The 114,608-nt window shown below is 73.4% G+C and carries 100 protein-coding genes (2 of these 100 running past the window's edge); 65 read left to right on the top strand and 35 right to left on the bottom strand.

All coding sequences use genetic code 11. The features are described 5' to 3' along the window. From BCL65_RS02410 to BCL65_RS02430, 5 genes are all read left to right on the top strand, one after another. Window positions 1-469, top strand: partial view of a carbohydrate ABC transporter permease gene (locus BCL65_RS02410; protein WP_106264778.1) — the 3' portion only. Its footprint begins 455 nt before the window's first position; only the last 469 of its 924 coding nucleotides appear in the window; the start codon falls outside the window, past its left edge; its stop codon occupies window positions 467-469. 49 nt (window positions 470-518) lie between these two features. Continuing rightward, window positions 519-2,177 (top strand): ABC transporter substrate-binding protein, encoded by a 1,659-nt coding sequence (locus BCL65_RS02415; protein WP_106264780.1) that lies wholly within the window; start codon window positions 519-521, stop codon window positions 2,175-2,177. Between the two features lie 19 nt (window positions 2,178-2,196). Continuing rightward, window positions 2,197-3,759: a GH39 family glycosyl hydrolase gene (locus BCL65_RS02420; protein ID WP_106264782.1), complete on the top strand. Its 1,563-nt coding sequence runs from the start codon at window positions 2,197-2,199 to the stop codon at window positions 3,757-3,759. A gap of 1 nt (window position 3,760) precedes the next feature. Further along, entirely contained in the window at window positions 3,761-4,459 is a 699-nt protein-coding gene (locus BCL65_RS02425) for a glycosyltransferase (RefSeq protein ID WP_181340697.1), read from the top strand. A gap of 75 nt (window positions 4,460-4,534) precedes the next feature. Beyond that, window positions 4,535-5,482 (top strand): arginase family protein, encoded by a 948-nt coding sequence (locus BCL65_RS02430; protein WP_106264784.1) that lies wholly within the window; start codon window positions 4,535-4,537, stop codon window positions 5,480-5,482. Window positions 5,483-5,494: 12 nt separating this feature from the next. Here the strand turns inward: BCL65_RS02430 and hutI are convergent, their stop codons facing one another. From hutI to hutH, 3 genes are read right to left on the bottom strand one after another with little or no spacing between them, the layout of a single operon-like run. Beyond that, the gene (gene hutI, locus BCL65_RS02435) at window positions 5,495-6,757 is read right to left on the bottom strand and encodes an imidazolonepropionase (RefSeq protein ID WP_106264786.1); all 1,263 of its coding nucleotides are present in this window, start codon (window positions 6,755-6,757) and stop codon (window positions 5,495-5,497) included. Next, the gene (gene hutU / locus BCL65_RS02440; RefSeq protein ID WP_106264788.1) at window positions 6,757-8,442 is read right to left on the bottom strand and encodes a urocanate hydratase; all 1,686 of its coding nucleotides are present in this window, start codon (window positions 8,440-8,442) and stop codon (window positions 6,757-6,759) included. The genes hutI and hutU overlap by 1 nt, the downstream gene beginning before the upstream one ends. A 19-nt stretch (window positions 8,443-8,461) precedes the next feature. Continuing rightward, on the bottom strand, window positions 8,462-10,066 hold the full coding sequence (hutH, locus tag BCL65_RS02445; RefSeq protein ID WP_106264790.1) for a histidine ammonia-lyase: 1,605 nt from the start codon (window positions 10,064-10,066) through the stop codon (window positions 8,462-8,464). Window positions 10,067-10,149: 83 nt separating this feature from the next. Here hutH and BCL65_RS02450 point away from each other — a divergent pair, with 83 nt between their 5' ends. After that, entirely contained in the window at window positions 10,150-10,911 is a 762-nt protein-coding gene (locus BCL65_RS02450; RefSeq protein ID WP_106264792.1) for an IclR family transcriptional regulator, read from the top strand. 12 nt (window positions 10,912-10,923) lie between these two features. On the opposite strand, the gene BCL65_RS02455 is transcribed toward BCL65_RS02450, so the two are convergent. Both BCL65_RS02455 and uxaC read right to left on the bottom strand, forming a co-directional pair. Next, window positions 10,924-12,954 (bottom strand): alpha-glucuronidase, encoded by a 2,031-nt coding sequence (locus BCL65_RS02455; RefSeq protein ID WP_106264794.1) that lies wholly within the window; start codon window positions 12,952-12,954, stop codon window positions 10,924-10,926. A 107-nt stretch (window positions 12,955-13,061) separates the two neighbouring features. Beyond that, entirely contained in the window at window positions 13,062-14,483 is a 1,422-nt protein-coding gene (gene uxaC / locus BCL65_RS02460; protein WP_106264796.1) for a glucuronate isomerase, read from the bottom strand. 169 nt (window positions 14,484-14,652) lie between these two features. On the opposite strand from uxaC, the gene BCL65_RS02465 reads away from it, so the two are divergent. From BCL65_RS02465 to BCL65_RS02510, 10 genes are all read left to right on the top strand, one after another. Further along, a complete protein-coding gene (locus tag BCL65_RS02465; protein WP_106264797.1) occupies window positions 14,653-15,672 on the top strand; it encodes a LacI family DNA-binding transcriptional regulator in 1,020 nt (339 codons plus the stop codon). Then, window positions 15,669-17,201 carry a mannitol dehydrogenase family protein gene (locus BCL65_RS02470; RefSeq protein ID WP_106264799.1) on the top strand — a complete coding sequence of 511 codons (1,533 nt, stop codon included), beginning with the start codon at window positions 15,669-15,671 and terminating at the stop codon, window positions 17,199-17,201. The genes BCL65_RS02465 and BCL65_RS02470 overlap by 4 nt, the downstream gene beginning before the upstream one ends. A 669-nt stretch (window positions 17,202-17,870) precedes the next feature. Next, a complete protein-coding gene (locus BCL65_RS02475; RefSeq protein WP_106264801.1) occupies window positions 17,871-19,166 on the top strand; it encodes an ABC transporter substrate-binding protein in 1,296 nt (431 codons plus the stop codon). A gap of 68 nt (window positions 19,167-19,234) precedes the next feature. Next, a complete protein-coding gene (locus tag BCL65_RS02480; RefSeq protein WP_106264803.1) occupies window positions 19,235-20,230 on the top strand; it encodes a carbohydrate ABC transporter permease in 996 nt (331 codons plus the stop codon). Beyond that, window positions 20,227-21,138 carry a carbohydrate ABC transporter permease gene (locus BCL65_RS02485; RefSeq protein WP_106264805.1) on the top strand — a complete coding sequence of 304 codons (912 nt, stop codon included), beginning with the start codon at window positions 20,227-20,229 and terminating at the stop codon, window positions 21,136-21,138. Before BCL65_RS02480 ends, BCL65_RS02485 begins: the two co-directional genes overlap by 4 nt. A gap of 77 nt (window positions 21,139-21,215) precedes the next feature. Next, window positions 21,216-21,806 carry a hypothetical protein gene (locus BCL65_RS02490; protein ID WP_106264807.1) on the top strand — a complete coding sequence of 197 codons (591 nt, stop codon included), beginning with the start codon at window positions 21,216-21,218 and terminating at the stop codon, window positions 21,804-21,806. 94 nt (window positions 21,807-21,900) lie between these two features. Beyond that, complete coding sequence (locus BCL65_RS02495) at window positions 21,901-24,264, top strand: rhamnogalacturonan lyase (RefSeq protein WP_106264809.1); 2,364 nt, start codon at window positions 21,901-21,903, stop codon at window positions 24,262-24,264. Between the two features lie 100 nt (window positions 24,265-24,364). Continuing rightward, on the top strand, window positions 24,365-25,513 hold the full coding sequence (locus BCL65_RS02500) for a Gfo/Idh/MocA family protein (protein WP_106264811.1): 1,149 nt from the start codon (window positions 24,365-24,367) through the stop codon (window positions 25,511-25,513). Next, window positions 25,510-26,556, top strand: a complete 1,047-nt coding sequence (locus tag BCL65_RS02505) for a DUF6807 domain-containing protein (protein ID WP_106264813.1) — start codon at window positions 25,510-25,512, stop codon at window positions 26,554-26,556. Before BCL65_RS02500 ends, BCL65_RS02505 begins: the two co-directional genes overlap by 4 nt. Beyond that, window positions 26,553-27,290 (top strand): cupin domain-containing protein, encoded by a 738-nt coding sequence (locus BCL65_RS02510; RefSeq protein ID WP_308701004.1) that lies wholly within the window; start codon window positions 26,553-26,555, stop codon window positions 27,288-27,290. Before BCL65_RS02505 ends, BCL65_RS02510 begins: the two co-directional genes overlap by 4 nt. Window positions 27,291-27,300: 10 nt before the next feature. On the opposite strand, the gene BCL65_RS02515 is transcribed toward BCL65_RS02510, so the two are convergent. Then, window positions 27,301-29,364, bottom strand: coding sequence for a beta-galactosidase (locus tag BCL65_RS02515; RefSeq protein WP_106264815.1), 2,064 nt, complete (start codon window positions 29,362-29,364; stop codon window positions 27,301-27,303). Window positions 29,365-29,432: 68 nt separating this feature from the next. Continuing rightward, window positions 29,433-30,455 (bottom strand): LacI family DNA-binding transcriptional regulator, encoded by a 1,023-nt coding sequence (locus BCL65_RS02520; RefSeq protein ID WP_106264816.1) that lies wholly within the window; start codon window positions 30,453-30,455, stop codon window positions 29,433-29,435. A 290-nt stretch (window positions 30,456-30,745) separates the two neighbouring features. On the opposite strand from BCL65_RS02520, the gene BCL65_RS02525 reads away from it, so the two are divergent. The 6 genes from BCL65_RS02525 to BCL65_RS02550 all read left to right on the top strand — a co-directional run bounded on the left by BCL65_RS02525 (window position 30,746) and on the right by BCL65_RS02550 (window position 37,506). Then, window positions 30,746-31,078 (top strand): L-rhamnose mutarotase, encoded by a 333-nt coding sequence (locus tag BCL65_RS02525; RefSeq protein ID WP_106265194.1) that lies wholly within the window; start codon window positions 30,746-30,748, stop codon window positions 31,076-31,078. An 11-nt stretch (window positions 31,079-31,089) separates the two neighbouring features. Further along, on the top strand, window positions 31,090-32,256 hold the full coding sequence (rhaI, locus tag BCL65_RS02530) for an L-rhamnose isomerase (protein ID WP_106264818.1): 1,167 nt from the start codon (window positions 31,090-31,092) through the stop codon (window positions 32,254-32,256). After that, window positions 32,253-33,206 (top strand): alpha/beta hydrolase fold domain-containing protein, encoded by a 954-nt coding sequence (locus BCL65_RS02535; RefSeq protein ID WP_243400799.1) that lies wholly within the window; start codon window positions 32,253-32,255, stop codon window positions 33,204-33,206. Before rhaI ends, BCL65_RS02535 begins: the two co-directional genes overlap by 4 nt. 25 nt (window positions 33,207-33,231) lie before the next feature. Then, the gene (locus BCL65_RS02540; RefSeq protein ID WP_165799943.1) at window positions 33,232-35,298 is read left to right on the top strand and encodes a bifunctional aldolase/short-chain dehydrogenase; all 2,067 of its coding nucleotides are present in this window, start codon (window positions 33,232-33,234) and stop codon (window positions 35,296-35,298) included. Between the two features lie 110 nt (window positions 35,299-35,408). Further along, window positions 35,409-36,857 (top strand): rhamnulokinase, encoded by a 1,449-nt coding sequence (locus tag BCL65_RS02545; RefSeq protein ID WP_243400817.1) that lies wholly within the window; start codon window positions 35,409-35,411, stop codon window positions 36,855-36,857. Window positions 36,858-36,924: 67 nt separating this feature from the next. After that, window positions 36,925-37,506: a dihydrofolate reductase family protein gene (locus BCL65_RS02550; protein WP_106264824.1), complete on the top strand. Its 582-nt coding sequence runs from the start codon at window positions 36,925-36,927 to the stop codon at window positions 37,504-37,506. A 92-nt stretch (window positions 37,507-37,598) separates the two neighbouring features. Here BCL65_RS02550 and BCL65_RS02555 read toward each other — a convergent pair whose 3' ends face one another. Then, window positions 37,599-37,997, bottom strand: a complete 399-nt coding sequence (locus tag BCL65_RS02555; protein WP_106264826.1) for a (R)-mandelonitrile lyase — start codon at window positions 37,995-37,997, stop codon at window positions 37,599-37,601. Window positions 37,998-38,115: 118 nt separating this feature from the next. Further along, window positions 38,116-39,138 carry a zinc-dependent alcohol dehydrogenase family protein gene (locus BCL65_RS02560; protein WP_106264828.1) on the bottom strand — a complete coding sequence of 341 codons (1,023 nt, stop codon included), beginning with the start codon at window positions 39,136-39,138 and terminating at the stop codon, window positions 38,116-38,118. A 139-nt stretch (window positions 39,139-39,277) separates the two neighbouring features. On the opposite strand from BCL65_RS02560, the gene BCL65_RS02565 reads away from it, so the two are divergent. Then, the gene (locus BCL65_RS02565) at window positions 39,278-40,195 is read left to right on the top strand and encodes a helix-turn-helix transcriptional regulator (RefSeq protein ID WP_106264830.1); all 918 of its coding nucleotides are present in this window, start codon (window positions 39,278-39,280) and stop codon (window positions 40,193-40,195) included. Further along, window positions 40,195-40,779, top strand: coding sequence for a sugar O-acetyltransferase (locus BCL65_RS02570; protein WP_106264832.1), 585 nt, complete (start codon window positions 40,195-40,197; stop codon window positions 40,777-40,779). The genes BCL65_RS02565 and BCL65_RS02570 overlap by 1 nt, the downstream gene beginning before the upstream one ends. 25 nt (window positions 40,780-40,804) lie before the next feature. On the opposite strand, the gene BCL65_RS02575 is transcribed toward BCL65_RS02570, so the two are convergent. Beyond that, window positions 40,805-41,266: an ATP-binding protein gene (locus tag BCL65_RS02575; protein ID WP_106264834.1), complete on the bottom strand. Its 462-nt coding sequence runs from the start codon at window positions 41,264-41,266 to the stop codon at window positions 40,805-40,807. A 139-nt stretch (window positions 41,267-41,405) separates the two neighbouring features. Next, window positions 41,406-42,191, bottom strand: a complete 786-nt coding sequence (locus BCL65_RS02580; protein WP_106264835.1) for an ABC transporter ATP-binding protein — start codon at window positions 42,189-42,191, stop codon at window positions 41,406-41,408. 200 nt (window positions 42,192-42,391) lie between these two features. On the opposite strand from BCL65_RS02580, the gene BCL65_RS02585 reads away from it, so the two are divergent. Next, on the top strand, window positions 42,392-44,620 hold the full coding sequence (locus tag BCL65_RS02585; protein WP_106264837.1) for a SpoIIE family protein phosphatase: 2,229 nt from the start codon (window positions 42,392-42,394) through the stop codon (window positions 44,618-44,620). A gap of 16 nt (window positions 44,621-44,636) precedes the next feature. On the opposite strand, the gene BCL65_RS02590 is transcribed toward BCL65_RS02585, so the two are convergent. From BCL65_RS02590 to BCL65_RS02610, 5 genes are all read right to left on the bottom strand, one after another. Beyond that, the gene (locus BCL65_RS02590) at window positions 44,637-45,068 is read right to left on the bottom strand and encodes an ATP-binding protein (RefSeq protein ID WP_106264839.1); all 432 of its coding nucleotides are present in this window, start codon (window positions 45,066-45,068) and stop codon (window positions 44,637-44,639) included. Then, window positions 45,065-45,403, bottom strand: a complete 339-nt coding sequence (locus BCL65_RS02595; RefSeq protein WP_106264841.1) for an STAS domain-containing protein — start codon at window positions 45,401-45,403, stop codon at window positions 45,065-45,067. Before BCL65_RS02595 ends, BCL65_RS02590 begins: the two co-directional genes overlap by 4 nt. 118 nt (window positions 45,404-45,521) lie before the next feature. Continuing rightward, entirely contained in the window at window positions 45,522-46,391 is an 870-nt protein-coding gene (locus BCL65_RS02600) for a sugar phosphate isomerase/epimerase family protein (protein ID WP_106264843.1), read from the bottom strand. Further along, window positions 46,388-47,620, bottom strand: a complete 1,233-nt coding sequence (locus tag BCL65_RS02605; RefSeq protein WP_181340706.1) for a dihydrodipicolinate synthase family protein — start codon at window positions 47,618-47,620, stop codon at window positions 46,388-46,390. Before BCL65_RS02605 ends, BCL65_RS02600 begins: the two co-directional genes overlap by 4 nt. A 59-nt stretch (window positions 47,621-47,679) precedes the next feature. Further along, a complete protein-coding gene (locus BCL65_RS02610; protein ID WP_106265198.1) occupies window positions 47,680-48,816 on the bottom strand; it encodes a Gfo/Idh/MocA family protein in 1,137 nt (378 codons plus the stop codon). A 138-nt stretch (window positions 48,817-48,954) separates the two neighbouring features. Between BCL65_RS02610 and BCL65_RS02615 the strand changes: the two genes are divergently transcribed. Beyond that, window positions 48,955-50,049, top strand: a complete 1,095-nt coding sequence (locus tag BCL65_RS02615) for a LacI family DNA-binding transcriptional regulator (protein WP_243400800.1) — start codon at window positions 48,955-48,957, stop codon at window positions 50,047-50,049. Window positions 50,050-50,053: 4 nt separating this feature from the next. Here BCL65_RS02615 and BCL65_RS02620 read toward each other — a convergent pair whose 3' ends face one another. Then, on the bottom strand, window positions 50,054-51,256 hold the full coding sequence (locus BCL65_RS02620; protein ID WP_106265203.1) for a glycosyltransferase: 1,203 nt from the start codon (window positions 51,254-51,256) through the stop codon (window positions 50,054-50,056). 116 nt (window positions 51,257-51,372) lie between these two features. Next, on the bottom strand, window positions 51,373-52,026 hold the full coding sequence (locus BCL65_RS02625) for a uridine kinase family protein (protein WP_106264845.1): 654 nt from the start codon (window positions 52,024-52,026) through the stop codon (window positions 51,373-51,375). A 154-nt stretch (window positions 52,027-52,180) separates the two neighbouring features. Between BCL65_RS02625 and BCL65_RS02630 the strand changes: the two genes are divergently transcribed. Further along, the gene (locus tag BCL65_RS02630) at window positions 52,181-53,338 is read left to right on the top strand and encodes an endo-1,4-beta-xylanase (protein WP_106264846.1); all 1,158 of its coding nucleotides are present in this window, start codon (window positions 52,181-52,183) and stop codon (window positions 53,336-53,338) included. Between the two features lie 93 nt (window positions 53,339-53,431). Here the strand turns inward: BCL65_RS02630 and BCL65_RS02635 are convergent, their stop codons facing one another. From BCL65_RS02635 to BCL65_RS02645, 3 genes are read right to left on the bottom strand one after another with little or no spacing between them, the layout of a single operon-like run. Next, window positions 53,432-54,109, bottom strand: coding sequence for a LutC/YkgG family protein (locus tag BCL65_RS02635; protein ID WP_106264848.1), 678 nt, complete (start codon window positions 54,107-54,109; stop codon window positions 53,432-53,434). Continuing rightward, window positions 54,106-55,665 carry a LutB/LldF family L-lactate oxidation iron-sulfur protein gene (locus tag BCL65_RS02640; RefSeq protein WP_106264849.1) on the bottom strand — a complete coding sequence of 520 codons (1,560 nt, stop codon included), beginning with the start codon at window positions 55,663-55,665 and terminating at the stop codon, window positions 54,106-54,108. The genes BCL65_RS02635 and BCL65_RS02640 overlap by 4 nt, the downstream gene beginning before the upstream one ends. Then, window positions 55,662-56,477 carry a (Fe-S)-binding protein gene (locus tag BCL65_RS02645; protein ID WP_106264851.1) on the bottom strand — a complete coding sequence of 272 codons (816 nt, stop codon included), beginning with the start codon at window positions 56,475-56,477 and terminating at the stop codon, window positions 55,662-55,664. The genes BCL65_RS02640 and BCL65_RS02645 overlap by 4 nt, the downstream gene beginning before the upstream one ends. A gap of 106 nt (window positions 56,478-56,583) precedes the next feature. On the opposite strand from BCL65_RS02645, the gene BCL65_RS02650 reads away from it, so the two are divergent. Continuing rightward, entirely contained in the window at window positions 56,584-57,309 is a 726-nt protein-coding gene (locus tag BCL65_RS02650) for a FadR/GntR family transcriptional regulator (RefSeq protein WP_106264853.1), read from the top strand. Window positions 57,310-57,315: 6 nt separating this feature from the next. Here BCL65_RS02650 and BCL65_RS02655 read toward each other — a convergent pair whose 3' ends face one another. Together BCL65_RS02655 and BCL65_RS02660 are read right to left on the bottom strand one after the other, a co-directional pair. After that, window positions 57,316-58,542 (bottom strand): AGE family epimerase/isomerase, encoded by a 1,227-nt coding sequence (locus BCL65_RS02655; protein ID WP_106264855.1) that lies wholly within the window; start codon window positions 58,540-58,542, stop codon window positions 57,316-57,318. 99 nt (window positions 58,543-58,641) lie between these two features. Then, on the bottom strand, window positions 58,642-59,661 hold the full coding sequence (locus BCL65_RS02660; protein ID WP_106264857.1) for a LacI family DNA-binding transcriptional regulator: 1,020 nt from the start codon (window positions 59,659-59,661) through the stop codon (window positions 58,642-58,644). 306 nt (window positions 59,662-59,967) lie between these two features. Here BCL65_RS02660 and BCL65_RS18425 point away from each other — a divergent pair, with 306 nt between their 5' ends. From BCL65_RS18425 to BCL65_RS02685, 5 genes are all read left to right on the top strand, one after another. Further along, the gene (locus tag BCL65_RS18425) at window positions 59,968-65,166 is read left to right on the top strand and encodes a rhamnogalacturonan lyase family protein (RefSeq protein WP_308701005.1); all 5,199 of its coding nucleotides are present in this window, start codon (window positions 59,968-59,970) and stop codon (window positions 65,164-65,166) included. Continuing rightward, complete coding sequence (locus BCL65_RS02670; protein ID WP_106264859.1) at window positions 65,163-65,381, top strand: hypothetical protein; 219 nt, start codon at window positions 65,163-65,165, stop codon at window positions 65,379-65,381. Before BCL65_RS18425 ends, BCL65_RS02670 begins: the two co-directional genes overlap by 4 nt. A 119-nt stretch (window positions 65,382-65,500) precedes the next feature. Next, window positions 65,501-66,529, top strand: a complete 1,029-nt coding sequence (locus BCL65_RS02675; protein ID WP_106265206.1) for a 3-oxoacyl-[acyl-carrier-protein] synthase III C-terminal domain-containing protein — start codon at window positions 65,501-65,503, stop codon at window positions 66,527-66,529. Between the two features lie 139 nt (window positions 66,530-66,668). Further along, the gene (locus BCL65_RS02680) at window positions 66,669-68,024 is read left to right on the top strand and encodes a Gfo/Idh/MocA family protein (protein WP_106264860.1); all 1,356 of its coding nucleotides are present in this window, start codon (window positions 66,669-66,671) and stop codon (window positions 68,022-68,024) included. 153 nt (window positions 68,025-68,177) lie between these two features. Further along, window positions 68,178-69,554 (top strand): Gfo/Idh/MocA family protein, encoded by a 1,377-nt coding sequence (locus BCL65_RS02685; protein WP_106264862.1) that lies wholly within the window; start codon window positions 68,178-68,180, stop codon window positions 69,552-69,554. Between the two features lie 98 nt (window positions 69,555-69,652). Here the strand turns inward: BCL65_RS02685 and BCL65_RS02690 are convergent, their stop codons facing one another. Both BCL65_RS02690 and BCL65_RS02695 read right to left on the bottom strand, forming a co-directional pair. After that, window positions 69,653-70,798 (bottom strand): Gfo/Idh/MocA family protein, encoded by a 1,146-nt coding sequence (locus tag BCL65_RS02690; RefSeq protein WP_106265207.1) that lies wholly within the window; start codon window positions 70,796-70,798, stop codon window positions 69,653-69,655. Between the two features lie 28 nt (window positions 70,799-70,826). Further along, on the bottom strand, window positions 70,827-72,794 hold the full coding sequence (locus tag BCL65_RS02695) for a DUF6807 family protein (protein ID WP_106264863.1): 1,968 nt from the start codon (window positions 72,792-72,794) through the stop codon (window positions 70,827-70,829). A 250-nt stretch (window positions 72,795-73,044) separates the two neighbouring features. On the opposite strand from BCL65_RS02695, the gene BCL65_RS02700 reads away from it, so the two are divergent. The 4 genes from BCL65_RS02700 to BCL65_RS02715 all read left to right on the top strand — a co-directional run bounded on the left by BCL65_RS02700 (window position 73,045) and on the right by BCL65_RS02715 (window position 78,080). Next, on the top strand, window positions 73,045-73,968 hold the full coding sequence (locus tag BCL65_RS02700; RefSeq protein WP_106264865.1) for a carbohydrate ABC transporter permease: 924 nt from the start codon (window positions 73,045-73,047) through the stop codon (window positions 73,966-73,968). Further along, window positions 73,961-74,914, top strand: coding sequence for a carbohydrate ABC transporter permease (locus BCL65_RS02705; RefSeq protein WP_106264867.1), 954 nt, complete (start codon window positions 73,961-73,963; stop codon window positions 74,912-74,914). Before BCL65_RS02700 ends, BCL65_RS02705 begins: the two co-directional genes overlap by 8 nt. An 81-nt stretch (window positions 74,915-74,995) precedes the next feature. Then, the gene (locus tag BCL65_RS02710) at window positions 74,996-76,336 is read left to right on the top strand and encodes an ABC transporter substrate-binding protein (RefSeq protein ID WP_106264869.1); all 1,341 of its coding nucleotides are present in this window, start codon (window positions 74,996-74,998) and stop codon (window positions 76,334-76,336) included. 145 nt (window positions 76,337-76,481) lie between these two features. Continuing rightward, window positions 76,482-78,080, top strand: coding sequence for a UxaA family hydrolase (locus tag BCL65_RS02715; RefSeq protein ID WP_106264871.1), 1,599 nt, complete (start codon window positions 76,482-76,484; stop codon window positions 78,078-78,080). Window positions 78,081-78,093: 13 nt separating this feature from the next. Here BCL65_RS02715 and BCL65_RS02720 read toward each other — a convergent pair whose 3' ends face one another. Beyond that, window positions 78,094-78,900 (bottom strand): MerR family transcriptional regulator, encoded by an 807-nt coding sequence (locus tag BCL65_RS02720; RefSeq protein WP_106264872.1) that lies wholly within the window; start codon window positions 78,898-78,900, stop codon window positions 78,094-78,096. A gap of 63 nt (window positions 78,901-78,963) precedes the next feature. Continuing rightward, a complete protein-coding gene (locus BCL65_RS02725; RefSeq protein WP_106264874.1) occupies window positions 78,964-79,443 on the bottom strand; it encodes a MarR family winged helix-turn-helix transcriptional regulator in 480 nt (159 codons plus the stop codon). A gap of 95 nt (window positions 79,444-79,538) precedes the next feature. On the opposite strand from BCL65_RS02725, the gene BCL65_RS02730 reads away from it, so the two are divergent. Further along, window positions 79,539-81,803, top strand: coding sequence for an LLM class flavin-dependent oxidoreductase (locus BCL65_RS02730; protein ID WP_106264876.1), 2,265 nt, complete (start codon window positions 79,539-79,541; stop codon window positions 81,801-81,803). A 25-nt stretch (window positions 81,804-81,828) separates the two neighbouring features. On the opposite strand, the gene BCL65_RS02735 is transcribed toward BCL65_RS02730, so the two are convergent. Beyond that, on the bottom strand, window positions 81,829-82,152 hold the full coding sequence (locus BCL65_RS02735; RefSeq protein WP_181340699.1) for a hypothetical protein: 324 nt from the start codon (window positions 82,150-82,152) through the stop codon (window positions 81,829-81,831). A 164-nt stretch (window positions 82,153-82,316) separates the two neighbouring features. On the opposite strand from BCL65_RS02735, the gene BCL65_RS02740 reads away from it, so the two are divergent. The 5 genes from BCL65_RS02740 to BCL65_RS18255 all read left to right on the top strand — a co-directional run bounded on the left by BCL65_RS02740 (window position 82,317) and on the right by BCL65_RS18255 (window position 86,770). Beyond that, window positions 82,317-83,630: a cytochrome P450 gene (locus BCL65_RS02740; RefSeq protein WP_125206481.1), complete on the top strand. Its 1,314-nt coding sequence runs from the start codon at window positions 82,317-82,319 to the stop codon at window positions 83,628-83,630. Further along, window positions 83,627-84,064, top strand: coding sequence for a DUF6098 family protein (locus BCL65_RS02745; protein WP_106264881.1), 438 nt, complete (start codon window positions 83,627-83,629; stop codon window positions 84,062-84,064). The genes BCL65_RS02740 and BCL65_RS02745 overlap by 4 nt, the downstream gene beginning before the upstream one ends. Window positions 84,065-84,106: 42 nt before the next feature. After that, window positions 84,107-85,168, top strand: coding sequence for an L-glyceraldehyde 3-phosphate reductase (gene mgrA, locus BCL65_RS02750; protein ID WP_106264883.1), 1,062 nt, complete (start codon window positions 84,107-84,109; stop codon window positions 85,166-85,168). Window positions 85,169-85,280: 112 nt separating this feature from the next. Further along, entirely contained in the window at window positions 85,281-86,141 is an 861-nt protein-coding gene (locus BCL65_RS18250; protein WP_243400802.1) for a PfkB family carbohydrate kinase, read from the top strand. Further along, window positions 86,138-86,770 carry a nucleoside/nucleotide kinase family protein gene (locus BCL65_RS18255; protein WP_243400803.1) on the top strand — a complete coding sequence of 211 codons (633 nt, stop codon included), beginning with the start codon at window positions 86,138-86,140 and terminating at the stop codon, window positions 86,768-86,770. Before BCL65_RS18250 ends, BCL65_RS18255 begins: the two co-directional genes overlap by 4 nt. Before the next feature lie 40 nt (window positions 86,771-86,810). Here the strand turns inward: BCL65_RS18255 and BCL65_RS17740 are convergent, their stop codons facing one another. Next, entirely contained in the window at window positions 86,811-86,996 is a 186-nt protein-coding gene (locus BCL65_RS17740) for a hypothetical protein (protein ID WP_125206482.1), read from the bottom strand. Between the two features lie 311 nt (window positions 86,997-87,307). Next, a complete protein-coding gene (locus tag BCL65_RS02765; protein ID WP_106264886.1) occupies window positions 87,308-87,781 on the bottom strand; it encodes an Lrp/AsnC family transcriptional regulator in 474 nt (157 codons plus the stop codon). Window positions 87,782-88,055: 274 nt separating this feature from the next. Here BCL65_RS02765 and pdhA point away from each other — a divergent pair, with 274 nt between their 5' ends. From pdhA to BCL65_RS02810, 9 genes are read left to right on the top strand one after another with little or no spacing between them, the layout of a single operon-like run. Then, a complete protein-coding gene (pdhA, locus tag BCL65_RS02770) occupies window positions 88,056-89,336 on the top strand; it encodes a pyruvate dehydrogenase (acetyl-transferring) E1 component subunit alpha (protein WP_106264888.1) in 1,281 nt (426 codons plus the stop codon). Then, window positions 89,333-90,373 carry an alpha-ketoacid dehydrogenase subunit beta gene (locus BCL65_RS02775; RefSeq protein WP_181340700.1) on the top strand — a complete coding sequence of 347 codons (1,041 nt, stop codon included), beginning with the start codon at window positions 89,333-89,335 and terminating at the stop codon, window positions 90,371-90,373. Before pdhA ends, BCL65_RS02775 begins: the two co-directional genes overlap by 4 nt. Next, the gene (locus BCL65_RS02780) at window positions 90,370-91,845 is read left to right on the top strand and encodes a dihydrolipoamide acetyltransferase family protein (RefSeq protein ID WP_106264889.1); all 1,476 of its coding nucleotides are present in this window, start codon (window positions 90,370-90,372) and stop codon (window positions 91,843-91,845) included. The genes BCL65_RS02775 and BCL65_RS02780 overlap by 4 nt, the downstream gene beginning before the upstream one ends. Then, window positions 91,842-93,509 carry a carboxyl transferase domain-containing protein gene (locus tag BCL65_RS02785; protein WP_106264891.1) on the top strand — a complete coding sequence of 556 codons (1,668 nt, stop codon included), beginning with the start codon at window positions 91,842-91,844 and terminating at the stop codon, window positions 93,507-93,509. The genes BCL65_RS02780 and BCL65_RS02785 overlap by 4 nt, the downstream gene beginning before the upstream one ends. 17 nt (window positions 93,510-93,526) lie before the next feature. Further along, window positions 93,527-95,701, top strand: a complete 2,175-nt coding sequence (locus tag BCL65_RS02790) for an ATP-binding protein (protein ID WP_106265212.1) — start codon at window positions 93,527-93,529, stop codon at window positions 95,699-95,701. Continuing rightward, complete coding sequence (locus tag BCL65_RS02795; RefSeq protein ID WP_106264893.1) at window positions 95,698-96,891, top strand: acyl-CoA dehydrogenase family protein; 1,194 nt, start codon at window positions 95,698-95,700, stop codon at window positions 96,889-96,891. Before BCL65_RS02790 ends, BCL65_RS02795 begins: the two co-directional genes overlap by 4 nt. Further along, complete coding sequence (locus tag BCL65_RS02800; RefSeq protein ID WP_106264895.1) at window positions 96,888-97,370, top strand: MaoC family dehydratase; 483 nt, start codon at window positions 96,888-96,890, stop codon at window positions 97,368-97,370. The genes BCL65_RS02795 and BCL65_RS02800 overlap by 4 nt, the downstream gene beginning before the upstream one ends. Then, window positions 97,367-98,242: an HpcH/HpaI aldolase/citrate lyase family protein gene (locus tag BCL65_RS02805; protein ID WP_106264897.1), complete on the top strand. Its 876-nt coding sequence runs from the start codon at window positions 97,367-97,369 to the stop codon at window positions 98,240-98,242. Before BCL65_RS02800 ends, BCL65_RS02805 begins: the two co-directional genes overlap by 4 nt. Window positions 98,243-98,293: 51 nt before the next feature. Then, window positions 98,294-98,899 (top strand): thymidine kinase, encoded by a 606-nt coding sequence (locus BCL65_RS02810; protein WP_106264898.1) that lies wholly within the window; start codon window positions 98,294-98,296, stop codon window positions 98,897-98,899. On the opposite strand, the gene BCL65_RS02815 is transcribed toward BCL65_RS02810, so the two are convergent. Continuing rightward, entirely contained in the window at window positions 98,856-99,407 is a 552-nt protein-coding gene (locus BCL65_RS02815) for a MarR family winged helix-turn-helix transcriptional regulator (protein WP_106264900.1), read from the bottom strand. The two genes, BCL65_RS02810 and BCL65_RS02815, sit on opposite strands and share 44 nt — an antisense overlap. A 116-nt stretch (window positions 99,408-99,523) precedes the next feature. Here BCL65_RS02815 and BCL65_RS02820 point away from each other — a divergent pair, with 116 nt between their 5' ends. The 5 genes from BCL65_RS02820 (at window position 99,524) to BCL65_RS02840 (ending at window position 103,267) form a co-directional block, all read left to right on the top strand. Next, window positions 99,524-100,315, top strand: coding sequence for an SDR family NAD(P)-dependent oxidoreductase (locus tag BCL65_RS02820; RefSeq protein WP_106264902.1), 792 nt, complete (start codon window positions 99,524-99,526; stop codon window positions 100,313-100,315). Window positions 100,316-100,391: 76 nt separating this feature from the next. After that, the gene (locus tag BCL65_RS02825) at window positions 100,392-101,120 is read left to right on the top strand and encodes a ThuA domain-containing protein (RefSeq protein ID WP_106264904.1); all 729 of its coding nucleotides are present in this window, start codon (window positions 100,392-100,394) and stop codon (window positions 101,118-101,120) included. Between the two features lie 31 nt (window positions 101,121-101,151). Next, window positions 101,152-101,841, top strand: coding sequence for a hypothetical protein (locus tag BCL65_RS02830; RefSeq protein WP_106264906.1), 690 nt, complete (start codon window positions 101,152-101,154; stop codon window positions 101,839-101,841). A gap of 65 nt (window positions 101,842-101,906) precedes the next feature. Further along, window positions 101,907-102,641 carry a YcnI family copper-binding membrane protein gene (locus BCL65_RS02835; protein WP_106264908.1) on the top strand — a complete coding sequence of 245 codons (735 nt, stop codon included), beginning with the start codon at window positions 101,907-101,909 and terminating at the stop codon, window positions 102,639-102,641. Then, complete coding sequence (locus tag BCL65_RS02840) at window positions 102,638-103,267, top strand: copper resistance CopC family protein (RefSeq protein WP_106264910.1); 630 nt, start codon at window positions 102,638-102,640, stop codon at window positions 103,265-103,267. The genes BCL65_RS02835 and BCL65_RS02840 overlap by 4 nt, the downstream gene beginning before the upstream one ends. Here the strand turns inward: BCL65_RS02840 and BCL65_RS02845 are convergent. Next, window positions 103,254-103,925, bottom strand: coding sequence for an AIM24 family protein (locus BCL65_RS02845; protein ID WP_106264912.1), 672 nt, complete (start codon window positions 103,923-103,925; stop codon window positions 103,254-103,256). The two genes, BCL65_RS02840 and BCL65_RS02845, sit on opposite strands and share 14 nt — an antisense overlap. A gap of 81 nt (window positions 103,926-104,006) precedes the next feature. Here BCL65_RS02845 and BCL65_RS02850 point away from each other — a divergent pair, with 81 nt between their 5' ends. Then, window positions 104,007-105,191: an MFS transporter gene (locus tag BCL65_RS02850; protein ID WP_243400804.1), complete on the top strand. Its 1,185-nt coding sequence runs from the start codon at window positions 104,007-104,009 to the stop codon at window positions 105,189-105,191. Here BCL65_RS02850 and BCL65_RS02855 read toward each other — a convergent pair. Next, a complete protein-coding gene (locus BCL65_RS02855) occupies window positions 105,078-106,022 on the bottom strand; it encodes a helix-turn-helix transcriptional regulator (RefSeq protein WP_106264914.1) in 945 nt (314 codons plus the stop codon). The genes BCL65_RS02850 and BCL65_RS02855 overlap by 114 nt on opposite strands. A gap of 60 nt (window positions 106,023-106,082) precedes the next feature. Continuing rightward, on the bottom strand, window positions 106,083-106,562 hold the full coding sequence (locus tag BCL65_RS02860; protein WP_165799944.1) for a tRNA (cytidine(34)-2'-O)-methyltransferase: 480 nt from the start codon (window positions 106,560-106,562) through the stop codon (window positions 106,083-106,085). Window positions 106,563-106,637: 75 nt separating this feature from the next. On the opposite strand from BCL65_RS02860, the gene BCL65_RS02865 reads away from it, so the two are divergent. From BCL65_RS02865 to trpS, 5 genes are all read left to right on the top strand, one after another. Further along, the gene (locus BCL65_RS02865) at window positions 106,638-107,750 is read left to right on the top strand and encodes an alcohol dehydrogenase family protein (protein ID WP_243400805.1); all 1,113 of its coding nucleotides are present in this window, start codon (window positions 106,638-106,640) and stop codon (window positions 107,748-107,750) included. Further along, window positions 107,737-108,789 (top strand): proline racemase family protein, encoded by a 1,053-nt coding sequence (locus BCL65_RS02870; RefSeq protein ID WP_106264918.1) that lies wholly within the window; start codon window positions 107,737-107,739, stop codon window positions 108,787-108,789. The genes BCL65_RS02865 and BCL65_RS02870 overlap by 14 nt, the downstream gene beginning before the upstream one ends. Before the next feature lie 40 nt (window positions 108,790-108,829). Continuing rightward, window positions 108,830-109,084: a type II toxin-antitoxin system Phd/YefM family antitoxin gene (locus tag BCL65_RS18260; protein WP_106264920.1), complete on the top strand. Its 255-nt coding sequence runs from the start codon at window positions 108,830-108,832 to the stop codon at window positions 109,082-109,084. After that, a complete protein-coding gene (locus BCL65_RS02880; protein WP_106264922.1) occupies window positions 109,077-109,481 on the top strand; it encodes a type II toxin-antitoxin system VapC family toxin in 405 nt (134 codons plus the stop codon). Before BCL65_RS18260 ends, BCL65_RS02880 begins: the two co-directional genes overlap by 8 nt. 179 nt (window positions 109,482-109,660) lie before the next feature. After that, a complete protein-coding gene (gene trpS, locus BCL65_RS02885) occupies window positions 109,661-110,770 on the top strand; it encodes a tryptophan--tRNA ligase (protein ID WP_106264923.1) in 1,110 nt (369 codons plus the stop codon). Between the two features lie 24 nt (window positions 110,771-110,794). Here the strand turns inward: trpS and BCL65_RS02890 are convergent, their stop codons facing one another. Next, window positions 110,795-112,729: a phosphoenolpyruvate carboxykinase (GTP) gene (locus BCL65_RS02890; protein WP_106264925.1), complete on the bottom strand. Its 1,935-nt coding sequence runs from the start codon at window positions 112,727-112,729 to the stop codon at window positions 110,795-110,797. Window positions 112,730-112,858: 129 nt separating this feature from the next. Here BCL65_RS02890 and BCL65_RS02895 point away from each other — a divergent pair, with 129 nt between their 5' ends. Then, window positions 112,859-114,343: an XRE family transcriptional regulator gene (locus BCL65_RS02895; protein WP_106264927.1), complete on the top strand. Its 1,485-nt coding sequence runs from the start codon at window positions 112,859-112,861 to the stop codon at window positions 114,341-114,343. Between the two features lie 9 nt (window positions 114,344-114,352). Next, window positions 114,353-114,608: the 5' portion of a GntR family transcriptional regulator gene (locus BCL65_RS02900; protein WP_207767674.1), read on the top strand. 473 nt of this gene lie beyond the right edge of the window; 256 of the gene's 729 nt are visible here — the first part of the coding sequence; the start codon lies at window positions 114,353-114,355; its stop codon lies beyond the right edge, outside the window.

Raw genomic sequence — 114,608 nt, forward strand, 5'->3', positions numbered from 1 at the left:
CCTCGGCCTGAAGAACACCATCTGGGCGATCGTGCTGCCCAACGCGATCAGCGCCTTCAACCTGCTGGTCATGAAGTCGTTCTTCGAGAACTTCCCCAGCGACCTGGAGGAGGCGGCGTCGATCGACGGGCTCACCACCTACGGGATCTTCGGGCGCATCGTGCTGCCGCTGTCCAAGGCGGTGGTCGCCACCATGGTCCTGTTCTACGCCGTCTCGTTCTGGAACGCGTGGTTCCCCGCGTTCCTCTACCTGAGCGACCCCGGGCTGCAGCCGGTGACGCTCTACCTGCGCAACCTGCTGGCCGGTGCGACCGGCAGCGGCGTCGAGGCGGGGATGGAGACGGTGCAGATCGGCGCCAACATCCAGGCCGTCGCGATGCTGCTGACGGTGCTGCCGATCATCTGCTTCTACCCGTTCATCCAGAAGTACTTCGTGTCGGGCGTGATGCTCGGCTCGGTCAAGGGCTGAACCCGCCCCCACCGTCGCGAACAACGACGTTCACCACAGGAGGAGAGCAATGAGGATCACTCGGAACACGATCGTCGCGGGAGGCGCCGTCGTCGCGCTGACCGTCACCCTGACAGCGTGCTCGGGCGACGGCGAGAGCCCCGAGGACGGGGCCGAGGCCGGCGCGATCGACATGGCCTCGCAGATCGGCTACATGGAGGACTTCGCGGCGGGGGACACGTTCGTGGCCACGGAGCCGGTCGAGTTCGGCCTGCTCTACCGCGACCACCCGAACTACCCGTTCAAGGAGGACTGGTCGATCGTCCAGCACCTCGAACAGGACAACAACGTCACGTTCGACTACGAGAACGTGCCGCTCGAGGACATGCAGCAGAAGCGCTCGGTGCTCATCGGCTCGGGCGAGGCGCCCGACATCATGCCGGCCACCTACCCGGGCGACGAGGTCCAGTTCATCGGTGGCGGCGCGATCCTGCCGATCTCCGACTACGTGCAGTACATGCCGAACTTCCAGCAGAAGGTCTCCGACTGGGGCCTCACCGAGGAGATCGAGGCGCAGCGCCAGGCAGACGGCAAGTACTACATGATCCCGGGCCTGCACGAGGTCGCCAAGCACCAGTACTCGGTGGCCATCCGGCAGGACCTCTGGGACGCGGCGGGGCTCGAGCACCCGACGACGTGGGACGAGTTCGCCGAGCAGCTCGCCGTCATCGCCGAGGAGAACCCGGACCTCGACCACGCCATGACCGACCGGTGGTCGATCAACGGGCCCATCGAGGCCACGATGATGGCTGCGGCGCCGAACTTCGGCACCAACGCGGGCTGGAACTACGGCCAGGGTCTGCAGTGGGACGCGGACGCCGGTGCGTACGAGTACGCCGGCGCCTCGGACGAGTACCGCTCCCTGGTCCAGTACTTCGCCGACCTCGTCGCCGACGGTCTGCTGGACCCGGAGGCGCTGACCCAGGACGACGACCAGGCGAAGGAGAAGTTCGCCTCCGGCCAGGCCGCCGCCATCGGTTCCAACGACCAGGTGCTGCTGGAGTACCGGGACGCGTTCGCCGAGACCGGTGACAGCGACGCCGAGATCAAGCAGATCGTGGTGCCGGGCGGGCCGGCCGGCGACCTCATCCCCGGTGGCACGCGCCGCGAGTCCGGCCTGATGTTCTCGGCGCAGGCCGCCGAGCAGGACGACTTCCTCGCGATGCTGCAGTTCGTCGACTGGCTCTACTACTCCGACGAGGGCCTCGAGTTCGCCAAGTGGGGCGTCGAGGGCGAGACGTTCGAGCGCCAGGGCGACGAGCGCGTCCTCGTCGACGAGGTCGGCTGGGGCGAGCTCAACCCGGACGCCCCGAAGCTCCTCAACGCCGACTTCGGCTACTACAACGGGGTCTGGTCCATCGCCCACGGTTCCACCGAGGACCTGGACAAGTCGATGATGAGCGACGAGGTCATCGAGTTCATGGACGGGATGAACGCCGTCAAGTCCGAGCTGCCGATCCCGCCGGCCGTGCAGTACGACGAGATGCAGCAGGAGCAGGCGGGCCTGCAGCAGACCACCCTGCAGGACATCGTCATGCAGAACACGGCCCAGTTCATGCTCGGCGACCGGCCGATGTCCGAGTGGGACGCCTACGTCGCCGAGCTCGTGGGCGCCGGCATGACCGACTACGTCGACCGCGCCAACGCCGCCGCCGGCGTCGGCGACTGACCCACCCCGAAGGAGCTCCGTGCCTCGCCTCACCGTCCCCGCCGAACCCGTCGGAGTGCTCAGCGACGCCTGGCGGTCCTGCGTCGGCACGGGCCGTTTCAACCTCGCGCTGCGCCAGGACTACCAGGAGTCCTTGGCCCTGGTGCAGCGCGAGATCGGGTTCCGGTACATCCGCGGCCACGGCCTGCTGTCCGACGACGTCGGCGTGCACCGGCCGTACGAGGAGGCCGGCCGCGCCGCCACGCGCTACGCGTTCACGTACGTCGACCAGGTGGTGGACGCCTATCTCGGGCTGGGCATCAAGCCGTTCCTCGAGCTGGGGTTCATGCCCGCCGCCCTGGCGTCCGGCGAGCAGACGGTGTTCTGGTGGCGGGGCAACGTGACCCCGCCCCGGGACCACCGCGAGTGGGCCGCGCTCGTGCGTGCCGTCGTCGGCCACCTGGTGGACCGGTACGGGCTCGACGAGGTCCGCACCTGGCCGATCGAGGTGTGGAACGAGCCCAACCTGACGCACTTCTGGCAGGGCGCCGACCAGGACGCCTACCTGCGTCTCTACGAGGTCACCGCCCGCGCCGTCAAGGACGTCGACGCCTCCCTCCAGGTGGGTGGACCGGCGCTCTCCCCGGGGGCCGACGACTGGTGGGAGCCGTTCGCCGAGTTCGTCCTCGCCCGCGACGTGCCGTGCGACTTCGTCTCGGTGCACGCCTACAGCTCGGGCCAGGCGCAGCACGTGCCCTTCGGCGTCTACCAGACCGTCCGCGAGCCGCAGCGCCTGCTCGAGCAGTTCGCCCGGCCGAAGGAGATGCTCGCCGGGACACCGCTGGCCGACCTGCCGGTGCACATCACGGAGTTCAACACCTCCTACCGGCCGGACAACCCGGTGCACGACACGGCGTACAACGCCGCCTACCTCGCGCCGGTGCTCGCGGCGGGCGGCGACCTGGTCGACTCGTTCTCGTACTGGACCTTCAGCGACACCTTCGAGGAGGAGGGCGTGCCCTCCACGCTGTTCCACGGCGGGTTCGGCATGGTCACCCACCGGCAGCTCCGCAAGCCGACGTTCCACCTCTACGCGTTCATGGCGCGGATGGGACGCCACGTGCTCGCGCGGGGGCGGGACCATCTCGTCACCCGTGACGACGCCGGGCGCGTCACGGTGCTCGCCTGGCAGCCCGTCGGCGGCACGGACGACCCGGTCGAGCCGGAGCGCCACGAGCTGCGGCTCTCGGTCCCGGTGCTCGGACCTCGCGACGACGACGGCGGCTCCCCGGCGGGCGCGGGCGCCCGGACGGTCTACGCGCACCGGTCGGTGGTGAACGAGTCCGACGGCAACGCCTGGGCGGCCTGGCGGGAGATGGGCCGGCCGGCCTCCCCGCGGAGCCGGCAGCTCGAGGCGCTGTCCGAGGCTGCCGAGCCGGTGCGCAGCCACCGGGCGCTCGCGGTGGAGGAGGGACGGGTCGACCTCGACCTGACCCTGGGCCGCCACGAGGTCACGCTGGTCGAGCTCGACGTCGTCCACGACGAGACCCCGGCGTGGCTCGACGACTCCCGCATCCTGGGGCGCGGCCCGTACGGTGGGTGACGTGACCACCTCCAACGCGCCGGTGCCCGGCGACCACGACCACGGGACCGCCGGGCGGGCGACGTCGACGGTGTACCGGCTGCTGGTGGTCGGCCTCCTGCTGGCCATCAGCGTCTCGCCCACCGTGGTGCTGCTCTTCCTGATCGAGCCCGACCCCTCGAACGTGCCGCTGGCCGTCGCCTCGACCGTGTTCGTCGGACCGGCGCTCTCGGCGTCGCTCTTCGCCCTGGGGGCCAAGGCCCGCGACGACGGCCTGACCCCGGCGCCGGCCTTCGCCAAGGGGTACCGGATGAACCTCGGCGACGTGCTGAAGATCTGGGTGCCCGGCCTCCTGCTGCTCGCCGTGCTGTCCTGGACCACCGTCAACATCGCGGTGGCGGGGGTGCCGGTCTGGTGGGCCGGGATCCTCCTCGGCATCGGTGCGATCGTGCTGCTCTGGATGATCCAGGCCACCGTCATCGCGTCGTTCTTCGCGTTCCGCGGCCGCGACACCGCGCGGCTCGCGCTGTACTTCCTCGGCCGGCTCCCGCGGGTGACGCTGGCCGTGATGTCCGCCGTCGTGCTCGCCGGCGCGATCGTGTTCCTCACCGCGCCGGCGGTGCTCGCGGCGTTCGGCGTGCTCCTCGTGGCGCTGCTGCTGCGCTGGGAGAAGCCGCTGCTGTCCGAGGTGCGCCTGCGGTTCGTCGAGTCCGCCGACTGAGCCGAACACACCGGCTGGAGGCGCGCCGTCAGCCCGGGGCTGCCGTGCCGTCCACGGTTCGGCTACCGTCGCGTCGTGAGCACCCCGCTGTCCCACGACCCGCTCTGGCCGCGCGCCGGCGGCTGGCCCGCGCCCGCGCCGGGTGCGGGCCGCGTCCCGGCCGACGCCGCGTTGCTGGGGATCGGTACCTGGCGCACCTCGCTCTCACCGACCGGGGCGCACGCGACCCCTGCCGCCGTGCGCGCGGCGCTTCGGCGGTACAGCCCGGCACTGACGGGCCGCGGTGCGAGTGCTGCGCCCGACGGCGGCGGCCCGGTCGACCTGGGTGGGCTCGCCGTCGTCGACCACGGCGACGTGGACGAGCCCGACGGTCCGGCGGGGGAGGAACGGGCGCGCGCCGCCGTCGCCGAGGCCGCGGGCGGTGCCCGGCTGCTGGTGGCGCTCGGCGGAGACAACGCGCTGACCGTGCCCGCGGCGCTGGGTGCCTGGGGACCCGAGCTCGGGGCGGCCGGGCTGGTCACGCTGGACGCGCACCACGACCTGCGCGAGGGCGTCTCGAACGGTTCACCCGTGCGGCTGCTGATCGAGGCGGGCCTGGACCCGGCACGGGTCGTGCAGGTGGGGATCGCGGACTTCGCCAACTCGGCCGCGTACACCCGGCGGGCGCACGAGCTGGGGATCCGCGTCGTGACCCTCGACGAGCTGCGGTCCCGAGGCATCCCGGCCGTGGTCGCGGAGGCCCTGGACGTCGCCGGTGCCGCAGCCGGGCCGGTGCACGTCGACGTCGACGTCGACGTCTGCGACCGGGCGGTGGCGCCCGGCTGCCCGGCGAGCGTGCCGGGCGGGCTCGCCGCGCACGAGCTGCGCGCGCTCGTCCGGGGGCTCGCGCGGAGCGAGCGGGTGCGCTCCGTGGACATCGCCGAGGTGGACGCGACGGCGGACGCCCCCGACGGCCGGACGGTGCGGCTCGCCGCGCTGTGCGTGCTGGAGGCGCTCGCAGGACTCGCTCTGCGCACCGGGTAGCACGGTCCGTCCCTACCTCGGCGGGTGGACCTCGCGGCCCTCGCGCCAGACGCCGGACACCAGCGGCACGCCCGGCCGGTAGGCCAGGTACGTGCGCGACGGCGCATCCAGCACCACGAGGTCGGCTCGCGCGCCCGGCTCCAGCCGGCCGACGTCGGACCGCCGCAGCGCCGTCGCCCCGCCCGCCGTCGCGGCCCGGACCGCCTCGGCGACGGTCATCCCCATCTCCCGCACCGCGAGCGCCACCATCAACGGCATCGACGAGGTGTACGACGACCCGGGGTTGCAGTCGCTCGCGAGCGCCACGACGACGCCGGCGTCGAGCAGCCGCCGCGCGTCCGGGTACGGCTGCCGGGTCGAGAACTCGACGCCCGGCAGCAGCGTCGCGACCGTACCCGGCGCGTCGTCGGCCCACGAGCCCGCGAGCGCCGCGACGTCGTCGTCGGACAGGTAGGTGCAGTGGTCCACCGACGCCGCGCCGAGCGACACGGCGACCCGCACGCCCTCGCCCGGGCCGAGCTGGTTGGCGTGCACCCGCACGCCCAGCCCGGCGGCGGCGCCGGCCGAGAGCACGCGCCGGGCCTGCTCCGGGGTGAACGCCCCCGTCTCGCAGAAGACGTCGACCCACCGTGCACCCGGCGCGCACGACCGGAGCATCTCGCCGCACACGAGGTCGACGTACTCGTCGCCCCGCCCCGCGTACTCCGGCGGCACCACGTGCGCCCCGAGGAACGTCACCTCGTCGGTCACCTCCCGCGCGAGCCGCACCGAGCGCGCCTCGTCGGTCACGGTCAGCCCGTACCCGGTCTTGACCTCGAGGGTCGTCGTCCCCTGGGCGGCGGCCTCGGCGACGTGCCGCGCCAGCCCGGCCCGCAGCGCGTCGTCCGACGCCGCACGTGTGGACGCCACGGTGGCCCGGATCCCGCCGGCCGCGTACGGGCGCCCGGCCGCGCGGGCCTCGAACTCGGCCGCCCTGTCCCCGGCGAACACCAGGTGCGTGTGCGAGTCCACGAACCCCGGGATCACGGCCCGGCCGCCGACATCGACGGTCCGGTCCGGCGCCCGGCCGATCGCCTCCTCGACGCCCGCGGCCGCGTCGGCCTCGCGCCCCGCCCAGGCGACGCGTCCGCCGTCCAGCAGGATCGCGGCGTCGCGGACGACGGCGGTGGGGTCGTCCGGGTCGTCGGCCCCGGCCACGCCGGGCACGTTCGTCGTGAGCTCACCGACACCGAACAGCAGCGTCGCGCCGTGCTCGCGGTGCGGGACCTCGTGCATCACGCCTCCCGGCCGGTCGCCGTCTCCCGCACCGGCACGCGCAGACCGCCCCGCTCGGCGGCGTCGACGGCGTCGTCGTACCCCGCGTCCACGTGCCGCAGCACACCGAGGGCCGGGTCGTTGGACAGCACGCGCGCGAGCTTCTGCGCGGCGAGCGGCGTGCCGTCCGCGACGGACACCTGCCCCGCATGGATCGACCGGCCCATGCCGACGCCGCCGCCCTGGTGCAGCGACACCCACGTGGCGCCCGACGACGCCGCGGTGAGCGCGTTGAGCAGCGGCCAGTCGGCGACGGCGTCGGACCCGTCGGCCATGCCCTCGGTCTCGCGGTACGGCGAGGCGACGGATCCCGCGTCGAGGTGGTCCCGCCCGATCACCAGGGGCGCGCTCACCTCGCCGGAGGCGACCAGCTCGTTGAACGCGAGGCCCGCGCGGTCGCGCTCGCCGTGCCCGAGCCAGCAGATCCGTGCCGGCAGCCCCTGGTAGGCGACGCGCTCCTGGGCCGCGCGGATCCAGCGGTGCAGGTGGTCGTCGTCGGGGAAGAGGCTCAGCACGGCCTCGTCGGTGGCCGCGATGTCGCGCGGGTCGCCCGACAGCGCCGCCCACCGGAACGGCCCCTTGCCCTGGGCGAACAGCGGCCGGATGTACGCGGGCACGAACCCCGGGACGTCGAACGCGCGGCCGTACCCGCCGCGACGCGCCTCGTCGCGGATCGAGTTGCCGTAGTCGAAGACCTCCGCACCGGCGTCGAGGAAGCCCACCATGCCCTCGACGTGCCGCGCCATCGACTCGCGCGCCCGCTCGGTGAACTCCTCCGGTCTCGCGGCGGCGGTGTCGGCCCACTCGTCCACCGAGACGCCGAGCGGCAGGTAGGACAGCGGGTCGTGCGCGGACGTCTGGTCGGTCACCACGTCCACCTCGACGCCGCGGCGCAGCAGCTCCGGCACCACGTGCGCGCTGTTGCCCACCACGCCGACGGACAGCGCGCGGCGCTCGCGGCGTGCGGCCTCGACGCGCGTCACCGCGTCGTCGAGCGACGGCGCGACCTCGTCGAGGTACCGCTCGCGCACGCGCCGCTCGAGGCGCGAGGCGTCGACGTCGACCACGAGGCACACGCCGCCGTTGAGCGTGACCGCGAGCGGCTGCGCGCCGCCCATGCCGCCGCAACCGCCCGTCAGCGTCAGCGTCCCGGCGAGCGACCCGCCGAACCTCTTGGCCGCGACGGCTGCGAGCGTCTCGTACGTGCCCTGCAGGATCCCCTGCGCGCCGATGTAGATCCACGACCCGGCCGTCATCTGCCCGTACATCGTCAGGCCCAGGGCCTCGAGCCGGCGGAACTCGGGCCACGTCGCCCAGTCGCCCACGAGGTTCGAGTTCGCGATGAGCACGCGCGGAGCCCACTCGTGCGTGCGCAGCACCCCGACGGGCTTGCCGGACTGCACGAGCAGCGTCTCGTCGTCGCGCAGGTCGGTGAGCGTGCGCACGATCGCGTGGTAGCTCGGCCAGTCGCGGGCGGCCCGGCCCGTGCCGCCGTAGACGACGAGGTCGTCCGGCCGCTCCGCGACCTCCGGGTCCAGGTTGTTCATGAGCATGCGCAGCGGCGCCTCGGTCTGCCAGCTGCGCGCCGTGAGCGCCGTCCCGCGCGGGGCGCGGACGGGGACGGGGGTTCCCCGGTCGTGGGTCATGCCGGTCTCCTTCGGTCGTTCAGGCCAGGTGCCCGACGGCGGCACGCGTGGTCGCGGCGACGTCGCCGTCCGCGACGAGCCGGGTCACGGCGTCGATCTCGGGGGCGACGACGCGGTCAGGTCCGGGGCCGGCGACCACGGTGCGCAGCAGGTCGCGCACCGCGCCGGTGCCCGTGGCGGGCGCGAGCCCGTCCGCGCAGCGCAGGTCGAGGGCACGGGCGGCGGTGAGCAGCTCGATCGCGAGCACGCGCCCGAGCCCGTCGACGGCGCGGCGCAGCTTGCGGGCCGCGGCCCAGCCCATCGAGACGTGGTCCTCCTGCATCGCCGACGACGGGATCGAGTCGACGCTCGCCGGCGCCGCCAGCCGCTTGAGCTCGCTGACGATCCCCGCGGCCGTGTACTGGGCGATCATCAGGCCGGAGTCCACGCCGGGGTCGTCGGCGAGGAACGGTGGCAGCCCCTCGTTGCGGGCCACGTCGAGGAACCGGTCGGTGCGGCGCTCGCTCATCGACGCGACGTCGGCCACCGCGATGGCGAGGAAGTCCAGCGCGTAGGCGACCGGCGCCCCGTGGAAGTTGCCGTTGGACTCGACGCGGCCGTCGACGGTCACGACGGGGTTGTCGACGGCGGACGCCAGCTCGCGGTCGGCGACGGCGGCGGCGTGGTCGAGGGTGTCCCGTGCGGCCCCGTGCACCTGCGGCGCGCAGCGCAGCGAGTAGGCGTCCTGGACGCGGGTGCACTCGGGGCGGCCTGTCGCGTCGACCGTGCGGTGGCCGGCGACGACGGGCGAGCCGTCGAGCAACGCCCGCAGGTTCGACGCCGACGCCGCCTGGCCCGGGTGCGGACGCATCGCCACCAGGTCCTCGGCGAAGGCCGCGTCGGAACCGAGCAGCGACTCCACGCTGGACGCTGCGGCGACGTCCGCGGTGGTGAGCAGCGAGCGCAGGTCGTGGATCGCGAGGCACAGCATGCCGAGCATGCCGTCGGTGCCGTTGACGAGGGCCAGGCCCTCCTTCTCGCGGAGCACCACGGGCTCGATCCCCGCCGACGTCAGCGCGGCGAGCGCCGGGCGGGTCGCGCCGTCGGCGTCGCGCACCTCGCCCTCGCCGAGCGCGGCGAGCGCGACGTGCGCGAGCGGGGCCAGGTCGCCCGAGCAGCCGAGCGAGCCGAACTCGCGCACGACGGGGGCGATCCCGGCGTCGAGCATGGCGGCGTAGGTCTCGGCGACGACGGGGCGTGTCCCGGTGCGGCCCGTCGCGAGGGTGCTCAGTCGCAGGAGCTGCAGCGCCCGCACCACCTCGCGCTCCACCTCCGGGCCGGTGCCCGCCGCGTGGGAACGGATCAGGCTGAGCTGGAGCCGTGCGCGCTGCGAGGCGGGGATGTGGCGGCGGGCCAGCGCCCCGAACCCGGTGGAGACGCCGTAGTGCGGGCGGTCGTCGTCGGCGAGCGACTCGACGACGGCGCGGCTGGCGGCCATGGCGTCGAGCGCACGGTCCGTGACGCGGACGGGTGCGCCGTGGCGGGCGACCGCGACGACGTCGTCGATCGTGAGCGCGTCGCCCGTGAGCTCGACGGCGGCCGGGCCGGCAGGGTGGCCGGCCGGAGCGGGCAGGGTGTCGGTCATACGGTCAGGACACCTCATCACCGGTGGGCTGGACAGTCGCCGGCCGACGGTTCAGTCTGGGATCCCAGACACGAGGGGGAGCGATGGCGGACGTGCCCGCCGCACGCAGCGCGCTGCGCGTGCTCGGCTATCTCGCGGCGCAGGCGGGCCCGTCCCCGGCGGCTGCGGTGGCGCAGCACCTCGGCCTGCCCCGCTCGACCGTCTACCACCTGCTGTCCGTGCTGGTGGAGGAGGGCTACGTCGTCCACCTGCCCGAGGACCACCGGTACGGGCTCGGCACCGCCACCCTGTCGCTCGGGTCGGCCTACGCCCGGCAGGCGCCGCTCGCGCGGCTCGCCCGTCCCGTCGTCGCGCACCTGGTCGAGTCCACCGGCGAGAGCGCCCACCTCGCGGTGCTCCACGGTCGCGAGGTGCTCTACCTCGTCGAGCAACGGGCGCCGCACCGGCCCAGCCTCGTCTCCGACGTCGACGTCCGGCTGCCCGCGCACCTCACGGCGTCCGGCCGGGCCGTGCTCGCCCGGCTGCCCGCCGCGCAGGTCCGCGCCCTCTTCCCGAGCTCCGCGGTCCTGACCGACCGCACCGGCGTCGGGCCGCGCACGCTGCAGGCCCTGCGCGCCGTGCTGCGCGACGCGCGGAGCCGTGGCTACGCCGTCGAGGACGGCGAGGTCACCGACGGGCTGTCGTCGGTGGCGCACCCGGTGACCGACCACACGGGATACCCGGTGGCAGGCATCGCGCTGACGTACCGGTCCGCCGACGTCACGGAGGCTCGGCGCGACGCGCTCGCGGCCGCCGTCGGGCAGGCGGCCGCGCAGGTCTCGCGCCGCCTCGGCGCCCACGGATGAGGCCCGCCGCGCTCAGTGGATCGTGCGGCCGCGCAGGTCGCCGATCCCCGACTTCCGCAGGAAGTACGTGTTGACCTGGTCGCGCCACTCGACGGCCGAGCGGAGCTGCTCCGCGAGCCGCTCGCGCACGCGCTGGGCGACGTCGTCGGGCACCAGGGCCGCGACCGCCTCCCAGCGCTCCACCATCGCGCGCACCCGCTCGACGCCCTCGAAGTGGGTGTCGTAGACGTGCTGGACCACCGTGGTCCCGCTGTGCAGCACGTGGGTGTACGGCACGTGGTGGAAGAACAGCAGCAGCTCGTCGGGGCACGTCTCGCGGTCCTCGTAGACGTCTCGCCACGGTGCCGGGTACTGGCCGGTGAACCCCGTGCCGGTGGCGCGCGTGCGGTCCACGCCGATGCCGTCGCGGTCGGCGAAGTGGTAGGTGCCCCACGGCGTGTACTCGTACCCGTCGACGTCCGGGCCGTAGTGGTGGCCCGGACGCACCATGAACCCGACGCCGAGGGGCGCCGTGTGGAGCTCGTAGGTGTGCCACGACTCGTCCAGGATCGCGTGGACCGCCTCGCGCAGCGGCCCGGGCGCGTCCGGGAACGTCAGCGTGATCCACTCGTCGAGGACCGCCGCGGGGTCGAGCGTCGGGTCCCAGGCCAGCCGTCCGAACGCGTACAGGTTCGCCTGGGCCAGGGGGTGGCCGGTCCAGAAGCGGTCGTCACCGACGTTCGAGACGGCGGCGAACCCGCCGGCGGGTGCGGCGACGTCGGCCACGGTCGCGCCGCCGTCGCCCCACGGGCGCCACCGCAGGATCTCGCTCCAGGCCGGGCCGAGGTAGACGGCGTGCCGCTGCTGGCCCGTGTACTCCTGGGTGACCTGCAGCTCGAGCGCGACCCGGGTGCGCGGCATCGCGGCGAGCACGGGGGAGACGGGCTCGCGCACCTGGAAGTCCAGCGGTCCGTGCTTGACCTGGACGATCACGTTGTCGGCGAACCGGCCGTCGAGCGGCGCGAAGTGGTCGTGGGCCGCGCGGGCCCGGTCGGTGGACCGGTCGCGCCAGTCCTGCGTGTGGTTGTAGACGAACGCGCGCCAGTGGATCAGCCCGCCGTGCGGGGCGACCGCCTCGGCGAGCATGTTCGCGCCGTCGGCGTGGTCCCGTCCGTACGCGAAGGGACCCGGCTGGCCCTCGGAGTCGGCCTTGACGACGAACCCGCCGAAGTCCGGGATCTCGGCCCAGACACGGTCCGCCGCGGCGCGCCACCAGGCGCGGACGTCCTCGTCGCACGAGTCCGACGTCGCCAGCCCGCCGAGGGTCATCGGCGCGGCGAAGCTCACGGAGAGGTGGGCGCGCACGCCGTAGGGGCGCAGGGCGGCGGCGAGGCGGGCGACCTCGTCGAGGTCGTCGGTGAGCAGCCGGGCCTCGCGCGCGGCCACGTTGACGTTGTTGACGGCGATGCGGTCGACGCCGACCGCGGCGAGCAGCCGCGCGTACGCCGTGACGCGGGACAGGTCGGGGCGGACCTGGCCGGCGTCGTAGAAGATCGAGCCGCCCGCGTACCCGCGCTCGACCTGGCCCATGACGGGGTGGACGTCGACGTTGTCCCAGTGGTCGAGCATCCGCAGGGCGCTCGCGGGGGCGTGGTGCTCGTCCACGTCCGGGTCGCCTGGCCGGGACGCGAACGCCGCCTCACCGCGGCGCACCACGTGGAACCAGCTGTGCAGCAGCGCGGTCGGGTCCGCCGCGCTGACGGTGACCCGGCCACCGGACCGTTCGAGCCGGAAGCCGGTCGGCACGGCGGGGGACAGGTGCAGGAGCAGGTCGGCGGCATCCTGCGGGCCGACGACGGCACCTCCGTGGGTGGCGGTCGCGCGGTCCAGCTCGGCGCGCAGCGTGGCGAGCACCTCGGACGCGGCCGGGGCGCCGCCGTCTGCCGGTGTGCCGAGCGCGAGGCGACGGCTGCCGACGGGCCGGAACGCGGCGTCGGGCAGCCAGGCCGGGTGGACGTCGGGAAGGGCGAAAACGATATCGGACAGGACCGACGGGGCGGGCATGCGGCTCTCCTTCGAGCGACGGGCGGCGGTCGTCGTTGTGGGCGCGATTTCTGGGACGAAAACCCGGGCGGAACGGACATGTCGGGCCAGAAATCGCGCCCACAACGCTACCGGGGGGCGGGGTAGGCGGCCTGGGGCAGGCGGTAGGCGAGGTCGACGGCGGTCTCGGCCGCCTCGTCCAGATCGAGCCGGTGCTCCGCGACCAGCCGGCCGAGGTACCCCGCGTCGATCCGCCGGGCGAGGTCGTGACGGGCCGGGATCGAGCAGAAGGCACGGGTGTCGTCGACGAACCCGCTCATGTTGCTGAAGCCCGCCGTCTCGGTCGCCGCCTCGCGGAACCGGCGCATCGCGTCGGGCGCGTCCAGGAACCACCACGGTGCGCCGAGCCGCAGCGCCGGGTAGACCCCCGCGAGCGGCGCGAGCTCGCGCGAGTAGACGTCCTCGTCCACCGTGAAGGCGATCATCGTGAAGCCCGGGTGGTGCCCGAACGCGTCGAGCAGCGGCCGCAGCGACCGCGTGAACTCCGTGACGACCGGGATGTCGTAGCCCTTGTCCGGACCGAACGCGGCGAACGGGGCCGTCGCGTGGTTGCGCAGCACGCCCGGGTGGAGCTGCATCACCAGGCCGTCCTCGGTGGACATGGCCGCCATCTGGAACAGCATGTGCCCGCTGAAGGCCTCCGCCTCCGCCGCCGTGACCGTCCCGGCGAGCGCGGCGTCGAAGATGCGCCGGGCCTCGACGTCGTCCAGGGGGGCGGTGTCCGCCGCGAGGTGCCCGTGGTCGGTGGCACGCGCGCCCGCCTCGACGAACGCCCGGCGCTGGGCGCGCAACGCCGTCAGGTAGTCGTCGTAGGAGTCGACCTCGTGGTCGGCGGCCCGGGCGAGCAGCGCGATCTCGTCACGCCACGTCGCGCGGTCGACGTGCAGCAGCGGGTCCGGCCGGAACGTCGGCAGGACGCGGTCGCCGTAGCCGTCCTTGGCCAGACGCCGGTGGTCCTCCAGGGATGCCCACGCGGCGTCGGTCGTGGCGATGACCTCGATGTTGAACTCGTCCAGGAGCGCGCGGGGGCGGAAGCCCGGCTCGGCGATGCGGGCGGCGACCTGGTCGTAGATCGCGTCCGCCGTCTCGGCCGACGGGCGCTGGGTGACGCCGAAGATCTCCACGAGCGCGTGCTCGAGCCAGTACCGGGTCGGCGTGCCGCGGAAGTGCCGCCAGCCGGCACAGAACCGTCGCCAGATCTCGCGGGGGTCGGTCTCGACCTGCTCGGTGTCGGTGGAGCCGACGCCGAGCCGCGGCAGCGTCTCGCCCTGGGACACCAGCATGCGCGTCAGGTAGTGGTCGGGCACCACGAAGAGCTGCGCCGGGTCGCCGAACGAGGAGTCCTGCGCGAACCACTCGACCGGGACGTGGCCGTGCATCGACACGATCGGCAGGTCCCGGGTCGCCGCGTAGATCTCGCGGGCGATGCCCCGCGTGGTGGGGTCGGCGGGCAGGGCCCGGTCGGGGTGCAGGGTCCACGGGTCGCTCACGTGCGTCTCCTCGTCGAGTGTGGGTGACAACGTTTGCATCCTACGGTGCGCGTAAGCCGAGCGCCATGTCGTCGACGCGCTACGCTGTCCCCGAAGAAGTCGGTTGCAAACGTTCGCACCCTCACGGGTGCGGCGCCGACACTGCCGACGCGTCAGCCAGGGAGGGCTCATGGTCACGGTGCACGACGTCGCCCGGGTGGCCGGCGTGTCCATCTCCACGGTCTCGCGGGCGCTCGCCACGCCGGAGAAGGTCGCCGACGCGACCCGGGACCGGGTCCAGGCGGCCGCCCGTGAGCTCGGCTACCGGCCCAACCGCGCCGCGGCGGTGCTCCGGGCCGGTCGCTCGGGTGCCTACGGCCTCGTGGTCCCCGACCTCGCCAACCCCTACTTCGCCGCCGTCGCCAAGGGCGCCCAGGAGCGCGCCCGCGAGCGCGGCGCCGGGCTGTTCATCGTGGACACCGACGAGGACCCCGACCTCGAGGCGGAGGCGATCGGCGCCCTCGCCCCGCAGACCGACGGCGTCGTGCTGTGCTCGCCGCGCGCCCCCGCCCGCGCGCTCGACGCCCTCGGCGGACGCCCCGTCGTGCTGATCAACCACGACGTCGACGGCGTCCCTGCGGTCGAGGCCGACCATCGCGGCGGCATGCGGCGCGCCCTCGAGCACCTGCGGGCCCTCGGCCACCACCGCATCGCCTACGTGGGCGGGCCCGAAGCGTCCTGGAGCGACCGTCGCCGTCGGGCCGGGCTCGCCGACGCCTCGGCCCGCTACGACGACGTCGAGATCGTGGCGCTCGGAGCGTTCCGCCCCCAGGTGGAGGGCGGGCAGGCGGCGGCAGACCTCGTGGTGGCCTCGGGCGCCACCGCGGTGATCACGTTCAACGACCTCGTCGCGGTCGGGCTCGTCGATCGTCTCCGCGCCCGTGGCCTCGACGTGCCGGACGACCTGTCCGTCGTCGGCTGCGACGACTCCTACGTCGCCTCGCTCGTCACCCCGCCCCTGACCACGCTGCACGTCGACCTGCGCCGGCTGGGCCGGCTCGCCGTCGACCGTCTCGTGGCCACGGTGCCCGGCCGAGGGGCCGGGACCGGGGCCGGCGTCGCGCCGGACGTGCCGGTACTCGACGTCGAGCTCGTGGTGCGCGCCTCCACCGCACCGCCCGCCGCTGACCGTCCCGAAGGAGCCCTGTGAACGACCGCCTGCACCGCGACACCGTCCCTGCCGACCTCGAGGCCCCGCTGCACCCCGAGTCGGTGGGCATCGTCCACCTGGGGATCGGTGCGTTCCACCGCGCCCACCAGGCCGTGTTCACCGAGCTCGCCGCCCGCTCCCGCGACGACCTGCGCTGGGGCATCCTCGGGGTGACGCAGCGGTCAGCGTCGGTGCGGGATCAGCTCCGGCCGCAGGGGGGCGTCTACTCGGTGCTGACGGCGGGCCGCGACGAGTCGTCGCTGGACCTCGTCGGCTCGGTGCTCGACGTCGCGTGGCCGGCCGAGGAGACGCCGCGCGTCCTCGCGACGATCGCCGCCCCCACCACCCACCTGGTCACGCTGACGGTGACGGAGAAGGGCTACTGCCGCGACGCCCGTGGCGGGCTCGACCTGGCGCTGGTGCGACCGGACCTCGACGCGCTGGCCGCCGAGCAGGAGATGACCGCCGCGGTCCAGGACGGCGGGCAGACGGCGGCGTCCGCCGCGATCGGGCTGCTCGTGCGCGGTCTGGCCGCCCGCTACCGGGCCGCCTGCGAGGCCGGGGAGGCGCTGCCCCTGACGGTGCTCACCTGCGACAACATGGTGGACAACGGCCGGGTGCTGGAGGGGCTGGTCCGCACGGCCGTGGACGCCGCGGTGCCCGGCGACACGGGCCTGCGCGCCTGGCTGGACGCCCACGTCACCTTCCCGTGCTCGATGGTGGACCGCATCGTGCCGGCCACCACCGCCGAGCAGCGCGACGCCGTCGGACGCCGGCTCGGGGTGCGCGACGAGGGCCTGGTGGTCGGCGAGCCGTTCCGGCAGTGGGTCATCGAGGACCGGTTCGCCGGGCCCCGGCCCGCCTGGGAGGACGCCGGCGCCACCCTCACCGACGACGTCGCGGTCTGGGAGCGCGCCAAGCTGCGGCTGCTCAACGGGACGCACTCGCTGCTCGCCTACGCGGGCCGGCTCGCGAGCCGCACGACCATGGCCGAGGCCGTCGAGGACCCGGCGATCGCGCAGCAGGCGCGCCGGCTGCTCTTCGAGGACGCGCTGCCGACGCTGACGGCTCCGGCCGGCGCGGACCTGGAGGCCTACGGCGAGTCGCTGCTCGAGCGGTTCGCGAACCCGGCGACCGGGCACACGACGCTGCAGGTCTCGATGGACGGCACCCAGAAGATCCCGTACCGCTGGGGCGACACCGTGGTCGAGCGGCTTGCCGCCGGCGTCGTGCCGCTGGGTGCCGCTTTCGCGCTGGCGGCCTGGTCCGAGGTGGTGCGCCGGGAGGCGGTCGCCGGACGGGGGGTCGACGACCCGCGGGCTGACGAGCTGCGTGCCGTCGTCGCCGCCGTCGGCCGCGGTGACGCAGGGGCCGCGCGCCCCGACGACGTGGCCCGGGCCCTCACGGCGTTGCCGGGCCTGCTGCCCGGCGGGGCGGGCACGGACCCGGTGCTGCTCGACGCGGTGGCTGCGGAGGCCGCACGGCTGGCCGCGGCGGAGCCGGCCACCACGGAACCCGTCGCGAGGTAGTGCCCACCGCCGCGAGGTAGTGCCCTACGCACCGAGGTAGGGGCGAGCGCCGCGAGGTAGTGCCCACGGCGCCGAGGTAGGGGCGAGCGCCGTGAGGTAGTGGCGCATCTCGCGAGGTAGTGGACACCGCGCCGAGGTAGGAGCGAGCGCCGCGAGGTAGTTCCTTTCGCGCCGAGGTAGTGCCACCTGCGGGCGTGGTCTCCTCGTCGTACGGCCCGCGCCTTCCTGCAGGCCCGCCGTGGTCCGCCGGCGGGCATTGACGACGTCACCGGGCCGGGGAATACCTCGGCGGGGTCGCTACTACCTCGGCGAGCCGCCCACTACCTCGGCGAGTTCCTCGCTACCTCGGCGAGTTCCTCATTACCTCGGGGAGCAGTCGCCGACGGCGGAGCGCGCCGTGCGGCCCGCGTGGTCGCCGTCGAGCGGGGCGCATGGCGTGAGACCTCGATCACCTATCCTCGACAATGTTGTGAGCGCTCACATCCGCCCCGCGGACGGGCAGGTCGGGACCGACCGGAGCCCGGTGCTCGTTGCCGGATCGTGATGAAGCGCTTTCCCGGAGGGGCTGGACACGCGGGCTGAGACCTGTATTGTATCGTTTCAAGCCGACGGGACAGAGGCGCCACAGGGGGCATCTCGGCGTCGGCACACCTGAGCAAGGAGGCTCCGATGAGGATCACGCGCAAGGCCGCCGGCGCAGTCGCCGCGACCGCCGCCATCACTCTCGTCCTGACCGCGTGCGGCGGCGGCGACTCGACCGACTCCGGAGACGGCGAGGGTGGCGACGTCACGCTGACCGTCGCCTGGTGGGGCAACGACGACCGTGCCGCGAAGTACGAGGAGTCGATCGACCTCTTCGAGGAGGCCAACCCGAACGTCACCGTCCAGACCCAGTTCCAGGCCTGGGACGACTACTGGACCGCGCGCAACACGGAAGCCGCCGGCCAGTCGCTCCCCGACGTGTTCCAGATGGACCTGTCCTACCTGCGGCAGTACGGCAGCACCGGTCAGCTCGCCGACCTCTCCGGCAGCTCCATCGACACCGCCGGCTTCGAGGAGGCGCTCCTCAGCTCGGGTCAGATCGACGGCGCCCAGTACGGGATCCCGACCTCGCAGAACACGCTCGCCCTCTTCTACAACGGCGACCTCCTGGACGAGCTCGGCATCGAGCCGCCCGCCGAGGGCTACACCTGGGAGGACTACAACGCCTTCGCCGCCGAGGTCTCCGCGGCGGGCGCCGACATGGACCCGCAGATCTACGGGACCGGCGACTACACCGGCACCTTCTGGTTCTTCCTGCAGTGGCTGATCCAGCAGGGTGAGCAGCCGTTCACCGACGACGGCCAGCTCGCGTTCGACGAGGCGCAGATGACCGAGTTCCTCAACCTCGCCTCGGACCTGCGCGAGTCGGACGCGCTCTTCCCGGCCGAGCGCACCACCCAGCTCCTGCCGCTGGGCGGCTTCACCGTCAACGAGGCGGCCTCGGAGATGAGCTGGGACAACTTCCTGGCCGGCTACATCTCCGACTCGGGCACCGAGAACATCCAGATGCTGCCCATGCCCTCGGGCGACAACGGGCCGCAGCAGTTCTGGAAGCCCTCGATGCTGCTCTCCTCGGGCGCCAACTCCGAGAACCCGGAGGAGGCCGCCGCGCTGATCGACTTCCTGGTCAACGACCCGGAGGTGGGGCGGATCTTCGGCACCTCGAAGGGTGTCCCGGCCGTGGCCGCCCAGCGTGACGCGATGGAGGTCGAGGAGGGCTCGGTCGACGCGACCGTGCTCGCCTACGAGGAGGCCGTGGCCCCCGACGTGACCGAGCCGGCACCGCTGCCCGTCGAGGGCTTCGGCTCGATCGAGGCGGAGTACAAGCGCCTGGCCGAGGAGCTCGGCTACGGCAACATCACGGTCGACGAGTTCGTCGAGCAGTGGTTCCTGTTCGCCGCCGACGCCGTCGGCCAGTCCTGACGCTCTCTACGTAGCGTGCGGCCCCGCGCCCGGCGGCGCGGGGCCGCACGCCCGGAGGTTCCACCATCATGGCTTCAATCGATCCGGGTGTGGTCGCTACCCCGGGACAGCCCGTCCCGGCGCAGCACCTGCAGCGCAACGATGCCGAGACGCCCCTGCTGAACAGGCCCAAGCGCAAGTACAGCCGGTCCGACACGCGGGCGGGGTACGCGTTCCTGTCGCCGTGGATCATCGGGTTCGTGGGTCTGACGGCGTTCCCGATGCTCGCCTCGTTGTACCTCGCGTTCACGGACTACAACCTGTTCACCGCTCCGCAGTGGGTGGGGCTCGACAACTTCGTGGACCTGTTCAACGACCCGCGGTTCATCCAGTCCGCGCAGGTCACCGCGGGGTACGTGCTGCTGGGCACGCCGATCAAGCTGGCCTCGGCGCTGGCGGTGGCGATGCTGCTGAACATGAAGCACCGCGGCCAGGGCGCCTACCGGTCGATCTTCTACGCCCCGAGCCTGATCGGCGCGTCGGTCTCGATCGCGATCGTGTGGAAGGTGATGTTCACCGACGACGGGATCGTCGACCGGATCCAGCGGGTCTTCGGCATCGACCTGGGCGGCTGGGTGGGCAACCCGGCGATGAGCCTGCCGATGCTGATCCTGCTGGGTGTGTGGGGCTTCGGCGCACCGATGGTGATCTTCCTGGCGGGCCTCAAGCAGATCCCCGCCGAGCTGTACGAGGCGGCCGAGTGCGACGGCGCGGGCCCGGTGCGCAAGTTCTTCGCGATCACCGTGCCGATGCTGTCCCCGGTGGTGTTCTTCAACCTGCTGCTGGAGACCATCGCGGCGTTCCAGGTGTTCAGCTCGGCCTACATCATCTCCGGCGGGACCGGTGGGCCGGCCGGCTCGACGATGTTCTACACCCTGTACCTGTACCTGCGGGGGTTCCAGGACTTCCGGATGGGCTACGCCTCGGCGATGGCCTGGGTCCTGGTGATCGTGGTCGCCCTGATCACGGCGCTGATGTTCCGCACCTCCAAGGGCTGGGTCCACTACACGGGAGACGAACGATGACCACTCTCACCGCACCTTCGCCGACTCCCCAGGTCGACCACGCGGCCGTGGCGCGCCGTGCCGCCGCCAAGAACCGCCGCCGCGTGAAGTCCGTCCTCTTCCACACCGTCGCCGTGGTCGCGACCGTCGTGGTGCTCTACCCGGCGGCGTGGATGCTGTTCGCGTCCATGAAGCCGAACTCCGACATCATCGGCAACGTCCAGCTGCTGCCTGACGTCTGGACGATGGAGCACTACGTCTCGGCGCTGTCCGGCATCGGCGGCGTCAGCTTCTGGACGTTCTTCGGCAACTCGCTGCTGCTGGCGAGCCTGTCCGTGGTCGGGACCGTGCTGTCCTCGACCGTGGCGGCCTACGCGTTCGCCCGGATCAGCTTCCCGGGGCGCAACGTGATGTTCGCGATCATGATCGGCACGCTGCTGCTGCCGTTCCACGTCACGATCATCCCGCAGTACATCCTGTTCAACAATCTCGGGATGGTGAACACCTACATCCCGCTGCTGGCCCCGAAGTTCCTCGCTGCCGAGGCGTTCTTCATCTTCCTCATGGTCCAGTTCATCCGCGGCATCCCCCGCTCGCTGGACGAGGCCGCCCGCATCGACGGCTGCGGGCACGGGCGCACCTTCTGGCGGATCATCCTGCCGCTGATGCGCCCCGCGATCGTGACGAGCAGCATCTTTACGTTCATCTGGTCCTGGAACGACTTCCTCGGGCCCCTGCTCTACCTCAAGGACCCGAGCCTGTACACGATGCCGATCGCGCTGCGGCAGTACGTCGACCAGACCTCGGTCTCCGACTACGGTGCACAGATGGCCATGGCCGTCCTCGCCCTGCTGCCGGTGATGATCTTCTTCGTCGTCTTCCAGCGCTTCCTCATCAACGGCGTCGCGACCCAGGGCCTCAAGGGCTGAGGGTGGTACGCCGCGAGGACTCGTCGGCCCCCGGGCCCCGCCGCCGTCGGCAGCGCGGTCGGGGGGCCGACGGGGGCATGCTGGCCAGCCTGCACCTGTTCGCCCAGGTCGCGGTGACCGGCGTGCTGGTCGCCGTGGGGTCGGTCCCGCTGGTGACGCTCGTCCCGTCCCTGGCCGCAGGCGTGGCGCACCTGCGCCGCGACCTCACCGGGCGCGACACCACCCTGCGCCGCTTCGCGGCCGACTGGTGGGCGGCCGTCCGCAGTCTGTGGCTCCTCGGCCTGGCGGTCGTGGCCCTGGCGGTGCTGCTGATCGGCGACTGGCAGCTCGCGGCCTCCGGCGTCATCCCCGGCGCGACCGTGGTCGCGGTCGTCGTGGCCCTCTTCGCGGCCGGGGCGGTCGCCGTCGTCCTCCGGGCCGCCGGCGCCTGGTCGGACGACGACGGCGAGCCCGTCCCGGGCGCGAGCACGCGCGCCACGCTGTCGGTCGCCACGGGGCGCGCCACGGACGACCTGACCGGATCCGCCCTGCTGGCCGCCGCCGTGCTCATGGCGGCCGTGCTGGTGTGGATGCTCCTGCCGCTCGCCCTGGTGGTGGGCGGCCTGCTGGCCCTGGCCGTCGTCGGCGTCGAGACGCGCCGACGCGCGCAGCCGGGCAGCACCACCTGAGACGTCCCGCCCGCGAGACGGGGGGACAGGTCCACCGAGACCCGGTGGACCCCGCGAGTGCACTGATTGCAACGATGCAAGGAGGAAACACGCGATGCGACTCCACCGCACGACGGCCTGTGCCGTCGCCGCCGCGACCGTCGGGGCCCTGGCCCTCGGGTCGGCGGCCACCGCCGCACCGGGCGGCCACCACGGGCCACCCGGGCACGGCCACGACCGTCACGAGGGTGTCGTCCTCGAGGACCTGGACCGCGGCCTGGTCGCGGCCAGCACCAGCGAGGGCGTGTTCCTCAGCTGGCGCCTCCTCGGTGACGAGGTCACCGGGTCCACCGAGACCGGGATGGCCGGCACCGGGTTCGCCGTCTACCGCGACGGGCGCCAGATCGGCACCGTCACCGACTCGACCAACTACGTCGACGCCGACGGCGAGGCCACCTCGCGCTACGTCGTCGCGCCGCTGCGCGACAGCCACCCCGGCAAGGGCGAGAGCAAGGGCAACGGCAAGAGCCACGTGCGCTGGGGCGAGCGCAGCGAGGCCGTCGTGCCGCTGGCCGACGACCACCTGGACATCCCGCTGAACACGCCGGACGACGGCGTCACCCCGGTCGGCGAGGAGTACACCTACGCCGCCAACGACGCGTCCGTCGCGGACCTGACCGGTGACGGCACCTACGAGGTGATCGTCCAGTGGTCCCCGTCCAACGCCAAGGACGTGTCGCAGAAGGGGTACACCGGCCGGGAGTACCTGGACGCGTACACCCTCGACGGCGAGCAGCTCTGGCGCATCGACCTGGGCGTCAACATCCGTGCCGGGGCCCACTACACGCAGTTCCCGGTGTACGACTTCGACGGTGACGGCCGGGCCGAGGTCATGGTCAAGACGGCGCCGGGCACGAAGGTCACGACGTACCGGGACGGCGAGCCGACCCGCGAGCGGTACGTGACGATCCCCCAGGACGACCGGGAGGCCGGCGTCACCCACGCCGACGACTACCGGTACAGCGCGGCCGACTACTACGAGCACGTCGTGGAGATGTTCCGCGACTGGACCGACTACCCCGAGGTGACCAGCGGGGAGTGGCCGGCCACCCTCGAGGAGGCCTTCGGTATCGAGCCGCAGTACGACTACCCGCTGTCCGACGCGGACGCACGCGAGCTGGCCGACTACTTCATGGACGTCTACGCCCCGGAGCGCTCGGGCCGCAACGACCTGCGCACGTTCGAGGGGTTCGTGATCTCGGGCCCCGAGTACCTGTCGGTGTTCGACGGCCGCAGCGGACGCCCGATGGACACGGTGGACTACGAGCCGGCGCGGTTCGACGACGGCCTGCGCTGGGGCGACTACGCCATGAGCCGCATCGAGCCGGGCAACCGGGTCGACCGGTTCCTCGCGGGGGTGGCCTACCTCGACGGGGAGACGCCGTCGGCGGTGTTCGCGCGGGGCTACTACACGCGTTCGACGATCGCCACGTACGACTGGGACGGCGAGAGCCTGACCCAGCGGTGGCTGGTGGACTCCGGCTGGACGCCGATGTCGAACCCGTTCAACGACAGCCCGCACGGCGTGCCGGGCACCGACCCGGAGTTCGGCTCGATCACCACGCAGGGCTTCCACTCGATGTCCGCGGCCGACGTGGACGGTGACGGCAAGCAGGAGATCGTCTACGGCTCGGCGACGATCGACGACGACGGCTCGCTGCTGTACTCCTCGTTCGACGAGCTGCCCGAGGGCTCGGCGAACCCCGGGGCGCAGGCGGGTCTGGGCCACGGCGACGCCATGCACGTGACCGACATCGACCCGGCACGGCCGGGGCTGGAGATCTGGACCTGCCACGAGGGCGGTGCCTGGGCCCCGTACGGGACGGCGATGCGTGACGCCGCCACCGGTGAGGTGCTCTTCGGCGCCTACTCCGGGCGGGACACCGGCCGCTGCATGATCGGCGACGTCGACACCGACGTGCCGGGCATCGAGGTCTGGGGCTCGATGCCGGGCGGCTCCGACGGCTCGGGCACGCTGAGCGCGACCGGCGAGCGGCTCTCCGCCTCGACGCCGGGGACCAACGCCTCGGTGCGCTGGGCGGCGGACGGCAGCACGCAGATCATCGACGGGTCGGGCGACGCCACCCCGCGGATCGTGGCCGGCGACGGCAGCGTGCTCAAGACCCTCGACGGCACGCGCACCAACAACGGCACCAAGGGCAACCCGTCGCTCGTGGCGGACGTCCTCGGTGACTGGCGCGAGGAGGTGCTGGTGCGCACCGAGGACTCCTCGGCGCTGCGGGTCTACCTCTCCACCGAGGTCACGGACACCAAGATGTACACGCTGATGCACGACCCGCAGTACCGGGTCGAGGTGGCGCGTCAGCAGACGTCCTACAACCAGCCGTCCTACCCGGGGTTCTACCTGGCCTCGGACACGGACTGGTCGCAGGTGCCGATCCCCGGCGCTGCTCAGTGAGCTGAGCCGCTGCGACGCCCGAGGTGTCAGAACGAGCGCGGGGTCTACCCCGCGCTCGTTCTGACAACTCCTTCACGACGACGACTGAGAGAGTGGAACGATGAAGGTCAGCATCCTGGGAGCCGGCGCGATCGCCCACGCCCATGCCGAGGCGGTGCGCGCGGTGGCGCAGCACGACGGCCTGGAGGGCGTCGAGCTGAGCGGGGTCGTCGACGTCGACGCCGCGCGCGCCGAGGAGTTCGCCGCGCGGCACGGCATCGCCCGGCACGGTACCGACCTGCACGAGCTGCTCGCCTCCGGCGAGGTCGACGTCCTGCACGTCTGCACCCCGCCCTCCCTCCACCTGGAGCAGGCCCGCGCGGCCCTGGCGGCCGGGGTGCACGTCGTCGTCGAGAAGCCCGCCGTGCTCTCGCTGGCCGAGATCGACGCGATGGCCGAGGCCGAGCGGGCCGCCACCGGCGGGGCCCGGTTCACCCAGATCGTCCAGCACCGGTTCGGCGCGGGGGCGCTCCGGCTGCGTCGCCTGCTGGCCGACGGCGTGCTCGGCCGCCCGCTCGTCGCCACGTGCGACACCCTCTGGTTCCGGCCGCCGGAGTACTTCGACGTGCCGTGGCGCGGCCGGTTCGACACCGAGGGCGGCGGGCCCACGATGGGCCACGGCATCCACCAGTTCGACCTGCTGCTGTCCGTCCTGGGGGAGTGGACCGAGGTGCGTGCCATGGCAGGCCGCCTGGCCCGCGACGTCGACACCGAGGACGTGTCGATGGCGATGGTCCGCTTCGCCTCGGGGGCGATGGCCAGCATCACCAACTCGCTGCTCTCGCCGCGCCAGACCTCCGCGCTGCGCGTCGACACCGAGCACGCGACCGTCGAGCTCGAGCACCTCTACGGCTACGACGACGACGCCTGGCGGGTCACGGCGGCCCCCGGTCACGAGGACGTGCTGCGGGCATGGTCCGACGACGGCGCAGCGGCGCAGGAGCGCGTCGACGAGGGCCGCTCGGGCCACCTCGCCCAGCTCGTGCCGACCTACCGCGCGCTGGTCGCCGGCGAGGCGCCGCCGATCACCGTCGCGGACGCCCGCGGCACCCTGGAGCTCGCCGCCGCGATCTACCGCTCCGCGTTCACGGGCGAGACGGTGGTCCGCGGACAGATTTCCGCCGGCGACCCGTTCTACGACAGCATGGGTGGCACGGGGGCACCGTGGCCCCCGGTCAAGGACGTCCCGGCTCAGGAGGCCACCCCATGAGCGTCACCCTGGACAGCGACGGCGTCGCGATGACCGGCTCGCGCGACGACGTCGACCTCTTCACGTACGTGTACCGGCCCGACGACGTCCCCTACGAGAGCCCGCGGCCCTACCTGCACCCGCTGCGCACCCGGGGCGGCGCGGTGGTCTCCGCGTACCGCCCGTGGGACCACGTGTGGCACAAGGGCATCGCGTGGTCGCTCCCGCACGTCGGCCCCTGGAACTTCTGGGGCGGGCCCAACTACGTCCACGCCGAGCGGGGCTACGTCGACCTGCACAACGACGGCTCGATGGAGCACGAGCAGTTCACCGCCGTCGGGCCCTGCGGGTTCGTCGAGGAGCTGTCCTGGCGCACCCCGGCGACGACCGGACGGGACGGCTCTGACGTCCCGGGCGACGTCGTGGTCCGCGAGGAGCGCAGCGTCCAGGTGCTGCTGCCGGCGGACGCGCCGGACGTCTGGGTGCTCACCTTCACCTCCACGATGACCAACGTCTCCGACGGTCCGCTCGACATCGGGAGCCCGACGACCAACGGCCGGGAGAACGCCGGCTACGGCGGTCTGTTCTGGCGCGGTCCGCGCTCGTTCACCGGCGGGCAGGTGCTGCTGCCGGCGAGCGACGGGACCGGTGTGGTCGCGGACGCGGAGGACGCGCGCGGCCTGCGGGCCGAGTGGCTCGGGTTCGTCGGGCGGCACGACGGCGCCGCGCCCCCGGCCGGCCCCGGGCAGCAGGGCGGCTCGCGGGCCTCCACGGTGCTCATGGTCGACCCGGGGACCAACCCCGGCGGCACGCCGCAGTGGTTCGTGCGGTCGGAGCCGTTCGCCTGCGTGTGCCCCGCGCCGTTCTTCAGCGCGGAGGTGCCGTTCGCGTCCGGCGAGACGCTGGTCTTCACCTACGCCGTCGTGATCGCCGACGGCGAGTCCGACGGCGCGCGGGGCGTCGAGCTCGCCCGGCTCGGCCGGCAGGTGCTCGCCGGTGAGGGCGGGGTGCTCGAGCCCGGCCACGTCGATCCGTCGCAGCAGCCCGCCCCGGTGCGGTCGTGACGGGGCTGCCCGTCTTTCCCGGCGGGACGTCGGTCAGCCACCTGCGGGTCTACGACTGGCCGGCGCCCGACGCCCCGGAGGGCAGCGGGTCGCCGCACCTGCACACCACGTCGACCGAGGCGTACGTGACGTTGTCCGGCCACGGCCGGGTCGAGACGCTGGGGCCCGACGGCTTCGCGGTGCACGACCTGACGCCGGGGCGGATCGTCTGGTTCGGCCCGGGCGTCGTGCACCGGGCGGTGAACGGAGGGGGCCTCGAGGTGCTCGTCGTGATGTCGAACGCCGGCCTGCCGGAGTCCGGCGACGCCGTCATCACCTTTCCGGCCGACGTGCTCGCGGACACCGACCGGTACGCCCGGGCCGCGGCGCTGCCCCGCGGCGAGGACGGGGCCACCGACGCCGACGTGGCGGCGGCCGCCCGGGCGCGGCGGGACCTGGCGCTCGAGGGCTACGCCGCGCTGCGGGACGCCGTCGGGCAGCACGGCCCCGCCGCGCTGGAGCCGCTGCACGACGCCGCGGCGCGCCTCGTGGCCCCGCGGACGGCGGGGTGGCGCGAGACCTGGGAGGCGTCGGTCGGCCACGCGGCGGGCCAGACGGACGCGGCGCTCGAGGCGCTGGCCGACGCCTCGGCGATCACGCTGGACGAGGGCCGTGTGGCGGTCGCCGACGCGACCGACGGCCCCCGTCGCTACGGCATGTGCGGACGGCTGCGCACCTGGCCGCTGGCGCCCTGAGCCGCCGCGCTCACCCCTGCCGGACCACGCGGACCGCGCCGGCCGGCACGGCGAGCTCGCCGGCCACGGCGGCGTTCTCGATCAGCTCGGTCCCGGCGACGCCGGCGAGCGTGGCGTCCACGCCCGTGTGGTTCAGCGCGAACAGCCACGTGGTGGCGCCGTCGGCGGAGCGCCGCCGCACGACCTCGACCCCGGCCGGGGCGACGACGTCGGGCGCGACGCCGGACTCCTCCACGAGGCGTCCGACGAGCGCGTCGCGCCCCGCCCGGTCCAGGCGGGTGCCCACGTACCACGCGGCGCCCGGCCCCACGGCGCGGCGGGTGACGGCCGCGTGTCCGGCGAGCGCGCCGTCGTCGTAGGCCGCCACGACCTCCGTGCCGTCGTGCGCGTGCGTCTTCTCGGTCCAGAGGTCGGCGGTGGCGTCGCCCCCGACGGCCTTGCCCGTCACCCGCACCGTCTCGTCGGCCTGCAGGGGGTAGAACTCCTCGGTGCGCAGGCCGAGCAGGTCGCGGAAGGCGCCGGGGTAGCCGCCGAGGCGCACGTGGTCGTGGGTGTCGACGATGCCGGAGAAGAACGTGATCGCCACCGTCGCGCCCCGCTCGGCGGCGCGGGCGAGGTTCGCCGCACCCGCGTCGTCCACGAGGTACAGCGTGGGGACGACGACGAGGTCGTAGGCGTCCAGGTCGGCGTCCGGGGTGACCGTGTCCACGGTGACCCCCTGCTCCCACAGCGCCGTGTACCAGGAGCGCACCTCGTCCATGTAGCGCAGGTCCTGGGTGGGGTGGGAGTCCAGCTCGGCCGCCCACCACGCGGGATAGTCCACGACGAGGGCCGCACGTGCCGCGACGCGGGAGCCGCGCACCTCGCCGAGCGCACGCAGCGTGCGGCCGAGCTCGACCGTGCCGCGCCAGACGTCCGTGTCGGTACCGGCGTGCGGCACCATCGCGGAGTGGTACTTCTCGGCCCCGGCCCGGGACTGCCGCCACTGGAAGAACATCACGGAGTCGGCCCCGCGGGCCACGTGCTGCAGCGAGTTGCGCAGCATCTCGCCCGGTGCCTTGGTGCGGTTACGCGGCTGCCAGTTGACCGCCGACGTCGAGTGCTCCATGAGGATCCACGGGTCGCCGTGGGCCACGCCGCGCGCGAGGTCCGCCGACAGGGCCAGCTCGACGTGCCGTTCGGCGTCCGCGGCGATCGTGTAGTGGTCGTTGGCGACGACGTCGAGGTCGTCCGCCCACGAGAAGTAGTCCATGCCCTTGGTCGCCGACGTGGTCATGAGGTTCGTCGTCGTCGGCACGTGCGGGGTGAGCTCGCGCAGGGTGTCCCGCAGGTCCCGGTAGTAGTCGAGCAGCGCGTCGGAGCTGAAGCGGTCGAAGTCGAGCTGCTGGCCGGGGTTGATGAACGCGGGGACGGTCAGCGGGGGCAGCACGTCGTCGAACGCGCCGTAGCGCTGCGACCAGAAGGCGGTGGCCCAGGCCTCGTTGAGCGCCTCGACGGTGCCGTAGCGCGTACGCAGCCACTCTCGGAAGGCCTGCGCGGCGGCGTCCGAGTAGTCCCGCGGGACGTGGCAGCCGATCTCGTTGTCGACGTGCCACAGGGCGAGCGCCGGGTGGTCGCCGTAGCGCTCGGCCATCCGGGCGGTCATGCGCAGGGCGTAGTCGCGGTGGACGGGGTGCGTGACGGCGTAGGACTGCCGACCACCCTGGTGCAGCACGGTGCCGTCGGCGAGGCGCGGGAGGATCTCGGGGTGCCGGCGGGTGAGCCACGGCGGCGGGGAGGCCGTGGCCGTGGCGAGCGCCACCTGGATCCCGGCGGCGTGCAGCGAGTCCATCGTCTCGTCGAGCCATGTCCAGTCGAGCTCGCCCTCGCGGGGCTCGAGGGTCGCCCAGGAGAAGATCGCGACGCTCAGGAGGTTCACCCCCGCCTCGCGCATGAGGCGCACGTCCTCGTCACGGACCTCGGTGGGCCACTGCTCGGGGTTGTAGTCGCCGCCGAAGCCGAGGCCGTCGAGCTGCGCGTTCCACGGCCGCACGGCGGTGGCGTCGAAAGAGTCGGGGGTGGTGCGTCGTCGCATGGCGGAAGTCTGCCATAAATCGATTCAAAAGCGGAACCGCGGGACGTGCCGCGGCGGCCGTGGGCGCCCTACGCCGGCGCGGACGTCGAGGACTCGCGGACCACGAGCTCGGGCTGGAACACCACGTGCTCGGCCGGGGCGTCGCCGCCGCGCAGCATGAGGTCCGCCGCCCGCGTCCCCAGCTCGTGCCGCGGCTGGCGCACGGAGGTGAGCGGGGTGGCGAGCTCCGCCGCGAAGGTGACGTCGTCGTACCCGACGAGGGCGACGTCGTCGGGCACCGACAGCCCGGCCCGGCGCAGCGTGCGCAGGGCGCCGAGCGCCACGAGGTCGTTGACGCAGAACACGGCGGTCGGGCGGTCCGGAGCGTCCAGGAGGGCGCGGATGCCGGCCTCGCCGCCGTCCGCGTCGAGGCTGACGGTGACCTCGACCAGTGCCTCGTCGGGATCGCGCCCCGCCTCGGCGAGCGCCAGGCGCACGCCCTCGAGGCGGTCGGCGCACTGGCGGATCGAGTGTGCCCCGTTGAGGAAGGCGAGGCGGGTGTGCCCCTGGTCGAGCAGGTGGCGGGTCGCCATGGCACCGCCGTTGACGTCGTCCACCGCCACGGAGGACACGGACTCCACCGGAGAGGGGTGGTCCAGCAGGACGACGCCGATCCCGCGTTCCCGCACGGCGAGCAGGTGCTCGATGCTGTCGGCCGTCGGGACGACCATCACGCCGCGCACGCCGTGCTCCTCGAACAGGCGCAGGTACCGGGCCTCGCGCTCCGGGTCGCGGTCCGAGCTGGCCACCATGAGCGTGTAGTCGTCGGCGGTGAGCCGTTCCTCGATCCCGCGCGTGACGTCGGTGAAGAACGGGTTGGAGATGTCCAGCACGATCGCGCCGACGGTCGTGATGCGCCCGGCGCGGAGCTGGCGCGCCGAGCCGTTGCGCACGAACGACAGCTCGGCGATGGCTGCCTCGACGCGCTTGCGGGTGCCGGGGGAGACGCGGTCGGGCCGGTTGAGCACGTTCGACACCGTGCCGACGGAGACGCCGGCGTGCCGCGCGACGTCCGAGATGGACGTGCGGCGGTGCTGCGTGCGGGGCGGCATGGGGTTCCCTCTCCTCGTCGACAGGTCCCGGGTCCGGGTGCCGCGGTCGGTGGACCGCTACCGGGATCGTAACGGTTCGTGCGGGGAGCGGACGAAGGGCGCGCAGGTAGGGTGGAAACCGGTTGCCGACCGTGCGGGCGCGAGCGTGGCGACGCGTCACCGGCCCGGCCTTGCGCCCGGCCTGAGGCAACGGGTACGTTGACGGCCTTGAATCGATTCATCGACCGCGTCGAGGACGATGCGAAGGAGGACCGACGGTGGTTCGCACGGACAGCGGCACGCGCCGCGTGATGTTCCGGTTCCGGGTGCGCCCGGACCGGCTCGACGAGTACTCGCGGCGCCACGCCGCGGTCTGGCCGGAGATGCTGCGCGCCCTGCACGCCACCGGTTGGCGCAACTACTCGATCTTCACGGCCCCGGACGGCACGGTGGTCGGCTACTTCGAGAGCGACGACCCGGACGCCGCCCGGGCGGACATGGGCCTGCACGAGGTCAACGCGCGCTGGCAGGCCGAGATGGCCGAGTTCTTCGACGGCGCCGGCCCCGACGAGACCATGACCGAGCTCACCCCGATCTTCCACCTCGAGACGCAGCTCGCGGCGAGCAGCACCACCGAGAACTGAAAAGGACGACCATGCCCAGCTTCGACGACATCACTCCGGTCCTGGACCGCCTCGCCATCGAGGTCCCCTCCTGGGCCTACGGCAACTCCGGGACCCGCTTCAAGGTCTTCTCCACGCCGGGCACCCCGCGCAACCCCGAGGAGAAGATCGCCGACGCCGCGCAGGTCCACCGGCTCACCGGCCTCGCGCCGACGGTGGCCCTGCACATCCCGTGGGACAAGGTCGACGACTACGCGGCGCTGCAGCGCTACGCGAACGACCAGGGCGTGGCCCTGGGCACGATCAACTCCAACACCTTCCAGGACGACGCCTACAAGCTCGGCTCCCTGACGCACACCGACCCGGGCGTGCGCCGCCAGGCGATCGACCACCACCTCGAGTGCATCGAGATCATGGACGCCACCGGGTCGCAGGACCTGAAGATCTGGCTGGCCGACGGCACGAACTACCCCGGCCAGGCCGACATCCGGACCCGTCAGGACCTCCTGCACGAGGCCCTGACCGAGATCTACGCCCGGCTCGGCGACTCCCAGCGCATGGTGCTCGAGTACAAGTTCTTCGAGCCGGCGTTCTACCACATGGACGTGCCGGACTGGGGCACCTCGTACGCGCAGGTGGCGGCGCTGGGCGACAAGGCGTTCGTCTGCCTCGACACCGGCCACCACGCGCCGGGCACCAACATCGAGTTCATCGTCGCGCAGCTCCTGCGCCTGGGAAAGCTCGGGTCCTTCGACTTCAACTCGCGGTTCTACGCCGACGACGACCTCATCGTGGGTGCGGCCGACCCGTTCCAGCTCTTCCGCATCATGGCCGAGGTCATCCGCGGCGGCGGCCTCGACGAGGGCTCGCAGGTGGCGCTCATGCTCGACCAGTGCCACAACGTCGAGGACAAGGTGCCCGGCCAGATCCGGTCGGTGCTCAACGTCCAGGAGATGACGGCACGAGCCCTGCTGATCGACCGCGACGCGCTCGCCAAGGCGCAGGAGTCGGGCGACGTGCTCGGCGCCAACGCGATCTACATGGACGCGTTCTACACCGACGTGCGCCCCGCGCTCGCCGAGTACCGCGCCGCGCGCGGCCTGCCCGAGGACCCGATGGCCGCGTTCGCGCAGTCCGGTTACCTGCCGAAGATCGCCGCCGAGCGCGTCGGCGGCCAGCAGGCCGGGTGGGGCGCGTGAGCACGACCACGACGACCACGGGCGAGGTCACGGAGCACGTGCTCGACGGCCCGCACGGTGACCTGCGCGTGCGGGTCTACGCGGTGGCCGACGGCGTCACCCCCGTCGCGGGGCTCGTCTGGGCCCACGGCGGCGGGTTCATGCACGGGGACCTCGACATGCCCGAGGCGGACCTCGTCGCGCGCACCCTCGCGGCGCAGGGCGTCGTCGTGGCGAGCGTGGACTACCGGCTCTGCCCGCCCATGGACCGGGAGGACCTCGAGGCGTCCGCCGAGCCGGGCGGTGTGCGGTTCCCGGTCGCGCACGACGAGGTGGTCCATGCCTTCCGCTGGGCGGTCGCCGCCGACCTCGGGGCCCCGGCGGGCTCCTGGTCCCTGGGCGGCGCCAGTGCCGGTGGCAACCTGGCGGCCGGAGCCTCGCTGCGTCTGCGCGACGACGCCGCGGCCGACGGGGGAGCGGAGTCCGACGCCGGGACGCAGGTGCCGCCGTCGGCCCCCGCCCAGCGGACCCCGCGCAGCACGGTGCTCGCCTACCCCGTGGTGCACGACGGGCTGCCGGCCGCGAGCCCCGAGCTCGCCGAGAAGGTGGCCGCGCTGCCGGAGGGGCGTGACTTCCCGCCGGAGGTGGTCCGCGCGATGAACGACAACTACCTCGGGCACGATCGCGGGTCCGAGTCGCCGTACGCGTTCCCCGGCGGGACGGACCTGCGCGGTCTGCCGCCCACGCTGATCGTCAACTCCGACCACGACGCGCTGCGGTCGTCGGGGGAGGCCTACGCGGCCGAGCTGGCCGCGGCCGGGACCGACGTGTCTCTCGTGCGCGAGGACGGCACGTTCCACGGACACCTCAACCAGCCCGACGACCCGGGATGCGCCCGGAGCCTGGCACGCATCGCCGCCTGGCTCACCGTCGACGGCCTCGTCGGCACCGCCCACGAACCACCCGCCTGACAGCGAACGACTGATGGAGCTTTCGATGACCAACGAGACCGTTGCCGCTCTGGTCGAGCGGTCCAACCGCCTGGGCGCCGACCCGAAGAACACCAACTACGCCGGGGGCAACACCTCCGCGAAGGGCACCGAGACCGACCCGGTGACCGGGCAGGCCGTCGAGCTGCTGTGGGTCAAGGGCTCCGGCGGCGACCTGGGCACCCTCACCGAGCAGGGCCTGGCGGTGCTGCGCCTGGACCGCATGCGCGCCCTGGTGGACGTCTACCCGGGCGTCGAGCGCGAGGACGAGATGGTCGCCGCGTTCGACTACTGCCTGCACGGCAAGGGCGGCGCCGCGCCGAGCATCGACACCGCCATGCACGGCCTGGTCGACGCCGCTCACGTGGACCACCTGCACCCCGACTCCGGCATCGCGATCGCCACCGCCGAGGACGGCCCGGAGCTGACGCAGAAGATCTTCGGCGACAAGGTCGTGTGGGTGCCGTGGCGCCGGCCCGGCTTCCAGCTCGGGCTCGACATCGCCGAGATCAAGGCGCAGCACCCCGACGCGATCGGCACCGTCCTGGGCGGCCACGGCATCACGGCGTGGGGTGCCTCCGCCGAGGAGTGCGAGCAGAACTCGCTGTGGATCATCGACACCGCCGCCGCGTACATCGCCGAGAACGGCAGGCCCGACCCGTTCGGCTCCGCCCTGGACGGCTACGGCGCGCTGCCCGCGGCCGAGCGTCGTGCCAAGGCCGCGGCGCTGGCTCCGCACCTGCGCGCGATCGCCTCGCAGGACAAGCCGCAGGTCGGCCACTTCACCGACGCCGACGTCGTCCTCGACTTCCTCGCCGCCGAGCGGCACCCCGAGCTCGCCGCCCTGGGCACGTCCTGCCCGGACCACTTCCTGCGGACCAAGGTCAAGCCGCTGGTCGTCGACCTGCCCGCGACAGCGTCCGTCGAGGAGATCGTCGAGCGCCTGCCGCGGCTCCACGAGGCCTACCGCGCCGACTACACCGCGTACTACGAGCGCGGCGCCGCCGAGGCGCGCGCCCGCGGCGAGGAGCCGCCGGCGATCCGTGGCGCCGACCCGCTGATCGTCCTGGTGCCGGGTGTGGGCATGTTCTCCTACGGCGCGGACAAGCAGACCGCCCGCGTGGCCGGCGAGTTCTACGTCAACGCCATCAACGTGATGCGCGGCGCCGAGGCCCTCTCCACCTATGCGCCGATCGACGAGTCCGAGAAGTTCCGGATCGAGTACTGGGCGCTGGAGGAGGCCAAGCTGCAGCGCAAGCCGAAGCCGAAGCCGCTCGCGACCCGCATCGCGTTCGTCACCGGCGCCGCGTCCGGCATCGGCAGGGCCATCGCCGAGCGGCTCGCCGCGGAGGGTGCCTGCGTCGTCGTCGCGGACCTCGACCTGGAGAAGTCCCGCGGCGTGGCTTCTGAGATCAACACAGCGATCGGCAGCAGCGACGTCGCGATCGGCGTGGCGGCGAACGTCGCCGACGAGGCCGCCGTCCAGGCCGCCCTGAACGAGGCCGTGCTCGCGTTCGGCGGCGTCGACATCGTGGTGAACAACGCCGGGCTGTCGCTGTCCAAGTCCCTGTTCGAGACCACCGAGGCCGACTGGGACCTGCAGCACGACGTCATGGCCAAGGGCTCGTTCCTCGTGGCGAAGAACGCCGCGCGCATCCTCGTGGACCAGCAGCTCGGCGGCGACGTCATCTACATCTCGTCCAAGAACTCGGTGTTCGCCGGGCCGAACAACATCGCCTACTCGGCCACCAAGGCCGACCAGGCCCACCAGGTGCGCCTGCTCGCGGCCGAGCTCGGCGAGCACGGCATCAAGGTCAACGGCATCAACCCCGACGGCGTCGTGCGCGGCTCCGGCATCTTCGCCTCCGGCTGGGGTGCCAACCGTGCCAAGACCTACGGGATCGAGGAGGAGGACCTGGGCGCCTTCTACGCCCAGCGCACCCTGCTCAAGCGCGAGGTGCTGCCGGAGAACATCGCCAACGCGGCGTTCGCGCTCTGCACGGCCGACTTCTCCCACACCACCGGCCTGCACGTGCCCGTCGACGCGGGCGTGGCGCAGGCGTTCCTCCGGTGAGCGCCGTGGGCCGCGTCCCGGCCACCCCGGGGCCCGACGGCGGCGCAGGCGGTCCACAGAGGGTGCCCGCGTTCGTGGCCGTCGACCTCGGGGCCACCAGCGGCCGGGTGATGCTCGGCGTCGTGCACGGCGAGCCCCGCCGGGTCGAGCTCGTCGAGACGGGGCGGTTCCCCCACGAGCCCGTCCCGGTGCCCCGGGCGGGCGGTGAGGCCGCCGACCTGCGGTGGGACGTGCTCGCCCTCTGGCGGGGCATCCTCGCCGGGCTGCGCGAGGCCGGGCGGGAGGCGGCCGCTCGGGGCGCGGTCGTGCAGGGCATCGGCGTCGACTCGTGGGCCGTGGACTACGGGCTGCTCGACGCCGACGGCGTCCTGCTCGGTGCGCCGCGCAGCTACCGGGACCCGCGGATCCTGGGCGCGGCCGAGCGGGTCTACGCCGGTATCCCGGCCGCGGACCAGTACGCGGTCAACGGGCTGCAGCACCTGCCGTTCACCACGGTGTTCCAGCTCGCGGCCGGTGCGCACGAGGCGGGCTGGGGCACGGCGCGCAGCCTGCTGCTCGTGCCGGACCTCATCACCTGCTGGCTCACCGGCCGGAAGGTCGCCGAGGTCACCAACGCCTCGACCACCGGGCTGCTCGACGCCCGCGCACGCCGCTGGTCCCGCGAGATGCTCGTCCGGCTCGGCGAGGAGGTGCCCGGGCTCGCCGGCCTGGAGGACCTCCTGCCGGACCTCGTCGAGCCGGGCACCGTGGTGGGGCCGCTCCTGCCCGCTCTGGCGGAGCAGTCCGGCCTCGGCCCCGTCCCGGTCGTGGCGGTCGCGTCGCACGACACGGCCTCGGCGGTGGCGGCGGTCCCGCTGGTGCCCGGGGCGGCGTACATCTCGTCGGGCACGTGGTCGCTGGTCGGTCTCGAGCTGGACGCCCCGGTGCTGAGCGAGGCCAGCCGGACGGCGAACTTCACCAACGAGCTGGGCCTCGACGGGACGGTGCGCTACCTGCGCAACGTCATGGGCCTGTGGGTGCTCGACGAGTGCGTTCGGGAGTGGCGACGCAGTGGCGAGGACGTCGACCTCGGTGAGCTGCTGGCGGCCGCGGCCGGGGAGCCGGGCGGGCGCTGCGTCGTCGACGTCGACGCCGACGTGTTCCTCGCACCGGGCGACATGCCGGCCCGGTTCCGCGAGGCGGCCCGCGCCGCCGGCCAGGAGGTCCCCGCGAGCCGGGCGGCCCTGGTGCGTGCGGTGCTCGACTCGCTGGCGGCCGCGTACGCGCGGGTGGTCCGCACGGCCGGCGAGCTGGCGGGCGTCGACGTGACGGCGGTGCACGTCGTCGGAGGCGGGGTACGCAACGAGCTGTTGTGCCGCCTGACCGCCGAGGCGACCGGGCTGCCCGTCGTGACCGGAGCGGTGGAGGCCGCGGCGCTCGGCAACGTGCTCGTGCAGGCGCGGGCCGTGGGGGTGCTCGGCGAGCCCCGGTCCGTCGGGCTCGCCGAGCTGCGCGAGGTCGTCGTCGCGAGCTCCGACCCCAGCACGTACGCGCCGTCGTCCGTCCCCGCGGGCAAGTGATGCCTGCGTTCTCAGCGCCCTAGGCTGAGACGCCCGCCGGGAACGGCCCGGCTTGCGGAAGGAACCCATGCGCAACCTCGTGTACTACGTGGCCGCGACCCTCGACGGCTACATCGCCGGACCCGACGGCGGCGACCCGAGCGGGGCGGACTACCTCCCGGTCACGCCCGACGTCGTGCAGTTCATCGTCGAGCACTTCCCCGAGACCTTGCCCGGCCCGGCCCGCGAGGCCATGGGGATCGACGGACCCGGGCGGTCGTTCGACACCGTCCTCGAGGGTCGCGCCTCGTACGAGGTCGGGCTGGCCGCCGGCCTCACCGACGCCTACCCCCACCTGCGGCATCTCGTCTTCTCCACGAGCATGACGACCAGCCCGGACCCGGCCGTCGAGCTGGTGCGCGGCGACGCCCTGGGCCGCGTGCGGGCACTCAAGGCCGAGAGCGGGCTCGATCTGTGGCTGGTGGGCGGCGGCAGGCTCGCCCACTCGCTGCTGCCGGAGATCGACCGGCTCGTGATCAAGCAGAACCGGTCCGTGATCGGCTCCGGCGTCCCGCTCTTCGACGGCCCGTTCCGGTCCCACCTGTTCCGGCCGGTCGACGAGACCCTGCTCTCGTCGGGCGTGCGCGTCGTCACCTACGACCGCGCTTGAACAGGCTCCGTCCTGTCCCCGAACCGGCCGGTTCGAGGACAGATCGCAGGGCACCGTGCGAGGTCGGCTGCCGCCCTCAGGACGGTGGGGAATCAGCGTCGCTGGTAGTCACCGTCGGGGACGTGCTCGAGCCAGGTCACGACCTGGCCGTGCTCGTCAGCCTCCTGGATCGCGACGTGGGCCATGAATCGGTCGGGTGCGGCGCCGTGCCAGTGTTCCTCCCCGGGTTCGATGTATACGACGTCGCCGGGCCGGATCTCACGAACCTCGCCGCCGCGAGTGGCGACGTAGCCGATGCCGTCGGTCACGTAGAGCGTCTGCCCCTTGGGGTGGTGGTGCCATGCCGTCCGGGCACCGGGGGAGAACCGCACGTGGGCGCACCCCACGGCGGACTGGTCATCAGGGTCGCGAACTCCGTCGATGTAGACCGTGCCGGTGAACCACTCGTGCGGCCCGGCGCCGGTCCGGCCGCCGCTTCGGGTGAGCCTCATGTGTGTCGTCCTCTCGTGTCGGTGTAGCCGACGTCGCCGTAATACAGGACCAGGTCCCGGTCCTTCGGGGTCGAACGGCTGCCTGCCTCTGCGGACGGGGCAGGCAGCCGAACGGTCATCACACGGTGAGCAGCACCTTGGTGGCGCGGCGCTCGTCCATGGCCTTGTACCCCTCGGCGGCCTGCTCGAGCGGGAGGGTGAGGTCGAAGACCTTGCCCGGGTCGATCGTGCGGTCCCAGATGAGCTGGATGAGCTCGGGCAGGAACCGGCGGACCGGGGCGGGGCCACCGAGGATCTGCACCTGGGAGAAGAAGAGCAGCTCGCCGGGCAGCTGGACGTCGTGCGTGACGCCGACGAAGCCGACGTTCCCGCCCGGTCGAGCGGAGCTGATGGCCTGGACCATCGACTCCTGGGTGCCGACGGCCTCGATGACCGAGTGGGCGCCGAGGCCGCCGGTGAGCTCCTTGACCCGGGCCACGCCGGCGTCCCCACGCTCCTCGACGATGTCTGTGGCGCCGAAGTGGCGGGCGAGGTCCTGGCGGCCCTTGTGCCGGGACATGGCGATGATCCGCTCCGCGCCGAGCTGCTTGGCCGCAAGGACACCCATGATTCCGACGGCGCCGTCGCCGACGACGGCGACAGTCCTGCCCGGCCCGGCTTGTGCGGCGACGGCAGCGAACCAGCCGGTGCCCAGGACGTCGGAGGCGGCGAGCAGGTGCGGGACCAGGTCGGGTTCGGGCTGACCGGGGGTCGCGACGAGCGTGCCGTCGGCGAACGGGATGCGGGCCCTCTCCGCCTGGGTACCGATCGCAGCGTCGACGAAGAGTCGGTGCACGCAGCTGGACGGGAAGCCGGCGCGGCAGATCTCGCAGGTGCCGTCGGAGATGACGAACGAACCCACGACGAAGTCGCCGGGCTTGACGGTGGTGACCTCGGCGCCGACCTCCTCCACGACACCGACGTACTCGTGGCCCATCGTCGCGTGGTCCACGGGGTCGGCACCGCGGTAGGGCCACAGGTCGGAGCCGCAGATACAGGTTGCGGCCAGTCGGATGACCGCGTCGGTCGGGTCGACGATCGTCGGGTCGTCGCGGTCCTCGATCCGGACGTCGCCGGGGCCGTGCATGATCACGCCGCGCATGAGGTTCTCCTTCTCGGGATGGGTGGTCCCACCGTGTGCCCGATCCTCGACGTGTGGAAGTGCCTGTCGTGGGGTGTACCGGCAGTACACCCCGCGACGTGGCGTTCCTCGCCGGCCGCGTGGGGCCTACGGTCGAAGCATGGACAACCGAGCGGACGTGCGCGAGTTCCTCGTCTCCCGGCGCGCCAAGGTCACCCCCGAGTCTGTGGGTGTCGTCAGTGGGGCGAACCGTCGCGTGCCGGGTCTGCGGCGCAGCGAGGTCGCCGCCCTCGCCGGCGTGAGCGTCGAGTACTACGCCAAGCTCGAGCGCGGGGCGATCGGCGGCGCGTCGACGTCCGTGCTCGACGCCGTCGCGCGGGCGCTGCAGCTCGACGACACCGAGCGCGCGCACCTGTTCGACCTCGCCCGTGCCGCAGACGGCGTGCCCTCGTCCGGCCGTGCGCGTCGGCGCGCGACCCGGGCCGCACCACCGCGCGCGAGCCTGCAGTGGGCGCTGGCGGCGATCACCGACGGCGTCGCCTTCGTCCGTGACCAGCGCCAGGACCTGCTCGCGACCAACGCGCTCGGCCGCGCGTTCTACTCCCCGGTCATCGGCGACGGCGGCCGCACGCCGAACCTCGCGCGATTCCAGTTCCTCGACCCCGCGGCCCGGGAGTTCTACCCGGACTGGGACCTGTTCGCCGAGATGTGCGTGGCGATCATGCGTGCTGAAGCGGGCCGTGACCCGCACGACAAGGGCCTCCAAGATCTCGTCGGGGAGCTCTCGACCCGCAGCGAGACGTTTCGCCGGCTGTGGGGCGCGCACGACGTGCGCAGCCACGGGTCCGGCACCAAGCGATTCCACCACCCCGTGGTCGGCGAGCTCACACTGGCGTACGAGGAGCTCGCCATCACCGCCGAGCCCGGCCAGGTGCTCATGGTCTATACGGCCGAGCCCGGCTCGCCGTCGGCCGAGCGCCTGCGCCTGCTCGCCTCCTGGGCTGCTGACCAAGCCGTCACCGGGCCCAGCACCGGTGAGCATCGACCCCACGCAGGCTCGGCAGGACAGGAGCGGTGATGGAGCTGCAGGACTTCCTCCAGCACGTCGGCCGCGGGTCCGTCATCCAGGCCGGCTCGGACGAGCACGCCTTCATGCACCGCGCCGCCCAGGAGGCGCTGCACGTGGTCGCAGAGCTCAACAGCGGCTACCGGACGCCGGAAGAGGTGCGCGCTCTCCTCACCCGGCTGACCGGGCAGACGCTCGAGGAGTCGGTGACCCTCTTCCCGCCGTTCTACTGCGAGTTCGGCAAGAACCTCACGCTTGGCGCCGGCGTCTTCGTGAACATGGGCTGCCGGTTCCAGGACGCCGGGGGCATCACCATCGGCGACGGCACACTCATCGGCCACGGCAGCACCATCGTCACTCTCAACCACGCCGTCGACCCTGCACGGCGAGCCGACATGACGCCGGCGCCCGTCACGATCGGGCGCAAAGTGTGGCTCGGCGCCTCGGTCACCGTCGTGCCCGGGGTGACCATCGGTGACGGCGCGATCGTCGGAGCCGGCGCAGTGGTCACCAGAGATGTCCCGGCGGACACCATCGTGGCCGGAGTCCCGGCTCGGCCCGTCCGGACGACCGGCTTCGACGCCTCCTCCGTCTGAGCGCACGCATGCAGGGGAAGCGCGACTAGGGCAGCGGGCCGTCCGGCGGCGGGTCCGCCACGACGAACCGGGCCCAGACGTGCTTCGCGCCGTCGGGCGTGCGGTACCAGCCGACGTCGTCGGCGATGCGCAGGGTGAGCTGGAGACCGAAGCCGCCCTCACCCAGCTCACGGTCGGTCGTGAGCACCGGAGGGTTGTCGGGCGAGCGGTCCATGACCGAGACCGTGACGGCGACGCCGTCCGAGACCACGTCCAGCCGGGCCGGGCCGCCGGCGTGCTCCAGGGCGTTGGCCGTCAGCTCGCTCGCCACGAGCACGATGTCCTGCAGCAGCGAGCGGGTCGGCTCCGTCTCCGCGCAGGGCGTGGGAGTCTCGGTGCAGAGCGTCTCCTGGAGGCGGGAGCGGGCGGTGGAGAGCTCGTCGACGGTGACGACGGTCCAGGTGCCCACCAGCCGCGACCGGAGCGACGTGGCGGCGTCCTCGCTCATGGCGTCACCATGGTCGCGCCGCACTCTGGGGTGAGCATCGCTACTCCTCGTCACGCGCCGCACTCGGGGCCGGGGTCCGCGACGACATTACCCCTGGCGACCCGGCCGTGCCCGTCGTGCACACGACGGCGGCGCCTCCTCAGCGGAAGCGTTGGACGGCTCGGGGCGCGGCCTCGGCGAGCTCGCGGACGGAGGGGTGCGAGGCCTCGGCGAGCACGGCGGACAACGACCCGGAGGCGACGAACGTCCCCTCCGCGAGCACGTGGACCGTCGGGCACAGCCGCTCCACGAGCTCGAGGTCGTGGGAGACGAGCAGCACCGCGGTGCCTGCCTCGGTGGCGGCGGCACCCAGGCGGCGGACCACCTCGCCACGCATCGCGGGGTCGACGGCGGTCAGCGGCTCGTCGAGCAGGAGGGCACCTGGCCGGGTGGCCAGCGCCGCGGCGAGCGCCACCCGCTGCTTCTCGCCGCCCGAGAGGGTGCCGACCTGGCGTGGCGCGAAGCGGGGCTCGAGCGCGACGTCGGTGAGCAGCTCCTCCACCGAGCGACCGCTCGCGCGCCCGGCCTTGCGGGCGTCGCTCAACGCCTTGCCGATCACGCGGTCGACGGAGGTGCGGGGGTCGACGCCGGCGATGCCTTCCTGGGCCACCCGGCGGACCTGGGCGCGGAACACCTTCTTGTCCCGCAGGCCGATCCGGCTGACGGTACGCCCGGACCAGGTGACGCGGCCGGCGGAGGGCCGCACCTGGCCGACCAGCGCGCGGACGATGGTGGACTTGCCGGCACCCGACGGACCGACGATGCCGACCGGGGCGTCGCCGGGCGTGAGCTCGAGATCGATGCCGTGCACGACGTCGGCCCCTCCGTACCCGGCGGCGAGGCCGTCGGCGCGCAGGACGGGGGTCGGGCTGGAGCTCGTGCTCATCGGTGCTCTCCTGTGGGGGACGCGTGGTGGCCCGCCGGACGAAAGGGGAACGGCCGGCGGGCCATTGTGTACGACGATCGACGCGCCGCCCCGGTTCCCGGGTGCGGCGACGAGCCGGCCGGACGCTACCCTTGGTGCTCCAAGCAACGAGCGCCGGGAGGGTGTGCGTGACGAGGTCCCCTGCGGCGTCTGCCGTCCCGGTGCCTGCCTCGGACGAGGCGGCGACGAGCGCGACGCGCCTTCCCGGGAGCGTGACGGTGCAGCCGCGGGGCATGCTGCTGGCGGTCCGCGTCAGCGACGGCGTCGTGCTGCACACCTCGGCCAACACGGAGATCGTCGGACGGTGCCCCGCCGAGGTCCTCGGCCGGCCGCTCTCCGAGGTCCTCGGTCCGCAGCCTGCCGGGCAGGTCCTCGCGCCTGTCGTCGCCGGCACCGACCTGGCGACCGTGAACCCCGTGGCGCTCGAGCTGCCCGACGACCGCGGCGGGGGTGCGTACGAGGCGATCCTCCACGGACCGCGCCGCGACCCCGGCCCCACCCCGCCCCTCGTGGTGGTCGAGATGGAGCCGGCGCGGCCCTCCGGCGTCCGCGGCGCGGCGAGCGGCTACGGACCGCTGCGGACGGCGCTCGCCGACCTCGAGCTGGCCGACTCGCTCGACGAGCTCTACGACGTCGCGCTCGGGGCCGTGCGGTCCCTCACGGGCTTCGACCGTGCCTCGCTGCACCTGCTCGACGCCCAGGGGAACTCGGAGGTCGTCGCCGAGGCGCGCGCCTGCGGGCTGGTGCCGTGGACGGGACTCCACTTCCCGGCGTCGGAACTGCCGCCGGAGACGCGCGAGCTGCACTCCCGCGTGCGGGTGCACCTCGTCGACGACCTCGAGGCGCGCGGGGTGCGGGTGCTCGCCCACGACGACGGCGGGCCCGTCCCGTGGCCGGACCTCGGCACCGCCACGCTGCGTGCCGCGCCGCCGGCGTACCTCGAGCGGCACCGTTCGCGCGGCGCCCGTGCCGCGCTGGGCGTCGGCCTCTTCCACGGCGGTGAGCTGTGGGGCGTGATCTACTGCCACCACTACGGCGGTCCGCGGCGGGTGCCGTACGACGTCCGGGTCGGGGTGGAGGTGCTGACGGGCAACCTGTCGGCGCTGCGTGCCGCCCGGCTCGGGACCGACAGGGACGCGGAGACGCGCCGGCAGGACCGTGTGCTGGCGCACCTCGCCGCCGACTCGCGCGACGAGACCGTCCCGCTGGGCACGGCGATCACCCGGTCCGGCTGGACCCGGCGGCTCGTGCGGGCCGACGGCGCGATCGTCAGTGCCGAGGGGCGCGTGACGAGCGTCGGGCACGTCCCCGACGACGCCGGCCGGCGTGCGCTCATCGCGTGGGTCGCGGGTGCGGGCGAGGAGGTCGTGGCGACCGACTGCCTGGGCGAGACCGCGCCCGACGTGGCTGCCGCCGCCCCCGACGTCGCGGGCGCCATGGGCATCGCCCTGCCCGAGGGTCAGGTGGTCGTCTGGCTGCGCGACGAGGTGCAGCGCCGCGTCGACTGGGGCAGCGATCCCACCACGAGCCGGCCGGTGCGCGCCGACGACCCGATCCGCACGATGCTCCGCTCCTCGCAGGAACGGTGGCGCGAGGTGGTCGACCGCCACAGCCTGCCCTGGCTCCCCGACCAGGTCGAGAGCGCCGTGGCGCTCCGCGGGCACCTGCTGGAAGCCCTCTACCTCCGTGGCCGCAAGGAGGTCCGCGCGACCGAGGAGCTGCAGCGCAGCCTCCTGCCCCAGGAGCTCGCGCAGGTCGACGGGTGGGAGATCGAGGCCCGGTACGAGGCGGCCGGCACCGGCCTGGTGGGCGGTGACTGGTACGACGCGCTCGTCCTGCCCTCCGGGCACCTGGCCCTGGTCGTCGGCGACGTCACCGGGCACGGACTGCAGGCGGCCGCGACCATGGGCCAGCTGCGCACCGCGCTGCGGACCTCGCTGGTCGGCAGCGACTCCGCCCACGAGGCCGCGAGGCTGCTCTTCGACGTCATGCGCTGGACCCTGCCGGGTGAGCTCGCCACGTTGACCGTGGCGCTCGTCGACCCCGCGACCGGCAGCGTCGAGAACGTCTCGCTCGGCCATCCGCCGCTGCTCGTCGTGTCCCCCGACGGCAGCGTGCGCTGGGCGCCCCGGGCCGGTGCGCCGCCGCTCGGCCTGGCGGGCGACGTGCCGCCGGCGCACCGGGTGGAGGTGCCGCGCGGCGGCGCGCTGGTGCTCTACAGCGACGGCCTGGTCGAGCGCCGAGACGAGTCCGTCGGCGACGGTCTGGCGCGCCTCGCCGCCGCCTTCGGCACCGGGCCCCGCACCGACGTCGACGACGTCGTGCGGGCCACGCGCGACGAGCGGTCGGCCGACGACGCGACGCTCATGGTGGTCCGCCGGCAGGCCTGAGCCGCGGCCGCGGGCCTCATGCGAACTGCGCCCAGACGTGCTTGGCGCCCTGGCTACGGAACCAGCCGATCCCCGCGGCCGCACGAGCGGCGAGGAGGAGGCCGAGACCTCCTTCACCGGAACCACCCGTGCCCGGTACCGGGGGCAGGTCCGGGCGGTGGTCCACGACGTCGACGGCGAGGGTCGCTCCGTGCTGGAGCAGGCGCAGCGTGACGGGCTGGCTGCCGTAGCGCACGGCGTTGGTGACCAGCTCGGACGCCACCAGCACGATGCGGTCCAGCGCGGGGCCTCCCGCGCCGCCCGGCGGGTCGGCGCCCGCCGCAGCGGTCAACGCGACCAGCGTCTCCTGGAGGCCGGCCCGGACGTCCGAGACGTGGTCGAGGTCGCGCACGGTCCACGCGGCGACCTCGGTCAACGTCGCCTCGGGCAGGGCCTCGACCAGCGTCACCGGGCGGCCTGTGCGGTCGAGGCGGACCCGGCTCCCTGCTGCTCGATCCTGAACAGCGAGATGACGCCGGAGAGCTCGAGCAGGTCGAGGGTGCGTCCGGGGACGCCGCGCAGGAGGGGCGGCTCCGGGCTGCCCTCCACGGCGTGGTAGAGCAGCCGCAGCCCGCCCGAGTCCATGAACGTCACCTTCGACAGGTCGATGACGATCGGCCGCTCCGCCGACCGCGCCACCTGCTTGAGATCGTCCTCCAGCCGGGACTGGACGGCGGCGTCGACCTCTCCGCGCATCACCCAGAGGTAGCCGTCGTCCTCCACGCGGACATCGCCGTGGGTCACGGGTGCTCCTTGTTGCTCGGTGCTGTGGATCGGTGCTGCCGTGGAGCGGGCAGCATGCTCAGCAGCCGACTTTACCGCGAGCCGGCCAGGAGTTCCTGGCCGGCTCCCGGGGCAGGACTCAGAGGTGGGGCAGGACGTGCTCCGCGAACCGTGCGCCGACGGTGGCGGCCGTCTCGGCGGGCGGTGCGGCCCATATCTCGGCGTTGAAGATCTCCGTCTCCACGTCGCCGGTGTACCCGGCCTCGGCGACCCAGCGCGAGATGGTGGCGAAGTCGACGTACCCGTCACCGACGTGGCCGCGCGAGTTCAGGGCCGTGGCGGCGAACGGCAGGTTCCAGTCGCACACCTGGTAGCCGGCGATGCGTCCCTCACGGCCGGCGCGGAGGATCGAAGCCTGGAGCTCCGGGTCCCACCACACGTGGTACGTGTCCACGACCACGCCCACGGTCCCGGCGTCGAACGGCGCCGCGAGGTCCAGCGCCTGCCCGAGCGTCGAGACCACGGCACGGTCGGCGACGAACATCGGGTGCAGGGGCTCCAGCACGATCCGCACGCCGTGCCGCTCCGCGATCGGTGCGAGGTCGGCCAGCCGGTCCGCGACGCGACGCCGCGTGGCGACCAGGTCCCGGTCCGTGCCGGGCGCCGGGGGCGCCTCGGGCGCGGAGCCGGGCAGCCCGCCGACGACGAAGACGAGCTCCGACGTGCCGACCTCGGCCGCCTCGATCAGCGCCCGTTCGTTGTCGGCCACCGCCTCGCGGATGCCCTCGTCCGACGTCGCGGTGAGGAATCCTCCGCGGCACAGTGACGAGACCCGCAGCCCGGCGTCCTCGACGATCTTGCGCGCGGTCGCAGCACCGGCCTCCTGCACCTGGTGGCGCCACAGCCCGACGGCGCCGAGCCCGGCCCCGGCGGCCGCCTCGACGGCCTCCGTCAGGGAGGCGTGCTTGACGGTCGCGGTGTTGAGCGAGCAGCGGGAGAGGTCGCTCATGAGTCCGCCCCGTTCACCGTCAGCAGCGCCTGCAGTCGCCGTGCGGCCGTGTCGGGCGCGAGCAGCATGCCGCAGTCGTCCGCGAGGCGGGCGAGCTCGACCAGGTGCGCCAGCGAGCGTCCGCAGTGCAGCCCGCCGACGAGCTGGAACCCGGGCTGGAACCCGTTCAGCCAGGACAGGAACGCCACGCCGGTCTTGTAGTAGTAGGTGGGCGCGGCGAAGATGTGCCGGCCCAGCTTCTCGGTGGAGGCGAGGATCGCGTGCCCCCGCGCCGCGCCCTGCCGAGCAGACTCGGCGTCGCCGGCTGCTGCTCCCTCGTCGAACGCCTGCAGCGCCGTGGACGCCGCCGGGTAGATCGCCGCGAAGATGCCGAGCAGGGCGTCGGAGTAGCCCTGCTCGTCACCTGCGATGAGCTCCGGGTAGTTGAAGTCGTCCCCGGTGTAGAGCCGCACGGGGGAGCCCTCGAGGGCGGCCAGCGCGCGGCGGAGGCCGACCTCGTGCCGGGCGTCCAGCAGCGACACCTTGACGCCGTCGACCTTGTCCTGGTGGGCCCGGATGAGGTCGAGGAACGTGGCGGTCGCGGTGTCCACCGACTCCGAGCCCCAGTAGCCGGCCAGGGCGGGGTCGAACATCGTGCCCAGCCAGTGCAGGATCACCGGGCGGTCGGTCTCGGCGAGCACGGCGTCGTAGACGCGGGCGTAGTCGTCGGCGGAGCGGGCGACCTTCGCCAGGGCGCGGGACGCCATGACGATGACCTGCGCCCCGGACTCCTGGACGACCCGCACCTGCTCGCGGTAGGCCGCGGTGACCGCGTCGAGGGCCGCCGGGTCACCGGCCTCCCACCGCGCGACCTCGGCCGGGTCGAGCTGGTCGGTGCCGGCACCGCAGGCGATGGAACCGCCCACGGAGGCGGCCTCGGTCGCGGAGCGGCGGACGAGCTCCTGGGTGGCGGCCCAGTCGAGCCCCATGCCGCGCTGGGCGGTGTCCATCGCGTCCGCCACGCCGAGGCCGTGCCGCCAGATCTGGTGCCGGTAGGCGAGCGTGGCGTCCCAGTCGACGACGGCCGGGGCGCCGGGCACGTTCTCGGCCCCGACCTGCGGGACCACGTGGGCGGCCGCGAAGGCGACCCGGGAGCGGATCGGTCCGTCGGGCACCTGCCACGGGCCGGGGGCGTTGAGCTCGCGCACCTCGGTGCCGACGAGACGACCGCCGGCGTCGAACCGCGGCAGCCGCACCGTGACGCCCGAGCCGGTCAGCACGGGCGCGGTGGACAGGGTGGTCGCGGCGCTCACAGCGAGATCTCCGGGACGTCGAGCCGGCGGCCCTCGGCCGACGACTGCAGGCCCAGCTCGGCGAGCTGGACGCCGCGGGCGGCGGAGAGCAGGTCGAAGCGGTGCTCGCGCCCGGCGACGACGTCGCGCAGGAACTCCTCCCACTGCGCCTTGAAGCCGTTCTCGACCTCGGCGTTGGCGGGGACGTCGGCCCACTGCTCGCGGAACTTCTCGGTGGTGGGCAGGTCGGGGTTCCACACCGGCTTGGGGGTGTGGGCGCGCTGCTGGGCGACGCAGGAGAACAGCCCGGCGACGGCGGAGCCGTGGGTGCCGTCGACCTGGAACTCGACGAGCTCGTCGCGGTGGACGCGCACCGCCCAGGAGGAGTTGATCTGCGCCACGACGGGGTCACCGCCAGGGGTCTCGATCTCGAAGATGCCGTACGCGGCGTCGTCGGCGGTGGCGTCGTAGGGCTTGCCCTGCTCGTCCCAGCGGGTGGGGATGTGCGTGACGGTCTGGGCGTTGACGGTCTTGACCGAGCCGAGGATGCCCTCGAGCACGTAGTTCCAGTGGCAGAACATGTCCGTGGTCATGCCACCGCCGTCCTCCTTGCGATAGTTCCACGAGGGCCGCTGGGCGGGCTGGTGCTCGCCCTCGAAGACCCAGTAGCCGAACTCGCCGCGCAGGGACAGGATGCGGCCGAAGAAGCCCTCGTCGACGAGGCGGCGGAGCTTGACGAGGCCGGGCAGGTACAGCTTGTCGTGCACGACGCCGGCGGTCACGCCGGTCTCGTCGCGCAGCTTCGCGAGGTCGATCGCCTCGGCGAGGGTCTCCGCGGTCGGCTTCTCCGTGTAGACGTGCTTGCCGGCCTTCATCGCCTTGGCGAGGGTCTCGGCGCGGAGGTTGGTCATCGCGGCGTCGAACACGATGTCTGTCTCGTCGGCGTGGATCATGCCGTCGAGGTCGGTCGTGTACTCGGCGATGTCGTGCTGGGCGGCGAGCTCGCGGAGCTTGGCCTCGTTGCGGCCGACGAGGACGGGCTCGACCTGCACGCGGGAGCCGTCGGGCAGCTCGACGCCGCCCTGCTCACGGATCGGCAGGATGGAACGCAGCAGGTGCTGGCGGTAGCCCATGCGTCCGGTCACGCCGTTCATGGCGATGCGCAGGGTGCGGGTGGTGCTCACTCGGGGACTCCTTCGTCGGGGCACCGGGGTGGTGCTCGTCGGCGTGCTCGCGCGGTGGCCAGGTAGCCGGAATGCGCTTTCCGGTCCCACGGTAGGGTGTCAGCGGCGGTGCGTCAAGCAGCCGCCACCCGGCGCGGGGACCGAGCGCCCGCCGGGACCGTGCCGGACGAGGAGGTGCCCGTGGCCCGACCACGGCTGCAGGACGTCGCGAACCATGCCGGGGTCTCCCTGGCCACCGCCTCGCGGGTCCTCAACGGGTCCTCGCGGCAGCCCGGGCCCGAGCTCGTCGAACGGGTGCGCGCCGCCGCGGCAGACCTCGGCTACGTGGTCAACGCCCAGGCGCAGGCGCTGGCCCGGTCGCGCACCGGGCTGCTCGGGCTCGTCGTCCAGGACATCTCCGACCCGTACTTCTCGTCCATCGCCGCCGGCGCCCAGGCCGCGGCCCGCGAGCACGGCCGCATGGTGCTCCTCGCCTCTACCGAACGGGACCCCGACGCCGAGCGCGACGCCGTGGCAGCCTTCGCCGCGCACCGCGTCGACGCCATCGTGGTCGCCGGGACCCGGTGGTCGCCCGAGGAGGACGCGCCGGTGGCCACGGAGCTCGAGGCGTTCGAGGCCGGCGGCGGCCGCGCCGTCGTCGTCGGGCAGCCGCTCGGGCCGGCGCGCGTCGTGCGCCCGCCGAACGCCGCCGGGGCCGCCGACCTCGCCGCGGCCCTGCACGAGCAGGGGCACCGGCGGTTCGTGCTGCTCAGCGCACCCGAGCGCGTCGTCACCGCGCAGGAACGAGCCGGGGCGTTCACCGACGCCGTCGCCGCCGGCGGGGGAGAGGTGCTCGAGGTCATCGAGCAGCAGTTCTCCCGCGACGGCGGGTACGCGGCCGGTGACCGTGTCGCCGAGATCGCCCGCGAGGCGGCCGCCGCCGGGCTGGACGCACCCTGCGTGTTCGCCGTCACCGACGTCATGGCCATCGGTCTCATCGCCCGTCTGCGCGACCTCGACGTGGCGGTGCCTGACGACGTCCGGGTCGCCGGGTTCGACGACATCCCCACGCTGCGCGACCACGTGCCCTCGGTCACCACCGTCTCCATCCCGCTGGAGGAGATGGGCCGCCTGGCCGTCGCCGCCGCCGTCGCGGAGGAGGGCGCCGAGGCGGGTGCCGTCGTCGGGCACGAGGTCGTGCTGCGGGAGTCGACCGCGCGCTGAGGCCTCAGGCCGCGACGCGCAACCCCGTGCCGCGGACCGCCTGCTCGAGCACCCGGGCGTAGCCGGACAGCATCCGCACGTGGCTGAACCGCTGGCGGGCAGCCGTCAGCGCACCGCGGAGCTCGCCGCGGCGGGCCGCCGCCTCGATCCACGTCTCGGCGATCTCGGCGGCGTCGAACCCGGTGACGAACCCGATGCCCGCGACCAGGCGGGCGCTGTCCCCGACCGGTGTCGTCACGGGGACGGCGCCGCACATCGCGCCCTCGATGAGGCACAGCGGGGCGGCCTCCCCGTACGCGGACGTGAGCGCCACGACGTCGGCCATCGCGTAGACGTGCTCCATGTCGCGCCGCACGCCGAGCGGGTGCACCCGCGCCAGCAGGTCGGGGCGGTCGGCGAACGACTCGTCCAGGTCCGCGACGAGGCCCGGGTTGTCCAGCGTCATCCCGGCGCCGCACATCAGGACGTGCCCGTCGTCGTCCCGCTCGAGGAACTCGCGTGCGGCCGCGATGAACAGCCGCGGGTTCTTCATGGCGTCGTAGCGGGCGGCGTAGGCCACCAGCGTGGCGTCGGCGGGGATGCCCGCCGCGCCGCGCATCGCCGCCCGGCGCGCGCGGCGCAGCGGGTGGAACCGGGTGAGGTCGATGCCGTTGGGCACCACGCGCAGCAGGTGCTCCGGGACGCCGGCGGCGGCGTAGGCGTCCCGCGTCGACTCCGCGCAGCACACGGCGGCGGCGAGCAGCCCGCTCGCGGCGGCGGTGCGCAGGTCGTCCAGCGCCGCGCCGGAGTGCTCCGGGTCGGAGCGGTGCAGGCACGCCACCACGGGGCGCTGCGGGAACGCGCCCTCGTTGACCAGGCGCAACGGTTGCTCCTTGAGCGACATCACGAGGTCGACGCCGGTCACCTCGCGGGCCACGATCTCCATCTCCGCGTCGGTGAAGCGACGCGGGTCGTGGTCGTCGTCCGTGGAACGGCCCAGGGTGGCGACCCGGACCCCGGCGGCGCGCAGGTTCCGGAAGCGGGGGTCGTCCTCCATGCGTTGCAGCATCGTCTCGCGACGGACCGCGCTGTACAGGCTCAGCGCCGAGTGCTGCTGGTGGCCGTGGGCGTGCAGGCCCGCCACCACCGTCGAGTGCAGCACCCGGGCGCCGCCGGAGAAGAAGCCCTCGTAGAGGGACAGGACACGCAGCGAACTGTGCTCGAACACGGCGACCACCTCCTGTGACCAGAGTGGAGCCGGGTGATGTGGTGCGGGTGACCTCCGTGTTACGTCTTCATGACACTTTCGGGGACGTGTCGCACCCTCGGGGTGCTCGTGGCGCGTCAGGCGGCCGCGCGGATCTCCCGCTCCGCCTGCGCGGGGGCGAGGGGGCGGCAGCCGAGGTCCGTCCAGCGGCGCACCTGGGCCGGCTCCGCGCGCAGCAGGCCCCAGCCGCGGCGCAGCAGGGTGGGCAGCGGCTTGCGCGCCTCGGCGACGTCGCGCAGCAGGCGGAACCAGAAGCTGACGAGTCGCGGGCGGGCCAGGCAGATGGCGTCGGCGAGCAGCCCCTCGGCGCGGCACGCCGCGACGAGCTCCGCCGCGAAGACGCCCTCGGCGAGGAGCAGCGGCTCCCCGCCCGTCTCGACCACGGCGGTCCCGGTGCGGCGCGAGGTGGGGATGTCGTAGACCGGCACCTCCGCGCGCCCGGTGGTGGCGAGCGTGCGCAGCGCGTCCAGGGCGCCCTCGCGGTCCCAGCTGGCGGGGTCGTCCCAGTCGACGATCCCGTAGGCGCGCGGCATCCCGGGGTGGTCGGCGTCGTGGTAGAAGTCGTCGAGCATCACCACGGGCAGGCCCAGGCGGCGGGTGAGTGCGGACTTGCCGCTGCCCGAGGGTCCGGTGAGCAGCACGATCCGGGCGGCGGGGCGGCGTGCCTCGGGCGGGACGTCGAAGAGCGCGTCGGACGCCGTGGCGGGCGCGGGCAGGTCGCTGTCGGTCACGGGATCCCATTGTGCGGGTTCCGCCGGCGCCCGGCGACCGGCCTCGGACGACCGTCGAGCCGGTCCGCCATTGTGAAACCGTTATCGACAACGTTATCTTTGTGTCCGGTCCGACGGCCCGTGAACCGCCGGACCCCGACCGGAAGGAACAACGATGTCCCATTCCCCGAGCACGAAGCGTCTGACCGCCGTCGCGGCGTCGGCGGTCACCGCCCTGGCCCTGACCGTCCCCGCGGCCCAGGCCGACCCCCCGGAGCCCACCCTGCGCTCCGAGGCGCCCCGCGACCTCAAGATCGGCAGTGCCGTCTGGGGTCAGCGCGACCTTCTCGACCACGACCGGAAGGACCTCACCGAGTTCCAGCGCATCCTCGCCGCCGAGTTCGACTCGCTCACCCCCGAGAACGACATGAAGTGGGCCGAGATCCACCCCGAGCCGGACGTCTACGACTTCTCCGGTGCGGACGCCGTCGCGGACTTCGCCCGGGCCCACGGTCAGGAGGTCCGCGGGCACACGCTGCTCTGGCACAGCCAGAACCCCGAGTGGGTGACCGAGGCGAGCGCGACCTGGACCTGCGCGGAGGCGCGTGACGTCCTGGAGGACCACGTCCGCACCGTCGTCGGCCGCTATGCCGGCGAGATCTACGAGTGGGACGTGGCCAACGAGATCATCCAGGACGACTGGGACGCCGGCGGTGTGCAGCTCCGCACCGAGGCCAACCCCTTCCTCAAGGCCTGCGCGGACGACCCGGTCGACCTCCTCGGTGACGTCTTCCGGTGGGCGCACGAGGCCGACCCCGAGGCGGTGCTCTTCCTCAACGACTACAACGCCGAGGGCATCAACGCCAAGACCGACGCCTACTACGAGCTGGCCCAGGAGCTGCTCGCCGACGGCGCGCCGCTGCACGGGTTCGGTGCCCAGGGGCACCTGAGCCTCCAGTACGGGTTCGACGAGTCGATGCAGGCGAACTTCGAGCGGTTCGCGGACCTCGGGCTGCAGGTGGCCGTCACCGAGGCCGACGTCCGGATGCCGCTCGGCGAGGACGGTGAGCCCACCGAAGAGCAGATTGCCGTGCAGGCCGAGCGGTACGACAAGATGCTGCAGGCCTGCCTGAACGTCGCCACCTGCTCGAGCTTCACGGTCTGGGGCTTCGACGACGGCCGGTCCTGGGTGCCGGACGTGTTCCCCGAGGGGTACGCGACGATCATGACCGAGGAGTTCGTCGAGAAGCCGGCGTACGACGCGCTGCTCGACGGCCTCGCCGACGCGACCCCGGGCAGGTCCCCGCGCACCCCGCCAGGACTCAACCGGTAACCCCACCTCCGCTGTGGGTGCACGACACGCCGCCCGGCCGAACGGCCGGGCGGCGTGTCGTGCACCCACAGCGTTTCGGGTGGTGAGGGTGGATCAGGCGACGAGCAGCACGTGCAGCGTCCGCGGGCCGTGCACGCCCTCGACCCGGTCCAGCTCGATGTCGCTCGTGGCGCTCGGTCCCGAGATCCACGTCTGCGGTCGCTCGGCATGCGGGGCCAGGATCCGCACCGCCTCGGGGATCGTCTCGACCACCTGGTCGGCCCGCACCACGCACACGTGCACGTCCGGTACCAGCGAGATCGCGCGGCGCCCCTGGTCGGGCTCGCCGTCCAGCACGATGGTCCCCGTCTCCGAGCACGCCACCCGCGCGGCGGTCAGCACCGCGCCGGTCGCGTCCAGGTCGAGCGCGCTCAGGGGCGCGTCGGGAGCGTCCCGGTGGACGACGACGTCGCGCGGCAGGTCACCGAGCCACGCCTCGTCGAGCCCGGGCGGCACGACGACGGAACCCGCCTCGGCAAGCGTCTCGGCGACCACGGCGGGCAGGTCGTCCGCCGCTACCCGCTGCACGTGCGCCCGGTAGTCGACCAGCCGGTCGACGAGCTGCTCCAGCACCTCGGCCGAGCCGGCCTCGTGGACGCCCGTCGCGCGGTAGGCCCGGGGCACCTCCACGGGCGCGGGCGCCGTGCCGACCTTCCCGGCCGCCGTCGTGCCTGCTCCAGAGCCGCCGAGGGCGGCGCGCACCCGGCGCAGCACGTCCTCGCGCGCGCTCATCGCTCGCCCCCGTCCTTCTCGTGCTCGGCCATCCACTGCCGGAACGTCTCGTCGGGCGGCGCGGGCAGGTCCCGCTCCCGGGTCCAGGCGGAGACCGGCGGCGGGGCCTTCGAGATCACCCCGTCCCGCCCGCCCAGGCCGTGGCCGAGCGTGGCCGCGCGGCCCGCGAGCCCGAACCGGCCGCCGTCGGACATCACCCACGAGGCGGCCTTCATGGCGGCCTTCCACGGGTCGACCTTGTGCTTGCCGCGGTCGGCGTCGACCTCGCGGGCGCGCAGGTCCACGAGGATCGACGGGATGTCGATCTTGACCGGGCACACGTCGTAGCACGCGCCGCACAGCGTCGAGGCGTAGGGGAGCGAGGCGTTGACGTCGTCGGCGCCGGAGACGCCGCCCGTCGACGCCGTGAGCTGCGGCGTGAGGATCGCCCCGATCGGGCCGGGGTAGACCGACCCGTAGGCGTGCCCGCCGACCCGCTCGTAGACGGGGCACACGTTGAGGCAGGCCGAGCAGCGGATGCAGTGCAGCGCGGCGCGGCCGACGGAGTCGGCGAGCACGTCGGTGCGGCCGTTGTCGAGGAGCACCAGGTGGAACTCCTGCGGGCCGTCACCGGGCGTGACGCCCGTCCACAACGAGGTGTAGGGGTTCATGCGCTCGCCGGTGGACGATCGCGGCAGGAGCTGCAGGAACACCTCGAGGTCGGTGTACGTGGGGATGAGCTTCTCGATGCCCATCACCGTCACGAGCGTCTCGGGGAGCGTCAGGCACATGCGCCCGTTGCCCTCGGACTCCACGACGGCCAGCGTCCCGGTGTCCGCGACGCCGAAGTTCGCGCCGGACACCGCGACCTTCGCCGAGAGGAACTTGCGGCGCAGGTGCGCCCGGGCGGCCATGGCGAGCTCGCGGGGGACGTCGGACAGGTCCGGGGGAGCGTCGCCCATGCGGGCCAGGAAGATGTCCCGGATCTCGGCGCGGTTGCGGTGGATCGCGGGCACGAGGATGTGGGACGGCATGTCGTCGGCGAGCTGCACGATCAGCTCCGCCAGGTCCGTCTCGATCGCGGCGATGCCCTCGTCCGCCAGGTGCTCGTTGAGCCCGATCTCCTGGGTGGCCATCGACTTGACCTTGACGACCTCGTCGGCGCCCCGTGCCCGCGCGATCTCGGTGACGATGCGGTTGGCCTCGGCCGCGTCCCGCGCCCAGTGCACGACGCCGCCGCGTGCGGTGACGTTCTCCTCGAGCTGGGCCAACAGGTCCGGCAGCTGCGCCATGACCTGCTCCTTGACCGCGGAGCCGGTGTCGCGCAGGGCCTCCCAGTCGGGGACCTCGTCGACGACGGCGGCCCGCTTGGCGCGGATCGTCGCGGTCGCGTGGCCGAGGTTGCGCCGCAGCTGCTCGTTCTTCAGGGTGTGCTTCGCCGCGGCCGGGAAGGACTCGCCCCAGCGCAACGGCTCGTCCGGGTGGGGGACGGCGCCCCACGGCTCGGTCGGGTCACCGCCCTCAGGCGAGGTCGCCTCGCGACGCCGCAGGCCGGGAAGGCCGAGGAACGTGCTCATCGGGCCACCTCCGTCCGGCGGTCGGCGGGCTGTCGGGCGGCTCGCGCGGGAGGTAGCTCCGTCGGCTCCTCACGCGTCGAGGCGAGGATCTCCGCGAGGTGCAGCGTGCCGACACCGGCGCGCTGGCGGGAGAGCCCGCCGCCGATGTGCATCAGGCAGGAGTAGTCGCCGGCGGTGAGGACCTCGGCCTCGGTGGCGCGGACGTTCGCCGTCTTGTCGGCGAGCATCGCGCCGGAGGTGTCGGCGTTCTTCAGCGCGAACGTGCCGCCGAACCCGCAGCACGACTCGGCGCCCGGGAGCTCGACCAGGTCGATGCCCGCCACGGCGCGCAGCAGCCGCAGGGGCTTGTCGCCGACCCGCAGCATCCGCAGCGAGTGGCACGTCGGGTGGTAGGTCACGCGGTGCGGGAACCAGGCACCGACGTCGGTGAGCCCCAGGACGTCCACCAGGAGCTCGGACAGCTCGTAGGTCCGGGCGCTGACGGCCTCGGCCGTGGTCGCGAGGTCGTCGAGCCCGGCACGGCGGCAGACCATGGCCTGCTGGTGCCGGATCGACCCGGTGCACGACCCGGAGGGGACGACGACGGCGTCCCACTCGCCGTCGGCCACCGGGGCGAAGGTCTCGACGTGGTTGCGCACGACCGGCACGGCCTCGTCGAAGTAGCCGGTGTTGACGTGCATCTGGCCGCAGCACGCCTGGCCGCGGGGGAAGACGACGTCGTGCCCGAGGCGTTCGAGCAGGCGGACGGTGGCGCGTGGCGCGCCGGGGAACATGGTGTCCGCGATGCAGGTCGCGGCGAGGGCGATGCGCACGTCCGACTCCTTCGGCGGGGCTGCGGGGAACTGGTCCAGGGTGTGGTCCGACCACTGTAGCCCACCGGTGCGGGTGTGGTCAGACCACGTTGGTTAGGATCGGGGCGTGCGCACCCACGAGAAGGTCCTCGCCCGGATCGAGTCGGACCTGGCCGCGGGCCGCTGGGCCCTCGGGGAGCGGCTGCCCGCCGAGCGCGCGCTCGCCGAGGACCTGGGCGTCTCCCGCCCCTCCGTCCGCGAGGCTTTCCGCATCCTCGAGGCCATGGGCATCATCCGCACCGCCGTGGGGTCCGGGCCCGACGCCGGGGCCACCGTCATCGACCGGCCCGCGGCCGGGCTCGGCGCCGCCGTCCGGCTGCACGTCGCCTCGGGCACGCTGCCCGTGCACGACGTCGTGGCGACGCGCGTGGCGCTGGAGACCTGGGCGGTGCGGGAGGCGGCGCACGCCCCGCGCCCCGAGGGCGCCGCCGCACCGGACGCGGGGCCGGACCCCGCGGCCGAGGCCGACCGGCTCGTGCGCGAGATGTCGGCGCCCGGGCTCGCGGTCGACGCGTTCGTCCGGCTCGACCAGGACTTCCACCTCGCCGTCGCGCGACGAGCGGGCAACCAGCTCGTCGAGGCGATCCTCACCGGGCTGCGCAGCGCCGTCCACGACTACGTGGCCCGGGGGATCGACGGGTTGCCCTCGTGGCCGGACACCGCGCGGCGGCTGTGCGCCGAGCACCGGGAGATCCTGGACGCCGTGACCGCCGGGGACGCGGACCGCGCGGAGCGGGCGACCCGCGAGCACATCGTGGGGTTCTACCGCGAGGCCGGGCTGGCCGCGGGCTGAGCGCCGTCAGATCGTGCCCGGACCCGCTCGTCGCGCCGACTCGGCGAGGGAGCCCGTCAACGGAAGGTCCGGGATGAGCAGCGCCTGGACCGCGTGGTAGATGTCCGGCTTGCCCGCCCAGACCTCACCGGCGGGCTCGTCGGAGGTGTCGAGCTCGTGGTGCCACGAGCCGCGCTCGGGGTCGACGAACCGCTCGCGGATCAGCGCCCACCAGGCCGCCGCCTGCTCGGCGTACCGGGACGCCCCGGTGACGACGGCGAGCACCTCCGCCGCGGCCACGGCCTCGGCGGCCACCCAGTGGAACCGACGCCGCTCGACGGGGCTGCCCGTCCAGTCGACGGTGTAGACGAACCCGGTGCCGTCGAAGCCGTCGGCCAGCGCCCGGTCGAAGAGCTGCACGGCCGCGTTCGTGTGGCGGCCCACCTGCTCGGCGGCCACGTCGAGCTGCAGCATCAGGCGTGCCCACTCGAAGCCGTGCCCGGGCGTGGAGCCGTACGGCTTGAACTGGTCGTGCGGGCGGTCGGCGTTGAACTCGAGGTCGGGCGTCCAGTCCACCGTGAAGTGCTCGGGGATCCGCCACCCGTTGCGCTCCGCCCAGGACACGGTCCGGTCCACGACCTGGGCCGCCCGGTCGCGCCACCGGGCCTCGCCGGTCGCGTCCGCGGCCGCCAGGAGGGCCTCGACGCCGTGCATGTTCGCGTTGATGCCGCGATAGGGCGACAGGGTGGTCCAGGCGCGGTCCCACTCGTCGGCGAGCAGCCCGGCCCCGGCTTCCCAGAAGCGTTCGTCGAGCACGCCGAGCGCCTCGTCGAGCAGCGTGCCCGCACCCGGCCGGCCGGCCTGGGACGCCGACGCCGCGGCCAGCACGACGAACGCGTGGGCGTAGGCCGCCTTGGTGCCGTCGACGGCGTCACCCGGGCCGCGCGCGGCGAACCAGCCGCCGTGCTCGTCGTCGTGCTGGGCGCCGGTGAGGCCGGCGAGGGCGCGGTCGGCGCGCTCGCCGCAGCCGGGGACCCCGAGCAGGTCACCCAGGGCGAAGGTGTGCGCCATGCGCGACGTGATCCAGGTGTGCACGGGCTGGCTGCGGTCGGGCCGGCCGTCGTCGTCCAGCCAGGCGGCGCCGTCGGACCCGTCGACCGACGGTGCGCCGAACGCCAGGAGCCGCCGGACCTCCTCGGCGCGCCAGCGCGCGGTCCCCGGTGCGCTCGTGGTGCGTGCCTCGTCGTGGGCCATCTGGAGTCCTTTCCCCGGGGCGTGCGGATCCCCTCGATCGTGCGCTCTGACAGCGGTGTCATACCGAGTGGTGAGAGTCTCATGCCGGGTGACCGGGGTTCAAGCGCGGCTGCGGTGCTCGCCCGAGCCCCGGGCGACGAGCCGGGTGGCGACCGTCCGCAGCCGTGGCGGCAGCGTCGGGTCCGCCGCCCGCTCCAGGGCCAGGGACGCTGCCTGGCGCCCGATCTCGGCCATGTCGTAGGCCACCACCGTGACGCCCAGCAGATCGGCGAGCTCGAGGTCGTCGAACCCGACGAGCGCCGGGACGTCGCCCCCGGCCGCGCGCCGGGCGTGGAGCGCGCGGAGGGCGCCGGCGGTGATCCGGTTGTTCGAGGTCAGCAGGGCCGTGGGCGGGGCGGGGGCCTCGAGCAGCTCGGTCACGAGCCGCTGCGCCGCGGCCGCGTCGTGGGCGCCGTCGCGGATCCACCGGTCCGGGACGAGCAGGTCGTGCTCGGCCATCGCCCGGACGAAGGCGAGGCGGCGCTCGCGGGCCGTCCAGAGGTGCCCGTGGTCGGTCACCAGCCCGATCTGCCGGTGCCCGTGCGCCACGAGGTGGTCCACCGCCTGACGCACGCCGCCGTCGTTGTCGATGACCACGGTGTCCGCGTCGATGCCAGCCGCGGGCCGGTCCACCAGGACGAGGGGCGGTCCGTGCCGCACCTCGTGGGCGAGGTAGCGGTGGTCGTCGCCGGTCGGCGCGACGACCAGCGCGGCGACCCGCCGCTCGAGGAGCGCCTCGGTGAGCCGGCGTTCCCGGGCCGGGTCCTCGTCCGAGCTGGCGGTGATGAGCTGGTGGCCGCTGCCCCGCAGCGCCCGCTCCATCCCGTCGGCGATCGAGGCGTAGAAGTGGTTGGCGATGTCAGCGGTCACGAAGCCCACCAGAGGTGCGCTCCCGCCGCGCGCCAGGTCGGCTGCGGCGGCGTTGCGGCGGAAGCCGAGATCGCGCGCGACGGAGCGGACCCGGTCGCGCGTGCGCGGCGCGACGTGGGGTTCGTCGTTCATGACCCGCGACGCCGTCTTGAGGCTCACCCCGGCCGCGCGGGCGACGGCGGCCAGCGTGGGGCGGTGGTCGGTCGCCATCCGGTCCTCCCTGACGTCGCCGCTCTCGGTGGGTCACGCTACCGCCTGTGCCGAGCGGTGCCCGGGCCCGGCCTGGACATCGGCCCGACGACCAGGCATCATGACGACGACGCGTGTTTGAATCCATTCATTAAATCCATACAACAAACCTCACCGACGAGGGGCGCGTCCCCGGCCCAGACCGGACTCAACGACGAGACGACGAGGTGAACCGTGCAGCAGCCAGACAGGCTTCCGCATGCCGGGCGTGAAAGCGCTTACCGGCACCGTACGACCACACCACCACCCACCCGTGCGCGATCCCTCGTGGCCGGCGCGGCCGCGGCAGCCCTCGTGCTGCCGTTCGCGCCCGGCGTCGCGGCGGCCGCCGAGGGCGACCCCGCCACCTGGTCCTTCGACTTCGGCACCCCCAGCAGCCCGGTCGCCGAGGGGTACCAGGGCGTCGACGAGTCGACGGCGTACTCCGAGGAGGCCGGGTTCGGCATCACCTCGGGCAGCCCCGCCTCCCGCGACCGGTCCACCGACGTGGACCCGATGACCGGCGACTTCGTGCTCGGTGACGCGTGGGAGTTCGCGGTCGACGTGCCGAACGGCACCTACGAGGTCGAGGTCTGGACCGGCGACACGCTCGCCGGCACCTCCAGCGTGCGCACCACCGTCGCCCCCGAGGGCGGCGAGGGCACGAACATCACCGCGGACGCCGAGCAGACGAGCAGCGGCACGCTGACGGCCGAGGTGGCCGACGGCCAGCTCAACCTCGGCATCACCGGCAAGGGTTACGGCTACGTCAACGGGCTCGTGATCACCGAGGTCCCGGACGACGGTTCCGGTGACGGCGGGGACGACGGCGGGGACGACGGTTCCGGCGACAGCGGGGACGACGGCGGCACCACCACCGGCGCCGCCGGTCCCGCGAACGTCCGCATCGCCCACGCCACCGGCGACGAGATCGTGGTGCGCTGGAACGAGGTCGCCGGGGCCACCGGGTACGTGCTGACGCGCAGCGACGCCGTCGACGGCGAGTACACCGAGATCGCCCGCACCGGGTCGCGCGAGGTGTTCTTCGCCGACACCGACGTCGACACCTCCGCGGTGCACTACTACCGCGCGCTCGCCGTGACCGACGAGGGCACCACCGAACCCTCCGCACCCGTGGTCAGCACCCTGGCCGCCGAGCCCACCTTCCCCGAGGACGGCACGCTGCAGATCGACCTCGGCTCGGGTGCCGTCGCCGACGGCGCGGTCGGGGTCGACGCCGACACCGCCTACACCGCCGAGAACCGTCTCGGGTTCGTCGACGCCTCCGTGGTGACCGCGACCGACAACGGCGGGGCGAACGCGTTGCGCGGCGACTTCGTCACGACCGACGGCGGCCAGCTCGTCGTCGACCTGCCGAACGGCGACTACACGGTCGACCTCGTCGCCGGGGACGCCGAGGGCGCCACCGACATCGCGATCACCGCCGAGCAGATGGCCAAGGTCCAGCAGACCGAGCGTGCCGCCGGCGAGTACCTCGAGATGCAGTTCGACATCGCGCTGGTGGACAGCCAGCTCAACCTGGACGTCACCGGCAGCGCTGCGAACCTCAACGCACTGACCATCACCCGCGCGGACGCCCGTGAGGCGGGCGACCAGCCCACCGTGTTCGTCACCGGTGACTCCACCGTGCAGACCTACGACCCGTACTGGGCGCCGCAGGCCGGCTGGGGCCAGATGATCGAGCGGTACCTGTCCGACGACGTCGTGGTCGACAACCACGCCATCGGCGGCCGGTCCTCGAAGAACTTCATCAGCCAGGGCCGCCTCGACACCGTGCTCAAGCAGATCAAGCCGGGCGACTACCTCTACGTCCAGTTCGGGCACAACGACAACAGCTACGGCGTCGACGACCGCTGGGCCGCCCCCGGCGACTACTACTGGTACCTGCACACCTTCGTCGAGGGTGCCGTGCAGCGTGGCGCCCAGCCGATCATCGTCACGCCGGTCTCGCGCCGCTCGTTCGACGCGGACACGGGCCAGTTCAACGTGTCGTTCCCGGACTACGTCCAGGCCGCCACCGACGTCGCCGCCGCGACGGGTGCCCCGCTGGTCGACCTGTCGGCCTCGTCGCGGGCGTACCTGGACGAGATCGGTCCGGAGGCCGCCAAGAGCGTGTTCCTGCACGTCCCGGCCGGTGTCTACCCGAACCGCCCGGACGGCACGACGGACGACACGCACTTCCAGGAGTACGGCGCCATCCAGATGGCCCGCCTGGTCGCGCTCGACACCGCCGAGCTCGACGTCCCGCTCGCCGAGCAGGTCGTCGACGCCGAGCCGCCGGCCGACGTGCCCGCCGCCCCGGCCGGCGTCGTCGCCGGGAGCGTCTCCGCCTCCAGCGCCACGCTGACCTGGACCGAGGTCGAGGGCGCGGACATCTACAAGGTGTTCGCCAAGGCCTCGGCCGACGGCGACGACGCCTACGAGCTCGTCACCACCTCCACGATCGGCGTCGCGGACGTCACCGGGCTGGAGGCCGGGACCTCCTACGACCTGCAGGTCGTGGCGGTCAACGGCGCGGGCGACTCCGCACCGTCGGCCACCGTGACGATCGAGACGAAGGCCCCGCTGTTCAAGTTCGACGTGCAGCTCGCGGGCAACCCGACCAAGGACGGCTACACGGCGTTCGACCAGAACACCCTGTACACCGAGGAGCTGGGCTACGGCTTCACCTCGGACGCCGGCCCGGGCGGTCGTGACCGCGGCACGGGCGACGGTGCGCTCGACGACCTGCAGCGTGACTTCCTGCTGCCGGGCTCGGGCAACCCGATGCGCTTCGACGTGCCGAACGGTACCTACGCGGTCGAGGTCGTCTGGGGCGACCTCATCGGCACCGCTCGCCTCGGCGTGACGATCGAGGGCACCGACTACGGCTCCTCGAACGCGGGGCGCGGCAGCACCTCGAGCAAGATCGTCCAGCCCGTGGTGGTCACGGACGGCACGATCGACGTGGTCGCCGAAGGATGGTTGAACGGCCTGGAGATCACCGCGCTGCTCTACGCCCCGACCGAGCTCGTCGCGGGCGACGTGTCCATCGACGGGTCCGCCGTCGAGGTCCCGCTGAGCTGGCAGCCGGCCGAGGACGTGGCCGGCTACCGCGTGTACCGCCTCGCCGACGGCGCCGCCGAGCCGACCGCGCTCGGTGACGTCGCGTCCTCGGTGACCGAGTTCGTGGACACCACCGCGGACGTCGGCCTGCAGTACACGTACACCGTCGTCGCGCTGGACGACGCCGGCAACGAGTCGGTCGCTTCCAACGCCCTCGAGCTCACCACGGTGGACCCGGACGTCCCGACGGCTGCGGCGCCGTCGGGCCTCGCCGTGACCGACGTGGCCAAGAACGAGGTCTCCCTCACCTGGGAGGCCGTGGAGGACGCGCTGTTCTACCACGTGTACCGCGAGGACGAGGCGGGTGACCTGGTCCTGATCGACCGCGCCGCCGAGCCCGCGTACACCGACACCGACGTGCTCACGACCATCGGGTACACCTACGCCGTGGCGTCGGTGAACGCCGGTGGTGTCTCCGAGCTCTCGGGGACGGTCATCTCCGACGCCGTGACGAACCTGTCGCGCCAGGCGGAGCGGATCGGCCGGCAGCCGGTGGCGGCGCAGTCCGCCGACGGCGTCTACGTCGGCTGGCGGATGCTGGGCGACGACCCGGAGTCGATCGGGTTCCACGTGTACCGCGACGGCAGCCGGATCACGGACGAGCCGATCACCGGCTCGACGAACCTGGTCGACGCCGACGGGTCGGCGGACTCCACCTACCGGGTCGCGTCCGTCGTCGACGGCGTCGAGCGGTGGGCCACCGACGAGCTCTCCGTGTGGGACGCCCAGACCCTGGACATCCCGCTGAACAAGCCGGAGGACGCCTACACCAAGGACGGCCAGCCGTACACCTACTCCGCGAACGACGCCTCCGTGGCGGACCTCGACGGGGACGGGGAGTACGAGTACGTCGTCAAGTGGTACCCGTCCAACGCGCAGGACAACTCGCGCGGCGGCTACACGGGCAACACCTACCTGGACGCCTACGAGCTCGACGGCACCCAGCTGTGGCGCATCGACCTCGGGATCAACATCCGGTCCGGCGCCCACTACACGCAGTTCCAGGTGTTCGACTACGACGGGGACGGGAAGGCCGAGGTGGCGATGAAGACCGCCGACGGCACGACCGACGGTGCCGGCACCGTGATCGGCGACGCACGGGCCGACTTCCGGACCTCCGGCGGCTACGTGCTGTCCGGCCCGGAGTACCTCACGGTGTTCGACGGCGAGTCCGGAGTCGCGCTGGACACGATCGACTACGTGCCGCCGCGCGGCGACGTCGGCTCGTGGGGCGACACCTACGGCAACCGCGTGGACCGGTTCCTCGCCGGGACCGCCTACCTCGACGGCGAGCAGCCGTCGATGCTGTTCGCCCGGGGCTACTACACGCGCACCGTCGTCGCGGCCTTCGACTGGGACGGCACCGAGCTGTCGCAGCGGTGGGTGTTCGACTCCGACGTCGCGGGCGACGAGTACCGCGGGCAGGGGAACCACTCCCTGGCCGTGGCCGACGTCGACGGCGACCAGAAGGACGAGATCCTCTACGGGTCGATGACGCTCGACGACGACGGCACCGTGCTGTACAACACCGGGCTCGGCCACGGTGACGCCCAGCACGTGTCGGACTTCGACCCCTCGCGCGCGGGGCAGGAGGTGTTCTCGGCGCACGAGGACATCGGCCGCTCCGAGGGGCGGGGCGCCACGTTCCGCGACGCCGCGACGGGAGAGATCATCTGGTCGATCCCGGCCGAGGTCGACACGGGCCGTGCCGCCATGGGCGACATCGACCCGCGGTACGACGGCGCCGAGGGCTGGGCCGTCGGCGGCGACGCCGCGTGGGACTCCCCGGTGGGCCAGCTGATGTCGTCCTTGGGCGAGCTCATCGCGGAGAGCATCCCGGCGGCGAACTTCCTGACCTTCTGGGACGGGGACCTGCTGACGGAGATCGGCGACCACGACTGGGACGCCGACACCTCGACCGGGGTGCCGACGATCTCGAAGTGGGACTACGAGAACGTCGAGGAGGTCGAGATCTACCGCGCCGAGGGCACGCTGTCGAACAACAGCACCAAGGGCACGCCGGCGCTGCAGGCGGACCTCTTCGGTGACTGGCGCGAGGAGATCGTCACCCGCACCGAGGACTCGACCGCGCTGCGCGTCGCGACCACGGTGATCCCGACCGAGCACCGCCTGCGGACGCTCATGTCGGACTCGCAGTACCGCGTGGCCGTGGCCTGGCAGAACACGGGCTACAACCAGCCGCCGCACACCTCGTACTTCATCGGCGAGGGCATGGAGACGCCGGACGCGCCGCGCCTGGCGTACACCACGGACGCGGACGCGGGCGAGGTCGTGGTCGACGAGGCCCCGGCCCACGTCAAGCTCAAGGTCAAGAAGGCCGGGCCGGGCCGGGCGCGGTGACGGCGACGGCGACGGTCAGGAAGGGCGGACCGGCGACGTCGGCCACGCTGCGCGTCGACGGTGAGACCGTCGCGACGCGCGTGCTGCCCGACGGCGCCCGGACCGTGGAGGTCGTCGTCGACGGGCTCTCGCCCGGCAAGCACACCTTCGAGATGACCGTGGGCAACGCCCGCGGCGGTGCGACCAGCAAGGAGGTCACGGTCAAGGTCAAGTGACCGCCGAGGTAGTGCCTCGACCGCCGAGGTAGTGCCGACTGACGGCCCCGCGTCCGTTCCCGGACGCGGGGCCGTCCTGCTGCCGCCGTCGCCCGCCGTCGCGTGGAATGATCGGTGACATGCTCACGCTGCCCGCCGGTGCTGCCGGCTCCCGCATCGTCGGCCTCGGGCACCACCAGCCCGCCCAGGTCATGACGAACGACGACATCGCCCAGCGCGTCGAGACGAACGACGAGTGGATCCGGTCCCGGACCGGGATCGTCACCCGCCACGTCGCCGCCGACGACGTCACGGTCGCGGACATGGCGACCGCGGCGGCCGAGCACGCGCTCGCCGACGCCGGGGTGGCGAGCGACGACGTCGACCTGATCGTCGTCGCCACGGCCACGGCTGCCGATCGCTCGCCCAACACGGCCGGGCGGGTGGCGTACGCGCTGCGCACCGGCGTGCAGCCCGGGGCGAGCACGCCGGAGGGCGAGGAGGAGCCGGACCTGCGCGACGTCGTCGGGCCCGGCGTCGTCGACGTCAACACCGCCTGCTCGGGTTTCGCCTACGCGGTGGGCCTGGCCGACCAGGCGATCCGTGCGGGGACCTCGCGCACCGCCGTCGTCATCGGCTCGGAGAAGCTCACCGCCGTCACCGACTGGACCGACCGGTCCACCTGCATCCTCACGGCCGACGGCGCGGGTGCGGTGGTGCTGCAGGCGGCGGACGAGCCCGCCGTCGGCCCCGTGGTGTGGGGCTCGGAGCCCGAGATCACGCCCGCCGTGCGCATCGAGGCGCCTGACGGGCGGTTCGCGCAGGACGGCCGGGCGGTGTTCAAGTGGGCGATCACGCGGGCGGCGGACCGGGCCCGCCGGGTGGTCGAGGCGTCCGGGCTGGGCCTGGACGACATCGAGGTGCTGGTGGCGCACCAGGCGAACCTGCGGATCATCGAGCCGCTCGCCAAGTCGCTGGGGCTCGAGGACCGCGTGGTGGTCACCGACATCACGGAGTCGGGGAACACCTCGGCGGCGTCGATCCCGCTGGGCATGTCCAAGTGGTGGCACGCCGGGAGGCTGCCGGCGGGCGCGCCCGCGCTGCTGTTCGGGTTCGGTGGCGGGTTCACGTGGGCCGGCCAGGTGGTGCTCACCCCCGCCGCGAGGTAGTGCCTCGCACGCCGAGGTAGCGCCGCCCTCGCCGAGGTAGTACCTCGCCCGGCGAGGTAGCAAGGGCGGCCCCGGGACCTCGTCGGGTAAAGTGTATGGGAAACCGCTTTCTGCCACCGGAAGACACAGGAGTCCGACGTTGCCCTCCACCACCTCCGACCGCCTCCGCTACGCCGTCGTCGGCACCGGGCACCGCGCCGGGATGTACGTCTCGGCCCTCGTCGACGCGCACGCCGACACCGGCGAGATCGTCGCGTGGGTCGAGCCCAACCCGGTCCGTGCCGCCGTGCACGAGGCCCGGGTCGCCGCCGCGGTGGGCGGTGAGCGTCCCGTCTACGGCCCGGACGACCTCGAGAAGGCCGTCGCGGAGCAGCAGGTCGACCGCGTCATCGTCACGAGCATCGACAACACCCACGCCGACCTGGTCTCCCGCGCGCTGCGGGCGGGCGCCGACGTCGTCGTCGAGAAGCCGATCGCCGCCACCGCCGAGGAGGCGCGCCGGATCACCGACGCCGTCGCCGAGACCGGCCGGGACCTGACGATGACGTTCAACTACCGGTACTCGCCCCGCAACTCCGCGCTGCGCGAGGTCATCGCCTCGGGCGAGATCGGCACCGTCCTGTCCGTCCACTTCGACTGGGCGCTGGACACCGTGCACGGCGCGGACTACTTCCGCCGGTGGCACCGCGAGAAGGTCAACAACGGCGGGCTGCTGGTGCACAAGTCGAGCCACCACTTCGACCTGGTCAACTGGTGGATCGACGACGTCCCGACCCGTGTCTTCGCGAGCGGCGGACGCCGGTTCTACGGCGACGACGCCGCGCACTCGCGCGGGTACGAGCCCACCGCCGGTGAGAAGACGCTCAACGACCGGGGCGTCGACCCGTGGGCCCTGGACCTGGAGAAGGACCCGTACCTGAGCGAGCTGTACGGCCCGGAGGCGCAGGCGCACGACGGCTACGTGCGCAACAGGTCGGTGTTCGACGCCGGCATCACCACCGAGGACACCCTCGGCCTGGTCGTGGAGTACGCGGGCGGGGCGATGCTCACGTACTCGCTCACCGCGGCGGCGCCGTGGGAGGGGTACCGCGTGGTGGTGAACGGCTCGCGCGGGCGTGCCGAGCTGGAGGTCGTCGAGCGCGGCTCCGTGGTCTTCGGCGAGGACGGCAGGGCGGTCCTCGACCCGAGCTTCACGGACGCGTTCGCGGCCGACGAGGTGCGGCCGGCCGGCGAGCGCCTGCTGGTGCAGAAGCACTGGGAGCGTGCGGAGGAGCGCGAGATCGTGGCGCTCGGCGCCGGCGGGCACGGCGGGGGCGACGCGCTCCTGCTCAGCGACGTCTTCGTGGGCCGTGACGACGCCGACCCGCTGGGCCGGGCCGCAGGGTTCCTCGACGGACTGCGGGCGTCCGGGGTCGGCTACGCGGGCAACCGGTCGCTGGAGTCCGGAGAGCCGGTGCGCCTGGCCGACCTGGGCCTCGGCGTCGACCTCGGCTGACCGACCGCGAGCGCCGGCCTGCGAGCGCCGTACCCCGGCTGCCCGGAGGAGATCGACGGCTGTCCACCGATCGAGAGCCGTGGATCTCCTGCCCGCGGTGGGGGTACGGTAGGAGGGAAAGCGCTTCCCGCGTATCGAACCAGGAGATCGACGATGACGTCCGCCACCTTCGCCGCCACCGCCGGACCGGGCCCGGCCGCCGGAACTGCCGCGCCGCCGGACGAGTCACCGACGGCCCGGCGACGCTACGCCGTCATCGGCACCGGACACCGCGCGCGGCTCTACGTCGACGCGATGACGGACGCGCACGCCGACGTCGCCGAGCTCGTCGCGCTGTGCGACACCAACCCGCACCGGCTCGCCTTCCACACCGACCGGGCGCGTGCCGGTGGTGCCGCACCGGCCCGCTACGCCGCGCAGGACGTCGACCGCATGCTCGACGACGTGCGTCCCGACGTCGTCGTGGTCACCTCGCCCGACCGGACGCACGCCGCCCACGTGGCCGCGGCGCTGCACCACGGCGCCGACGTCGTCGTCGAGAAGCCGCTGACCATCGACGCCGAGGGGATGTACACCATCCTCGACGCCGCGCGCAGCAGCGGCCGCGAGGTCACCGTGGCGCACAACTACCGGTACGCGCCGCAGAACGCCGCGCTGCGCCAGGTCGTGGCGGAGGGCCGGGTCGGCGACGTCGTCTCGGTGCACTTCGAGTGGCTGGTCGACACGGCGCACGGCGCCGACTACTTCCGCCGGTGGCACCGGGACAAGTCGGCCTCCGGCGGCCTGCTCGTGCACAAGGCCAGCCACCACTTCGACCTGGTCAACTGGTGGACGCAGGACGTCCCCGAGTCCGTGTACGTCCGCGGTGGTCTGTGCTTCTACGGCGAGGCGGCCGGCGACGGCGGGTCGCGCTACGCGCTCGACCTCACCACCGACCCGGAGCTGCGTGCGCTCTACCACGACGCCGCGCACGCCGACGGCTACCGGCGCGACCAGGACCCGTTCGGGCCGGGCGCCACGATCGAGGACACCCTCAGCGTGCTCGTCGGCTACCGCTCCGGCGCGTCGATGACGTACGCGCTCACGGCGCACAGCCCGTGGGAGGGCTATCGCGTCGCGATCAACGGCACGCGGGGCCGGGCGGAGCTCGACGTGGTCGAGCGGTGCCACACCACGGCGGGCCTGCCGGGTACCCGGCACGACGACGGCACACCCGCCGACGACGGCACGTCACCGTGCTGCGCGGCGCGCCGGGCCGGGGGACGGCTCGTCGTCCAGCAGCACTGGGGGCGCGCCGTGGAGGTGCCGCTGGCCGGTTCGGCGGGTCACGTCGAGGGCGACGAGGCGATGCTGCGCGACGTGCTGCGCGGCCACCTGCCGCCGTCGGCCGGTGGTCCCGCGGACGATCCGCTGGAGCGGCGTGCCGGGGTGCGCGACGGCCTGCGCTCGGTCGCCGTGGGCGTGGCGGGCAACCGGTCGTTGGCCACCGGCCAGGTGGTGCCAATGGCCAGCCTCGGCATCTCGCTGTAGCCCCCGAACGTCCAGGTTCGGACCGGTATGCGCCTCATACCGGTCCGAACCTGGACGTTCGGCGTGCTCGGCGTGCTCGGCGTGCTCGGGTCGGCGCGTCAGGCCCAGGGTGCGCCGAGCTCGGCGAACGTCTGCTGCGTGCGGGCCACCTGCTCGCACCACGACTCGACGTCGCGGACCACCGGGCGCCGGGCGTCGCCGGTGCCCACCCAGGTCACCGCGTCGTCGGGCACGGTGCGCGGGTCGGCTCCGGTGCGCACCGCCTCGAGCACCCGCATGAACGCCCCGGTGTCCCGCACGTCGCAGAGCAGCCTGCGCTCCGGGTCGCCGGCGGCCCGGACGTCGAGCAGGTCGTCCAGCAGCGGGGTGCGGCCGTACGTCTTGTCCATCGTGACGCGGCCGCTGCGGAGCACCAGCCGGTCGTGCTCGTACTCGAGCTCGATCTCGCCCTGCGTGCCGAGCACCAGCACGTGGGCCGTGCCCCGCTCGGACGCGCACAGCGTCAGCCCGAACCCGTACCGGGTCCCGTCGGCCGCCGTCACCCGCACGGCGGAGGTGTCGTCGGACTCGATGGGGTTGGCGCGGTACAGGTCCGTGTCCACCCACGCGACGTCCTCGGCCCGCGTCACGCCGCCGATGCGCAGCGTGGTGGCCACCGCGTGCGCCAGCGGGTTCGTCACGACGCCGTCGACGACGTCGCGGCCGTCCAGCCGTCGTCGACCGGCCCAGGGCGCGCGGTCCCAGTACGCGGCGTCGCGCACCCAGGTCCCCACGGCGCCGTAGCCGACGACGTCGCCGATCTCGCCACGGGCCACGAGCTCCGCGACGGCGTCCAGCGCGTGCGAGCCGAACGTCTGGAACCCGACCTGGCACAGCCGTCCCGTGCGGTCGCTGATCGCGACGAGCTCGGTGAGCTCGGCGAGCGACGCCGTCGTCGGCTTCTCCAGCAGCACGTCCATGCCCGCCTCCATCGCGGCCTTGGCCAGCGGCAGGTGCGTGGGGATGGGGGTGCAGAGGACCACGACGTCGGGTCGGACGTCCGGGTCGGGGCAGGACAGGAGGTCGCCGAGGGTCGGGAACCAGGCGGTCCCGGTGCCGTGCGCCGTGTGGCCCGCGGCGGGCTCGCGCGGGTCGACGACGGCGCACAGCCGCGCCCGTCCGGCGCGGCCGAGGTCGAGCGCGTGCTCGACGTGCTTCTCGCCGTGTCCGTGGATGCCGACGACGGCGATGCGAACGTTCGTCATGGAGCTCTCCGTGGGTGGGTGGTGGTCGTCAGCGCAGGCCGGCGGCGAGCGCGGCCGCCTCGCCGGCGTCGAGCTCACGGTCGACGAGCGCGGCGACGACGCCGGTCTCGACGGTGCCGCCGGCCGGGACGTGGAGCGGCGTGTCCCAGGCCAGGGCCGGGCAGGCCCCGGGGTACTCCTCCGACCGGAGGAACCAGTGGCGCGCGGGCGAGGTCTGGGTGAGCACCGTCGTCGTGGTGCGCTCGCCGCCGCGCGCGTCCCGGTGCCGCTGGACGAAGGCCACCCACGGCGACGTCGACCCGTGCGCCCGGTCCTGACCGTCGCCGTCGGCCGACAGCACCCGGGTGGACTCCGCGATCGGCAGCCGCCAGAACACCCCGCCGTAGCCGGCGCCGGGCCGGCCGTTCGTGGCGGGGGAGCGGATCTCCAGCGGGCCGTGCGCGGCGTGCAGCGTGGAGCGCCACTCGAGGGCCCAGCCGTCCTGGAGGAGCCGGGCGCCGATGCGACGGCGCTCGTCGAGCTGGGGCTCGCCGTGCTCGTCCGTCCACACGACGCTGTCGAGCAGCAGGTTCGGCGACAGGGGGTCGATGACGGTGCCGGTCGACGTCTGCCGGCCGTGGTTCGGCAGCAGCGTGGGGCCGACGTCGGTCACGAAGGTGCGGCCGCCCCAGTGGCTGGTGCCGTTGACGTCGGCGACGGCGAGGCTCACCCCGTAGTGGTGCCGGTGGTCGACCGGCCCCGACTCGGTGAGGGGGACCCCGGCCAGCGAGTGGACCGGGTGCAGGTAGGGCCGCGGCGAGTGGATCGTGGGGAGCCCCGCGCCCGACTCGTAGCGGGAGAGGGCCACGTGGTCGGCGCTGCGGCGCAGCACCGGCACCCCGTTCTCCAGGGCCCACGCGGGCGCCTGCTCGGCGTCCCCTGCGGGGGAGTCGTGCGGTGCCGGGGCCGCCGGCGTCTCGGCCGGCGTCTCGGCGCGGGCGGCGGTGCGCGGGACCGGCCCGGTGCTCGCCCGCACCTCGAGCCGGACGCCGAATCGCGTCGCCTCGGCGACGCTCGCGGTGTTGTCGATCACGGCGTGCAGTTCCCTCCAGGCATGCCGTCCCAGCTCTTCCTGAGGGACGGCGACGGTGGTCAGTCCCGGCGTGGCGTACCGGGCGAGCTCGATGTCGTCGAAACCGGCCACGGAGATGTCCGTGGGCACGGCCACGCCCGCCTCGTTGAGGGCTGCGAGCAGCCCGAACGAGACGAGGTCGTTGAACGCGACGGCGGCCGTGACGCGGCTGGCCAGCACGGCCGGTGCCGCGGCGTGACCCGCCGCGATGTCGGAGCCCGCCGTGAGCTCGACGACCTCCAGGTCGGGGTGGCGCTCGCAGCAGAGCGTGAGGCCGCGGCGTCGGGCACCGTCCGAGACGGACGCCGCCGGGCCGGCGAGGTACGCGATGCGGCGGTGCCCCAGCTCGACGAGGTGCTCGACGACCTGGACGGTCGCGTCGGCGTAGTCCACGACGAGGCTGGGGGCTCCGCCGGCGACCTCCCGGTTGATGACGACGGCGGGGCTCACCTCCGGCAGCAGCGCGTCCAGCGCGGCGTCGGGCATCCGCGGCGAGACGAGGATGAGCGCGTCGCAGCGGTGGCGGGCCTCGCGGGCGATCGCCGCCTCGGAGCTCGGGTCCTCGGCCGAGTCCGCGACGAGCACCCGGTAGCCGTCCTCCCCCGCGGCCGACGAGACGCCGCCGAGGATCTGCTGGAACACGGGGTTGCCGAGGTCGGGGACGACCAGCGCGACCGTCGTCGTCCGCCCCAGCGACAGGCTGCGCGCCACGTTGCTCGGCCGATAGCTCAGCTCGATCGCGGCCTCCTGCACGCGGGCGGAGATCGTGGGGTCGACCGTGCTGCGGCCGTTCATCACACGCGACACCGTCGCACGGGAGACGCCGGCCGCTCTCGCGACATCGGCGATCGTCACCGCGGGACGGCGTGTCTTCGCGCCGGGCATCTTTGCCTCCGTCCTCGCATCACGCGTGGATCACGCGTGGATCACGATCTGGTTACCGCCGACGCCCTGACGCGGGGTCGGTCCAGGAGATGACGGTACACCATGGGAAACCGGTTCCTCCTGTGGTACCTTCCTCAGCAGCAACCGGTTTCCCGGTCTGGAGCAGCCGCTCCGGCCGGCGACCGCGATCGACGACGATCAGGAGGACGACGATGGTGTCCACCACGGCACAGCACGGGGAGGTGCGACCGTGTCCGTGATTCAAGAGGTCGCCAAGACCCGTGGTGCGAGCCGCGAGCTGCGGAAGGGCGACGGCAAGGCTGCCGCGATCTTCCTCGCTCCCTGGTTCCTGGGACTCGGGCTGATCACGGCCTTTCCTCTGCTCGCCTCGCTGTACCTGTCGTTCACCGACTACAGCCTGCTCGAGGCGCCGAGCTGGATCGGGCTCGAGAACTACCAGCGGATGTTCGAGGACCCCCGCTGGCTCCAGTCGCTGAGCGTGACGCTGCGCTACGTGCTGATCTCCGTGCCGCTGCAGCTCATGGCGGCCCTCGCGCTGGCGATGGTGCTGGACCGCGGCCTGCGCGGCCTGGCCATCTACCGGTCGGTCTACTACCTGCCCTCGCTGCTCGGCAGCTCGGTCGCCATCGCGCTGCTGTGGCGCCAGGTGTTCGGCGCGGACGGCCTGGTGAACCAGGTCCTGGGGTACTTCGGCATCCAGGGCTACGGCTGGGTCTCGCACCCGGACTACGCGCTGGGGACGCTGATGATCCTCAACGTGTGGACGTTCGGCGCGCCGATGATCATCTTCCTCGCCGGCCTGCGGCAGATCCCGGCCATGTACTACGAGGCCGCGTCGATCGACGGCGCGTCCAAGGTGCGGCAGTTCTTCAACATCACGATCCCGCTGCTGAGCCCGATCATCTTCTTCAACCTGGTGCTCCAGCTCATCGGGGCGTTCCAGTCGTTCACCCAGGCGTTCATCGTCTCGGGCGGCACCGGCGGACCGGTCGACTCGACGCTCTTCTACACGCTGTACCTGTACCAGAACGGCTTCAAGTCGTTCGACATGGGGTACGCCTCGGCGATGGCCTGGTTCCTGCTCCTCATCGTCGCCGGCATGACCGCCGTCAACTTCCTCGCCTCCAAGTACTGGGTCTTCTACGATGACTGACACGCCCGTGCGCCCCGACGCACCCACCCAGACGACGACGAAGCCGCCCGTGCGGGAACGCCGGTCGCTGTCCGAGGTCGCCGCCCAGGTCCCCGACGCCCCGCGCCGACGCACGGTCGGTCCGCAGGTCCGCAGGGTCCTCAAGCACGTGCTGCTGATCGGCTTCGGGCTGATCATGCTCTACCCGCTGCTGTGGATGCTCTCCAGCTCGTTCAAGCCCAACGAGATCATCTTCCGGGACCCGAGCCTCATCCCCAGCGCCATCGACCTCTCCAACTACGGCGAGGGCTGGAACGCGCTGCTGCACCCGTTCCACCACTACCTGCTCAACTCGGCGATCATCGTGCTGGGCTCCGTGGTGGGAAACCTGGTCTCGTGCTCGATGGCGGCCTACGCGTTCGCCCGGCTGAAGTTCCGCGGCCGGCCGATCTGGTTCGCCATCATGCTGATGACGATCATGCTGCCGATCCACGTGATCATCGTGCCGCAGTACATCCTGTTCTCCGAGCTGCAGTGGATCAACACGTTCCTGCCGCTGATCGTCCCGAAGCTGCTGGCCACGGACGCGTTCTTCATCTTCCTCATGGTGCAGTTCTTCCGCGGGCTGCCGAAGGAGCTGGACGAGGCCGCGCGTCTGGACGGCTGCGGGCACGGCCGCATCTTCCTGCAGATCATGCTGCCGCTCTCGCTGCCGGCGCTGGCCACGACGGCGATCTTCACCTTCATCTGGACGTGGAACGACTTCTTCAGCCAGCTGATCTTCCTGACCCGGCCCGACATGTACACGGTGCCCATCGCGCTGCGGACGTTCATCGACGCCACGAGCAACAGCTCGTGGGGCCCGCTCTTCGCGATGTCGATCGTGTCCCTGATCCCGGTCTTCATCGTCTTCCTCTTCGGCCAGAAGTACCTGGTCAAGGGGATCGCCACGACAGGCATCAAGTAACCGCTCCGACGAGGTCCCGACGGCGGGACCTCCTGCTAGATGACAACGACGACGTTTCGTCACGCACACCCAAGGAGAATCATGCGAGCAACGACCACTCGACGTGGACGGACCCGCGCCGCCTTCATCGCCATGACGGCGGCCGGTGCCATGGCGCTCGGCGCCTGCGGCAGCGGCTCGAGCGGCGGTCCCGGATCCGACAGCACCCAGGCCGAGGAGGGCGGCGAGGGCGACGGCGTCGAGATCCGCTTCTCGTGGTGGGGCTCGGACGACCGCCACCAGACCACGCAGGAGATCATCGACCTGTTCGAGGAGAAGAACCCGGGCATCACGGTGGTCCCGGACTACACCGACTGGGGCGGCTACTGGGACAAGCTGGCCACGTCGACGGCCGGCGGCGACACCCCGGACGTCATCACCCACGAGGAGCGCTTCATCGCCGACTACGCCAACCGCGGCGTGCTCGCGGACCTCGAGTCCCTCGACATCGACACCTCCGAGATGCAGGACACCGTGATCGACGGCGGGCGCGTCGACGGCACGCTCTACGGCCTGGCCACCGGCGTCAACGCCTACGCGATGATGGCCGACCCGCAGATCTTCGCCGACGCCGGCGTCGAGGTGCCGGACGACACGACCTGGACGTGGGAGGACTTCGTCGCCGTCTCGGGCGAGCTCTCGAAGGCGGCCGGCGACGGCGTCTACGGCACCCAGGACATCGGCTTCAACGAGGCCGGCCTGAGCATCCTCGCGCGGCAGAAGGGCCAGAACCTCTACAACGAGGACGGCTCGCTCGGCGTCGACGCCGAGACCGTGTCGCAGTTCTTCCAGATCGGGCTCGACCTGCAGGAGAACGGCGGCGCCCCGGACGGCAGCCGCACCGTGGAGATCCAGAACGCCGGGCCGGAGGGCTCGCTGCTGGGCACCAACGCCGGCGGCATGGGCGTGTGGTGGTCCAACCAGCTCGGCGCGCTGAGCTCGGCGTCGGGCCACGAGCTCGAGCTGCTGCGCATGCCGGGCGAGACGGAGTACGAGCGGACCGGCATGTACTTCAAGCCGGCCATGTTCTACTCGGTCTCCGCGACCACCGAGCACCCGGAGGAGTCGGCGATGTTCGTCGACTTCCTGCTCAACGACCCGGAGGTGGCCGCGCTGCAGCTCACCGACCGCGGTCTGCCGTCGAACCTGTCGGTGCGTGAGTCCATCCTCGGCGACCTCGAGGCCGCGGACGCCAAGGTCGCCGACTTCATGGCCGACCTCGAGGACGAGATCGTCGACGGCCCCCCGGTGCCGCCGAACGGTGCCGGCGACGTCCAGGACATCATGATCCGACTCAACTCCGAGGTGCTCTTCGGCTCCATGACCCCGGACGAGGCCGCCGAGGCGTTCCTCTCCGAGGTCGAGGCAGCGACATCGAACTGAGCCACCTCGGTCCCGAGCTGATGCCTCAGCTCACCTGACCCGAAGGGCACGGGGCCGCCGACCGGAACCTCCGGCGGCCCCGTGCCCGACGGACCCAGCCCTGCCGGCCGGCGGGGCTGTCGCCGTGTCGAGGACGGAAGACCCGATGAACGACCTGCTCGTGCTCCGCCAGGGCGACGACGTCGCCGTCGCCACCCGCGACCTCACGCCCGACGACCGCGCCGTCGCACCCGACGGGAGCGCCGTCGTCGTCCGCGGTGCCGTGCCGCGCGGCCACAAGGTCGCGCTGCGGGCCGTCGCCGCCGGGGCGCCGGTGCACAAGTACGGCCAGGTCATCGGGGTCGCGACGGCGGACATCGCCGTGGGCGACCACGTGCACGCGCACAACCTGGGGTTCGACCCGGGCGAGCGCGAGGCGCCGCTCGGCGGCACCCACACCGAGCTCACGGTGCCCGACGGCGTCCCGCGGCCGACCTTCCGCGGCTACCGGCGCGCGGACGGCCGGGTGGGGACCCGCAACTACCTGGCGATCCTCACGAGCGTGAACTGCTCGGCGACGACGGCGAAGATGATCGCGGAGCAGTTCCGCGGCGCCGCCCTCGACGAGTTCGAGCACGTGGACGGCGTCATCGCCCTGACCCACACGTCCGGGTGCGGGCTCGTGCCCGACTCCGAGGGCGGTCAGATGCTGCTGCGGACCCTGCGCGGGTACGCCGCGAACCCCAACGTCGCGGGCGTGCTGGTCCTCGGCCTGGGCTGCGAGATGGTGCCCGGGGCGGCGCTGTCCGCGCGCTCCGGCTCCGTCGCCGACCTCGGCATGCCGGGCGTCGGTGCCCCGGACGACGCCGCCGGCTCGGGGTTGCTGGCCGCGATCCCGGAGGACACCGTGGTGCGGTCGATGACCATCCAGGAGACCGGGGGAGTGCGCGCCTCGGTGCGGGCCGGCGTCGAGGCGGTGCGAGCGATGCTGCCCGCGGTGAACGCCCGCCGGCGCACCGAGTGCGACGTCTCCGAGCTGGTCCTGGGGTTGGAGTGCGGCGGCTCCGACGGCTACTCCGGGATCACCGCGAACCCGGCGCTCGGCTGGGCCTCGGACCGGATCGTCGCCTACGGGGGGACGTCCGTGCTCGCCGAGACGCCCGAGGTCTACGGGGCCGAGCACCTCCTCACCGCGCGGGCGACCTCCCCGGGCGTCGCGAAGAAGCTGCTGGACCGGATCGACTGGTGGCGCGACTACGTGGCGGCGGGCCAGGGCACCCTGGACAACAACCCCTCGCCGGGCAACAAGGCGGGCGGTCTGACGACGATCCTCGAGAAGTCGCTCGGCGCCGTGGCCAAGGGCGGCACGGCCGACCTGACGGCCGTGTACGAGTACGCGGAGCAGATCACCGACCGCGGCTTCACCTTCATGGACACCCCGGGCTACGACCCGGTGTCCGTGACGGGGATGGTGGCGGGCGGCGCGAACGTCGTCGTGTTCACCACCGGGCGCGGCTCGGTGTTCGGCTGCCAGCCGACACCCTCGATCAAGGTCGCCACGAACACCCCGATGTACGACCGGATGGCCGAGGACATGGACGTCAACGCCGGGCGCATCGTGGACGGCACCGCGACGGTGGAGGAGGTCGGCGAGGAGATCCTGGCGAAGATCCTCGCGGTCGCGTCCGGCGAGCAGTCGGTGAGCGAGGAGCTGGGCATCGGCGCGGAGGAGTTCATCCCCTGGCACGTCGGCGCGGTGACCTGACCGTCGGCGCGCTTCAGGCGCGGGTCACCGGCTGCTGGAGCTCGGTCACCCAGTCGCTCTGGTCGTGGTCCGGCTCCGCGCGCACGTACAGCTCCCGGCACGGCCCGGACGGCACGTAGCCCCGCTCGGTCATCTCGGTGTGCAGCGCCTGCCACGACCCGGCGATCCCGTCCACCGGCCCGTGGTGCACCGCGCACATGGCGGTGCCGACCGCCGGCAGGTCGACGATCTCGAAGCCCGGTCGGGCGTCGCCGCCGTAGGCGTACCCCACGACGACACGCAGGCCGTCCTCCCCGGTGTCGTACTGGGCGATCGGCGTCTCGAGCAGCCCCTGGTTCGGTGCGAGCGCCCGGGCGACGGCGTCGAAGGAGGGGCCCACGACGCCGGGCACCTCGGGCTGGGCGCCGACGACGGTGACGCGCGCGGCGAGCCGGACGGCGGGCAGGGACTTCTGGACGATCTCGATGCTGGTCATGACCTTCTCCTTCGCGATGAGCCGGAGCCTGCGCTCGACGTCGACGAGCCGGGCCGTCGCCTGCTCGTGCTCCTGTGCCACCTCTGCCCGCCGGACCTGCAGCAGGCCGGTGAGCCGACCGACGTCCACGCCGTCGGCCAGGATCAGCGCGATGTCGTCGAGGCCGAACCCGAGCTGGCGCAGGGCGACGATGCGATGGAGCCGATCGAGCTGGGACGGGTCGTAGGAGCGGTATCCGGTGAACCGGTCGACGTGGGCGGGGACGAGCAGCCCGGCGGTGTCCCAGTGCCGCAGCATGCGGTGGGTCACCTGACCGATCTGCGCGAACGCCCCGATGGACAACATGACACCGTTCTCCCGTCTGTCACCGTGTCAGGGTCAAGCGCGGCGGGGGGTGGGTGCCGCCGGTCAGGGCGCGGGTGCGATGGTGCCGCCGACGACGGCGCACCGGTCGTCGTGCGGTGCGGCCCCGCTGGCTGCCCGCTCGAGCAGGGTGCGCAGCGTCGCGCGCTCGTCGGGGTCGAGGGTCGACAACAGCTCGTCCTCGGCACGGGCGACCGTGGCGTCGAGCCCGGTGACGACCTCGCGTCCGCGCGCGGTGGCCACGATGCGTCGCGCCCGCCGGTCGCTGGGGTCGGGCTGCCGCCGGGCGAGGCCTGCCGCGTCGAGCTCGTCGAGCAGGTAGGTCATGACCGTGCGGTCGATCCCGAGTCGGGCGGCGAGCGCTGCCTGGGTGGGGGGCTCGTCGTGCACGACGGCGGAGAGCACCTCGTAGCCGCGGGACCCCTGCGGCAGCTCGCTGCACGTCGCGGCCACCCGCTGCTTCCACTCGCGCAGGAGCGCGGCGAGGGACCAGCCGAGAGGCGAGGGCGCGTCGGGTGAGGGCATGCGGCGATCCTACCGCGGAATGCGATGTCGTCGAGATGAGTTGTCTCGACTATCGTCTGCTCAGCAGATTAAATATCGTCCTCAGGAGGCGCTCCATGTCCGACTACGGCCACGAACTGGTCTTCGGTACGTTCGTCACCCCGTCAAACCGTGACCCTCAGCAGCCCGTCCGGCTCGCGCAGGCCACCGAGGCCGCGGGACTCGACCTGGTGACCTTCCAGGACCACCCGTACCAGCCCGGGTTCCTCGACACCTGGACGCTGATCTCCTACGTGGCTGCCGCCACCGAACGCGTGCACCTGGCCGGCAACGTCCTCAACCTGCCGCTGCGACAGCCGGCCGTGCTGGCGCGGTCGGTCGCCAGCCTCGACCTGCTCAGCGGCGGGCGCGTCGACCTGGGGCTCGGCGCTGGTGTGTTCTGGGACGCGATCGAGTCCATGGGTGGCGGTCGGCTGACCCCTGGTGAGTCCGTGACCGCGCTCGACGAGGCGATCGAGATCATCCGAGGGATCTGGAACGCGGGCGAACGCCGCGTGCTGCGCACCGACGGAGAGCACCACCGGGTTTCCGGCGCCAAGCGCGGGCCCGCGCCCGCGCACGACGTCCCGATCTGGCTCGGCGCCCTGAAGCCGCGCATGCTGCGGCTCGTCGGGACGAAGGCAGACGGCTGGCTGCCCTCGCTCGCCTACCTCAAGGACGGCGACCTCGAGCGGGGCAACACCGTCATCGACGCGGCGGCCGAGGAGGCCGGGCGCCACCCCGCCGAGATCCGCCGCCTGCTGAACGTGCAGGGCGCCATCACCGCGCGCCCGCAGGGATTCCTGCAGGGCCCCGCCGAGCAGTGGGTCGACGAGCTTGCCGCACTGGCGCTGCAGGACGGCATCGGCACCTTCATCCTGCCGACCGACGATCCCCGGCAGATGGCGGTCTTCGGCCAGGAGATCGCCCCGGCCGTCCGCGAGCTGGTCGACCACGAGCGTGCCTCGGCCGGGACCGCACCCGCCTCCACCCAGCGGGGTCGGGCGGCACTCGCGCTGCGCCGGGACGGGATCGACTACGGCGCCGTGCCGGCCGCGCTGGCGAGCACCGCCGTCGAACCGGGCGACCGCGCCTACGACACCGTGCGCCACAACTATCTGCGCTCCGGCGCGCCGGGCCTCGTGCTCCGTCCCCGCGACGCCACCGAGGTCGCCGAAGCCGTCGCCTACGCCCGGGCGCAGGACGTCCCGCTGGGCATCCGCTCCGGCGGGCACGGCATCAGCGGGCGGTCCACGAACGACGGCGGGATCGTCGTCGACCTCGGGGCGCTCGACGCCATCGAGGTGGTCGACGACGCCACCCGCCGTGTGCGGATCGGCGCAGGGGCGACCTGGAGTCAGGTCGCCGAAGCGCTTGCACCGCGCGGCTGGGCGATCAGCTCGGGCGACTACGGCGGCGTCGGTGTCGGCGGGCTCGCCACCGCCGGCGGGGTCGGGTACCTCGGGCGCACGTACGGACTGACCATCGACCACCTCGTGGCGGCGGAGGTCGTGACGGCGGACGGGCGCGTCGTGCGAGCCTCCGCCACGGAGCACCCCGACCTGTTCTGGGGGCTGCGCGGTGCCGGCGGGAACCTGGGTGCCGTCACCTGGGTCGAGATCGAGGCGCAGGAGGTCGGCGACGTCGTCTTCTCCCAGATGACCCTCGACGCCACCGACACCGCCGGGCTGCTCGAGCGCTGGGGGAAGGCGGTCGAGACCGCTCCCCGCGAGCTCACGAGCTTCCTCATCCTGTCGCCAGGCCGGCGTGGGAACGGGCCGGTCGCCCAGCTCATGACTGTCTACGCCGGTGACGACACCGTCGCGGCCGTCACCCAGCTCGAGCGGTTGGCCGACGCCGGACCGCTCCTGGGGCACGAGGCGTACCTGCTGCCCTACTCCGGCGTCGTGCAGGCGGCAACGAAGCAGCACCAGGGCGGCGGCGACCCGGCGGTCCGTTCCGCTCTGGTGACCCACCTCGACACGGCGACCGCCCGCGCCTTCGAACGGGTGGCGGCGTCGGACGCCGCCTACTTCCTGCAGGTCCGCGCGACCGGTGGGGCGGCCCACGACGTCCCGGTGGAGGCCACGGCCTACGCTCACCGGCGGCAGAACTTCCTGCTCTCGGCGATGTCCTCCTCGCAGGCCGCGCTCGACGACGTGTGGGACACCGAGGTGATGCCGCACGCGGACGGGCTCTACCTGTCCTTCGACACCGACACGCGACCCGAGCGGCTCAACGACGCGTTCCCCGAGCCGACCCTGTCACGGCTGCGCCAGGTCAAGCGGGACTGGGACCCGACGAACCTCTTCCGCGCCAACTTTCCCGTGCCGCCCGCGTAGCACGCTCGGTCGTGGACCGCGAGCCTCAGCCGCCGTGCCCCCACCCGGCAGCCAGCGAGAACAGCACGACGCCGAGCGCCACCACACCGGTCATCGCGCCGACCAGGCCGCGAGCGGTACCGGGCCTCCCGTCGCGCTCGGCGACGTGGATGGCGAACGAGCCGAGCGCGACCGACGCGACGGCCAGCGGGGCCGCCACCCATTCGCCGATGACGGGGACGACGGCGCAGGCCAGCCCGGCCAGCCCGAGCGCCAGTGACCACTCCGCCGACCGCGGCGTGCCGGGTCGCGTCGTGCCGCCGTCGTCCATGCCGCGCCCTCCGCCTCGTCCCGTCGGTGCTGTCGGCACCGTGCCCACCTCGGCCCGCCTCAGCCGACGTGCCGGCGCGGGACACGGCGATCGTACCCAGGCGGGCCCGGTCACCGTGTTGCGTGCTCACGGCTTCCTGGCAGCGTCGGTCCCGGGTCCAGCAACGGCCCAGCTGCGCTCGGCCGTGTCGGGAAGGGGTGCTCGTGAGCGGAGAACCGGTGGACCTGTCGGTGGCGGAGACCGCCTCCGTGCTGCGGTCGGTGATCGCGCCGTTCGTCGCGCAGGGCGCGATCGTCCGTCGACCCCGGGCGACCGCCTGGGCGGAGCGGCACCAGACGGACCGCGGGGCGCGCGAGATGCTCGCCGCGCTCCGCGACCGGTACGACGGCGCGCCGCTCTCGATGCGCCTCGGCCCGCGCCGCATGGTGGTCGTCACGCGTCCCGACCAGGTGCAGCGGCTCCTGCAGGGATCGCCCGACCCCTACTCGCCGGCCTCGCTGGAGAAGCGCGGGGCGTTGAAGCACTTCCAGCCCGACGGCGTCCTCGTCTCCGGGCACGACGAGCGCCGCGTGCGCCGACCCCTCAACGAGGCCGCCCTCGACGCCGACCAGGCGGTCCACCGCAGCGGGCGGACCGTCGTCGACACGGTGGAGCGGGGGGCCCGCGAGCTGGAGAACCAGGTCCGTGCCACCGGCGGTCTCGACGCCCAGCAGTTCGCCCGCACCTGGTGGTCGATGGTGCTGGAGATCGTGTTCGGCGAGCGTGCGCGGGACGACCTCGGGCTCGTCGAGCTGCTGGACCGGCTCAAGCGCGACGCGAACTGGTCGGGGCTGCACCCCCGCCGGACCCGGCGACGGGCAGAGCTCGAGCAGCGGATCGCGACGCACGTGCGGGAGGCCGCACCCGACTCGCTTGCCGGCGTCGGCCGGGAGGTCGACGCCGGAGCGGTGGCCGGCCAGGTGCCGCACTGGCTGTTCGCCTTCGACGCCGCGGCCGCGACCACGCTGCGCGCCCTGGCGGTCGCCACGGCCCGCCAGGAGGTCCGCGAGCGCCTCCGGGACGAGCTGGCCTCCGCGGATCCCGAGGGCCCGCCGGCCGTGCTGCCCTACGCCCGTGCGTGCGTGCTGGAGGCGGTGCGGCTGTGGCCGACCACGTTCGCCGTCCTGCGCGACTCGGTGCGGGACACCGACTGGGACGGGCGGACGCTGCCGGCGGGGACGGGCTTCGTGGTGGTGAGCTCGTTCTTCCACCGTGACCCCCAGCGGCTCGACGTCGCGGACCGCTTCGCTCCCGAGGTGTGGCTCGACGGCCGCGCGGACGAGGACTGGGGGCTGGTGCCGTTCAGCGGCGGCCCGGCCTCGTGCCCCGGGCGCAACCTGGTGCTGCTGGTGGCTTCCCACCTGCTCGTGCGGCTGGCCGGGCTCGACCTGCGGGTGCAGCGGGCGCGGTACCTGGCGGACGACCCGGTGCCCGCGACGGTCGATCACCTCGGCCTGGTCTTCAGGAGCCGACGATGACCGTCGAGGTACCCCGGGCGCTCGCCGACGTCCCCCGCCTGCGGACGCTGGCCGAGGTGGTCGAGCTGGTGGGCACGGTGTCCCCGGTCTACGTCCGGTTCAGCGCGGGACCGGAGGTGGACGCCACGTCGGTGAGCCGCGACCACGAGAGCGGCTGCCTGCTGCCGGGGCTGAGCACCAACCCGCTGGACCCGGAGCCGTGGTGGGACCGGCCGCTCGAGCACTGGGTGGCGCGCCAGCTGTCCCAGTACGCCCATCACATGACGCAGGACCGCTTCCCGTGGGTGCTCACCGGGGAGGTCACCGGACGCGGACCGGACTGCGAGCCGCTCCTGGTCGACACCGTCCCCGTGGCCTCGATCGCCCCCGCGGCGATCCACGAGGCCCGGGACGTGTACCGGCGCGTGTTCGACGTCGGCGACGACGGCACGTGAGGCAGGCGTCCGCCGTGCCGTCCGGCGTGCCAGGATGACGGCATGCCTCTCGCACCTCGCTACCTGGCCGACGACGCACGTTACGACGCGATGACCTATCGGCGCACCGGTCGCTCCGGGCTCGACCTGCCGGCGCTGTCGCTCGGCCTGTGGCACAACTTCGGCCACGTCAACCCGCTGGAGACGCAGCGCGCCATCCTGTGCCGCGCGTTCGACCTCGGCGTGACGCACTTCGACCTGGCGAACAACTACGGCCCGCCGTACGGCTCGGCGGAGGAGAACTTCGGGCGGCACCTCGCCACGGACCTGCGCCCGTACCGCGACGAGCTGGTCATCTCCACCAAGGCGGGCTACGACATGTGGCCCGGCCCGTACGGCGACCACGGCTCGCGCAAGTACCTGCTGTCCTCGCTGGACCAGTCGCTGACGCGGATGGGGCTCGACTACGTCGACATCTTCTACCACCACCGCCCCGACCCCTCCACGCCGCTCGAGGAGACGATGGGCGCGCTCGCCTCCGCCGTCGCGCAGGGCAAAGCGCTGTACGTCGGCGTGTCCAACTACTCGCCGGCGCGCACGCGGGAGGCGGCCCGGATCCTGGCGGACCTCGGCACCCCGATGCTCATCCACCAGCCCAGCTACTCGATGTTCAACCGGCACATCGAAGACCCCGAGCGTGAGGACCCCTACGACGGCCGGCAGAGCGAGTCGTTGCTCGACGCCGTGGGGGACCTGGGCGTGGGCACCATCGTGTTCTCCCCGTTGCAGCAGGGCCTGCTGACCGGGCGTTACCTGTCGGGCGAGGCGCCGGCCGGCTCGCGGGCGGCGCGGTCGGACTCGCCGTTCCTGTCCAGCGACGCCCTGAGCGAGACCTACCTCGAGCGGGCGCGGGCGCTGAACGAGATCGCCGCCGGGCGCGGGCAGAGCCTCGCGCAGCTCGCGCTCTCCTGGGTACTGCGCGACGCGCGCGTGACCTCGGCGCTGATCGGCGCCTCGTCGGTGGCGCAGCTCGAGGACAACCTCGCGGCGCTCGACGCCGGGCCGCTCACCGAGGACGAGATCGCAGCGATCGAGCCGCACGCCGTCGACGGCACCGGCCGCTGACGGCCCCGACCACTGACATCAGCGTTGTGGGCGTGATTTATGGCCCGTTCTGCCCGCTACGTCCGGGTTGGAACACCAGAAATCGCGCCCACAACGCTCTGGAGGGGGAGAGATGCACACCTGCTGGTTCGTCGGCCTGACGACGCTCGACGTCGTGCACCGTGCCGACGCGCGTCCGGGGCGGGACGAGAAGGTGACGGCCGTGCGTCAGGACGTCGCCGCGGGTGGCCCCGCCGCCAACGCCGCCGTGACCGCCGCCGCGCTGGGGATGCGCGCCGTCCTGGTCACCGCGCTCGGCGACGGCCCGGTCGCGATGGCCGCCCGCAGCGACCTGGCCGCGCACGGCGTCGAGGTGCACGACGTCGTCGGCGGCCAGGCCTTCCCGCTCGCCGTCTCGGCGGTCCTGGTCGACGACGCCACGGGGGAGCGGTCCGTCGTCTCGGCGGACGCCGCGCTCGCCGACGCCCCCGCACCGGTGAACCTGCCGCAGCTCCCCACGCCCGACGTCGTCCTGCTCGACGGGCACCACCCGGCGATCGCGCGCGCCGTCGTCGACCACCTCGACGGAGCCACCTCGCGCCCGCCGGTGGTCCTGGACGCCGGACGGTGGCGAGACGTCTTCGCCGACCTCCTCCCGGCCGCGGACGTCGCCGCGCTGTCCGCGGACTTCACCGTCCCCGGGCACGACGACGGCGCGTCGGGCGCGCGGACGCTCGGCGCGGGCGCCGTCGTGGTCACCCACGGTGGGGGCCCGGTCGAGTGGGTCGACCGTTCCGGCTCCGGCATGGTGGACGTCCCCGGGGTCGAGGTGCGCGACACGCTCGGCGCGGGCGACGCGTTCCACGGGGCGCTGGTCGCGGCGCTCGCCGCCGGCGAGTCCCTGCCGGAGGCCTGCACCACGGCCGCCCGGGTGGCGACCACGCGGGTGCAGCACGTGGGCCCGCGCGCCTGGCTCGCGGAGCTGTCCCGGTGAGCACGACGGCGGAGCTCGTCGCGCGCGCCCGGCGTCTGGCCGTGCCCGGGCGGCGGGCCGTCCTCGGGATCGTCGGGGCGCCCGGCTCGGGCAAGTCGACGCTCGCTCTCGCGGTGGCCGAGGAGCTCGGGCCGGACCTGGCCGCGTGCGTCGGGATGGACGGGTTCCACCTGTCGAACGCGGTGCTGGCCGCGCACGGGACCCAGCACCGTAAAGGTGCGATCGACACGTTCGACGACGCCGGGTACGCGGCGCTCGTCGCGCGGCTCGCCGACGCCCGCCCCGGGGACCCGCCCGTGTACGCGCCCGTGTTCCGGCGCGAGATCGAGGAGCCGGTCGCCGCGGGCGTCGAGGTGCCCGCCGACGTGCCGCTCGTGGTCACCGAGGGGAACTACCTGCTGGCGCCGTCGGGCGCGTGGCCTGCCGCGCGAGCCCGCATGGCGGAGGTCTGGTACGTCGACGTGCCCGACGACGTCCGGCTGGCCCGGTTGGAGGCGCGGCACCGGGCGTTCGGCAAGAGCACCGAGGAGGCGCGCCGCTGGGCCCGCGGCTCCGACCAGGTCAACGCGGAGCTCATCGCGGGGACGCGCGGCGCGGCGGACCTGGTCGTCCGGCTGCCCACGGCGTGACGGCGCGGCGCGGGACCGGACCCTTCCCGGCGTCGGCGTTCTACTCTCTGACGTTCAGCTTGAGCCGCTCGGCCATGCCTTCGCGGTCATACCGGTTTGCCAGAATCCGCCGGGCGATGACGAACTCGAGCCAGAAGGCCGGCGGCGCTGCCACGAACCAGACCAAGGCATCGGTGAACCACAGCACGACGAGGCCGATGCCGACGACGAGGGCGAGTGCGCTCATCAACCATCTGAGCTGCCCAGGACGTGCCCGCTCCAGAACCCCAGGGCCCCACCACCGGTCGCAGTAGTAGACGAGTCCAGGCGTCACACTGACAGCGCTGACCACGAGGAAGATGGCTGTACCGGCAACAGACCCGAAGACCGCTGCCATCGATCCGCTGGCCGGGACCAACCAGACCGCCGGCCCGTAGCGTCCCCAGACCGACCGGTGGCGGGACGTGCGGCCGGTACGCGGATGCATGATGCACTCCTCTGTCGCGCGGTCATCGGTCTGGAGAGGCGAGCTCGTCGGTCGACCAGGGAGCAGGCCCGCTACAGCCCGCGGCGGAGCTTCTCGACCAGCGGCTGGATCCGGTAGGGCACCAGCTCGCCCATCGACAGGGCCGTCTCGGTGCGCTGCACGCCGTCGATGCGCAGGATGGCGGCGTCGATGCGGAACAGGTGGTCGGTGTCGCGGCAGACGACGTGCACGCGCAGGTCCGCGACGCCGCTGTGGCCGTAAGCCTGGACGACCTCGGGGATCTCGGCGAGCTCGGTGACGATCCGGGCCAGCTCCTGCTGGTGCACGGTGACCTCGATGAACGCGGTCAGCGGGTGCCCGAGCACGGCCGGGTCGATGCAGCGGTCGAACTCGCGGAACGCGCCGGCCTGCTCCAGGCGGGTCAGCCGAGCGGCCACGGTGTTGCGGGAGATGCCCAGCCGCTGGGCGAGGGCGACCGTCGTCGCGCGCGGGTCCTGCGAGAGGGCCCTCAGCAGTGCGAGGTCCACGGCGTCGATGCTGTGCACCCGCCCAGCCTATCCGCCGACACGCTCGGTTCTCGTTCGGCAGTTCCGGTCTCGTTCGGCAGCTTGAACTGCCGAACGAGACCGGAACTGCCGAACGGCAGCCGGCCCGCACGGACCGCGCCCGGTTGAGCACTCTGCGCGATCCGGCACCGTGCGGCAGAGCACATTGCTCAGCCCGCCCGACGGCGGTGGTGCGGTGTGACCCCGCAGCGTTACGTTCGCCACATCGGCGCTCGACGAGGAGCGTCGTCTCCGATGCGAGGTGAGGCCACCCATGCCCAGCACCACGGATCCGAGGACGCGGCGCCTGTCACGAGCAGGCCACGACTCCTCGGTGGACAGCGCCCACGGCGGCGCGCGGGACCATGCGCCCGCGCCTGCCCACCCGGCCCCGGCGCCCGACGGCGCCCAGACGGGAGACGGGACCGTCCGGCTGATCGACGCAGACGGGGTCCGCCACCCCGACGCGGCGTACGACCGCTGGGTCGAGGACGTCGACCACGCGGCCCTGCGGGAACTGTACGAGGACATGGTCGTCGTGCGCCGCATCGACACCGAGGCCACCGCCCTGCAGCGGCAGGGCCAGCTCGCGCTGTGGCCCCCGCTGCTCGGCCAGGAGGCCGCCCAGATCGGGTCGGCCCGCGCGCTGGAGACCGACGACTTCGTGTTCTCCAGCTACCGCGAGCACGGCGTGGCCCACGTGCGCGGCATCGCCGGCGCGGACCTGCTGCGCGTGTGGCGCGGTGTCACCGGGGCCGGGTGGGACCCGCACGAGGCCCGGATGGCGCCCATGCAGGTGATCATCGGTGCCCAGGCCCTCCACGCCGTCGGCTACGCGGTGGGCATCCTCGCCGACCAGGAGACCGACGAGCGGGGCGAGGCCCCGGGCTCCGGAGCCACCGCCGGGGCGGCGCCCACCGAGGCCGTCATCTCGTACTTCGGTGACGGTGCCACGAGCCAGGGCGACGTGGCCGAGGCGTTCACGTTCGCCTCGACCTGGACGGCACCCGTGGTCTTCTTCTGCCAGAACAACCAGTGGGCGATCTCCGAGCCCGTGTCCCTGCAGTCCAAGGTGCCCCTGGTCGAGCGCGCCCGCGGGTACGGCATGCCGGGCGTCCGGGTGGACGGCAACGACGTCCTCGCCGTGCTCGCCGTCACCCGCGAGGCCCTGCACCGCGCGCGGACGGGCGGCGGCCCCACGTTCATCGAGGCCGTCACCTACCGCCGCGGTCCGCACACCACCGCCGACGACCCGACCCGCTACCGCACGTCCGCCGAGATCGAGCACTGGGAGGCCCGCGACCCCGTCAGTCGCGTCGCCACCCACCTGCGCTCCGAGGGCGCGCTGGACGACGACGGCGAGGCGCGCGTCCAGGCGGCCGCCGACGCCGTCGCCGCGGAGCTGCGCGCCGGGGTCACCACCATCGCGGACCCCTCGTGGCAGGACGTCTTCGCCGACGTCTACGCCGAGCCGCACGCCGAGCTCGAGGCCGAGCGCGACGCCTACGCCCGCTACCTCGACGGGTTCGCGACGACCGAGGGAGGTGGACGATGACGACGCAGACCTTGACCCTGGCGCAGGGCCTCAACGCCGGCCTGCGCCAGGCGCTCGCCGACGACGACCACGTGGTGCTGCTCGGCGAGGACATCGGCGCGCTCGGCGGGGTCTTCCGCGTGACCGACGGGCTGCAGCGCGAGTTCGGGCCGCGGCGCGTGGTGGACACGCCGCTGGCCGAGTCGGGCATCCTCGGCACCGCCATCGGCATGTCGTACCGCGGGTACCGGCCGGTGGTGGAGATCCAGTTCGACGGGTTCGTCTACGTGGCGTTCGACCAGATCGTCAGCCAGGTCGCCAAGATGCACGCCCGCACCCGCGGCAAGGTCCCCATGCCGATCACCATCCGCATCCCGGTGGCCGGCGGCATCGGCGCGGCGGAGCACCACAGCGAGTCGCCCGAGACGTACTTCGTGCACACCGCCGGCCTGCGTGTGGTGTCGGTGTCGAACCCGCAGGACGCCAGCACCGTCCTGCGCCAGGCCATCGCCTGCGACGACCCCGTCATCTTCTTCGAGCCCAAGCGGCTCTACCACGTCAAGGGTGAGGTGGACGCCGCCGTCGACCTCGCCGACGCCCCGCCGATGAGCGCGGCCCACGTGGTCCGCCCGGGCCGCGACGTCACGGTGGTGAGCTGGGGCTCGCACGTCGCCACCGCGATCGACGCCGCCGAGGCGATGGCCGACGACGGCGCGTCCGTCGAGGTGATCGACCTGCGGTCGCTCTCGCCCTGGGACGCCGACGCCGTCGCGGAGTCCGTGCGCCGCACCGGGCGCCTCGTCGTGGTCCACGAGGGCCCGCGGCAGGTCGGGGTCGGCGCCGAGATCTGCGCGACCGTCACCGAGCGGTGCTTCGAGCACCTCGAAGCGCCGCCCGTGCGCGTCACCGGTCATGACGTCCCCTACCCGCCCGCCAAGCTCGAGGGCCACCACGTGCCGGACCTGGACCGGGTGTGCTTCGGCATCGACCAGGTGCTGGGCCGTGTGCCGCTCGACGTCCCGACGGTCACCCGGACCGCCCAGGAGGTGGCCGCATGAGCACCCAGGAGTTCCTGCTCCCGGACCTCGGCGAGGGGCTGACCGAGTCCGAGGTGGTCGAGTGGCGCGTGGGGCCGGGCGACACCGTGACGCTGAACCAGGTGATCGCCGAGGTCGAGACCGCCAAGGCGCTCGTGGAGATCCCCTCGCCGTACGCGGGGGTCGTCGCCCGGCTGCACGCCGAGGAGGGGCAGATCGTCGAGGTCGGCGAGCCGCTCGTCACCTTCGAGCTCGAGGTGACCGAGGGCGCGAACGGCACGCCGGCCGCCCACGACGGGCCGGCGCCCGCCACGGAGGAGCCCGCTGCGGCATCACCCGAGGAGTCCGCCTTCGCGTCGTCGGGGTCCGCGGACTCGTCGGCCTCGTCCGCCTCCGCGGCATCACCCGAGGAGTCCGCCGCCGAGGAGTCCCGGCCCAACCTGGTCGGCTACGGCGCACGCGCGGCCCGGCGCGGCCGCCCGACCCGCCGCCCGCGCAAGCCCGTCGCCGTGCCCGGTGTGCCGCCGTCGGACGGCGTGGCCCCGCGCGCCACAGCCACCCGCCGCGCGACCCCGGGGGTACGGGCGATGGCTCGTCGACTCGGCGTCGACCTCACGCAGGTCACCGGGTCCGGCCCGGACGGGCGCATCGTGCGCGACGACGTGGAGGCGGCCACCCACCCGGAGGCCGGCACCCACCCCGACCGCTCGGAGCCCGTCGAGACCCGCGAACCGGTGCGCGGTGTGCGCAAGCACACCGCCGCCGCGATGGTCGCCAGCGCGGCGATCCCGCAGGCCACGGTCCACCTGACCTGCGACGTCACCGCGCTCACCGACCTGCTGGCCCGGCTGCGGGAGCACCCGCGCGCGGCCGGCACCCGGCTGACCGTGCTCGCCCTGGTGGCCCGCGCGGTCTGCGTGCTGCTGCCCGATCACCCGGCGCTCGTCACGCGCTGGGAGGAGTCCGACGACGGTCCGCAGCTCGTGCGCCCGGCGCACGTCCACCTGGGGATCGCGGTCGCCACGGACCGTGGCCTCGTGGTGCCGCACGTGCCGCACGCCGACGAGCTGTCCCTGGTCGGGCTGGCGCGGGCGCTCGGCGAGCTCGCGGCCACGGCCCGCGCCGGGCGCACCCGGCCGGAGCGGCTCACCGGCGGCACCCTGACCCTCACCAACGTGGGGGTGTTCGGGGTCGACGCGGGCAGTCCGCTGCTCAACCCCGGCGAGTCGGCGATCCTCGGCATCGGGCGCCTCGCGCGCCGGCCGTGGGAGCACGCGGGCGAGATCGCCCTGCGGCAGACGGTGACGCTCAGCCTCACGTTCGACCACCGGGTGGTCGACGGCGAGCAGGGCGCCCGGTTCCTCGCCGACCTGGGGGCGCTGCTCGCCGACCCCGCGCTCGCGCTGCTGCTCGGCGGTTCCGACGGTGCGGACGGTGCGGACGGTGCGGATGGTGACGGCACGCCGGCGGCCGGCGCGGGGCGTGGCGCATGACCGTCCTCGCCTCCACCGTCGATCCCGCGGCCGACGCCGCCCGGGCGAACGCCGACGCGCAGCGTGCGCTCGCGGAGACCCTGCGCGACCGCACCGCCGCGGCCGCCCGTGGTGGGTCGGACGCCGCCCGCGAGCGCCACGTGGGACGCGGCAAGCTGCTCCCGCGCGACCGGGTCGACCGGCTCCTGGACGAGGGCAGCCCGTTCCTGGAGATCTCGCCGCTGGCGGCGTACGGGGTCGACGCCGGCCCGGGCGAGGCGGGGGAGTGGCCCGGTGCGGGCGTCGTGGCCGGCATCGGGCTGGTGAGCGGGCGCCAGGTGATGGTGGTGTGCAACGACCCGACGGTCAAGGGCGGCACGTACCACCCGCTGACCGTCAAGAAGCACCTGCGCGCGCAGGAGATCGCGTTGGAGAACCGGCTTCCCTGCGTCTACCTGGTGGACTCGGGCGGGGCGTTCCTGCCTCGGCAGGACGAGGTGTTCCCCGACCGCGACCACTTCGGGCGGATCTTCTACCACCAGGCGCGGCTCTCCGCGGAGGGGATCCCGCAGATCTCGGCGGTGCTGGGCTCGTGCACCGCCGGCGGCGCGTACGTCCCGGCGATGAGCGACGAGACGGTCATCGTGCGGAACCAGGGCACGATCTTCCTCGGGGGGCCGCCGCTGGTGAAGGCCGCCATCGGCGAGGTCGTCACGGCCGAGGAGCTGGGCGGGGGAGAGCTGCACGCGCGGCGCTCCGGCGTCGTGGACCACCTGGCCGACGACGACGAGCACGCGCTGGACATCGTGCGTGACATCGTCGCGACCCTCCCGCCGGACCCGGAGCCCGCGTGGACCGTGGTCGAGTCCGAGCCCCCCGCCGTCGGGCCGGACGCCCCCGCCGGGTCCGCACCCGGCGTCGGCGGTGCCGGGTTCGACGCCGTGGTGCCCGCCGACGTCCAGCAGCCGTACGACCCGCGCGAGGTGATCGCGCGGCTCGTGGACGGCAGCCGGCTGACGGAGTTCAAGGCCGAGTACGGGACCACGCTGGTATGCGGGTTCGCGCACCTGCACGGGCACCCCGTCGGCATCCTGGCGAACCACGGGGTGCTGCTGCGCGAGTCGGCGCTCAAGGGGGCGCACTTCATCGAGCTGTGCGACCAGCGCGGCATCCCGCTGCTGTTCCTGCAGAACATCTCCGGCTTCATGGTCGGCTCCGACGCCGAGGCCGGCGGCATCGCCAAGGACGGCGCCAAGATGGTCACGGCCGTCGCCACCGCCCGGGTGCCGAAGCTCACCGTCATCGTGGGCGGGTCGTTCGGCGCCGGGAACTATGCGATGTGCGGGCGCGCCTACTCCCCACGCTTCCTGTGGACCTGGCCGGGCGCGCGCGTCTCGGTCATGGGCGGCGAGCAGGCCTCGGCCGTGCTGGCCACCGTCAAGCGCGACCAGGCGGACGCCCGGGGCCAGGAGTGGGACGCCGCGGACGAGTCGACGTTCCGCCGCGAGATCCGCGACTCCTACGAGGCGGCCGGCAACCCGTACCACGCGACCGCCCGACTGTGGGACGACGGCATCATCGAGCCGGCCGAGACGCGCCGCGTGCTCGGCATGGCGCTGGCGGTGTGCGCCCGCACCCCGCTCCCGGCGACCCAGGGCCCGCGCTTCGGGCTCTTCCGGATGTGAGGGCTGTGCCGACCGAGATGTTCACCACCGTGCTGGTCGCCAACCGCGGCGAGATCGCCTGCCGGGTGATCGGCACCCTGCGCCGCCTCGGCATCCGCTCCGTCGCGATCCATGCAGGACCGGCCGAGGGCGCCGACGCCGGCTCCCGCCACGTGCGCGAGGCCGACGTCGCGGTCTCGCTCGGCGGTGAGGCCGGTGCTCGCGCGTACCTGGACGTCGAGGCCGTCGTGGCGGCCGCCGTCGCGACCGGGGCCGAGGCGATCCACCCCGGCTACGGCTTCCTGTCGGAGAACCCCGAGCTCGCCCACGCGTGCGAGCGTGCCGGCATCGCCTTCGTCGGCCCGCCGGCCGGCGCGATCGAGGCCATGGCCGACAAGGTCGCGGGCAAGCGCATCGTGGCCGGCCGCGGCGTGCCCGTGCTGCCGGGCACGCTCGACGACGGGCTCGACGACGACGCCCTCGTGGCCGCCGCCGACGACGTCGGCTTCCCCCTGCTGGTCAAGCCCGTCGCCGGCGGCGGTGGCAAGGGCATGGTCGTCGTCAGTTCCGCCGACGAGCTGCCCGCGGCGCTGGCGTCCGCACGGCGGGTGGCGACGTCCGCGTTCGGCGACGACGGGCTCCTGCTCGAACGGCTCGTGGAACGCCCGCGGCACGTCGAGGTCCAGGTGCTGGCGGACGCCCGGGGAAGCGTGGTGCACCTCGGCGAGCGCGAGTGCACCCTGCAGCGCCGACACCAGAAGATCATCGAGGAGGCGCCGTCGCCCGTGGTCGACGCCGCGACGCGCGACCGGCTCGGCGCGGCGGCCTGCGAGGTCGCCCGCTCGGTCGGGTACGTCGGCGTGGGGACCGTCGAGTTCCTCGTGCCCGCGGACGCCCCGGACGACTTCGCGTTCATCGAGATGAACACCCGCCTGCAGGTGGAGCACCCGGTCACCGAGATGGTCACCGGCCTGGACCTGGTCGAGGCCCAGCTGCGGGTCGCCGCCGGGGAGCCGCTGTGGTTCACCCAGGACGACGTGCGGATCACCGGGCAAGCGATCGAGGCCCGGGTGTACGCCGAGTCCCCGGCGCGCGGGTTCCTGCCGTCGGTGGGCCGCGTGGACGTGTTCGACGACGCGGGGGTGGGTGCCGGCCCGGAGGCGTTCCCGCTCCGGCTCGACGCCGGTGTCGCGAGCGGCGACGAGGTGTCCGGCGACTACGACCCGATGCTCGCCAAGGCCGTCGCCCACGGGGTGGACCGGGACCAGGCCCTCGCCCGGCTGGACGGGCTGCTCGCCCGGACGGCGGTGCTCGGCGTGGAGACGAACGTCGGGTTCCTGCGTGACCTGCTCGCCGACCCGGACGTCCGCGCGGGCAAGCTCGACACCGGCCTGGTGGACCGTTTCACGACCGACCTGTCAGAAGGTGGCGCGGGTGGGCAGCCACCAGGTCCTGACAGCTCGTGGGTGGTGGCGGCGCTGCTGGACCTGGGCGGGCCCACCACCCGGTCGTCCGGCACGGCCGACCCGTGGGTCGCCGACGGGTGGCGGCTCAACGCGCCCCGTGCCCCCCGCCCGGTCGCACTGCGCGACCCCGCCGGGGACGTCCATGACCTCGCCGTGACCGGCCACCGCGGCGACGCCGTCGTGGTGCGCGACGGCGGTGCACCGGTCCGCGCCGGGCTGCGGCCCGCCGGAGGTCCGGCGCACCGGTGGTTGCTCACCGAGCTGTCAGGACGTGGCGCGGGTATGCCTCGACCAGGCTCTGACAACTGGCGCGCTCCAGAGTCGTCAGGACGTGGCGCGGGTATGCCTCGACCAGGCTCTGACAGCTCGCGGGTGGAGACCGTGGCCGCGGTCCGCGTCGGCGACACCGTCTGGGTGGCCCGCGCCGGCCGGACCACGCGCTTCACCGTCCTGGACCGCGCTGCCCGGGCCGCGCTGCGCCGGAGCGAGCGGGCCACGACCGGCGACCCGGACGCACCTGCCGCCGGTCCCACCGAGATCCGGGCCCAGATGCCCGGCACGGTCACCGCCACCCACGCCGCAGGTCCCGTCGAGGCCGGCGCCGCCGTCGTCGTCGTCGAGGCCATGAAGATGGAGCACCCCCTCACCGCACCCGCCGCAGGGACCCTGCGTCTCGTGGTGCACCCGGGCGACCAGGTCCGCCTCGACCAGGTGGTCGCCGTCGTCGAACCCGAAGGAGCGTCATGATCGCCGATACCGCCGCCACCGTCCTGACCGACGGGCAGCGCAAGCTCAGCCAGACGGTGCGGGAGTTCGCCGACGAGGTCGTCGCGCCCGCCGCCTACCAGTACGACACGGAGCGCCGGCTGCCGATGGAGATCATCGCGCAGATGGGCGAGCTCGGGCTGTTCGGGCTGCCGTTCCCGCGCGAGGTGGGCGGGCAGGACCAGGACTACGTCTCCCTGTGCCTCGCCGTCGAGGCGCTCGCCCGCGTCGACCAGTCCATCGCCGTGACCCTCGAGGCCGGCGTGGGGCTCGGCATCATGCCGATCTACCGGCACGGCACGCCCGAGCAGAAGGAGCGCTGGCTGCCGGACCTGGTGGCCGGCCGGGCGCTCGCGGCGTTCGGGCTCACGGAGGCCGGTGCCGGGTCCGACGCCGGGGCGACGCAGACCCGGGCCCGGCTCGAGCGTGGTGCCGCGGGCGACGAGTGGGTCATCGACGGGACCAAGCAGTTCATCACCAACTCCGGGACCCCGATCACCAGCGTCATCACCATCACCGCCGTGACGGGAGAACGGGTCGGCAGCGACGGTGCCGTGCGCCCCGAGCTGTCCTCCATCCTGGTACCCGCCGGCACGCCCGGCCTGACGGTCGGGGAGCCGTACGACAAGGTCGGCTGGCACACGTCCGACACCCACCCGCTGACGCTCGACGGCGTCCGCGTGCCGGCGTCGAACCTGCTCGGCGAGCGGGGCCGCGGGTACGCGAACTTCCTGCGCGTGCTCGACGAGGGGCGGATCGCGTTCGCCGCGCTGGCCACCGGCGCCGCCCAGGGCTGCCTCGAGGAGGCGCTGCGGTACGCCCACGAGCGCACGGTGTTCGGCCACCCGATCGGCAGCAACCAGCACGTCGCCTTCACGCTCGCGCGGATGCAGGCCCGGGTGCACGCGGCGCGGCTCTGCTGGCTCGACGCGGCGCTGAAGCTCACCCACGGCAAGCCGTTCAAGGCCGAGGCGTCCGTCGCGAAGCTCACCGCCGGCGAGGCCGCGATGGCGAACGCCCGTGACGCCTCGCAGATCTTCGGCGGCTACGGGTTCCTCAACGCCAACCCGGTGGCCCGGCACTACCGCGACTCGAAGATCCTCGAGGTGGGGGAGGGCACCACGGAGGTGCAGCTCATGATCATCGCCCGCGACCTGGGGCTCGCCTCATGAGGGACGAGATCCAGCGGGGCCTCTACTACGACGAGCTCGACGAGGGCGTGCGGTACGTGCACCGTCCGGGCCGTACGCTCACCGAGGCCGACAACACGCTGTTCACCTCGGTGACGATGAACCCGCAGGGGCTGCACCTGGACGCGGCGTGGGCGGCGACGCAGCCGTTCGGCAAGCCGTTGGTGAACTCGATGCTCACGCTCGCCACGCTGGTCGGCCTGAGCGTCGCCCATCTGACCCGCGGCACGATCGTGGCGAACCTGGGCTTCGCGGAGGTCCGCTTCCCTGCGCCGGTGTTCCACGGCGACACCCTCTACGGGGCGACGACGGTGCGCGACCGCCGGCTCTCGGAGTCCCGCCCCGGCACGGGGATCGTCACGCTCGAGCACGTCGGGACCAACCAGGACGACGTCGAGGTCGCCCGGGCGGTGCGCACGGTCATGATGTGGACCCGCCGCGGGCACGAGGAGGAGCGGTGAGCCCGGAACCGTTCGTCCTCGGCCCCGCGCTGCTGTTCTGCCCGGCCGACCGCCCCGACCGTTTCGACAAGGCGGCGCAGCGGGCCGACGCCGTGATCCTCGACCTGGAGGACGGCGTCGACCCGGCGGCACGACCGGCCGCCCGCCGGGCGCTGCAGGAGCACCCGCTCGACCCGGCGCGGACGGTGGTGCGCGTCAACGCCGTCGGGACGCCCGACCACGAGGCCGACCTGGCGGCGCTCGCGGGCACCGCGTACACCACGGTCATGCTGCCGAAGGCGGACGGCCGGTTCGTGGGGCCGCTGCTGCGGGCCGACGGCGCTCCCTACGCCGTGGTCGCCCTGTGCGAGACGGCGGCCGGCGTGCTCGCCGCGCCGGCGCTCGCGATGCGTCCCGACGTGGTGGCCCTCGCATGGGGCGCCGAGGACCTCGTGGCCTCCCTCGGCGGGACGTCCAGCCGCCGTCCCGACGGCACCTACCGCGACGTGGCGCGGCACGCCCGGTCCACCGTCCTGCTGGCGGCCGGCGCGGTCGGCAAGGCCGCGGTCGACGCCGTGCACGTCGACCTCGACGACCTCGACGGGGTGCGCGCCGAGGCCGTCGACGCCGCGGCCTGCGGGTTCACCGCCACGATGTGCGTGCACCCGCGCCACGCGGCCGTGGTCCGCGAGGCCTACACCCCGCCGGCCGAGGAGGTCGAGCGTGCCCGCCGGCTGCTCGAGGGCGCCGGGGTGCCGCCGTCGGGCGGGGCGGCGCGCGTCGAGGGGCAGATGGTCGACGAGCCGCTCCTGCGGCACGCGCGCACGGTGCTCGACCGGGCGGCGCGCAACGACGCTGCCGTGGCGGCCGACGGCGTCCCCACCGAGCGTTAGGGTGCTGTGCGGCGGGCGCCCGGCCCGCCGCGGACGGCAGGGAGGTGCCCGGTGGAGCTGTCCCTGGTGCTCGGCCCGATGAAGTCCGGCAAGTCGCTCGACCTCATCGCGCAGGTCGCCCCGCTGGCGTACTCCCGGCTGAGCTGCGCCGTCGTGCAGTCGGCGCGGCACGTGCGCGACGCCCGGATCGTCTCGCGCACCGGCGCCTCGCTCCCGACGATCAAGCTCGAGACGCTCGAGCCGCTGCTGCACACCACCGAGGACGTCGTCGCGATCGACGAGGTGCACATGTTCACCCCCGCGGACGTCCGCGTCGTCGAGGAGCTGGTGCTGCGCGGCACGCGGGTGCTCGCCTGCGGCATCGACCTGGACCACCGTGGCGAGCTGTTCGCGACGATCCGGGCCCTGCTGGAGCTCGGCCCCACGGACGTGCGCTACCGCCGCGCCGTGTGCGACCGCTGCCAGGACCTGCACGCGGCGTTCACCCAGGTGCTCAGCGGCGGCGTGCCGTTCCTCGAGCCGCTCGGCGCGTCGGAGCCGCTGCCCGACGACGGCACGTTCACCTACGAGGCGCTGTGCCGCCGGTGCTTCGTGCTCCCCGAGACGGCGATCGTCACGGGCTCGCCGGGGGTGCCGCGGGCGTCGGCGCACCCGTAGCGGGACCAGGGGGTCCGGGGGAGGCGGGCGGCACCCAGCCCCCGTCGCTCCGGATGGCGCGTGCGATGCGCCGGCTGGCCTCGCGCAGGTGCCGGGTCTGCGGCGCCGTCAGACGGTCGAGCACCAGCCGCCGGACCGTGCGCACGTGTCCCGGGGTCGCCTCCTCGACCGTGTCCCGTCCCTGGTCGGTGAGGGTCGCCAGCGTGAACCGTCCGTCGGTGGGGTCGGGTGCGCGCCGCATCCATCCCTTGGCCTCGAGGCGCGTGACGGCGCGCGACAGCCGGGACAGCGAGCTGTTCGCGTAGCTCGACAGGACGCTCATCCGCAGGGTGCGGTCGGATGCCTGCGCGAGCGCGTACAGCACCCCGTACTCGAAGTGCGTCAGCTGCGCGTCGCGCTGGAGCTGGGCGTCGAGGGCCGCCGGCAACCACTCCATCACCGTGGCCAGCGCGGCCCAGGTCTCGAGCTCGTCGCCGGTCAGCGGTGTGGTCGGGTCCGCTTCGGTCATGCGTCCAGCGTAGCGGCCGGCAGGCTCCAGTGACTTGCTCAGGAAACTCAAAGCGTCTAGTTTTCACTTGACTGATCAAGTGACTGCCTCGATGGTGGTCGCAGAGGGGGGACGTCGTGGACCTGGAGCTGGTCGGCAAGAGAGCCTTCGTCAGCGGTTCGACGCAGGGCATCGGCTTCGCGATCGCCGAGGCGCTGCTGCAGGAGGGCGCGGCGGTGGTCGTCAACGGCCGGGACGAGCACCGGGTGCGGACGGCGGTCGACCGGCTGACGGAGTCCGTCCCGGAGGCGGACGTCACCGGCATCGCCGCCGACTTCGCCGATCCCGAGCAGGTGCGGGCGCTGCTGACCCGCCTGGGAGCGGTGGACGTCCTGGTGAACAACGTCGGGGTGTTCGACGTCAAGGACTTCCTCGAGATCTCCGACGAGGAGTGGCAGCACTACTTCGACGTCAACGTCATGAGCGCCGTCCGGCTCTCCCGCCACGCGCTCGGGCACATGCTCGGGAACGGGTGGGGGCGCATCATCTTCGTGGCCAGCGAGTCGGGCGTGGACGTCCCGGCCGACATGACCCACTACGGCCTGACCAAGGCGGGCCTCCTCGCGCTGGGCAACGGCCTGGCCAAGACCACGCGGGGCAGCCGCGTCACCGTGAACACCATCGTCGGCGGGCCGACGTACTCCGACGGCGTCGCCCGCGCGGTCGAGCAGCTCGCCCGGGATCAGGGCATGCCCGCCGACGATCTCAAGGAGGCGATCGTGGCCGGCAACCGGACGTCGCTCCTCCAGCGCTTCATCGAGCCGGCCGAGATCGCCACCCTGGCGGTCTACCTGGCCAGCCCCCGTTCCGCCGCCACGAACGGTGCCGCCCTGCGCGCCGACGGCGGAACGCTGACGACGCTGCTCTGAGCCGGCCGGCAGGGCCTGCCGGATCGCCCGTGGACGCACCCGGGCCGGCATCCCGGGTCCGTGGCACGATCATGCCGTGACGACGACGCATCCCGACGAGTCCGGCAACCCGTACCGTGTCCTGGTGCTCACGGGCCGCGGCCGCTACGAGGACCCGTGGCACGACCACGCCGCGACCAGCCACCGCCTCGCGCTCGTGCTCGCCGAGCTCGAGCTCGGCGGCCGGGGGACCGACGTCGTCGTCCGCTCCGTGTTCCCCGACGCCCTGGCCGACCTCGCCGACGTCGACCTGGTCGTCGTCAACGCCGGCACGTCCTGGCCCGGCTTCCTCGAGGCCGGCATCGGGCCCGACGACGACGCGTGGGCGCCGTTCCACGTGGATCTCGAGGCGTGGGCGCGTGACGGCGGGCGGGTCCTGGCCGTGCACCAGTCGGCGAACACCTTCGGCGACGCGCCGGGCTGGGAGGAGGTCCTCGGCGGTCGGTGGGTGTCCGGGACGTCGTACCACCCGCCGTTCGGCCCGGCCACGGTGACGCTGGCGACCGGCGGGCACCCCATCGTGGCCGGGTCCGACGCGACCGTCGAGCTGCTCGACGAGCGGTACTGCGCCCTCCGGGTCGCGAAGTCGACCGAGGTGCTCGGCTGGGTGCCGGACGACGACGGCACGCCCCAGCCCGTGGTCTGGGCGACCGAGGCCCACGGCGGACGCACCGTGTACTGCGGGCTGGGCCACGACGCGCGCGCCTACGACTCGGCGGGCTACGTGCGGCTGCTGCTGCGGGCCGCCACCTGGCTGCTGGCGTAGGCCGCCCCTCGTCCGGGCCTAGGCTGGTGCCATGCGTTCCGCACCGGCCCTCGACGTGCTGCCGGTGCGCGCGCTCCTGGTCGGGAGCACCTCGCTCGCCATGGCCACCGCCGCGCACTCCGCGGCCGGAGGGGGTACGCCCCGCAGCGCCCTGGCCGTCGCGGTGCTCGTGGGATCGGTCCTGCCCGCCGCCGTGGCGCTGGGCCGCGGCGCGCTGACGCTGCCCCGGCTCCTGCCGGTCCTCGGCCTCCTCCAGGTGCTGCTGCACGCCGAGCTGTCCGTGCTGGCCTCGCACGTGCCGCACGCGCCGCACCTTGCGTCCCCCGGCCCGTCGGGCCACGCCGCGCACGGCGCGGCACCGGCACCGGTGGCGGTGCTCGGTGCGGACGCGGTCGGCGTGACGGCGGCCGGTGCCGGGCACGGCGCGGGCGGGGTGCTGATGGTCGCCGCGCACGTCGTGGCGGTCGTGCTGGTCGCCGCCGTGCTCGCGTCCGGCGACCGCGCCGCCCGCTGGGTCGTGACCTGGATGTCGTCGATGACGCTGCTCGTGCGCACCGCCACGCTGCCCGTCGCCCGGCGGCGGCCTGCCGCCGTCGTCGTCGACCGGCTCGTGGGGGCCCGCGCCCTGCGGCGGCTGCTCACAGGAGGCCTGCGGTTCCGCGGCCCGCCGGGAGCGGCCCGTCCCGGTGCCCCGGCGAACCTCGCCCTCGGCGCCGCCTGACCCGCTCCTCGGCACGGGGTGCGGGTCCTTGCCGCCGTACCCTCGATCCACAGGAGCAACCTGCCATGCACACCCTTCTTCGCCGCGCCCTGACCTCCGGGGGCGTGGTCCTGCTCGGCCTCACCGTCGCCGTCGCCGGGGCCGGTGCGGCCTCCGCGCACGTGACCGTCGACCCGAGCGAGGCCGAGGCCGGCGGCTACACGCTGCTGACCTTCCGCGTGCCGAACGAGTCCGACACCGCCTCGACCACCGAGCTCGAGGTGGACCTGCCCACCGACACCCCGTTCGCCCACGTCTCCGTCGAGCCCGTCCCCGGCTGGACGGCCACGGTGACCACGGCGGAGCTCGACGAGCCGGTCAGCGTCCACGGCGCGGAGATCACCGAGGCCGTCGACACCGTCACCTGGACCGCCGACGACGCCGACGCCGCGATCGCCCCGGGCGAGTTCCGCCGGTTCACCGTCTCGGCCGGTCCCGTCCCGGAGGTCGAGAGCATCGTCCTGCCCGCTCACCAGACGTACTCGGACGGCGAGGTCGTCTCCTGGGAGGAGGTCGCCGAGGGCGACGCCGAGCCCTCGCTCCCGGCGCCCGTCCTCGCCGTGACGAGCGCGCAGGCGCCGGCGCAGGAGTCCGCACAGGCGTCCGCACAGGTGTCCGCACAGACGTCCGCCGAGGGATCGGGCGGTGGCGACGCGACGGGCCTGTGGCTGGGAGCCGCCGGCCTGGGGCTCGGTCTCGTGGGCGCCGTGACGGGTGCCGTCGCGCTCTCCCGCACCCGCACCGCCGGCACCTCGCGATGAGCCGCCGCGGACTGGCACGGTCCGCGGCCCTCACCGGCGTGGCCGTCACGCTCCTCGTGACGGCCACGCCGCCGGCGTCGGCCCACAACTACGTGGTGGGCACGGACCCGGAGGAGGGTGCGACGGTGACCGCCGACCTGGACGAGGTCTCGGTGACCTTCAACGACGTGCTGCTCGACATGGGCGGGCAGTCGACCGTCGTGGACGTCACCGGGCCCGACGGCGGGCACTACGCCACCGCCTGCCCGCAGATCTCGGGTGCGGAAGTGTCCGCGCCGGTCGAGCTCGGCGGGCCCGGCGAGTACACCGTGGACTGGCGGGTCGTCTCGGCGGACGGGCACCCCGTCTCGGGCGAGCTCACGTTCGAGTACGCCCCGCCGTCGGGCACGGACCAGGCGCCGGGGGCGGTCGACCCGGCCTGCGGCGCGACGGGCGACGGCCAGGACGGGGCAGGTGCGCCCGCCGGGACGGCAGGTCCCGGCGAGGCCGAGGCGGCGCCGTCGGCCGGGGTGGTCGTCGCGGTCGCGCTCGGTGCCGCGCTGCTGGGTGGCGTCGTCGTGCTCGTCGTCGTCCGGGCGGGTCGCCGCAGCCGTGCCGACCAGGACCCGGGAGTCAGCTCTCCTTGAGCGGCGGGTGACCCTCGGAGGCCTGCACGACGACGAACCCCTGGCCGCTCAGCGCCAGCTGGTAGGCCTCGCCGGAGCCGCGCCCGATGACGGCGCCCAGCTTGGCCGTCTTGCGGACGGAGCTGGCCAGCGAGGTCGACCAGAGGACGGCGGACTGCATGTCCACGAACGTGGGCTCGTCGACGTTCAGCACGACCGGGGTGCCGTAGGCGGTCACCGCGAGCGCCCCGGTGCCGGTGAACGTGGTGTTGAAGAGCCCGCCGGTGAGCATCGACGCGCCCTCGACCCGGTTGATGTCCCAGGACAGCGTGCTCTCGAAGGCCAGGATGTTGTTCCCGCTGACGGTGACGCTCTCGTTCTCCAGGTACAGGACGAACACCTCGTCGGCGTCCTGGGCGAGGAACACGTCCCCGCGCCCGGAGACCTTCATCAGCGACATGCCCTCGCCGGTGAAGGCCTTCTTGAACAGCTTGGTCATGGACCCGCTGCCCTCGTAGGAGAAGTCGACGTCGCCCTGGTAGGCCACCATCGAACCCTGCTTGGCGTAGAAGAACCCGCCGGAGCCCGTCAGGTCGACCTTGAGCATGTCCTTGTTGGCGAGCTGGAAGCTCCCGGGCTCGCCCTCGGGTTCGGTGTGCTGGAACAGGTGTGAGCGCATGGCCCCATCTTGCGGCATCGCGGTCAACACCTCGCGGCGATCGATCAACTTCGCCCGCGCGTGCCGGCACAGCATGGTCGGGTGACCACCTCGACAGGTACCCCGACCCCGACCCCGACGCCGAGCCCGAGCCCGAGCGCGCGAGCGACCTGGACGCCCGTGCTCGCGCTCACCGCCGGCATCACGATGCTGGTCTCCAGCGAGTTCCTGCCCGCCGGCGTGCTGCCCGGGCTGGCCGCCGACCTGGGCGTCACCGAGGGCACGGCGGGCCTGGCGGTGGCGGCCACCGCCGTCGCGGGGTTCCTCACCGCCCCGACCATCGCCGTCGTCCTGCCGCGGGCCGACCGCCGCACGGTGCTGGTCGCCCTGCTGGTGATCGGTGCCGTGGCCAACCTGATCGTCGCGGTCGCCCCGGCGTTCGCCGTGCTGCTCGTCGGGCGGTTGCTGCTGGGCGTGGCCGTCGCCGGCTACTGGGCGTTCGCGTTCGCCGCGGGCATCCGCGCGGTGCCGGGCCGTGCGGCCACCGTCTCGACCACGCTGGCCCTGGGCGTCAGCATCGCGACCATCGCCGGGGTGCCGCTGGGTTCGCTGCTCGGCGACCTGTTCGGGTGGCGGCTCGTGTTCGGTGTCGCCGCGGCGCTCACCGCCGCCAGCGCCGCCGCCGTCTGGTTCGCGATGCCGAGCGTGCCCGCGCAGCCGGGCGCCGGCCTGACGATGCTGCGCCAGGCGCTGACGAACCGGCGGCTCCTGCTCGGCATCGCCTCCCTCCTGGTCGTGGTGCTGGGCAACTTCGCGGCGTACCCCTTCATCCGCCTCGCGATCGAGCGGGTGGACGCCTCGGTCGTCCCCCTGCTGCTGCTCCTGTGGGGGGTGGGCGGGCTGGCCGGCAATCTCGTGGCCGGGTCGTTGTCCCGCCGGCTCCGGCTCGCGACGACGCTCGGGCCGGCGCTGTTCGGGCTGGCCCTGGCGACGCTGGCCGGGGCCGGGTCCCTGTGGGTGGTCGTGCCGGCCGTGATCCTGTGGGGATTCGGGATGAACATGGTCCCCGTGGCCACCCAGCTCTGGGTCACGACGGCGGAGCCGCGGCGCACCGAGTCGGCGCTCGCGCTGCAGGTGACCGCGTTCCAGGCGGCGATCACGCTCGGTGCGGTGCTAGGCGGCCGGCTGCTCGACGGCGCCGGTCTGACGCCGGTGCTCCTGACGGGCGCGGTCCTCGCCATCGTCGGGGCCGCCGGGTTCGCCTGCCTCCGCGGACGACCGGCCTGATCCGGCGCGCCAGCCGCGCGGGGTCGTGCCGTGCACGGCGGTGAAGGCGCGGCTGAACGCGGCGACGGACCCGTAGCCGACGGCGAACGCGACGTGGGTGACCGAGTGGTCGGCGTCGGCGAGGAGCTCGCGTGCCCGGCGCATGCGGGCATCGCGGACGAGCTGCAGGGGTGTGGTGGCCAGCGCCTCGCGGAACCGTTCCCCGAGGGTGGACCGGCTGAGGTGCGCCAGGCCTGCGAGCTCCTGGAGGGTCCACGGGTGGGCCGGGTCGCGCGCGACGGCGGCCACGACCCGGTGCAGCTCGGGTGGCAGGTCGGCCGCGACGTCGACCGGTTCGTCGAGGGAGTCGAGCCACTGCTGGCGCATCGCCGCCGCGAGCAGCTCGCCGTAGCTCGCGGCGAACTGGGTGCCGGCGTGGCACTCCGCGGCCAGGGGGCACAGCTCGACGAGGGCCGCCACCCCGCGGCTCGCGGTGGCGAAGCCCCGGGCGACGAACCGTTCCGGCACGGGCGGTTCGCCGCCCGCCTGCCGCACGGCCGCGAGCGCGACCCGCGCCGGCCGCGTGGCTCTCGTGCGGTAGGCGTGCGCCCGGCCGAGGAAGGCCGCGTCGTGGGTGGCGAGCACCTCGGTGGACTGCCACGACTCGACGGCGAGCTCGCCGTCGAGCACCAGGAGCCACGCGGACGGGCCCGGCAGGTGCACGGCGGCACCGGCAGCCACCGTCTCGATGCGGGACCCGGTGAGCTCCCAGCGGGCGGTCGTGGCGGGTTGCACAGCGGCACGGAACGCCTCGGCCCGTGCGGCGGGCGGTGCGGGCTCCAGGGCGACCATGCCGGGGTCAGCGCCGCCCGGGGCGGGTCTATTCCGGGGGTCGGGGCCGGGCGGCTGTGCTCAGGCCCCGGCGAACCCGGTCTGACGCCACGCCTCGTAGACCGCGATCGAGGCGGCGTTGGTCAGGTTCAGCGAGCGCCGCCCGGCCAGCATCGGGATCCGCAGCTGGTCGGTGACCCGCGGGTGGGTCAGCACGTCGTCCGGCAGCCCGGTGGGCTCGGGTCCGAAGAGCAGCACGTCGCCCGGGGCGTACGTGACCGACGTGTACGGCGTCGTCGCCTGCGTGGTGAACGCGAAGACGCGCGCGTCCGGGAGCGTGTCGAGGACGGCGTCGAGGCTCGGGTGCACGTCCATGACCGCCAGGTCGTGGTAGTCGAGGCCGGCGCGCTTGAGCTTCGTCTCGGACAGGTCGAAGCCGAGCGGTTCGACGAGGTGCAGGCGCGCGCCGGTCACCGCGGCCAGCCGGATGGCGGACCCGGTGTTGCCGGGGATGCGCGGCTCGAAGTACACGATGTGGGCGAACGGGGACGGCTGGTGCACGCCGACGATTCTCCCATCCCGGCCCACCCCGGATCTCGCAGAGCGCGTCCTGGCCGCCGCCCCTAGTGTCGAAAGATGGAACCGATACCTGACCTGATGAAGGCTGTGCAGCTCGTCGGTCACGGCGGGCTCGACCAGCTGGTCTACCGCGACGACGTCCCGACGCCCACGCCGTCGGCGGGCGAGGTCCTGATCGACGTCCACGCCTGCGGCATGAACAACACGGACGTCTGGGTCCGTGAAGGCGCCTACGGCTCCGAGACCGACGCCGCGGAGGTGTCCACGTGGCGGCGCGGCCGGTCCACGCTCGAGTTCCCCCGCATCCAGGGCACCGACACCGTCGGGGTGGTCGTCGCCGTCGGTGACGGGGTCCCGGCCGAGCGGGTCGGCGAGCGCGTGATGGTGGACTTCTCGATCTACAACCGGCCCGAGGGTGACGACTCGTTGGCCGACATCGACTACATCGGCCACGGCCGCGACGGCGGGTACGCCGAGTACGTGGCCGTCCCGGCCGAGAACGCCTACGAGATCACGGCCGACATCTCCGACGCCGAGCTGGCGACCTTCTGCTGCGCGTACCTGACGGCCGAGCAGATGCTGGACCGGTCCCGGCTGGCCGAGGGCGAACGGGTCCTCGTGACGGGGGCCTCCGGCGGGGTCGGGTCGGCGATCGTCCAGCTCGCCCGGGTCCGGGGAGCGGTCCCGTACGCGGTGACCAGCGCCGGCAAGGAGGAGGCCCTCCGGAAGATCGGCGCCGAGGACGTGATCCTGCGCGACGCCGACGACCTGGTCGCCGAGACCGAGCGCGTCGTCGACGGGCCGGTCGACGTCGTGGCCGACCTCGTCGCCGGTCCGATGTTCAACGACCTGCTGCGCATCCTGCGCCCCGAGGGCCGCTACAGCACCGCCGGCGCGATCGGCGGGCCGGTGGTGCAGCTCGACCTGCGCACCATGTACCTCAAGCAGCTCGAGCTGCACGGGTCGTCCCAGGGCACGCGGACGGCGTTCCGCCGGTTGGTGCGCTACATCTCCGACGGCGACATCAAGCCGCTGCTGGACCGTACGTTCCGGCTGTCCGACTTCCACGACGCGCAGCGCACCTTCCTGAGCAAGACCTACATCGGCAAGCTGGTCGTGGTCCCCGACCGGCACTGGGACACCGTGGGAGCACCGCATGCCGCACCGTGAGCGCACGCTGCACCTCATCGACACCCAGTCCGGAGGGGACGTCAGCCGGATCGTCGTCGCCGGCGTCGAGCTCATCCCGGGGACGACCGTGCTGGAGAAGGCGCGCTACCTGGAACGCGAGGGAGACGGCCTGCGGCGGCTGCTGCTCTCGGAGCCGTACGGCGACCCGGCGATGTCCGTGGACCTGATCGTCGAGCCCAGCCACCCGGAGGCGCAGGCCGGCTACATCATCATGGAGGCGATGGGCTACCCGCTGTACTCGGGTTCCAACACCATCTGCACCGCCACGGCCCTGCTGTCCAGCGGGGCGATACCCATGCGGGAGGACGACGGGCTGCAGAGCGTGGTGCTGGAGTCGCCCGCCGGGCTCGCGCGCATCACGGCACGGATCACGGACGGCCGTGTCGCCTCGATCACCACCCAGGGCGAGCCCGCCTACGTCGCCGAGGAAGGGCTGAGCGTCGACGTGCCCCACTACGGCGAGGTGCACTTCGACCTCGTCTGGAGCGGTGCGTACTACGCGATGATCGACGCCGCCGCCCACGGGTTCACCATCAACGCCGAGGAGCAGATCGCGCTGACGGCCTTCGGTGACGCGTTCGTCCGGGCGGCCCGGCCGGGGCTGCTGCAGGAGCATCCCGAGCTGGGCGACGTCGGCCCCCTGCCGTTCGCGCACTTCATGGGACCGGTGCGGGGGGCCGGACCCGGCCACCTGGAGTCGCCGTCCGCGACCTACGTCCACCCCGGTGTGATCTGCCGCAGCCCGACCGGTACCGGCACGTCGGCCCGGCTGGCCCTGATGGCCCAGCGCGGCGAGATCGCCGAGGGCGACGCGCTGGAGACGATCTCCCCGCGCGGCAGCCGGTTCGTGGGCACCGTCCTGGGAGAGGCGACGGTCGGTGCCTACCGTGCGCTGCACTCGACCATCACCGGCTCGGCCCGGCTGCTGGCGCACTCGCAGATCACGGTCGACCTGGACGACCCGCTCGTCGACGCCTCCGACCTGGAGCACGTGCTGGCGGTGCAGGCCGGCGCCTGAGGCCTCGTCAGGTGTAGCACGGCGTGCTACGTTCGTTGCCATGAGCCAGCAGATCAGCCAGCGCGAACTGCGCAACGACAGCGGTCGGATCATGCGCGCACTCGACGAGGGCAAGTCGTTCGTCGTGGCCAGTCATGGTCGCGCTGTGGGTGAGCTGCGGCCGCTGCGCAGGCAGCGGTTCATCCCGGCACAGGCGGCGGTCGAGATGTTCCGCCACGCGCCCGCACTCGACCGTGAAGCGGTGCTCGCTGACCTCGACGCTCACGTCGACCAGGGAATCGAGCCGCGTGCCTGACGGCGTGGAGCGAGGGCTGCTGGACACGTCCGTCGTCCTCGACCTCGAGACGATTCCCGTGCACACGCTGCCCGGCGAGCTGGCGATCTGCGCCGTCACGCTCGCCGAGCTGGCTGCGGCCCCGGCGGCGACGACGGACCCGGCCGAACGGGCGCGACGGCAGGATCGCCTCCAACGCGCCGAGGCAGCCTTCGAGCCGATCCCCTTCGAGCTGGAGGCCGCGCGCGCCTACGGGCAGATCTACGCGGCCGTCGTCGCACGGGGTCGCACGCCCCGACGCCGGCTCGCCGACCTCTTCATCGCCTCCGTGGCAGTTGCCGAAGGGCTGCCGGTCATCACTCGCAACCCCGACGACTTCGCCGGACTCGACGACCTCGTCCAGGTCGTCACGGTCTGAACCGGTCCGCTAGCCTGGCCGCATGACGAGGCGTACCGACTGGTGGTGGCTGCACCTGCAGCCGTGACCTGACGCGCCCCGAGCCCACGAGTCCCGAGCTGCCCGCCGCAGCCCGGGACTCGTCGCGTTCGTGCCGACGTCGGGCCTCGGTGGGCGGCACCCACCGAAGGAGCCGACCGATGACCAGTACGACCGCACCTGTGCCCGAGGCCGACGGCGAGACCGCCTCCGTCCGCGCCGCCCGCGCCCGCAGCGCCGAGATCGAGCAGCGCATCGCCCGCGACCCGAGCATGTTCCGCGTCCTCACCGGGGACCGCCCGACGGGCGCGCTGCACCTGGGCCACTACCTCGGCACCGTCGCCAACCGGGTGCGCCTGCAGGACGCCGGCGTCGACGTGATCGTCGTCGTCGCCGACTACCAGGTCATCACCGACCGCGACGAGACGGGCGACCTGCCCGCCAACGTCCGCGAGGTGGTGCTCGACTACCTCGCGGCGGGCATCGACCCGCGCCGCACCACCGTGTTCGCGCACTCCGCCGTGGCGGCCCTGCACCAGCTCATGCTGCCGTTCCTGTCGCTGGTGACGGTCGCCGAGCTGGAGCGCAACCCCACCGTGAAGGCCGAGTCCGTCGACGCCGCCACCCGGCAGGGCCGGAGCATGTCGGGGCTCCTGCTCACGTACCCGGTCCACCAGGCCGCCGACATCCTCGCGGTGCACGGCAACCTCGTGCCCGTGGGCACCGACCAGCTGCCCCACCTGGAGACGTCCCGCACGGTCGCCCGGCGCTTCAACCAGCGCTACACCGCCGCGCAGCCGTACTTCGCCGAGCCGGAGGCGCTGCTCGCCGACATGCCGACGGTCCTCGGGAACGACGGCGCGAAGATGTCGACGTCGCGCGGCAACGCGCTCGAGCTGCGGGCGGACGAGGACGAGACGGCCGCGTACCTGCGGCGAGCGCGGACCGACTCCCACCGGCACATCACGTTCGAGCCGGGGTCCCGCCCCGAGGTGGCCAGCCTGCTGCGCCTCGGCGCCCACTTCGCGGGGACGACGCCGGAGGCCCTCGCGGACACGATCGGCGCGGACGGCGCCGGGCGGCTCAAGGAGGTCGTCACCGAGGCGGTGGTCGAGGGGCTCCGCCCGATCCGTGCCCGACGGCGGGACCTCGCCGCGGACGGTCGAGCCGTCGTCGGCGAGGTCCTCGCCCGGGGAGCCGCGCGGGCGACCGTGCTCGCCGAGGGCACGCTGGCCGACGTCCGCGAGCTCATGGGCACGGTGTACTCGTGACCGCCTCCGGCACCGAGCGCACCGTCAGCGGAGCCGCGCGGTGAGCCCCGCCAGCTGCTCCCGCAGCGCCGCCGGGGTGCGGTCGCCGAAGGTGTCGAAGAACTCGCCGGTCAGCTCGGCCTCGGCGAGCCATGCCTCCGCGGGCACGTCGAACAGGGCCGCCAGGTCGTCGTCGGACAGGTCGAGCCCGTCGACGTCGAGGGCGCCGGGCGCGGGGAGCAGGCCGACGGGGGAGGGGACGGCCCCTGCATCGGTGCGCACGCCGCGGGAGCGGTCGATCTGCTCGGTGATCCACTTGACCACGCGGGAGTTCTCGCCGAACCCGGGCCAGATGAACGCCCCGTCGGCGTCCTTGCGGAACCAGTTGACCTGGAAGATCTTCGGGCGGGTGGCGGAGGCCAGGCCGGCGCCCACCTCGAGCCAGTGCGACCAGTGGTCGGCCATGTTGTAGCCGCAGAACGGGAGCATGGCGAACGGGTCGCGCCGCAGCTCGCCGACGGCGCCCTCGGCCGCGGCCGTGCGCTCGGAGCTGATGGTGGCTCCCATGAACACGCCGTGCTCCCAGCTCGTGGCCTGGGCGACCAGCGGCACGTTGCTCGCGCGGCGGCCGCCGAAGACGATCGCGTCGACGGGGACCCCGGCGGGGTCCTCCCAGACGTCCGCGATGGACGGGCACTGCGCCGCCGACACCGTGAACCGCGAGTTCGGGTGCGCGGCCGGCCGACCGGCCTCCCCGTCGGCCGGCGTCCAGTCGTCGCCCCGCCAGTCCACGAGGTGCTCCGGCGGCTCCGGGGTGAGGCCCTCCCACCAGACGTCGCCGTCGTCCGTGAGCGCCACGTTCGTGAAGATCACGTCGTGGGTGAGCGTCTCGATCGCCGTCGGGTTGGTCTCGACGCCGGTGCCCGGGGCGACGCCGAAGAACCCGGCCTCGGGGTTGATGGCGCGCAGCGTGCCGTCGGGGCCGGGGCGCATCCAGACGATGTCGTCGCCGATCGTCTCGACCGTCCAGCCGGGCACGGTGGGCTGGAGCATGGCGAGGTTCGTCTTGCCGCAGGCGCTGGGGAACGCGGCGGCCAGGTGGTACTGGCGCTGCTCGGGCGAGGTGATGCGGATGAGCAGCATGTGCTCGGCCAGCCAGCCCTCGTCGCGGGCCATCGCGGAGGCGATGCGCAGCGCGAAGCACTTCTTGCCGAGCAGCGCGTTGCCGCCGTAGCCGGAGCCGTAGGACCAGATCTCCCGCGTCTGCGGGTAGTGGACGATGTACTTGGTCTCGTTGCACGGCCAGGGGACGTCGGCCGTGCGCTCGCCGTGCTCGTCGACGAGCGGGGCGCCCACCGAGTGGACGGCGGGGACCCACTGCTGACCGCCCTCGATGAGGTCGAGGACCTCGCCGGAGACCCGCGTCATCACGTGCATGGAGACGACGACGTAGGGCGAGTCGGTGATCTCGATGCCCACCTGGGAGATCGGTCCGCCCACCGGGCCCATCGAGAAGGGCACCACGTACATCGTGCGGCCCTTCATGGAGCCGGCGAAGACGCCGTCCAGCTCGGAGCGCATCTCGGCCGGGGCGCGCCAGTTGTTCGTGGGGCCGGCGTCAACCTCGCGCTCGGAGCAGATGAAGGTGCGGGACTCGACGCGCGCGACGTCGGACGGGTCGGAGCGGGCGAGGTAGGAACCGGGACGCTTGGTCTCGTCGAGCCGGAGCAGGGTGCCTGCCGCCACCATCTGGTCGATCAGCCGCTGCTTCTCCTCGGCGGACCCGTCGCACCACACCACGTCGTCCGGCTGGGTCAGCTCGGCGATCTCGGCCACCCAGGCGAACGGGTCGCGGTGCGGCGCCGGGGCCGATGCGGCGAGCGGCCGCGGGAAGCCGGCCGCGTCGGTGCGGGCGAGGGTGTCCGGCGCGAGCTCGGCGACCGCGAGGCGCGTCCTGCGGGGATTGGCGGTAAAGGTCATGGTGGCTCCGTCCGTCGTGGTGTCCCGTCGCGGAGGACGAGCTTCCTGTCTCCAGCCTGTCCCGTGACTCCGGGGACTTTCCAGGTCAACGGCCGTGAAGAATCGCTGATCTTCACGTAGCGTGAAGCCATGACCGCGACGACGCCCTCGGAGACCCCGGACCTCATCACGTTGGGCCGCCGCATCCGGCACGCGCGCACCTCCCGGGGGCTGACCCTGGACGCCCTCGGCCGGGCCGTGGACTCCGCGCCCAGCCTGCTGTCGCTGGTGGAGAACGGGCGCCGCGAGCCGCGGCTCTCCCTGCTGCGGGCGATCGCCGAGGCGCTCGACGTCGCGCTCGCCGACCTCCTCGCGGACGAGCCGCCGTCGCGCCGCGCCGAGCTCGAGATCGCGTTGGAGCGCGCGCAGCGCGGGCCCCTGTTCGCGGCGCTCGGGCTGCCGGGGATCAAGCCGAGCCAGAAGCTGCCCGTGCCCGTGCTCGAGCAGCTCGTGGGACTCCACGGCGAGCTGGCCCGCCGTGAGGAGGAGGCGATCGCGACGCCGGAGGAGGCGCGCCGCGCCAACACGATGCTGCGCCACGAGCGCCAGGAGCGCGGCAACCACATGCCGCACATCGAGGAGATCGGCGAGGACATGGCGCGCCGCGCCGGGTACACGGGTGGCGCGCTGACGCACCGCACCGTGGCGCGGATCGCCGAGGACCTGGGGCTGACGATCCTGCACGTGGACGACCTGCCGCGTTCGGCCCGCTCGGTCACCGACTGGAGGAACGGCCGGATCTACCTGCCGCCTGCCTCGATCCCGGGCGGGCACGGACTGCGCTCGCTGGCGCTGCAGGCCGTCGCGCACCGCGTGCTCGGCCACGAACGGCCCCGCTCCTACGCCGAGTTCCTGCGCCAGCGCGTCGAGATCACCTACTTCGCCGCCGCCTGCCTCATCCCCGAGTCGGCCGCGGTGGAGTTCCTGTCGCAGCGCAAGCGTGACAAGGACCTCGCGGTGGAGGACTTCCGCGACGCGTTCGGCGTCACCCACGAGGCGGCCGCGATGCGGCTGACCAACCTCGCCACGGTCCACCTCGGCATCCCGCTCCACTTCCTGCGGGTCGGCGACGACGGTGCGCTGTTCCGCGGCTACGCCAACGACGGGCTGCCGCTGCCGCAGGACGTCACCGGCGCCATCGAGGGCCAGCTCGTGTGCCGCCGGTGGCCCGCGCGCGAGGCCTTCACCCGGCGCGACCGTGCCTCGGAGTCGTATCAGTACACCGACACGCCGGCCGGCACGTTCTGGGACTCCGTGCAGACGGGCACCGCGGCGGACGGGCGCCAGTTCTCCGTCACCGTGGGCGTGCCGTACGCCCACGCCAAGTGGTTCCGCGGCCGGGACACCCAGGTGCGGCGCAGCTCGACCTGCCCCGATCCCGCCTGCTGCCAGCGACCGCCGACCGACCTCACCGAGCGCTGGCAGGCGCACTCGTGGCCGAGCGCGCGCATGCACCAGCAGGTGCTCGCGGCGCTGCCGCGCGGGGTGTTCCCGGGGGTGGACGACACCGACGTCTACCGTTTCCTCGAGCGGCACGCGCCGGCGTCCGACACGGCACCTGTCGACGCTCCCTAGGATCGAGGCGTGACCACGAGCCCCGCCCCCCACGACGGTGCCCGACCCTCGCTGCGCGAGACGGCGTACGAGTCGCTCAAGTCCCGCATCATCGGGCTCGACCTGCATCCCGGTCAGCGGCTCGTCGAACGCGACCTGGCGACCGAGACGGGGGTCTCGCGCGTCCCGCTGCGCGAGGCGCTGCACCAGCTGGAGCGGGAGGGGCTGGTCGTGCTCGTCCCGCGGCAGGGCGCGCTCGTGGCGCCGTTCACCCGTGACGACGTCG

It is taken from the genome of Isoptericola halotolerans, from assembly GCF_003003075.1.
GTDB lineage: Bacteria > Actinomycetota > Actinomycetes > Actinomycetales > Cellulomonadaceae > Isoptericola > Isoptericola halotolerans_A.

What these genes read in the sequence shown, in the direction of transcription:
- BCL65_RS02415 (WP_106264780.1), top strand. Translation starts at nt 519, where the DNA reads ATGAGGATCACTCGGAACACGATCGTCGCGGGAGGCGCCGTCGTCGCG.
- hutI (WP_106264786.1), bottom strand. Translation starts at nt 6,757, where the DNA reads ATGCACGAGGTCCCGCACCGCGAGCACGGCGCGACGCTGCTGTTCGGT.
- hutU (WP_106264788.1), bottom strand. Translation starts at nt 8,442, where the DNA reads ATGACCCACGACCGGGGAACCCCCGTCCCCGTCCGCGCCCCGCGCGGG.
- hutH (WP_106264790.1), bottom strand. Translation starts at nt 10,066, where the DNA reads ATGACCGACACCCTGCCCGCTCCGGCCGGCCACCCTGCCGGCCCGGCC.
- BCL65_RS02450 (WP_106264792.1), top strand. Translation starts at nt 10,150, where the DNA reads ATGGCGGACGTGCCCGCCGCACGCAGCGCGCTGCGCGTGCTCGGCTAT.
- BCL65_RS02455 (WP_106264794.1), bottom strand. Translation starts at nt 12,954, where the DNA reads ATGCCCGCCCCGTCGGTCCTGTCCGATATCGTTTTCGCCCTTCCCGAC.
- BCL65_RS02465 (WP_106264797.1), top strand. Translation starts at nt 14,653, where the DNA reads ATGGTCACGGTGCACGACGTCGCCCGGGTGGCCGGCGTGTCCATCTCC.
- BCL65_RS02475 (WP_106264801.1), top strand. Translation starts at nt 17,871, where the DNA reads ATGAGGATCACGCGCAAGGCCGCCGGCGCAGTCGCCGCGACCGCCGCC.
- BCL65_RS02480 (WP_106264803.1), top strand. Translation starts at nt 19,235, where the DNA reads ATGGCTTCAATCGATCCGGGTGTGGTCGCTACCCCGGGACAGCCCGTC.
- BCL65_RS02485 (WP_106264805.1), top strand. Translation starts at nt 20,227, where the DNA reads ATGACCACTCTCACCGCACCTTCGCCGACTCCCCAGGTCGACCACGCG.
- BCL65_RS02490 (WP_106264807.1), top strand. Translation starts at nt 21,216, where the DNA reads ATGCTGGCCAGCCTGCACCTGTTCGCCCAGGTCGCGGTGACCGGCGTG.
- BCL65_RS02495 (WP_106264809.1), top strand. Translation starts at nt 21,901, where the DNA reads ATGCGACTCCACCGCACGACGGCCTGTGCCGTCGCCGCCGCGACCGTC.
- BCL65_RS02500 (WP_106264811.1), top strand. Translation starts at nt 24,365, where the DNA reads ATGAAGGTCAGCATCCTGGGAGCCGGCGCGATCGCCCACGCCCATGCC.
- BCL65_RS02505 (WP_106264813.1), top strand. Translation starts at nt 25,510, where the DNA reads ATGAGCGTCACCCTGGACAGCGACGGCGTCGCGATGACCGGCTCGCGC.
- BCL65_RS02515 (WP_106264815.1), bottom strand. Translation starts at nt 29,364, where the DNA reads ATGCGACGACGCACCACCCCCGACTCTTTCGACGCCACCGCCGTGCGG.
- BCL65_RS02520 (WP_106264816.1), bottom strand. Translation starts at nt 30,455, where the DNA reads ATGCCGCCCCGCACGCAGCACCGCCGCACGTCCATCTCGGACGTCGCG.
- BCL65_RS02525 (WP_106265194.1), top strand. Translation starts at nt 30,746, where the DNA reads ATGTTCCGGTTCCGGGTGCGCCCGGACCGGCTCGACGAGTACTCGCGG.
- rhaI (WP_106264818.1), top strand. Translation starts at nt 31,090, where the DNA reads ATGCCCAGCTTCGACGACATCACTCCGGTCCTGGACCGCCTCGCCATC.
- BCL65_RS02540 (WP_165799943.1), top strand. Translation starts at nt 33,232, where the DNA reads ATGACCAACGAGACCGTTGCCGCTCTGGTCGAGCGGTCCAACCGCCTG.
- BCL65_RS02545 (WP_243400817.1), top strand. Translation starts at nt 35,409, where the DNA reads ATGCTCGGCGTCGTGCACGGCGAGCCCCGCCGGGTCGAGCTCGTCGAG.
- BCL65_RS02550 (WP_106264824.1), top strand. Translation starts at nt 36,925, where the DNA reads ATGCGCAACCTCGTGTACTACGTGGCCGCGACCCTCGACGGCTACATC.
- BCL65_RS02555 (WP_106264826.1), bottom strand. Translation starts at nt 37,997, where the DNA reads ATGAGGCTCACCCGAAGCGGCGGCCGGACCGGCGCCGGGCCGCACGAG.
- BCL65_RS02560 (WP_106264828.1), bottom strand. Translation starts at nt 39,138, where the DNA reads ATGCGCGGCGTGATCATGCACGGCCCCGGCGACGTCCGGATCGAGGAC.
- BCL65_RS02565 (WP_106264830.1), top strand. Translation starts at nt 39,278, where the DNA reads ATGGACAACCGAGCGGACGTGCGCGAGTTCCTCGTCTCCCGGCGCGCC.
- BCL65_RS02570 (WP_106264832.1), top strand. Translation starts at nt 40,195, where the DNA reads ATGGAGCTGCAGGACTTCCTCCAGCACGTCGGCCGCGGGTCCGTCATC.
- BCL65_RS02575 (WP_106264834.1), bottom strand. Translation starts at nt 41,266, where the DNA reads ATGAGCGAGGACGCCGCCACGTCGCTCCGGTCGCGGCTGGTGGGCACC.
- BCL65_RS02580 (WP_106264835.1), bottom strand. Translation starts at nt 42,191, where the DNA reads ATGAGCACGAGCTCCAGCCCGACCCCCGTCCTGCGCGCCGACGGCCTC.
- BCL65_RS02600 (WP_106264843.1), bottom strand. Translation starts at nt 46,391, where the DNA reads ATGAGCGACCTCTCCCGCTGCTCGCTCAACACCGCGACCGTCAAGCAC.
- BCL65_RS02610 (WP_106265198.1), bottom strand. Translation starts at nt 48,816, where the DNA reads ATGAACGGCGTGACCGGACGCATGGGCTACCGCCAGCACCTGCTGCGT.
- BCL65_RS02630 (WP_106264846.1), top strand. Translation starts at nt 52,181, where the DNA reads ATGTCCCATTCCCCGAGCACGAAGCGTCTGACCGCCGTCGCGGCGTCG.
- BCL65_RS02635 (WP_106264848.1), bottom strand. Translation starts at nt 54,109, where the DNA reads ATGAGCGCGCGCGAGGACGTGCTGCGCCGGGTGCGCGCCGCCCTCGGC.
- BCL65_RS02640 (WP_106264849.1), bottom strand. Translation starts at nt 55,665, where the DNA reads ATGAGCACGTTCCTCGGCCTTCCCGGCCTGCGGCGTCGCGAGGCGACC.
- BCL65_RS02655 (WP_106264855.1), bottom strand. Translation starts at nt 58,542, where the DNA reads ATGGCCCACGACGAGGCACGCACCACGAGCGCACCGGGGACCGCGCGC.
- BCL65_RS02660 (WP_106264857.1), bottom strand. Translation starts at nt 59,661, where the DNA reads ATGGCGACCGACCACCGCCCCACGCTGGCCGCCGTCGCCCGCGCGGCC.
- BCL65_RS02675 (WP_106265206.1), top strand. Translation starts at nt 65,501, where the DNA reads ATGCTCACGCTGCCCGCCGGTGCTGCCGGCTCCCGCATCGTCGGCCTC.
- BCL65_RS02685 (WP_106264862.1), top strand. Translation starts at nt 68,178, where the DNA reads ATGACGTCCGCCACCTTCGCCGCCACCGCCGGACCGGGCCCGGCCGCC.
- BCL65_RS02690 (WP_106265207.1), bottom strand. Translation starts at nt 70,798, where the DNA reads ATGACGAACGTTCGCATCGCCGTCGTCGGCATCCACGGACACGGCGAG.
- BCL65_RS02695 (WP_106264863.1), bottom strand. Translation starts at nt 72,794, where the DNA reads ATGCCCGGCGCGAAGACACGCCGTCCCGCGGTGACGATCGCCGATGTC.
- BCL65_RS02705 (WP_106264867.1), top strand. Translation starts at nt 73,961, where the DNA reads ATGACTGACACGCCCGTGCGCCCCGACGCACCCACCCAGACGACGACG.
- BCL65_RS02710 (WP_106264869.1), top strand. Translation starts at nt 74,996, where the DNA reads ATGCGAGCAACGACCACTCGACGTGGACGGACCCGCGCCGCCTTCATC.
- BCL65_RS02715 (WP_106264871.1), top strand. Translation starts at nt 76,482, where the DNA reads ATGAACGACCTGCTCGTGCTCCGCCAGGGCGACGACGTCGCCGTCGCC.
- BCL65_RS02720 (WP_106264872.1), bottom strand. Translation starts at nt 78,900, where the DNA reads ATGTTGTCCATCGGGGCGTTCGCGCAGATCGGTCAGGTGACCCACCGC.
- BCL65_RS02725 (WP_106264874.1), bottom strand. Translation starts at nt 79,443, where the DNA reads ATGCCCTCACCCGACGCGCCCTCGCCTCTCGGCTGGTCCCTCGCCGCG.
- BCL65_RS02730 (WP_106264876.1), top strand. Translation starts at nt 79,539, where the DNA reads ATGTCCGACTACGGCCACGAACTGGTCTTCGGTACGTTCGTCACCCCG.
- BCL65_RS02745 (WP_106264881.1), top strand. Translation starts at nt 83,627, where the DNA reads ATGACCGTCGAGGTACCCCGGGCGCTCGCCGACGTCCCCCGCCTGCGG.
- mgrA (WP_106264883.1), top strand. Translation starts at nt 84,107, where the DNA reads ATGCCTCTCGCACCTCGCTACCTGGCCGACGACGCACGTTACGACGCG.
- BCL65_RS18250 (WP_243400802.1), top strand. Translation starts at nt 85,281, where the DNA reads ATGCACACCTGCTGGTTCGTCGGCCTGACGACGCTCGACGTCGTGCAC.
- BCL65_RS17740 (WP_125206482.1), bottom strand. Translation starts at nt 86,996, where the DNA reads ATGAGCGCACTCGCCCTCGTCGTCGGCATCGGCCTCGTCGTGCTGTGG.
- pdhA (WP_106264888.1), top strand. Translation starts at nt 88,056, where the DNA reads ATGCCCAGCACCACGGATCCGAGGACGCGGCGCCTGTCACGAGCAGGC.
- BCL65_RS02775 (WP_181340700.1), top strand. Translation starts at nt 89,333, where the DNA reads ATGACGACGCAGACCTTGACCCTGGCGCAGGGCCTCAACGCCGGCCTG.
- BCL65_RS02780 (WP_106264889.1), top strand. Translation starts at nt 90,370, where the DNA reads ATGAGCACCCAGGAGTTCCTGCTCCCGGACCTCGGCGAGGGGCTGACC.
- BCL65_RS02785 (WP_106264891.1), top strand. Translation starts at nt 91,842, where the DNA reads ATGACCGTCCTCGCCTCCACCGTCGATCCCGCGGCCGACGCCGCCCGG.
- BCL65_RS02790 (WP_106265212.1), top strand. Translation starts at nt 93,527, where the DNA reads ATGTTCACCACCGTGCTGGTCGCCAACCGCGGCGAGATCGCCTGCCGG.
- BCL65_RS02795 (WP_106264893.1), top strand. Translation starts at nt 95,698, where the DNA reads ATGATCGCCGATACCGCCGCCACCGTCCTGACCGACGGGCAGCGCAAG.
- BCL65_RS02800 (WP_106264895.1), top strand. Translation starts at nt 96,888, where the DNA reads ATGAGGGACGAGATCCAGCGGGGCCTCTACTACGACGAGCTCGACGAG.
- BCL65_RS02815 (WP_106264900.1), bottom strand. Translation starts at nt 99,407, where the DNA reads ATGACCGAAGCGGACCCGACCACACCGCTGACCGGCGACGAGCTCGAG.
- BCL65_RS02830 (WP_106264906.1), top strand. Translation starts at nt 101,152, where the DNA reads ATGCGTTCCGCACCGGCCCTCGACGTGCTGCCGGTGCGCGCGCTCCTG.
- BCL65_RS02835 (WP_106264908.1), top strand. Translation starts at nt 101,907, where the DNA reads ATGCACACCCTTCTTCGCCGCGCCCTGACCTCCGGGGGCGTGGTCCTG.
- BCL65_RS02840 (WP_106264910.1), top strand. Translation starts at nt 102,638, where the DNA reads ATGAGCCGCCGCGGACTGGCACGGTCCGCGGCCCTCACCGGCGTGGCC.
- BCL65_RS02845 (WP_106264912.1), bottom strand. Translation starts at nt 103,925, where the DNA reads ATGCGCTCACACCTGTTCCAGCACACCGAACCCGAGGGCGAGCCCGGG.
- BCL65_RS02855 (WP_106264914.1), bottom strand. Translation starts at nt 106,022, where the DNA reads ATGGTCGCCCTGGAGCCCGCACCGCCCGCCGCACGGGCCGAGGCGTTC.
- BCL65_RS02865 (WP_243400805.1), top strand. Translation starts at nt 106,638, where the DNA reads ATGGAACCGATACCTGACCTGATGAAGGCTGTGCAGCTCGTCGGTCAC.
- BCL65_RS02870 (WP_106264918.1), top strand. Translation starts at nt 107,737, where the DNA reads ATGCCGCACCGTGAGCGCACGCTGCACCTCATCGACACCCAGTCCGGA.
- BCL65_RS18260 (WP_106264920.1), top strand. Translation starts at nt 108,830, where the DNA reads ATGAGCCAGCAGATCAGCCAGCGCGAACTGCGCAACGACAGCGGTCGG.
- trpS (WP_106264923.1), top strand. Translation starts at nt 109,661, where the DNA reads ATGACCAGTACGACCGCACCTGTGCCCGAGGCCGACGGCGAGACCGCC.
- BCL65_RS02890 (WP_106264925.1), bottom strand. Translation starts at nt 112,729, where the DNA reads ATGACCTTTACCGCCAATCCCCGCAGGACGCGCCTCGCGGTCGCCGAG.
- BCL65_RS02895 (WP_106264927.1), top strand. Translation starts at nt 112,859, where the DNA reads ATGACCGCGACGACGCCCTCGGAGACCCCGGACCTCATCACGTTGGGC.